The sequence below is a fragment of the Natronorubrum sp. A-ect3 genome (assembly GCF_041821125.1).
Taxonomy (GTDB): Archaea; Halobacteriota; Halobacteria; order Halobacteriales; family Natrialbaceae; genus Natronorubrum; species Natronorubrum bangense.
Genome location: NZ_JBGUBB010000001.1, coordinates 227,465 through 339,300 on the forward strand (window position 1 = coordinate 227,465; position 111,836 = coordinate 339,300).

109 protein-coding genes, 1 tRNA gene and 1 pseudogene (2 of these 111 running past the window's edge) are annotated in these 111,836 nt (G+C 62.7%); 64 read left to right on the plus strand and 47 right to left on the minus strand.

Translation table 11 applies throughout. The features are described from left to right. Positions 1-169 carry the final stretch of an aminomethyl-transferring glycine dehydrogenase subunit GcvPB gene (gcvPB, locus tag ACERJA_RS01095; protein WP_373606499.1) on the plus strand. The gene continues 1,325 nt to the left of window position 1, outside the view, so 169 of the gene's 1,494 nt are visible here — the last part of the coding sequence; its start codon lies off the left edge, out of view; it ends in the stop codon at positions 167-169. 89 nt (positions 170-258) lie between these two features. On the opposite strand, the gene ACERJA_RS01100 is transcribed toward gcvPB, so the two are convergent. Further along, on the minus strand, positions 259-1,974 hold the full coding sequence (locus ACERJA_RS01100; RefSeq protein ID WP_373606500.1) for an inositol monophosphatase family protein: 1,716 nt from the start codon (positions 1,972-1,974) through the stop codon (positions 259-261). Positions 1,975-2,247: 273 nt separating this feature from the next. On the opposite strand from ACERJA_RS01100, the gene ACERJA_RS01105 reads away from it, so the two are divergent. Then, positions 2,248-2,688: a cyclic nucleotide-binding/CBS domain-containing protein gene (locus tag ACERJA_RS01105; RefSeq protein WP_006067819.1), complete on the plus strand. Its 441-nt coding sequence runs from the start codon at positions 2,248-2,250 to the stop codon at positions 2,686-2,688. A gap of 76 nt (positions 2,689-2,764) precedes the next feature. Here ACERJA_RS01105 and ACERJA_RS01110 read toward each other — a convergent pair whose 3' ends face one another. Further along, entirely contained in the window at positions 2,765-2,938 is a 174-nt protein-coding gene (locus ACERJA_RS01110; protein WP_169331124.1) for a hypothetical protein, read from the minus strand. A gap of 128 nt (positions 2,939-3,066) precedes the next feature. Here ACERJA_RS01110 and ACERJA_RS01115 point away from each other — a divergent pair, with 128 nt between their 5' ends. From ACERJA_RS01115 to ACERJA_RS01140, 6 genes are all read left to right on the plus strand, one after another. Further along, the gene (locus ACERJA_RS01115) at positions 3,067-3,600 is read left to right on the plus strand and encodes a cob(I)yrinic acid a,c-diamide adenosyltransferase (RefSeq protein WP_373606501.1); all 534 of its coding nucleotides are present in this window, start codon (positions 3,067-3,069) and stop codon (positions 3,598-3,600) included. Between the two features lie 156 nt (positions 3,601-3,756). Beyond that, the gene (locus ACERJA_RS01120) at positions 3,757-3,996 is read left to right on the plus strand and encodes a hypothetical protein (RefSeq protein WP_373606502.1); all 240 of its coding nucleotides are present in this window, start codon (positions 3,757-3,759) and stop codon (positions 3,994-3,996) included. 71 nt (positions 3,997-4,067) lie between these two features. Beyond that, a tRNA-Val gene (locus tag ACERJA_RS01125) sits at positions 4,068-4,142 on the plus strand. A 409-nt stretch (positions 4,143-4,551) separates the two neighbouring features. Then, positions 4,552-5,448: a universal stress protein gene (locus tag ACERJA_RS01130; RefSeq protein WP_373606503.1), complete on the plus strand. Its 897-nt coding sequence runs from the start codon at positions 4,552-4,554 to the stop codon at positions 5,446-5,448. Positions 5,449-5,555: 107 nt separating this feature from the next. Next, a complete protein-coding gene (locus ACERJA_RS01135; RefSeq protein WP_373606504.1) occupies positions 5,556-5,696 on the plus strand; it encodes a hypothetical protein in 141 nt (46 codons plus the stop codon). Between the two features lie 75 nt (positions 5,697-5,771). After that, positions 5,772-6,233, plus strand: coding sequence for a MaoC family dehydratase (locus ACERJA_RS01140; RefSeq protein WP_373606505.1), 462 nt, complete (start codon positions 5,772-5,774; stop codon positions 6,231-6,233). Between the two features lie 54 nt (positions 6,234-6,287). Here ACERJA_RS01140 and ACERJA_RS01145 read toward each other — a convergent pair whose 3' ends face one another. The 3 genes from ACERJA_RS01145 to ACERJA_RS01155 all read right to left on the minus strand — a co-directional run bounded on the left by ACERJA_RS01145 (position 6,288) and on the right by ACERJA_RS01155 (position 8,919). After that, complete coding sequence (locus ACERJA_RS01145) at positions 6,288-6,695, minus strand: hypothetical protein (RefSeq protein WP_373606506.1); 408 nt, start codon at positions 6,693-6,695, stop codon at positions 6,288-6,290. Positions 6,696-6,771: 76 nt separating this feature from the next. After that, positions 6,772-7,440, minus strand: coding sequence for a peptide-methionine (S)-S-oxide reductase MsrA (msrA, locus tag ACERJA_RS01150; protein ID WP_373606507.1), 669 nt, complete (start codon positions 7,438-7,440; stop codon positions 6,772-6,774). Between the two features lie 492 nt (positions 7,441-7,932). After that, the gene (locus tag ACERJA_RS01155) at positions 7,933-8,919 is read right to left on the minus strand and encodes a MaoC family dehydratase N-terminal domain-containing protein (RefSeq protein WP_373607433.1); all 987 of its coding nucleotides are present in this window, start codon (positions 8,917-8,919) and stop codon (positions 7,933-7,935) included. Positions 8,920-9,209: 290 nt separating this feature from the next. Here ACERJA_RS01155 and ACERJA_RS01160 point away from each other — a divergent pair, with 290 nt between their 5' ends. Then, positions 9,210-10,433, plus strand: a complete 1,224-nt coding sequence (locus ACERJA_RS01160) for an acetyl-CoA C-acyltransferase (protein WP_373606508.1) — start codon at positions 9,210-9,212, stop codon at positions 10,431-10,433. A 27-nt stretch (positions 10,434-10,460) separates the two neighbouring features. On the opposite strand, the gene ACERJA_RS01165 is transcribed toward ACERJA_RS01160, so the two are convergent. After that, on the minus strand, positions 10,461-11,711 hold the full coding sequence (locus ACERJA_RS01165) for an acyl-CoA dehydrogenase family protein (RefSeq protein WP_373606509.1): 1,251 nt from the start codon (positions 11,709-11,711) through the stop codon (positions 10,461-10,463). 823 nt (positions 11,712-12,534) lie between these two features. Between ACERJA_RS01165 and ACERJA_RS01170 the strand changes: the two genes are divergently transcribed. Together ACERJA_RS01170 and ACERJA_RS01175 are read left to right on the plus strand one after the other, a co-directional pair. Next, positions 12,535-13,551 carry a Gfo/Idh/MocA family protein gene (locus ACERJA_RS01170; RefSeq protein ID WP_373606510.1) on the plus strand — a complete coding sequence of 339 codons (1,017 nt, stop codon included), beginning with the start codon at positions 12,535-12,537 and terminating at the stop codon, positions 13,549-13,551. Between the two features lie 365 nt (positions 13,552-13,916). After that, positions 13,917-14,132, plus strand: coding sequence for a hypothetical protein (locus ACERJA_RS01175; RefSeq protein ID WP_373606511.1), 216 nt, complete (start codon positions 13,917-13,919; stop codon positions 14,130-14,132). A gap of 92 nt (positions 14,133-14,224) precedes the next feature. Here the strand turns inward: ACERJA_RS01175 and gvpM are convergent, their stop codons facing one another. From gvpM to ACERJA_RS01215, 8 genes are all read right to left on the minus strand, one after another. Next, positions 14,225-14,527, minus strand: a complete 303-nt coding sequence (gvpM, locus tag ACERJA_RS01180; RefSeq protein WP_373606512.1) for a gas vesicle protein GvpM — start codon at positions 14,525-14,527, stop codon at positions 14,225-14,227. Next, on the minus strand, positions 14,524-15,429 hold the full coding sequence (gene gvpL, locus ACERJA_RS01185) for a gas vesicle protein GvpL (protein ID WP_373606513.1): 906 nt from the start codon (positions 15,427-15,429) through the stop codon (positions 14,524-14,526). Before gvpL ends, gvpM begins: the two co-directional genes overlap by 4 nt. Beyond that, on the minus strand, positions 15,426-15,770 hold the full coding sequence (locus ACERJA_RS01190) for a gas vesicle protein K (protein ID WP_373606514.1): 345 nt from the start codon (positions 15,768-15,770) through the stop codon (positions 15,426-15,428). The genes gvpL and ACERJA_RS01190 overlap by 4 nt, the downstream gene beginning before the upstream one ends. Continuing rightward, entirely contained in the window at positions 15,767-16,291 is a 525-nt protein-coding gene (gene gvpJ / locus ACERJA_RS01195) for a gas vesicle protein GvpJ (protein ID WP_373606515.1), read from the minus strand. The genes ACERJA_RS01190 and gvpJ overlap by 4 nt, the downstream gene beginning before the upstream one ends. A gap of 86 nt (positions 16,292-16,377) precedes the next feature. Further along, positions 16,378-17,319, minus strand: a complete 942-nt coding sequence (locus ACERJA_RS01200) for a hypothetical protein (protein WP_373606516.1) — start codon at positions 17,317-17,319, stop codon at positions 16,378-16,380. Continuing rightward, positions 17,312-18,016, minus strand: coding sequence for an Hsp20/alpha crystallin family protein (locus ACERJA_RS01205; RefSeq protein ID WP_373606517.1), 705 nt, complete (start codon positions 18,014-18,016; stop codon positions 17,312-17,314). The genes ACERJA_RS01200 and ACERJA_RS01205 overlap by 8 nt, the downstream gene beginning before the upstream one ends. Continuing rightward, positions 18,016-18,270 carry a gas vesicle protein GvpF gene (gene gvpF / locus ACERJA_RS01210; protein ID WP_373606518.1) on the minus strand — a complete coding sequence of 85 codons (255 nt, stop codon included), beginning with the start codon at positions 18,268-18,270 and terminating at the stop codon, positions 18,016-18,018. Before gvpF ends, ACERJA_RS01205 begins: the two co-directional genes overlap by 1 nt. A 2-nt stretch (positions 18,271-18,272) precedes the next feature. Then, positions 18,273-18,896 (minus strand): GvpL/GvpF family gas vesicle protein, encoded by a 624-nt coding sequence (locus tag ACERJA_RS01215; RefSeq protein WP_373606519.1) that lies wholly within the window; start codon positions 18,894-18,896, stop codon positions 18,273-18,275. Between the two features lie 335 nt (positions 18,897-19,231). Here ACERJA_RS01215 and gvpA point away from each other — a divergent pair, with 335 nt between their 5' ends. The 4 genes from gvpA to ACERJA_RS01235 all read left to right on the plus strand — a co-directional run bounded on the left by gvpA (position 19,232) and on the right by ACERJA_RS01235 (position 22,481). Beyond that, positions 19,232-19,519 carry a gas vesicle protein GvpA gene (gvpA, locus tag ACERJA_RS01220; protein ID WP_049889998.1) on the plus strand — a complete coding sequence of 96 codons (288 nt, stop codon included), beginning with the start codon at positions 19,232-19,234 and terminating at the stop codon, positions 19,517-19,519. A 6-nt stretch (positions 19,520-19,525) separates the two neighbouring features. Continuing rightward, entirely contained in the window at positions 19,526-20,563 is a 1,038-nt protein-coding gene (gvpN, locus tag ACERJA_RS01225) for a gas vesicle protein GvpN (protein WP_373606520.1), read from the plus strand. A gap of 72 nt (positions 20,564-20,635) precedes the next feature. Beyond that, positions 20,636-21,199, plus strand: a complete 564-nt coding sequence (gene gvpO / locus ACERJA_RS01230) for a gas vesicle protein GvpO, halophile-type (protein ID WP_373606521.1) — start codon at positions 20,636-20,638, stop codon at positions 21,197-21,199. A gap of 55 nt (positions 21,200-21,254) precedes the next feature. Further along, positions 21,255-22,481 (plus strand): iron-containing alcohol dehydrogenase family protein, encoded by a 1,227-nt coding sequence (locus ACERJA_RS01235; RefSeq protein WP_373606522.1) that lies wholly within the window; start codon positions 21,255-21,257, stop codon positions 22,479-22,481. A 33-nt stretch (positions 22,482-22,514) separates the two neighbouring features. On the opposite strand, the gene queC is transcribed toward ACERJA_RS01235, so the two are convergent. The 4 genes from queC to ACERJA_RS01255 all read right to left on the minus strand — a co-directional run bounded on the left by queC (position 22,515) and on the right by ACERJA_RS01255 (position 24,995). After that, positions 22,515-23,243 (minus strand): 7-cyano-7-deazaguanine synthase QueC, encoded by a 729-nt coding sequence (queC, locus tag ACERJA_RS01240; protein ID WP_373606523.1) that lies wholly within the window; start codon positions 23,241-23,243, stop codon positions 22,515-22,517. An 18-nt stretch (positions 23,244-23,261) separates the two neighbouring features. Beyond that, positions 23,262-24,041, minus strand: coding sequence for a 7-carboxy-7-deazaguanine synthase QueE (locus ACERJA_RS01245; protein WP_373606524.1), 780 nt, complete (start codon positions 24,039-24,041; stop codon positions 23,262-23,264). Between the two features lies 1 nt (position 24,042). After that, a complete protein-coding gene (locus ACERJA_RS01250; RefSeq protein WP_373606525.1) occupies positions 24,043-24,531 on the minus strand; it encodes a 6-pyruvoyl tetrahydropterin synthase family protein in 489 nt (162 codons plus the stop codon). Positions 24,532-24,641: 110 nt separating this feature from the next. After that, entirely contained in the window at positions 24,642-24,995 is a 354-nt protein-coding gene (locus ACERJA_RS01255) for a helix-turn-helix domain-containing protein (protein WP_373606526.1), read from the minus strand. 265 nt (positions 24,996-25,260) lie between these two features. On the opposite strand from ACERJA_RS01255, the gene ACERJA_RS01260 reads away from it, so the two are divergent. Next, the gene (locus ACERJA_RS01260) at positions 25,261-25,947 is read left to right on the plus strand and encodes a competence/damage-inducible protein A (RefSeq protein ID WP_373606527.1); all 687 of its coding nucleotides are present in this window, start codon (positions 25,261-25,263) and stop codon (positions 25,945-25,947) included. Positions 25,948-25,968: 21 nt separating this feature from the next. Here ACERJA_RS01260 and ACERJA_RS01265 read toward each other — a convergent pair whose 3' ends face one another. Further along, on the minus strand, positions 25,969-26,094 hold the full coding sequence (locus ACERJA_RS01265) for a hypothetical protein (RefSeq protein ID WP_006067851.1): 126 nt from the start codon (positions 26,092-26,094) through the stop codon (positions 25,969-25,971). Between the two features lie 122 nt (positions 26,095-26,216). Here ACERJA_RS01265 and ACERJA_RS01270 point away from each other — a divergent pair, with 122 nt between their 5' ends. From ACERJA_RS01270 to ACERJA_RS01285, 4 genes are all read left to right on the plus strand, one after another. After that, positions 26,217-27,326: an ATP-NAD kinase family protein gene (locus ACERJA_RS01270; protein WP_373606528.1), complete on the plus strand. Its 1,110-nt coding sequence runs from the start codon at positions 26,217-26,219 to the stop codon at positions 27,324-27,326. A 103-nt stretch (positions 27,327-27,429) separates the two neighbouring features. After that, positions 27,430-28,461, plus strand: coding sequence for a phosphate uptake regulator PhoU (locus tag ACERJA_RS01275; protein WP_006067853.1), 1,032 nt, complete (start codon positions 27,430-27,432; stop codon positions 28,459-28,461). 100 nt (positions 28,462-28,561) lie between these two features. Further along, positions 28,562-29,851, plus strand: coding sequence for an MFS transporter (locus ACERJA_RS01280; RefSeq protein ID WP_373606529.1), 1,290 nt, complete (start codon positions 28,562-28,564; stop codon positions 29,849-29,851). A gap of 162 nt (positions 29,852-30,013) precedes the next feature. After that, positions 30,014-30,517, plus strand: a complete 504-nt coding sequence (locus tag ACERJA_RS01285; protein ID WP_373606530.1) for a DUF5797 family protein — start codon at positions 30,014-30,016, stop codon at positions 30,515-30,517. An 18-nt stretch (positions 30,518-30,535) separates the two neighbouring features. Here the strand turns inward: ACERJA_RS01285 and ACERJA_RS01290 are convergent, their stop codons facing one another. Both ACERJA_RS01290 and ACERJA_RS01295 read right to left on the minus strand, forming a co-directional pair. Next, positions 30,536-31,582 (minus strand): DUF5787 family protein, encoded by a 1,047-nt coding sequence (locus tag ACERJA_RS01290; RefSeq protein ID WP_373606531.1) that lies wholly within the window; start codon positions 31,580-31,582, stop codon positions 30,536-30,538. 124 nt (positions 31,583-31,706) lie between these two features. Further along, complete coding sequence (locus tag ACERJA_RS01295) at positions 31,707-32,144, minus strand: bis(5'-nucleosyl)-tetraphosphatase (protein ID WP_373606532.1); 438 nt, start codon at positions 32,142-32,144, stop codon at positions 31,707-31,709. A 188-nt stretch (positions 32,145-32,332) separates the two neighbouring features. On the opposite strand from ACERJA_RS01295, the gene ACERJA_RS01300 reads away from it, so the two are divergent. The 5 genes and pseudogenes from ACERJA_RS01300 (at position 32,333) to ACERJA_RS01320 (ending at position 36,361) form a co-directional block, all read left to right on the plus strand. Beyond that, positions 32,333-32,668, plus strand: a complete 336-nt coding sequence (locus ACERJA_RS01300) for a 30S ribosomal protein S10 (RefSeq protein ID WP_373606533.1) — start codon at positions 32,333-32,335, stop codon at positions 32,666-32,668. Between the two features lie 67 nt (positions 32,669-32,735). After that, entirely contained in the window at positions 32,736-33,206 is a 471-nt protein-coding gene (locus ACERJA_RS01305) for a hypothetical protein (protein WP_006067859.1), read from the plus strand. A gap of 70 nt (positions 33,207-33,276) precedes the next feature. Further along, complete coding sequence (locus tag ACERJA_RS01310; RefSeq protein ID WP_373606534.1) at positions 33,277-34,557, plus strand: amidohydrolase; 1,281 nt, start codon at positions 33,277-33,279, stop codon at positions 34,555-34,557. Between the two features lie 169 nt (positions 34,558-34,726). Then, positions 34,727-34,918 (plus strand): annotated as a pseudogene (locus tag ACERJA_RS01315) (heat-shock protein HtpX); the annotation flags it as partial. Positions 34,919-35,050: 132 nt separating this feature from the next. After that, positions 35,051-36,361: a M48 family metallopeptidase gene (locus ACERJA_RS01320; RefSeq protein ID WP_373607434.1), complete on the plus strand. Its 1,311-nt coding sequence runs from the start codon at positions 35,051-35,053 to the stop codon at positions 36,359-36,361. 307 nt (positions 36,362-36,668) lie between these two features. Here ACERJA_RS01320 and ACERJA_RS01325 read toward each other — a convergent pair whose 3' ends face one another. From ACERJA_RS01325 to ACERJA_RS01335, 3 genes are all read right to left on the minus strand, one after another. Continuing rightward, positions 36,669-37,604 (minus strand): DUF4397 domain-containing protein, encoded by a 936-nt coding sequence (locus ACERJA_RS01325; RefSeq protein WP_373606535.1) that lies wholly within the window; start codon positions 37,602-37,604, stop codon positions 36,669-36,671. A gap of 178 nt (positions 37,605-37,782) precedes the next feature. Further along, a complete protein-coding gene (locus tag ACERJA_RS01330; protein ID WP_373606536.1) occupies positions 37,783-38,865 on the minus strand; it encodes a hypothetical protein in 1,083 nt (360 codons plus the stop codon). Positions 38,866-39,007: 142 nt separating this feature from the next. Further along, complete coding sequence (locus ACERJA_RS01335) at positions 39,008-40,411, minus strand: geranylgeranyl reductase family protein (protein ID WP_373606537.1); 1,404 nt, start codon at positions 40,409-40,411, stop codon at positions 39,008-39,010. Positions 40,412-40,601: 190 nt separating this feature from the next. Here ACERJA_RS01335 and ACERJA_RS01340 point away from each other — a divergent pair, with 190 nt between their 5' ends. The 8 genes from ACERJA_RS01340 to ACERJA_RS01375 all read left to right on the plus strand — a co-directional run bounded on the left by ACERJA_RS01340 (position 40,602) and on the right by ACERJA_RS01375 (position 46,889). Beyond that, a complete protein-coding gene (locus ACERJA_RS01340; protein WP_006067863.1) occupies positions 40,602-40,937 on the plus strand; it encodes a 2Fe-2S iron-sulfur cluster-binding protein in 336 nt (111 codons plus the stop codon). A 301-nt stretch (positions 40,938-41,238) separates the two neighbouring features. Then, positions 41,239-42,129: a ribonucleoside-diphosphate reductase gene (locus ACERJA_RS01345; protein ID WP_373606538.1), complete on the plus strand. Its 891-nt coding sequence runs from the start codon at positions 41,239-41,241 to the stop codon at positions 42,127-42,129. A gap of 1 nt (position 42,130) precedes the next feature. Continuing rightward, positions 42,131-43,102, plus strand: a complete 972-nt coding sequence (locus ACERJA_RS01350) for a zinc-binding alcohol dehydrogenase family protein (protein WP_373606539.1) — start codon at positions 42,131-42,133, stop codon at positions 43,100-43,102. A 64-nt stretch (positions 43,103-43,166) separates the two neighbouring features. After that, complete coding sequence (locus ACERJA_RS01355; RefSeq protein WP_373606540.1) at positions 43,167-43,412, plus strand: acyl carrier protein; 246 nt, start codon at positions 43,167-43,169, stop codon at positions 43,410-43,412. After that, the gene (locus ACERJA_RS01360; RefSeq protein ID WP_373606541.1) at positions 43,413-44,627 is read left to right on the plus strand and encodes a beta-ketoacyl synthase; all 1,215 of its coding nucleotides are present in this window, start codon (positions 43,413-43,415) and stop codon (positions 44,625-44,627) included. Positions 44,628-44,629: 2 nt separating this feature from the next. Continuing rightward, positions 44,630-45,205 carry a holo-ACP synthase gene (locus ACERJA_RS01365; RefSeq protein ID WP_373606542.1) on the plus strand — a complete coding sequence of 192 codons (576 nt, stop codon included), beginning with the start codon at positions 44,630-44,632 and terminating at the stop codon, positions 45,203-45,205. Beyond that, the gene (locus ACERJA_RS01370; protein ID WP_373606543.1) at positions 45,202-46,146 is read left to right on the plus strand and encodes an ACP S-malonyltransferase; all 945 of its coding nucleotides are present in this window, start codon (positions 45,202-45,204) and stop codon (positions 46,144-46,146) included. Before ACERJA_RS01365 ends, ACERJA_RS01370 begins: the two co-directional genes overlap by 4 nt. Next, positions 46,146-46,889 carry an SDR family NAD(P)-dependent oxidoreductase gene (locus tag ACERJA_RS01375; RefSeq protein WP_373606544.1) on the plus strand — a complete coding sequence of 248 codons (744 nt, stop codon included), beginning with the start codon at positions 46,146-46,148 and terminating at the stop codon, positions 46,887-46,889. The genes ACERJA_RS01370 and ACERJA_RS01375 overlap by 1 nt, the downstream gene beginning before the upstream one ends. A 240-nt stretch (positions 46,890-47,129) precedes the next feature. Here ACERJA_RS01375 and ftsZ read toward each other — a convergent pair whose 3' ends face one another. Together ftsZ and ACERJA_RS01385 are read right to left on the minus strand one after the other, a co-directional pair. Then, positions 47,130-48,299 (minus strand): cell division protein FtsZ, encoded by a 1,170-nt coding sequence (ftsZ, locus tag ACERJA_RS01380; protein WP_373606545.1) that lies wholly within the window; start codon positions 48,297-48,299, stop codon positions 47,130-47,132. A 156-nt stretch (positions 48,300-48,455) separates the two neighbouring features. Further along, positions 48,456-49,901 (minus strand): D-aminoacyl-tRNA deacylase, encoded by a 1,446-nt coding sequence (locus ACERJA_RS01385; RefSeq protein WP_373606546.1) that lies wholly within the window; start codon positions 49,899-49,901, stop codon positions 48,456-48,458. 167 nt (positions 49,902-50,068) lie between these two features. Here ACERJA_RS01385 and ACERJA_RS01390 point away from each other — a divergent pair, with 167 nt between their 5' ends. After that, positions 50,069-52,168 (plus strand): bacterio-opsin activator domain-containing protein, encoded by a 2,100-nt coding sequence (locus ACERJA_RS01390; RefSeq protein WP_373606547.1) that lies wholly within the window; start codon positions 50,069-50,071, stop codon positions 52,166-52,168. 169 nt (positions 52,169-52,337) lie between these two features. Next, positions 52,338-53,621: a TrmB family transcriptional regulator sugar-binding domain-containing protein gene (locus tag ACERJA_RS01395; RefSeq protein WP_373606548.1), complete on the plus strand. Its 1,284-nt coding sequence runs from the start codon at positions 52,338-52,340 to the stop codon at positions 53,619-53,621. Positions 53,622-53,656: 35 nt separating this feature from the next. Here ACERJA_RS01395 and ACERJA_RS01400 read toward each other — a convergent pair whose 3' ends face one another. After that, a complete protein-coding gene (locus ACERJA_RS01400) occupies positions 53,657-54,589 on the minus strand; it encodes a calcium/sodium antiporter (RefSeq protein ID WP_373606549.1) in 933 nt (310 codons plus the stop codon). A 66-nt stretch (positions 54,590-54,655) separates the two neighbouring features. Continuing rightward, positions 54,656-55,072, minus strand: coding sequence for a universal stress protein (locus ACERJA_RS01405; protein WP_373606550.1), 417 nt, complete (start codon positions 55,070-55,072; stop codon positions 54,656-54,658). Positions 55,073-55,204: 132 nt separating this feature from the next. Between ACERJA_RS01405 and ACERJA_RS01410 the strand changes: the two genes are divergently transcribed. From ACERJA_RS01410 to ACERJA_RS01430, 5 genes are all read left to right on the plus strand, one after another. Beyond that, complete coding sequence (locus ACERJA_RS01410) at positions 55,205-56,014, plus strand: shikimate dehydrogenase (RefSeq protein ID WP_373607435.1); 810 nt, start codon at positions 55,205-55,207, stop codon at positions 56,012-56,014. 85 nt (positions 56,015-56,099) lie between these two features. After that, positions 56,100-56,855 (plus strand): helix-hairpin-helix domain-containing protein, encoded by a 756-nt coding sequence (locus ACERJA_RS01415; RefSeq protein WP_373606551.1) that lies wholly within the window; start codon positions 56,100-56,102, stop codon positions 56,853-56,855. A 114-nt stretch (positions 56,856-56,969) separates the two neighbouring features. After that, on the plus strand, positions 56,970-58,613 hold the full coding sequence (locus ACERJA_RS01420) for an anthranilate synthase component I family protein (protein WP_373606552.1): 1,644 nt from the start codon (positions 56,970-56,972) through the stop codon (positions 58,611-58,613). Between the two features lie 127 nt (positions 58,614-58,740). Further along, positions 58,741-59,382, plus strand: a complete 642-nt coding sequence (locus ACERJA_RS01425) for an aminodeoxychorismate/anthranilate synthase component II (RefSeq protein ID WP_373607436.1) — start codon at positions 58,741-58,743, stop codon at positions 59,380-59,382. Beyond that, positions 59,379-60,269 carry an aminotransferase class IV gene (locus ACERJA_RS01430; RefSeq protein ID WP_373606553.1) on the plus strand — a complete coding sequence of 297 codons (891 nt, stop codon included), beginning with the start codon at positions 59,379-59,381 and terminating at the stop codon, positions 60,267-60,269. Before ACERJA_RS01425 ends, ACERJA_RS01430 begins: the two co-directional genes overlap by 4 nt. A 36-nt stretch (positions 60,270-60,305) precedes the next feature. Here the strand turns inward: ACERJA_RS01430 and ACERJA_RS01435 are convergent, their stop codons facing one another. Together ACERJA_RS01435 and ACERJA_RS01440 are read right to left on the minus strand one after the other, a co-directional pair. Continuing rightward, a complete protein-coding gene (locus tag ACERJA_RS01435; protein WP_373606554.1) occupies positions 60,306-60,596 on the minus strand; it encodes a hypothetical protein in 291 nt (96 codons plus the stop codon). 164 nt (positions 60,597-60,760) lie between these two features. Beyond that, positions 60,761-61,879 carry a trans-acting enoyl reductase family protein gene (locus tag ACERJA_RS01440; protein WP_373606555.1) on the minus strand — a complete coding sequence of 373 codons (1,119 nt, stop codon included), beginning with the start codon at positions 61,877-61,879 and terminating at the stop codon, positions 60,761-60,763. Positions 61,880-61,970: 91 nt separating this feature from the next. Between ACERJA_RS01440 and ACERJA_RS01445 the strand changes: the two genes are divergently transcribed. Beyond that, positions 61,971-62,399, plus strand: a complete 429-nt coding sequence (locus ACERJA_RS01445; protein WP_373606556.1) for a Rieske (2Fe-2S) protein — start codon at positions 61,971-61,973, stop codon at positions 62,397-62,399. 37 nt (positions 62,400-62,436) lie between these two features. Here the strand turns inward: ACERJA_RS01445 and ACERJA_RS01450 are convergent, their stop codons facing one another. Both ACERJA_RS01450 and ACERJA_RS01455 read right to left on the minus strand, forming a co-directional pair. Beyond that, positions 62,437-62,799 (minus strand): hypothetical protein, encoded by a 363-nt coding sequence (locus ACERJA_RS01450; protein ID WP_006067885.1) that lies wholly within the window; start codon positions 62,797-62,799, stop codon positions 62,437-62,439. A 198-nt stretch (positions 62,800-62,997) separates the two neighbouring features. Next, positions 62,998-63,294, minus strand: a complete 297-nt coding sequence (locus ACERJA_RS01455; protein ID WP_006067886.1) for a transcriptional regulator — start codon at positions 63,292-63,294, stop codon at positions 62,998-63,000. Between the two features lie 144 nt (positions 63,295-63,438). On the opposite strand from ACERJA_RS01455, the gene ACERJA_RS01460 reads away from it, so the two are divergent. Further along, positions 63,439-64,407, plus strand: a complete 969-nt coding sequence (locus ACERJA_RS01460) for a sugar phosphate nucleotidyltransferase (RefSeq protein ID WP_373606557.1) — start codon at positions 63,439-63,441, stop codon at positions 64,405-64,407. Here ACERJA_RS01460 and ACERJA_RS01465 read toward each other — a convergent pair. From ACERJA_RS01465 to ACERJA_RS01500, 8 genes are all read right to left on the minus strand, one after another. After that, entirely contained in the window at positions 64,391-64,816 is a 426-nt protein-coding gene (locus tag ACERJA_RS01465) for a DUF892 family protein (protein ID WP_373607437.1), read from the minus strand. The two genes, ACERJA_RS01460 and ACERJA_RS01465, sit on opposite strands and share 17 nt — an antisense overlap. A gap of 42 nt (positions 64,817-64,858) precedes the next feature. Further along, positions 64,859-66,211 carry an RNA-guided endonuclease TnpB family protein gene (locus ACERJA_RS01470; protein WP_373606558.1) on the minus strand — a complete coding sequence of 451 codons (1,353 nt, stop codon included), beginning with the start codon at positions 66,209-66,211 and terminating at the stop codon, positions 64,859-64,861. A 221-nt stretch (positions 66,212-66,432) separates the two neighbouring features. Then, positions 66,433-67,158 (minus strand): diphthine--ammonia ligase, encoded by a 726-nt coding sequence (locus ACERJA_RS01475; protein WP_373606559.1) that lies wholly within the window; start codon positions 67,156-67,158, stop codon positions 66,433-66,435. A 52-nt stretch (positions 67,159-67,210) separates the two neighbouring features. After that, complete coding sequence (locus ACERJA_RS01480; RefSeq protein WP_373606560.1) at positions 67,211-68,461, minus strand: DUF373 family protein; 1,251 nt, start codon at positions 68,459-68,461, stop codon at positions 67,211-67,213. 72 nt (positions 68,462-68,533) lie between these two features. Next, positions 68,534-69,529: a signal peptide peptidase SppA gene (sppA, locus tag ACERJA_RS01485; protein ID WP_373606561.1), complete on the minus strand. Its 996-nt coding sequence runs from the start codon at positions 69,527-69,529 to the stop codon at positions 68,534-68,536. A gap of 144 nt (positions 69,530-69,673) precedes the next feature. Next, positions 69,674-70,555 carry a coiled-coil protein gene (locus tag ACERJA_RS01490; RefSeq protein WP_006067892.1) on the minus strand — a complete coding sequence of 294 codons (882 nt, stop codon included), beginning with the start codon at positions 70,553-70,555 and terminating at the stop codon, positions 69,674-69,676. Between the two features lie 656 nt (positions 70,556-71,211). Continuing rightward, positions 71,212-72,102, minus strand: a complete 891-nt coding sequence (locus tag ACERJA_RS01495; RefSeq protein WP_373606562.1) for an SDR family oxidoreductase — start codon at positions 72,100-72,102, stop codon at positions 71,212-71,214. A 72-nt stretch (positions 72,103-72,174) separates the two neighbouring features. Beyond that, the gene (locus tag ACERJA_RS01500) at positions 72,175-72,600 is read right to left on the minus strand and encodes a DUF5791 family protein (protein WP_373606563.1); all 426 of its coding nucleotides are present in this window, start codon (positions 72,598-72,600) and stop codon (positions 72,175-72,177) included. A gap of 128 nt (positions 72,601-72,728) precedes the next feature. On the opposite strand from ACERJA_RS01500, the gene ACERJA_RS01505 reads away from it, so the two are divergent. Next, positions 72,729-73,811 carry a tubulin/FtsZ family protein gene (locus ACERJA_RS01505; protein ID WP_373606564.1) on the plus strand — a complete coding sequence of 361 codons (1,083 nt, stop codon included), beginning with the start codon at positions 72,729-72,731 and terminating at the stop codon, positions 73,809-73,811. A gap of 397 nt (positions 73,812-74,208) precedes the next feature. Beyond that, the gene (locus ACERJA_RS01510) at positions 74,209-75,396 is read left to right on the plus strand and encodes a bifunctional oligoribonuclease/PAP phosphatase NrnA (protein ID WP_373606565.1); all 1,188 of its coding nucleotides are present in this window, start codon (positions 74,209-74,211) and stop codon (positions 75,394-75,396) included. Between the two features lie 19 nt (positions 75,397-75,415). On the opposite strand, the gene glmM is transcribed toward ACERJA_RS01510, so the two are convergent. Continuing rightward, positions 75,416-76,738 (minus strand): phosphoglucosamine mutase, encoded by a 1,323-nt coding sequence (gene glmM, locus ACERJA_RS01515; RefSeq protein ID WP_373606566.1) that lies wholly within the window; start codon positions 76,736-76,738, stop codon positions 75,416-75,418. 269 nt (positions 76,739-77,007) lie between these two features. On the opposite strand from glmM, the gene ACERJA_RS01520 reads away from it, so the two are divergent. The 4 genes from ACERJA_RS01520 to ACERJA_RS01535 all read left to right on the plus strand — a co-directional run bounded on the left by ACERJA_RS01520 (position 77,008) and on the right by ACERJA_RS01535 (position 82,351). Beyond that, positions 77,008-77,316 carry a transcription factor S gene (locus ACERJA_RS01520; RefSeq protein ID WP_373606567.1) on the plus strand — a complete coding sequence of 103 codons (309 nt, stop codon included), beginning with the start codon at positions 77,008-77,010 and terminating at the stop codon, positions 77,314-77,316. A 121-nt stretch (positions 77,317-77,437) separates the two neighbouring features. Then, positions 77,438-77,746, plus strand: coding sequence for a hypothetical protein (locus ACERJA_RS01525; RefSeq protein WP_006067899.1), 309 nt, complete (start codon positions 77,438-77,440; stop codon positions 77,744-77,746). Positions 77,747-77,826: 80 nt separating this feature from the next. Next, positions 77,827-81,411, plus strand: a complete 3,585-nt coding sequence (smc, locus tag ACERJA_RS01530) for a chromosome segregation protein SMC (protein ID WP_373606568.1) — start codon at positions 77,827-77,829, stop codon at positions 81,409-81,411. After that, positions 81,383-82,351: a segregation/condensation protein A gene (locus ACERJA_RS01535; RefSeq protein ID WP_373606569.1), complete on the plus strand. Its 969-nt coding sequence runs from the start codon at positions 81,383-81,385 to the stop codon at positions 82,349-82,351. Before smc ends, ACERJA_RS01535 begins: the two co-directional genes overlap by 29 nt. Before the next feature lie 56 nt (positions 82,352-82,407). On the opposite strand, the gene ACERJA_RS01540 is transcribed toward ACERJA_RS01535, so the two are convergent. Then, complete coding sequence (locus ACERJA_RS01540; protein WP_373606570.1) at positions 82,408-83,022, minus strand: hypothetical protein; 615 nt, start codon at positions 83,020-83,022, stop codon at positions 82,408-82,410. Positions 83,023-83,338: 316 nt separating this feature from the next. Here ACERJA_RS01540 and ACERJA_RS01545 point away from each other — a divergent pair, with 316 nt between their 5' ends. From ACERJA_RS01545 to ACERJA_RS01555, 3 genes are all read left to right on the plus strand, one after another. Beyond that, positions 83,339-84,802: an MATE family efflux transporter gene (locus ACERJA_RS01545; RefSeq protein WP_373606571.1), complete on the plus strand. Its 1,464-nt coding sequence runs from the start codon at positions 83,339-83,341 to the stop codon at positions 84,800-84,802. A 336-nt stretch (positions 84,803-85,138) separates the two neighbouring features. Continuing rightward, positions 85,139-86,302: a glutamate-cysteine ligase family protein gene (locus tag ACERJA_RS01550; RefSeq protein ID WP_373606572.1), complete on the plus strand. Its 1,164-nt coding sequence runs from the start codon at positions 85,139-85,141 to the stop codon at positions 86,300-86,302. 74 nt (positions 86,303-86,376) lie between these two features. Then, positions 86,377-87,081 carry a type 1 glutamine amidotransferase gene (locus ACERJA_RS01555; protein WP_373606573.1) on the plus strand — a complete coding sequence of 235 codons (705 nt, stop codon included), beginning with the start codon at positions 86,377-86,379 and terminating at the stop codon, positions 87,079-87,081. An 84-nt stretch (positions 87,082-87,165) separates the two neighbouring features. On the opposite strand, the gene ACERJA_RS01560 is transcribed toward ACERJA_RS01555, so the two are convergent. Further along, positions 87,166-87,867 carry a phosphoribosyltransferase gene (locus ACERJA_RS01560; protein WP_373606574.1) on the minus strand — a complete coding sequence of 234 codons (702 nt, stop codon included), beginning with the start codon at positions 87,865-87,867 and terminating at the stop codon, positions 87,166-87,168. A gap of 233 nt (positions 87,868-88,100) precedes the next feature. On the opposite strand from ACERJA_RS01560, the gene thiC reads away from it, so the two are divergent. Together thiC and ACERJA_RS01570 are read left to right on the plus strand one after the other, a co-directional pair. After that, a complete protein-coding gene (gene thiC / locus ACERJA_RS01565) occupies positions 88,101-89,546 on the plus strand; it encodes a phosphomethylpyrimidine synthase ThiC (protein ID WP_373606575.1) in 1,446 nt (481 codons plus the stop codon). Between the two features lie 440 nt (positions 89,547-89,986). Next, positions 89,987-90,886, plus strand: coding sequence for a PhzF family phenazine biosynthesis protein (locus ACERJA_RS01570; protein WP_373606576.1), 900 nt, complete (start codon positions 89,987-89,989; stop codon positions 90,884-90,886). A 29-nt stretch (positions 90,887-90,915) separates the two neighbouring features. Here the strand turns inward: ACERJA_RS01570 and ACERJA_RS01575 are convergent, their stop codons facing one another. Continuing rightward, positions 90,916-91,632, minus strand: a complete 717-nt coding sequence (locus ACERJA_RS01575) for a helix-turn-helix domain-containing protein (RefSeq protein ID WP_006067910.1) — start codon at positions 91,630-91,632, stop codon at positions 90,916-90,918. 246 nt (positions 91,633-91,878) lie between these two features. On the opposite strand from ACERJA_RS01575, the gene ACERJA_RS01580 reads away from it, so the two are divergent. From ACERJA_RS01580 to ACERJA_RS01595, 4 genes are all read left to right on the plus strand, one after another. Beyond that, complete coding sequence (locus ACERJA_RS01580) at positions 91,879-92,736, plus strand: SDR family NAD(P)-dependent oxidoreductase (protein ID WP_373606577.1); 858 nt, start codon at positions 91,879-91,881, stop codon at positions 92,734-92,736. A 2-nt stretch (positions 92,737-92,738) separates the two neighbouring features. After that, complete coding sequence (locus ACERJA_RS01585) at positions 92,739-94,766, plus strand: AMP-binding protein (protein WP_373606578.1); 2,028 nt, start codon at positions 92,739-92,741, stop codon at positions 94,764-94,766. A 107-nt stretch (positions 94,767-94,873) separates the two neighbouring features. Beyond that, entirely contained in the window at positions 94,874-95,845 is a 972-nt protein-coding gene (locus ACERJA_RS01590) for a deoxyhypusine synthase (protein WP_373606579.1), read from the plus strand. Positions 95,846-96,029: 184 nt separating this feature from the next. After that, a complete protein-coding gene (locus ACERJA_RS01595; RefSeq protein ID WP_373606580.1) occupies positions 96,030-96,518 on the plus strand; it encodes a cupin domain-containing protein in 489 nt (162 codons plus the stop codon). A gap of 58 nt (positions 96,519-96,576) precedes the next feature. Here the strand turns inward: ACERJA_RS01595 and ACERJA_RS01600 are convergent, their stop codons facing one another. Both ACERJA_RS01600 and ACERJA_RS01605 read right to left on the minus strand, forming a co-directional pair. Continuing rightward, positions 96,577-98,805: an LUD domain-containing protein gene (locus tag ACERJA_RS01600; protein WP_373606581.1), complete on the minus strand. Its 2,229-nt coding sequence runs from the start codon at positions 98,803-98,805 to the stop codon at positions 96,577-96,579. Beyond that, positions 98,802-99,326, minus strand: a complete 525-nt coding sequence (locus ACERJA_RS01605; protein WP_373606582.1) for an LUD domain-containing protein — start codon at positions 99,324-99,326, stop codon at positions 98,802-98,804. The genes ACERJA_RS01600 and ACERJA_RS01605 overlap by 4 nt, the downstream gene beginning before the upstream one ends. A gap of 655 nt (positions 99,327-99,981) precedes the next feature. Here ACERJA_RS01605 and ACERJA_RS01610 point away from each other — a divergent pair. Further along, on the plus strand, positions 99,982-101,769 hold the full coding sequence (locus ACERJA_RS01610) for an L-lactate permease (RefSeq protein WP_373606583.1): 1,788 nt from the start codon (positions 99,982-99,984) through the stop codon (positions 101,767-101,769). Positions 101,770-101,836: 67 nt separating this feature from the next. Then, positions 101,837-102,124: a HalOD1 output domain-containing protein gene (locus ACERJA_RS01615; protein WP_373606584.1), complete on the plus strand. Its 288-nt coding sequence runs from the start codon at positions 101,837-101,839 to the stop codon at positions 102,122-102,124. A 109-nt stretch (positions 102,125-102,233) separates the two neighbouring features. On the opposite strand, the gene ACERJA_RS01620 is transcribed toward ACERJA_RS01615, so the two are convergent. Further along, a complete protein-coding gene (locus ACERJA_RS01620) occupies positions 102,234-102,851 on the minus strand; it encodes an ArsR family transcriptional regulator (RefSeq protein WP_373606585.1) in 618 nt (205 codons plus the stop codon). A 271-nt stretch (positions 102,852-103,122) separates the two neighbouring features. Between ACERJA_RS01620 and ACERJA_RS01625 the strand changes: the two genes are divergently transcribed. The 5 genes from ACERJA_RS01625 to gatB all read left to right on the plus strand — a co-directional run. Further along, positions 103,123-104,901, plus strand: coding sequence for an L-lactate permease (locus tag ACERJA_RS01625; RefSeq protein WP_373606586.1), 1,779 nt, complete (start codon positions 103,123-103,125; stop codon positions 104,899-104,901). 240 nt (positions 104,902-105,141) lie between these two features. Continuing rightward, positions 105,142-106,899, plus strand: coding sequence for an L-lactate permease (locus ACERJA_RS01630; protein WP_373606587.1), 1,758 nt, complete (start codon positions 105,142-105,144; stop codon positions 106,897-106,899). A gap of 86 nt (positions 106,900-106,985) precedes the next feature. Further along, positions 106,986-110,066: an FAD-binding and (Fe-S)-binding domain-containing protein gene (locus ACERJA_RS01635; RefSeq protein WP_373606588.1), complete on the plus strand. Its 3,081-nt coding sequence runs from the start codon at positions 106,986-106,988 to the stop codon at positions 110,064-110,066. A gap of 78 nt (positions 110,067-110,144) precedes the next feature. Beyond that, positions 110,145-110,822, plus strand: coding sequence for a hypothetical protein (locus ACERJA_RS01640; protein WP_373606589.1), 678 nt, complete (start codon positions 110,145-110,147; stop codon positions 110,820-110,822). A 67-nt stretch (positions 110,823-110,889) separates the two neighbouring features. Then, positions 110,890-111,836, plus strand: the 5' portion of a protein-coding gene (gene gatB / locus ACERJA_RS01645) for an Asp-tRNA(Asn)/Glu-tRNA(Gln) amidotransferase subunit GatB (RefSeq protein ID WP_006067923.1). 550 nt of this gene lie beyond the right edge of the window; the window shows 947 of its 1,497 coding nt (coding positions 1-947); the start codon lies at positions 110,890-110,892; its stop codon lies beyond the right edge, outside the window.

The window sequence follows — 111,836 nt, forward strand, 5'->3', positions numbered from 1 at the left end:
CGAAAGTAAGGCCACGCTGGATCGCCTCGCCGCCGCGTTCAACGCCGTCGCCGACGAAGATGACGAGGCGCTCGAGGCTGCCCCTGGCCGAACGACCGCGCGCCGGATCGACCAGACCAGCGCCGCTCGCAACCCGCGGCTGTCCTGGCACGCGCTCGAGGACGAGTAATCGCGTCGCTGGACTCGATCCGTCTTTGGAGTCTTTGGTTTCAGCCTGTTGGATCGTTCGACGGTGATTCGGAGCCGTTTTTCAGGTCGTCACTTCGCTGGCGTCGTGAGCCCGTCTTCTAAATGCTCGAGCAAGGCGGGATGGAGCGAGCCGTTCGAACCGAGCAGCGCCCGTCGCTCGTCAGTCTCGAGGGTGAACTCGAAGGGGGCGCCCGATTCGTCGGTGATCGTTGCGCCGGCGGCACGGGCGATGATGAGACCGGCCGCGATATCCCAGGGGTGTGTGTCGTGTTCCCAGATCGCATCAGCGCTGCCGCTGGCGAGATAACAGAGATTGAGCGCGGCCGAGCCGAGCCGTCGGACGCCGCGTGACTCCTGGTAAAAATGTGAGAGGAAGATACCGTCGGGGTCGTAGCCCGAAATGAGCATGCTTTCGTCGAGTCGCTCCCGGTCGGTGGTCCGGATCGGATCGCCGTCACGCCAGGCACCCTCGCCCGCGATTGCGGTGAACAACTCGTCGGTCTCGGGGACGTAGACGACCCCCATCACCGGCCTGTCGTCTTCGATCAGTGCGACCGAAATCGAGTAGTTGGGGTTGCCGTGTGCGAAGTTCCCGGTGCCGTCGAGTGGATCGATGACCCACAGATAGTCCGCATCCTCGCCGGTCTGGCGGGTGCTCTCTTCGGAGAAGATCGCATGGTCTGGAAACTCGTTGCCAACGGCGGTCGTGATGATCCGGTCGGCCTGGTGGTCGGCCTCGGTGACGATGTCTGATTTGTTGCTTTTCACATCGACCGATTCGACCTGCCCGTGGAGTTCTCGTAGCGGCTCGCCGGCAGCTCTGGCGGCTTCCGTGGCGACCGTGAGCGCATGTTTGACGGTGTCCGTCTCGCTGTCCGCTGCAGTCGGTTTCGGGGATGACGTTGTCTCGAGTTTCTTCTCGGGTGGCACCGCTGCCTCCCGGAGATTCCAGCCCAGTTTCTTCGTGATCGCTGTAAAGAAGTGGTCGTCGTAGCTCGTTCGAACGACGTGGGCGCGTTTTGCAGCTCCTGTGATCGTCATCTCGTCGTCCTCGCTCAAGATCGTGTGGGCGCGGCCGCCGTCAACCAGCAGACTGGCCTGTCCTCTCGTGATAATTCGCAGTTCCGTCTCGGGAGAGACGACGATCGGTCTGACGCCGAGATTGTGCGTATGCAGCGGGACGATCTGGAGGGTGTGATTGTTCACCGGGTAGTGGACCGGGCCGTTCGCCGATAGCGAGATCCCCGTCGAGCCAGTCGGCGTCGAGACGGCAAGCCCCGTTCCCTCGAACTCACCGATATACTCGTTGTCCACATAGACGTCGAGTCGCGCCACCTTCCGGTCGATGGGGTTCTCCGGGGGCACCTGCTGGATCATGACATCGTTGATTCCCGTCGCGTCCACGCCGGGCGCAGTGACGTGGACCTGCTGGCGGCTGTCGACTGCGGCTCGCCCGCACAACACCTCCTCGAGGGCGTCCTCGAGGTCTTCGGGCTCGACACGAGCCAGAAACGCGAGCGTGCCCGTGTTGACCCCCAGCTGTGGAATATTCCGCGGCGCGAACGTTTTGACACCTTCCAGAAAGGTCCCGTCACCGCCGAGGGTTACGCCAAGGGTGGCACGGTTTTCGTTGTACACCTTCCCGACATCGTCGCCGACATCGACGCTCGAGAGGCCGATATCGTGCTTGGCGGTCCAGTCAGTGAGTGTCTCGAGCGGCCCCTCACTGTCGGGACTGACGATCGCGATGATTTCGTCCGTCGTTGCCAGTCTGCGCCCTTGCATACGTAGTTTCCTAGCAGTCGTACCTGTTTATGCGTTCGCCGTGATTCGACGCGTGAAGACGCTGGTGTCAAACCGTGAGCAGGGCAGTTCTCATCGCCACTGACCGTTACTGCACACCTGCTCGAGACCGGCTATACGATGGGCATATCCATTCAGCCGTTGCTCTATCCCCACGAGACTCCGGACTAGAGCGGCTCGGGTCGAGCGTTAAACGCGGTACCGCAGCCGTGGAACCAGGGGAACACTTGTGTCGCTCAGCGATGACATGTGCGTATGGCCGTCATCGATATCGCCCGTGGGACTGTCGTTACTGTCGAACCGGACGCGACGCTTTCAGACGTGGTCCAGACGATGCGAACCGAGCAGGTCGGGAGCGTAATCGTTGTCTCGGCGGACGAACCGCTCGGCCTCGTCTCCGATCGAGACCTCGCGTTCGAGGTCCTCGCTGAGAACGGGGCCACAAGAGAGACGCCAGTCGCCGAAATCGTCTCCGAGGATTTCCTGACGGTGCCCGCCGACGCGGGCGTCTACGATCTCGTCGACCTCATGTCCACCAAAGGCGTTCGTCGACTCCCCGTGGTCGACGACGGCGACCTCGTCGGCATCGTGTCGCTTTCCGATGTCGTCGTCTTGCTCGGTATGGAGCTCCAACACGTCGCAAACACGATCCGTGCAGTCTCGCCAGCCTACGAACGGTCCACGATGGATCGGTAGTGTGCGTGTCGACTCGAGAGCTCGACTCTGTAACTCTCGCTCGAGTCGACGGGAAAATGGGTGCAGTCGCAGTCCGTTACGCGCTCGAGTCGACGGCCGTCCCGTTGTCGCTGATCTGAACGAAGCCGTAGTCACACTCTGGACAGTGCCATTTGACCTTCTCGCCGAGGTGCAACGTCGTGCTCGCGGCGCGGTAGAACGTCGCCTCAGTCTCACAGTCCGGACAGTAGTGCTCGAGTTCCATAGCCATGGTCGGGTGTTGCGTACGGTGTGTGTTGAAGATACTGATTCCGGCATCCGTTGTCGGACCACCGATGAGGCAGCGATCACACAACCCGCCTGACAGAAGTTAAGTACTCTCCGTCCGTCGAACTGGGTATGTCGATCTACACAGGTCGTGGCGACGAGGGGAAGACCGACCTCCGAGATATGACCCGGGTCTCGAAATCGAGTGCCCGCATCGAAGCGTACGGTACCGTCGACGAACTCAACGCCCTCATCGGCACGATTCGACCGACCGACCACGACGACATCAACGAGCGACTGCGGACGATCCAGAACCAGCTCCACGTCGTTCTGGCGGATTTCGCCAACCCCGACCCCGACGAAGACGACCCCGTCGTCCGCGCCGAACACGTCGACACCATCGAGGGGTGGATCGACGAGTACGACGAGGAACTCGAGCCACTGACCTCGTTTATTCTGCCGACTGGCAGTGAACACGGCGCGAAACTCCACCACGCCCGGACGGTCTGCCGACGCGCCGAACGGCGGGCAGTCTCGTTGGCCAACGAGGAACCGATCAACGAACAAGCCGTCCAGTACTTGAACCGTCTCTCTGACGGCCTGTTCACCCTCGCTCGTGTCGTGAACAAACGCGACGGCGAGCGCGAAGAACAGCCACAGTACTGAGACGAACCGCTGTTATCCACGTCTTTTGTCTGCGGTCCTCGAGGCCGACCGATAACGGTTCAGCCACCGGTCTGCGTGTCGAAGCCGTCCCGAGCCGCTTTCTGTCGTCTGCGAAAGGGCTATATTCGCTGGTCGCCTCCAGACTGTCTGAGAGTCATGAACAAACACTTCCACGACAGCCTCTACTACGCCAAGCGAGCCGGCAAACACGCAACACTCGGCGTCCGTGAAACCCTCCGGCCCCACCTGACCGCGCTTCGAGTTCGGCTGGGACGGGAGCCAGCCCCAGAGCCGGATCGTCTCGAGGGCGTTCGAACGGGTCTCGGGCGGCTCGAACAGACCACCGAACGACGCGTGCGCAGCGTTGGCAGCGCGCTCGAGCGCCGCGTTCGGTAATGGGTCGGACGGGGCTGTCGACGACCGATGAAAGGAAGTCTTAAGTCGAACGCCCGGGAATCATTTCGTGCGGGTTGGTGATCTAGTCCGGTTATGATACCTCCTTCACACGGAGGAAGTCGGCAGTTCAAATCTGCCCCAACCCACTAATTTTGCTGCGAGCAAATCCGCGAGCAGCAAATTCGTTCCGTTTGGGCAGTTTGAACCAGACGAGTCGCGCACAGCGAACGGACGTGAGCGAGCACGTCTCGGCGTGGTTCAAATCTGTCCCAACCCAGCGGAGACTTCCCGTAACGAACTATGGGATAACAGAGAGGAGTGATATTTAGCTGCTCGAGGTACAGTTCCGTTTGCCGTCCCGAATCTGCTGGGAGTGTCCTAAATCGAAATAGTACTCGGACAAGCTCAAACACAGTACAACAAACGAGATCAAGCGCCGTTCATACAGAGACAGCGCGTTAGCCGTGGGTATCTGACTACGGCACCAGTTTGTGGGTTTGACTGTCTTCAAATGTTATCCAAGCATATTCATCTCCATGGCACATAATACCAATCATGGCGACGGCATCGGAAGAACGGCCGGTACTGGTTGCAGTCGAGAACCCCGAGCACGCCGAGCAGTTGGCTCGGACGGCCGGTGATCTCGCTCGAGCGACCGATGGTGTCGTACAAATCGTCTCGGTGGTGGTCAAGTCCCACGAATCGCCGTTTTCGGTGTACACTGACGACGCGATTATCGAGCAGTACTCGGGCGACGCACAGGAGACGCTGGATCGAGCAACCAGCGTCGCGCCCAAGGACGTGACGGTCACCGGCGAGTTGGTGGTCGGCAACTCGGTGTCCGATGGCCTCCTGACAGCGATCGAACGGACTGACGCGCGGGCGCTCGTGGTCGGCTGGCAGGAGCGCCGTGGGCGGACCGACGCGGTGCTCGGGACGACCGTGGATCGCTTACTCGAGCGAGCGTCCTGTGATCTCTACGTCGAACGGATCGGCAGCGAGGCAAACGGCGTCGACTCGATCCTGCTGCCGGTCGCTGGCGGCCCGCACGTTCGTCCGGCAGCCACCATCGCAAAGGCGATCGCCGCTCGCAACGACGCCACGGTGACCGTCGCCTCCGTTGCTGGCGCCGACGTCAGTACTGACGTCGCACAGGAGTCGACCGTCGATGCACAGTTAGCGCTCGAGGAGACCCCGGGGCCGAGTGTCAACGTGCAGATACGGCTCCACGACAGCGACGACATTGTCGGGACGCTCGTCGACGAAGTGGCCAACCATGACGTCCTGGTGTTCGGTGCGACACGCCAGGGGGCATTGCATCGCCGTCTCGTTGGGTCGATCCCACGGACTGTTATCAAACGAACCGATCGGACGGTGATCCTTGCTCGAGCCGGTGATGCTGTCGGCGGGCCAGTGCTTCGACAACTGCAGCGGCTCAGAAACCTCCCGTAACTGTGTCTGTCAAAGCACAAGCGAGTCCAGCACTGGTGGGCGGTACACCGAGACAGGTTTCACGATCAAGATGAACGATTAAGGATTATCCCGACGTAGGGCTAGATATGGCATACCAACTGCGCTGTGATAGCTGTGACCTCGAGCGCGAGTGCCCCGACTGGCCAACGGCAAACAGAGACGCCAGTGCCCACGAGGCGGAGTATCCCGACCACTGGGTGAGTATCTACGATCTACAGGAAGCCTGAATCCGGATACCACCACGCTGCCGTCGGGTTTCGCCGTCCATAGACTCTTGTTCGCGTGCGACACAGTTGTAACAGATGCAGTACTACGAAGACATCGAAATCGGCGCTGTTGACGAGTTCGGTGAGTATCACGTCACGAAAGACGAACTCGTCGAGTTCGCCGAGCAGTACGACCCACAGCCGTTTCACGTCGACGAGGAGGCTGCCACTGACTCCGCGTTCGGTGAACTCATCGCGTCCGGGTGGCATACCGCATCGATCTGCATGCGGTTGCTCGTCGACGGTGCGCTCAACGAACAGGCCGGCATGGGTGCCCGTGGCGTCGACGAACTCCGCTGGAAACAGCCCGTCACGCCGGGCGATACGCTGTCGGTTCGGACAGAAGTCGTCGACAAACGCGTCTCCGAGAGCGATCCCAAGCGGGGGTACGTCGACACCCGTCTCGAGGGCCTCAATCAGGACGGAGACGTCGTCATTTCGTGGCTCGCACACGCGATGATCGAGCGACGGAATCCTGCCGAGTACAGTAATAACTGAAAGTCAGTGGCTACTATAGCTCACGGCGGTGTGGGCAGCCGATTGACTCGAGAGCTATGCAGTTGTCTCCACATCGAGCGCGGCGGCGAGAATCGCGGTCTGAACCGTCCGCAGGTCGGTTTCCTGAATAGTTGCGGCGGCCCGGAAGCGCTCGCGAACCTCGGTCACGGTCTGCGGGGTGGCAGCGAGATGGACGAGGGTGAACGCATCAGGCGCGACGGCTGCAGCGGACTCGAAGTCGGCTCGGTCGTAGAGGTCGGTAAACGACGCGCGGATGTCCGCGACGAGTGCAGCTGTCACCTCGCCACCGGGGTCACCGGCAGGCACTGAATCCATACTGTCATCGAAGTACGTTTCGGGGTCGACGACGCCCGCTTCGTCGTAGAGTGTGTCAGCGAGTGCGTCGGCGACTGGCCCCGAAACGTACACGCCGAACAATTTGTATTGGTCGCCGCCAGTCATACCCGACAGTTTGAGGCCGACATATAAAAAAGGACGAGCGGCGCCTGTGGTCTTTGCGACGTCGTGTTCGCCAGTATCAGAAACGCCGCCGAAGTTCCTCGAGCAGCCTCGGTGGAAGATCCAAACTCGCCAAAACCTCGTTTCGCTGGGTTGGTGTTCCGTGGCCAGCGACGAACCCATTGAGTCGGGCTACGACTGTCGAATCAACGAACGCGTCGCCGTACTGTGCCGCGAGTTCGTCGCCGACGACCGGTGTCGAGCGAAGTTCGTACTTCTGGTGATAGTCTTCCGCGAGGAACAGTTGATCGAACGGTTCAATCGCGGTTTCGACCGACTGGCCGGTTCGCTCCTCGAGTGTGGCTCGCTGGTGCGTGGCCACCTCGTGCTGGTGGTCGTCGTGGGCGAGAACGACGCCGCGATACTGTCGTTTGGGTGCTCTCGACGCCCAGTCGTGGTTCGCCCAACACACCTCGAGCAACTCGTCGTAGGTGACGGTCTCGGGATCGTACACGACGTGTACGACTTCGGTGTGATCACCGAGAGCGTGATAACGTGGCGTCGGGGTCGTCCCGCCAGCGTAGCCGACGCGTGTTCGAACGACGCCCTCCATCGCACCGAACCGGGCGTCCGGTCCCCAGAAACAGCCCATTCCGAACGTCGCCGCCTCCATCTCACTCGGTGAGACAGCAGTGCCGTCCTGCTCGAGGGGTGACGACTCCGTCACGGCTGGGTCTGGCTCGTCCATACCGAATCGACGGGATCGGAGAGTTTTAGGCTAGTGGCTCGAGGCAGGCGCTGATGGGAGCGGGAAGACACAGTGATCGGCAGAGAGTATCGGACGAACCGAACGACAGGTGGTCGATCGGCTGGACAGCCGCTTTCTACGTCCGTGTACCCGGCTCAAAACTCGTAGTGAGCGATCTCTCTCGATCGACAGGTCGGACACTCCTCGCGGTCGGAGTCGAACTTCTCGCCGCAGTTCCGACATTCGTACAGCTCCCCACTGGTACTGGCGAACAGTCGGAGTCGAGTCATGACACTCATCCCATCAACACGTTAGGCGGACAACAGTATTAGTAAAGGTGCAAGCATTGTGCGCGACTGAACAGCTTCAGCGAGTGTTCGTGGACCCAGAACGACCATCGAACACGCCACGCTCGAGGAGCACAGCTCAGTGGTGCGATGTGTCGGCGGCGCTGGTGCCTATGGAAGCCGTCTCGAGGCCCGTGACGGCCGATCAGCCGTCGACCGAGGCCGTTGCCGTCCCCGTCAGTAACGTCCGACCGTGTTGGTTCGTCGCCTCGAGAGCGACCTCGCCGACTCCGTCGTCGGGGTGGCTGTCGACGAGTTCGCCGCTCGCAATAATCGTCTCGCCGGGAACGACCGGGGACTGAAATCGGACGCCAAACGCAGACACTGACTCGAGGCCGACCCAGTCGGTGACGACCCGTGAGGCGATCCCAGCCGTGAACATTCCTTGCCCGAAGACGCTTTCATTGCCGGCCGCGCGGGCATAGGGCTCGTCGTAGTGGATCGGGTTGAAATCGCCGCTCGCGCCCGCGTACTTCACGAACTGCTGGCGTGTGACGGCTTCGACGACGATCGTTGGCCCAGTATCGCCGACGGCGAGTTCGTCGAGAGACGTGACCGCAGGACCGTCCTCGGCAGCCGATTCGAACCCGGTCGTCGGTGACGCCGTTTCGCTGTCAGCATCGTTCGAGTCAGCCGCTGTTTCGCCGCGTTCTGCGGTGTCCTGCACCGCATTCTCGGTTTCGATCACGGTCGCCCGCTCCGTGAGGACGAGCTCGTCGGCGTCCCGGTAGGCTGTCTCGAAGACAGCGAACGTCATCGTTCCGGCGCGGCCGCCGTCGCGCTGGTAGACCGCAGTGAGCGTCGTCGTCCCCGTCAAGACGTCGCCGACCTGAAGCGGGCGTTCGTACTCGTAGGCCTGCTCGCCGTGGAGGACGTATTCGGGTTTGAACCCGAGGTCGAAGCCGTGGCCCTCGACACCGTCGGCCCGATACCGCGGAAATGCGCTGACACGGGCGTACGTCAGTGGGGCCGGGAGACGGTCGTAGCCACGCTCACGGGCAACGGCTCCGTCCCGAAACACCGGATTTGGATCCGTGATCGCCCGTGCGAACTCCTCGACTTTTCCCCGTTCGATCCGAAAGTTTTCGACAGTGACCCGCGAGCCGTCGACCATCGTCTCGAGGTCGGCCATCGGTTTAGTCGGCATGGGCACCACCTCGATCGGCCGAGCGCGTCTGTGGGGCGTTCGGACGAGTCGTCGTCCACGGCTGCGATGCGCTCTCGACCCGTGTTCGATCCATTTTCATAGAGATTAGACAACACGTCTGATAAGCGTACCCACCGCGCTCGCAACACGATCACCAGCAGGCACCGTCGTCAGCACTCGAAGCGCCGACTCACTGGCAGCGAAGCCGGCAGAACGCCCCGGCCTGTCCGGGCAGAACGTCTATGCCGAGTGGCACAATAGTGCTATGAGAACACATGAACACTGCAGTCATCGTCGATGCCGTGCGGACTCCGTTTGGCAAACGAGGGGGTTCGTTCCGGGACATGCATCCACAGGATCTGGCAGCGAAGCCGCTCGAGGCACTCGCCGAGCGCAACGGGTTCGAGCCCGACACGATCGAGGACGTCATCTACGGCTGTGTCACGCCGGTCGACGAGCAGGGGCTCAACATCGGTCGCCTCGCGCCGATGATCGCTGGCTGGGGCGACGTCGTCCCGGGCGTCCAGCTCAATCGGATGTGTGGCTCCGGCCAGCAGGCAGTCAACTTCGCGGCGGCGAACGTCATGGCAGGCCAACACGACGTGTTGATCGCCGGCGGCGTCGAGCATATGACTCGCGTGCCGCTTGGGTCAGACGGCGCTGACGGCGTCTCCGGCGGTGGTGCCGTCACGGATACCTACTTCGAGCACTTCGACGAACTGACCCATCAGGGTGAAGGAGCCGAACGGATCGCCGAGGAGTACGGCTTCACGCGCGAGGAACTGGACGAACTCGCTGTCGACTCCCAGCGCCGCTGGGGCGAGGCCTGGGAGGCTGGTCGGTACGACGACCAGGTCGTCCCGGTCGAAACCGAACTCGAGGGAGAGAGCGAGTCCAAACGCGACGCGGAGAATCGAACGGGCAATGAAGCGGTCCGTGAGACCGTCACGGTCGAGCAGGACGAACATCCACGACCCGAAACGGACCTCGAAACCCTCTCGAAACTGCCCCTGTCCTTTCGCGAGGAAGGTGACGGTGTCCACCATCCAGGCAACTCCTCGGGGATCGTCGACGGCGCCTCGGCGCTGTTGGTCACGAGCGAGGACGCAGCCAAAGCACACGGCTGGGAGCCGATGGCCCGCATCACCCAGACAGAAGTCGTCGGCGTCGACCCCGTAACGATGCTTACTGGCCCGATTCCGGCGACCGAAGGGGTGCTCGAGAAAGCCGGCATGACGATCGGCGACATCGACTGCTTCGAGGTCAACGAGGCGTTCGCCTCGGTCGTCGCCGCCTGGCTCGAGGAAACCGGCGCGTCGTGGGACGACGTCAACGTCAACGGTGGCGCGATTGCCCACGGCCACCCGCTCGGGGCGACCGGCGCAGCGTTGCTGACAAAGCTGGTGCACGAACTCGAGCGAACCGGCCAGGACACCGCGCTCTCGACGATGTGTATCGGCTTCGGACAGGGTATCGCGACGATTATCGAACGCGTCTAGACCGCGACTCGAGCGGCCGTCTCGCCGCTATTCGTCGAGGGCGTCGATACGCAACTCCTCGTCGAACTGGAGGGCGTGTTCGATCTCTTCCTCGGCGATGTCGTCGAACGCCCAGCGGGCGATCGAGCGGCGGTGGACCTCGTCGGCACCGTCGACGATCCGGAACGAGCGGACGTCCTCGTAGAAATGGGCGATCGGGAGGTCTTTTCCGATGCCGTTGCCGCCACAACACTGGAGTGCGAGGTCGATCGCTTCGTTGGTGACGTTCGCGGTGAACACCTTCGACATCGCGACCTCGATGCGGGCGTCGCTGCGATCGAGTTCGCGCGCGGCGTGGCGGACCATCGTTCGGGCGGCGTGGAGCTGCGTTTCGGCGTCGGCGATGCGGTGGCGCAGTGCCTGTTTCTCGTCTAAGGTCGTGCCAAACGCCTCGCGCTCGCTGAGATACGCCTTCGCGATATTGAGCGAGCGCTCGGCCATCCCGGAGTAGCGCATACAGTGGGTGAGTCGCCCACCGCCAAGACGCATCTGGGCAACCTGAAAGCCCTGCCCTTCCTCGCCGACGGTGTTCTCGACAGGGACGCGAACGTTGTTGAACTTCATCTCGGCGTGACCACCCTCGAGTTCGGTGATGTCGTGACCCCCGAGATGGGGGATATTTCGGACGACTTCGACGCCGTCGGCGTCGGCGGGGACGAGGATAATCGACGTTCCTTCGTAGGGGTGAGCGTCCAGATCCGTCCGGGCCATCACGAGATAGAAGTCCGCGTCGAGGCCGTCGGTCGTCCACCATTTGTGGGCGTTGACGACCCACTCGTCGCCGTCTTTGATCGCGGTGCTCTGGAGCATCTTCGGGTCCGAACCGCCACCCTGTTTGGGCTCGGTCATCGCAAAGGCCGATGAAATCTCACCTTGAACGAGTGGGCGCAGCCACCGCGCTTTCTGTTCGTCCGTCCCGACCATCTCTAAGGTGTGCATGTTCCCCTCCTGTGGGGCGTTCGCACGAATCGCGTGGGCGCCGATCAGCGAGCGCCCGACCTGTTCGAACGAGGGAAGCATATCACTGAAATCCAGGCCCTGCCCGCCGTACTTCTCGGGCACCTGTGGGGCGAACAGGTCCCGCTCTTTCGCCTGCTCCCAGAGGCTTTCGAGTTCGGCCCGGGTAATCGGTTCGCCGGTCGCGAGTGCCTCACGTTCTCGAGGGAGGACGACATCGTCCATGAACTCCGCGACACGCCCTGCAACCGCCTTTGCTTTCTCAGAGTCGTGGTATTCCATACCGAGGTATGAACATACACCATTGTAAATGCACAACAAACCGGTTAGAAACAACGTTCAGACAACTGCCACGAGTGACGCGTCAGAACTGAGCCATCGATTGCGGCCTGGACAGCGAGCGAAAGCGATGCGTACTGGGCAGTCGTCTCCGTATTCTACCCGTGCCTCGAGTCGCTCTCTATCGTTCGGGTGGCACGGTCCGTTCGCGAGGACAGCGATGAGAAACGGGCGGTTCGTCAAAGCGCTGGACGAAGCGATAGTAGCCACTGCACACCGTATCGCACGACTACTGTGCGATGGGTGTGTCCATCGGTTCAGTCGTTATGATCTCGTTGAGAAGTGACGGCTGCACTGGTTCCTGACTCGTCGGTGACAGGGTCAGCAACTCGAGACGAGTCAGGACCGTAAACCGAGGCGGGGGCGGGAGCCCGCCCTGGCGTGAGAGACATGAGCTAACTCGAAGCGGGGGCGAGTCCACTTCCGAGCGATCCGGGCACGAACGCACGCAATCGGCTGGTCAGCGCGTCGTGGTCCGTTGGAGCGTGTACCCGGCGGGGTTGTTCTTCCCCGCATCTGGATCGATGGGCGTGTCACCCATTGTTATGCAGGCACTTGTCTCATACTGCTCTGGGCGGTTCGTTGACAGGCACCGAATAACTCACCTACAGCATCAGGTTGAGAACCGGTTGGATGCCCCTTCGAACCGATAAGCGGCAGCTACGCGGCCCGTTTTGAGACGAGTCGTCTGCCAAACGATGCTCGAGTCTGGTGGCTTGCTTGCGACACCCGTAAAAAAATACGGCTGTAGCCTGTGTCTCGGGCCATGCACGCGGATGGTCTCGAGCATCCAGTTCAGATCGGTATCGTTGGACTCGGATATATCGGCACGACCGTTGGCGAACAGTTTCACCACCATCCAGACGCAACTGTTCGGGCCCTCTGTGATCTCGATTCGGACCGACTCAAGGCATGTGGGAGCGAGTTCGAGGTCCCGGCTGAGAGGCGATACGTCGAGTATCCGACGATGCTGGCGGATGAATCCCTCGATGCCGTGCTCATCGGAACGCCCCACACCCTCCATTACGAACAGGTGCACAGCGCATTCGAACACGACTGTCACATCTACTGTGATAAGCCCCTCGCGACCGATCTCGAGCACGCACGCGAGCTCACAGCACGCGCCGAACAGAGCCAGCAGACGCTGATGGTCGGCTACCAGCGCCATCTCCAGACGGCGTTTCGAACCGCCAGAGAGCGCTTTACCGATCGGTCGCCACGCTGGCTGACGGCGTCGATCACACAGGATTGGATCGACGACTCGAGGGGGACCTGGCGTCTCGATCCGTCGCTCTCCGGGGGCGGCTTTCTCTACGACACGGGTAGTCACGTACTCGATGGCGTGCTCTGGACGACCGGGCTCGAGCCAGAATCCGTCACAGCAAGTATGGATTTTCACGACGACGCAGCGCAGGTCGACCGACGAGCACATCTCGACGTCAGATTTACGAACGGGGCCACCGGGACGTTCTCGTTTCACGGTGACGCGCCCTCGGTTCGCGAGCACATCCACTGCTGGGACGACGACGGTGCGGTCTACCTCGAGGGCCGCCAGTGGGGGCCGCGTGAGGTCCGCGAGATCGATGCCGACGCCAACGAGTACGACCCCTACATCGATTTCCGTACCGAACAGACGCGAGCCGACGCCTTTCTCGAGAGCGTCCGAACGGGCACCGATCCGCCGGCGACGGCCCGAGACGCGCTTCGAGTGACGGCGCTGACGGAAGCGGCCTACGAGGCAGCACGAACCGGTGACCGCGTACCGGTGTCTCCCATGGAGTGACACCGACCACGACCAATGTTCCGCCGGTGTGAAACGAAGCCAGAGTACTCACACAAGCGGTGTTCAGTTCCGGGTTCGAACTGGTATTCTCGAGCTGAGAAGCACTTGGATAACCAGGTGGAATGAGATCTCCGGGACGGTTTACCAGCGACTACTCTGTGTCTTTCTCTGCGAAAAGATCCGGCTTCAGTCGTGCGGTTATGAACGCTTTACTCGAGTTCCAGACGACGACAGCGAACGGGGACTGTCAGCGTTGTAACTAGATCTTCGACCCCTGACCGAATCACGAGTACAAAATGTATAGTCTGCTATTGCTTTCGGTTACAAGCCGGATAACTACAACCGGTCACGGCTACCGACCGAGTATGATCACCTGCAGTAACTGCGAGACGCCCCAATTCCTGCAGATTACCCAGAGCCGCGTCTACTTCGAGGATGGGGAGATGATAAACGAGATCTCCGAAACCTACGAGTGCACGCTCTGTGGAAGCACCGGCCAGTACGTCTACGACGAGGACCGGGACAAAGAGACCGTCACCGGTGACGTCGACCTCACGACAGAACGACCGAAGTTCGCCTGAGTCGTCGCGACACTGCGTCGATCGGCGACTCGAGGAGACACTGGTTCCCAGTCGATCGTGGTCTGCGGCATGGCGTCGGTTGGACGGGACAGTCAACTGGTTCTGTCTTGCTGTCCACTCCCGACCGTGGGTCGATCGTCGTCGGTCATATCAGTGTCTCGATCGCGCCGGTGCTGACGACGGGTGATCGCTGACCGACGGCGTTCGACGTCCCACTCCTCGAAGAGGCCGTACTCGTTCATTGTCTCCATTCCTGCGATGGCTGCCGTGAGCTTGATTCCGACGAGTGGAATCTCCGCAACCGAGACGATCACGTCCGCCCGCAGGATGACACCGTCTCTCAACAGGACGTCGAGAACGTCGACGAGTGCCTCCTCGTCTTTGCGCGGTCTCATGCGTGAGTGTGGGTTTCTGTCGGCTCGTCGTTGTCGCCCAACTCCGGCGCGAACGTGTACGGTGGCCACGGTCCGGTGAACCTGACTTCGAGCCCATCGTTTGCTGCGACGTCATCTAAGATCGAGCCGATCGCTCCTTCATCGTCTTCGTGAGCAAGCAGCGTGAGTCGACAGCACGTCTCACCGTCGCTTCCGTCGCCGTCAGCGCTCTCACTCACGTCGTCTGCCAGCGATGCCGTCGGCGAGCGCTCGAGCGCGTGGACCTCCCGCGCATGTTCGTCGAGTCGTCGCTTGAGATCGGTCGTCACCGACTCGCGACGGGCCGCCCGTAGTTCCGTGAGTCGCTGGTCGAACTGCTTCTCGAGCAGGTACGCCGTCCCCGCTTCGGCGTCGTCGATCTTCGACGCGAGTTCCCGGAGCCGGTCGTCGTGGTCACACAATGCATCGTCACTGATCGGATCGGTTTCAACGACCTCGACACGGTACTCCCAGTGGCCTGCCAGCTCTGACAGTGCCTGCTCGAGGGTGGCTGCCTCCTCGCGGAGCCACTCGCGGACGCCGTCGTCGTCCCCGCGAAGGATCGTATCGAACTGGAACGGAATCGGCGTCCCGAAGGCCTCACCAGCCTCGTCGACGACCGTCTGGTGGCGGACGAGCCAGCGTCGAACCTGAGTGAGATCCGCCGAGTCGTAGATGCCGTCACAAGCGTGGACGACCGCGCCGATGCCGTCTTCGGTGACGACCGAGACAGGTTCGCCGTCGACGCCAGTCGTCTCAAGTGAGTCGCCTTCACCGGCGCGGACGATACAGTAGAGATATCGCCCTTCGTCGATCTCGGGGAGCAGTTCGTCATCAACAGCTGTCTCAACGTCCGCCGTTCGGTCCGGCTGGTCGGCGGTCACTGATCGTCACCTCCGAACACGGAGTAGCCAGGTGCGGGAGTGAGCTCTGGCTCGTCGTGGAGCTGTTCGATCGCGTCGTTGACCAGTCCGTTCAGATCGTCGTGGAGGTCCTCGACGCTGTCTTCGATCTCCTCGTCGCGTTTGAGCTGTTCGATCTCGGCTTCGATCGTCGCAAGCTGGCTCCCGAGGCGCTCGATCTCTTCGTCCGAGAGCGCTCCCGATTCCATGCGCCGGACCGCTTCGCGCTCTAAGGCATCGATCAGGATTTCGATGACGGTGACGACGAGGCTCACCAGTCCTTGCCGTGCGTCCGAACCGTCGCCGACATCGATCTGGGTCATTCGTTCTCACCCTCCGTGTGTGTCGTCGGTTCGTCGTCCTCACCCTCGTCACTGAGCAGATCGAACCCGCCGCTTGTTGGCTGATCCGGATCCGGCCGTGCACCGATATGTTCGCTTCCGCGATCGGGCTGTTCGTCGCGCTCGCCGCTGTCATCATCGTCACTCGAGTCGCTCTCGTCAGAATCTGCCGTCCGCGTCTCGTCTGCGTACCGTTCGTCGGGGGTGACGTTAACGCTACGTGTCGGATCGATCGGCGGTTTCGGCCGTTCCATCTCGGCAAGTTCAGGATCGCCAGCCGCTGCGGCGACCCGACGCATGTCAGTTCCTTCGGGGAACTCGAGGCCGTACTTCGCCGCCGTCTCAAAGGAGGCGATCGCAGCCCGGATCTGGACGCCCAGCAGCTGCGTGTCGCCGATCGAGACGGCGATATCGGCGTTGATGACGATTCCCTTGTCCAGCAGCATCTCGACGACCTCCGCGAGGTCGGTTTTCTGTCGACTCGGCTGGAAGTCATCAACCACGCTGTTCACCTCCGGACCGTGCCGCTGGAGTCGTGTGCTCGAGGTCGGTACTCGTCACCGCTCGTCGCCGGGTGGGTGTGGGTGGTTCAGTCATTGGGTGACCTCTGTTTTTCCCGTTCGATCTCGAATCGGCGGCCGTAGATGCGCTTTCGGCTGGGTGCCGTCGAGAGTCGAACATCCTGTGGCACCGTCGCGTGGCGGGCCCCGCCACCGAGGTCGCGGCGGTCGGTCGGGATCGTCGACGCCGCGGTCGGGTTCCGCGAGTTCGCGCTGGTATCCTGTCGGCGCATCTTCTCTCGGTTAAACTCGTAGAGCTGTTCGAACTGCTCGTGGGTCTCGAGGAGGGCTGTGCGGAAGGCGTCGATCCCTTTCATTGCCTGCTGCTGGATAGCCACCTGGTAGGCTTCGGGATCGTTCTCGACGTCGATATCGCCGAGGGCGTCCATGGGGTCTGCATCCTCGAGGAGGTCGTCCTCACCACCGACGAGCCCATCCTCGTCGCCGCCGACCATCCCATCCTCTCCGATCAGATCGCTGCTCTCGTCGGTCACCGCATTGGCGGCTGTCTCGACCATGCTCGCGTCTTCGCCCTCGTCGCCCAGGTCGTCGACCGCGGCCTCGAGTTCGCGCGTCTCACTCCACAGCTCGCGCAGATCCGTGGCGTCCCAGGCCGAAAGCAGATCGATCGCCCGGAACAGCTGCGTGAAATCGACGAGTTCGCTGGCACCAGTCTCCTCGTCCGTCAGTACCTCGGGAACCGTGCCGACCTCGAGTGCCTCGAGCAGTTCAGGTCCGTCGACGGCGGCAGGAAGGTCACTGAAATCGATGGCGTCGATCAGTTCTTCGGTCTCCCGTACGACTGTTGTGAGCGTTTCGACGTCGCCCAGCACTGACTCGAGCGTCTCGTCGTCGAGGTCGTCGATCTGCTCAACGCCACCGAGACACTCCTCGACGTTCTCGAGGCACGCGCTGGCCTCCTCGAGCAGCGCGTCGAACCCCTCGCCACTGTCGGCTGTCTCGTCACTCATCGGTGTCCGCCACCTCCGTTGTCGATCCGTCTCCGCCAGCATCCGGCTCGATCCGGACGGTAAGCACGCCGTTCGTGACCGTCGCCTCGGCCGTCCGCTCACGCCAGGGAACCTCGATGCGCTCGAGTTCGCGGCCCGAGACGGCGACGACGAGCTTCGTGTCGTCGAAGCCGACGGTGACGTCGTCCGGCTCGGTGCCGGCCACGTCGGCGATTACGAGCAGTTCGTCGTCGTGACGACGGGTCGTCAGGTGGGCGTTGGAAGCGGACGACCGACGTCGCCGGGTCCGTGACCGATCATGGTCCTGGTCAGACGGTCGGCCTCTGCCGTCGGGCCCGTCTCGGGAGAACCGTGACTCGTCACCGAGGTCGTCACCCGATCGAATCGAGAGATCGTAATCGAGCACCGTCCGATCGGATCGGCGGCGTCCCGACATCGAGCCGCCCTCGAGACGGTCGAGCGCAGACAGCAGGCTCGAGAGCCAGTGGTCGTCTCCATCGTCGGCTCCGCTCTCGGACGCCGAGAGATCGATTCGTGACTCGGCTTCATCTCGGTCGTCCGACTGCCGATTAGCCGAGTCAGCTGTGTCCGGCTCGTCGTCGCCCGCTGTAGACACCTCGTCCGACGGCGAGTCGTCGATCGGGACGTCGGTCGATTCGTCGGATCGGTCGTCCGGTTTGCGGTCATCTGCTGTCATTATTTTTTCACCTCTACGCGGCCGCTCGCGAGGCGTTCGTGAACGTCACGAGCGATCTCGAGTTCGGCCTCGAGTTCGTCTTTCCGGCGCTGGTACTCCGTCTCGGACCGTTCGCCCAGTTCGTACAGCAACTGATTTTCCTTGAGTTCGTCCTCGAGCGCGTCGATGTCGTACATCTCGCTGAGTGCCATCGTGTGGAGTGTGTCCACGATGCCGACGAACGGCCGAAACAGGAGATCGTCGAGGATGAACATGGTTAGCGCTGGGCTCCGATTTTGACGTCGACGAAGCTGTACGGTGCAAACGGCCCCGTGTACCGAACGATGAGGTCGTCGTGCCCGTCCTCGAGTCGGGCGACTGCCTCGTCGAAGCGCTCGCGGTCGTCGCGCTCGACGAGATAGGAGCGGTTGAGCACGAGCCGATCACTGAACAGGTCGTTTGGCACCGACTGGGCGGCGATGGGGTCGAGTTCGTCTTCGACGGCCTCCTCGATCGCGTCCGGATCGACATCGGCGTCTTCTTCGCGGACGAGCTTGAGGCCGAGTTCGATCCGCCCCTCGATATCGTTGATCGCGCGCCGAAACGCCGGTCTGGCGCCACGAAGGACGTTCTTCAACGCTCGGTCACTCTCGAACGCCATCCCGAACTGCATCGGGACGATCGTCCGACCGCCGTCACGGTCCATGACTTCTCGAAGAACGTCGTCGTGGCGTTGGGCATCCTCGTCGGTCTCTTCGGGATCTGTGGTGTCGATGTTGGAGACGACGGCGCTGAGACGTCGGTGTGAGACCGTGTAGACGTGGTCTGCATCACCGACAGCATCGGTTTCGAACTCGACAGGGTCGTCGGTCATGACGCCGTAGACGTATCGGTTTGTCATCGAGCGCTTACCTGGCCAGTGTGTTGCGTTCGGTCAGGAGGCGACGCTGCTCGTGCCCGCAGACGCGGGCTCGGTTCGTCTTCGGTCTCGAGAGGAATTGATCGGGCGAACATCATGGGAACTGATTGTCGACTACCCGCGGTGACACAGCCGGCTCGTGGCTCGAGGGCTCTCACCCGCGGGTAGTCGAGGAACTCGCCCGAAAGTACACCACCGCGACGGGTTACCGTGGTGCTTGCAGTCGCAGCCTTCGGTGCACCGGCCGATTATGACAGACCGGCTTGCAGTCGCAGCGCAAGCCGTGTTACGAATCCCGGATGTACTTCGCGGTGAGTATGGCACAACCACAACGAAGACCCGACTCCTCGAGTCTCGCGGAGGTACTGGACCGCATCCTCGACAAAGGCGTCGTCATCGACGTCTGGGCTCGCGTCTCGGTTGTCGGGATCGAGCTACTGACCATCGAGGCCCGCGTCGTCGTCGCCTCCGTCGACACCTTCCTGCACTACGCGGAGGAGATTGCAAAAATTGAGCAAGCGACGGCAGAGGGCGACCTCGAAGAACTCGAGGAACTCGAGGTCGAACAACGTCCAGAATCGTCACCAAAGTCCGCCACCGAATAACTCGTCATGGCCGACGATTCTTCGCGCAAGCGAAAGGTCCGTGGCCGGAAGGTCAGGAGCGACCGCTCACAGAAAGAAGGACGGCGTGCCAAGAAGGAACTCGCTCGAAAAGCATCGAACGCGGGCAACAAGAACGGCGACAGCCCCCTCACCGATCCAGCAGATGTCACTCCCGAGCCGTTCGTCGAGACGGATGCCGTCACCGCGTTGCGCGGACGGATCCACGGCTGGCTCAGAGCGGAGCAGCCGGTTCATCTGATCGGGCCGACGGGCTGTGGGAAGACCGCGCTTGCGCTGTCGGCGGCTGCCAAGCGTGGCCGCCCAGTCGTCTGGCTCAACGGCGATGAGGCCGTCGACACGGCCGCGCTCGTCGGCGACCACGCCGGCGGTGAGCGATACAAAGAAGACGACCGGTTCGTCAGTGGCGTGAGCAAACAGACGGAGATCGTTCGTGAACGCTGGGTCGACAACCCACTCTCGGTTGCTGTTCGAGAGGGTGCGACGCTCGTCTACAACGAGTTCTCGCGCAGCGATCCGGCGGCACACAACGTCTTGCTTTCAGTCTTCGAAGAGGGCGTCTTGGAGCGGCCAGGCAAACGCGGTGAGGATCGATCCATCGACGTCCATCCCGAGTTCCGAGCAATCTTGACCTCGAACGACGCCGAGTACGCGGGTGTCCACGAGCAACAGGATGCGCTGCTCGACCGGTTCGTCGGCGTCCACGTCAACTACTACGACGCCGAAACTGAGCGTGAGATCGTTCGATCCCACGTCGATCTTCCGGACGATGCGATCGAGACGGTCGTCGACACGACACGTACGCTCCGGGATGCCCTCGAGGTCGTCGTCGGGACACGGGCAGCGATCACAGCCGCGAAGGGACTCTCCGTGTTCGAAAACCCCGAAAGCGATGCCAGCGAGAACGGTTCGTTCAACGACGAACTGCTGACGGCGGTCTTCGTGGACGTACTTGCGCCGAAGATCGCTGGTCAAGGCCCCGACGATATCGCACAGCTTCGAACACAGATCGCCGACTCGGTCTGATGTGACCGTACAGGCCACCACCCACCCCCACGAGACACCACACGACAGCCAGATACGAACCGACGACAACCAATGGCCGACGCCGATACACACCAATCAACGGAGCAGTGCACGGCGCTTACCGAAGACGGAGAGCGCTGTTCGCGGCCAGCCCAGGACGACGGATTTTGCTACCAACATGATGAGAGTGATCCAACCGTGAGCGATAGCCAGACAGTCGACGACGAACAGACACAGAGCGAACAGCAGGCACAAGAGACCGACGAGACCGATGAGAGCCAGCCACAGAGTCAGGAGCTGACGGTCGATATGACTGCCGAGGAGAAGACTGATCCCGAAACAGTCGATGCCGACGTCGAAACCGACCACGACGAGATTGCTGGCGTCCTTGCCGTTCGTCGAACGGTTCAGTCGACGGCAGGCGAACTCATCGGACGGGAGTTCGACGCCGTCAGCGAGATCGTCCCCACCGACGACGGCTGGCGTGCAGTCGTCGAGGTCGTCGAACGACGAGCCGTCCCCGACACCCAGGACATCATTGGCCGGTACGAGATCGAACTCGACGACGGCGCGACTGTCCATGGCTACCGCCGACTGGACCGCTACCGACGTGGCGACACGGGGACGTTCGAGTAGCACACCGACTCTCCGAACTCTCGCTTTTAACACGGGTCGGGAGCTATGCGTAGCTATGACTCACTCCCCCTCGAGAACCCGCGACGCGGCGTTCCGATTCGAGTACGAGCCAGCGACGATCAGGTTCGGTTCCGGCTGTGTTGACGCCCTCGAGGCCGAACTCGAGCACCAGAGCCGAAAGCGTGCGCTGATCGTCTGTGGCTCGACGGTCGGCTCCACGCCCGATGTGATCGACCCGGTCACGGCGGGGCTCGGGGATCGACTCGCGGGGGTGTTCGCCGAGACGACGCCAAAAAAACGCCTTGGGACGGCCGTCGACGGACTCGAGCGACTCGAGGATGAAGACGCCGACGTGCTCGTCAGCCTCGGCGGCGGAAGCAGCCTCGACATCGCGAAAGTCATCAGCGTCCTCGCCGCGAGCGATCGCGAACCGGCGGCGATCGGCGACGAGTTCGCTGAGACAGGCACGATCACCGTCCCAGATGAGGGACTGGTACCGATCGTCGCAGTTCCGACGACGCTCGCCGGTGCCGACCTCTCACAGGTCGCAGGCGTCACCGCCGTACCCGAGTCGGGGTTGGTCGAAACAGCAGTGGGCGGCGGCATCTCGGGACCGGGGCTGATGCCCGCCGCAGCCGTCTACGATCCCGATCTAGTGGCGACGACGCCGGAGTCGATCCTCACAGGCTCGGCGATGAACGGCTTCGACAAGGGCCTCGAGGCGATCTACGCGGCCAACGCGACGCCGGTGACCGACGCCACGGCGATGCGCGGTCTCGGCAAACTCGAGGCCGGCTTTCGCGCGTTCGGCCGCGGTGAGCGCGACACCGAGACGTTCGAGACGCTCCTCGAGGGGATCGTGCTGGTCCAGTACGGGCTCTCCCGGCCCGACGAGACGATGCTCTCGATCGTTCACGCCTTCGGCCACGGGCTCACGCGTGCGTACGACGTCCAGCAGGGGACAGCACACGCCGTCGTCGTTCCACACGTGCTCGCATACCTGTTCGATCAGGAGGGAGTCGACGCCAGACAGGACGTGCTGGCCGATGCGCTGGGTGTTGCCGACGCGGACGATCCAGCACGGGCGGTCGTCGACAGGGTGGCCGACGTGCGCGACGCACTCGAGCTACCGACGCGGCTGCGCGACGTCGACGGCCCCGAACCGGACGAGTTCACTGCCGTCGCGGAGGCGATCCTCGCCGACTCGTTCATGGCGAACGCGCCGCCGGGGCTGGAGGCCACTGTCGAGGAGATTGAAACCATTCTCGAGCAGGCGTGGTAGGACCGGCGATCACGATTGGTCCGAAACCGCAACTCACCCGTCGACGTACGATGGCCGCTCGGCGTAGGTGATCGGATCCCGAACGCCGATGTTCTGGAACGCCTGCAGCCGGAACGCACATGCATCGCAGGTTCCACAGGCGGGTTCGTTCTCGCGGTAACAGCTCCAGGTGTGTTCGTAAGGCACCTCGAGGTCGACCCCTCGCTCGGCGATGTCGGTTTTCGACCACTCGACGAACGGAGCCTCGATCGAGATCTCGGTCTCGGGTTTCGTGCCGACGTCGACGACCTGCTCGAAGGCCTCGAAGAACGCGGGCCGGCAGTCCGGATAGCCCGAGAAATCCTCGCTGTGGGCGCCGATAAAGACCGCCTCACAGTCGTTTGCTTCGGCATACGAGACGGCCATTGCGAGCAGGTTCGCGTTCCGGAAGGGGACGTAGGAGGTGGGGATCTCGTCGCTCTCTAAGTCGGCGTCTGCGACGTCGAGGTCGTCGTCGGTCAGACTCGAGGCCCCGATCGATGCGAGATGACCGGTTTCGATCTGCAGGAAGTCCGCCGCGTCGAGTTCGTCGGCGAGTTGGCGAGCACACTCGAGTTCGCGATCCTCGGTTCGCTGGCCGTAGGACGTATGCAGGGCGTAGATATCATAACCCCGGTCGCGAGCCTCGGCGGCGGCAGTGGCGCTGTCCATGCCGCCCGAGAGGAGGACGACGGCGCGTTTGGATGTCGGTTCGTCGGCCGTGGACGGAGTGTCATCAGTCATTGGAATCAGTCTCAAATATCAGGTTTCGGGCGCGTCGTTCCAGAGATCGACATGCAGACGGGGCGTGTATCGGAAGCCGTGGTCCATCGCCAGCTGTGCAACCCGGGCTCGAGTGTCCTCGAGTCGGTCTCGTGTCGCCCCTTCTGGCATCAACAGGACGTCGTTGTCCCGGATCGGCACGGCAGCGACCTCGCGAAGGTCCTCGAGCAGGGCGAGGATCTCGGGCATATCGCTCTCGTCGGTGACGACGAACTTGAGCTGGAACGCACTGTCCTCGATCAGACGGGCCAGTGCCTCGAGGTCGATCCGGTCGCGCTCGTGGCGGGCCGCCCACTCTCCCTCGCCTTTGGGGTCGCGTTCGGGGGTCGGCGTGCTGCTCTCGAGTTTCGGGCTGATCGAAGCGAGGTCGATCGGCGCGTCGCGGTAGATCGTTCCGTTGGTTTCGACGGTGGTGTGATAGCCGCGTTCGTCGAGCGCCTCGAGGAGGTCGACACTCGCTTCATGAAGCAGGGGCTCGCCGCCGGTGAGGACGACGTGGTCCGCGTTGTCGTAGGATTCGACCTCGGCGAGGATCTCGTCGATATCCTGCCAGGCGTGGGTGGGTTCCCAGGAGGTGTGATAGGAATCACAGAACCAACAGCGGAGGTTACAGCCGCTTGTCCGGACGAACACCGAGGGGACACCGGCGAGTGTCCCCTCTCCTTGCAGCGAGTAGAACAGTTCGTTGATCGGGAGGCTGTCCGCTGGCGCGTCCTCGGCAGCGACCCCCTCCCGATCGACCGAGTCGGAAACCGGCATCTTAGAACCGACCGCCACCACAGAGTTCGCTCGTCTCGTTGACCTGTACGGCGACGTGGGAAACAGTGTCAGGCAGCGCTGCCTCGAGTTTCCGTTCTAGCAACACGCTCATCACTTCGGCCGTCGGTGGCTCCTCGAGGACGATGACTGCGTCGTCGTCACCCGCGGCTTCGAACGCATCGATCAGGGGGTCGCCATCCTCAAGCAAGAACATATGATCCCACTCATCGATTACCGCAGTAATATCTCCTTTATCAGCAACCCAGCCTTCCTCGGTCAGTTCGCCAGTAACTCGGACAGAGACCTCGTAGTTGTGACCGTGTGGCCGCGAGCACTTGCCGTCGTGATGGAGGAGCCGATGGCCAGTGCTGATTCTGATTGGGCGATCGCGGCCAACGTAGAGGACGCGTTCGGTTCCGGTGACCACATCACCACTGCCATCGGCGGCGATCGTCGTCTGACGATCATCGCAGCCTACTCGTTCAGTCATACCACAGTATTCTCCTGAGATTACTTAAACGTGACCGACTGGCGCGAGTCGCAAGCGCCGCGGCCGACACAGACAAACGAACGGCTGTCGCAGCCGACGAGAAGCCCACTTCAGTCCTCGAGTTGGTCCTGAATCCTGTTTTTCGCCTCGGTTCGGCGTTTGCGCGAAAACTGCGGGTGGTCATCCGAGAAGTCGACCTCGATTTCGTCGAGTGTCCGCCGGTAGATGTTCGTTCGTCGTCCCTCTTCGGAGAGCTGTCGCCCTTCACAGGTCAACAGTCCAGCATCGACGAGGTCCTGAATTCGGCGATAACAGGTGGCAATCGGGATCTCGATATCGTCGCTCAACGCTTGCGCCGATTTCGGCGTGCCCGCCGCACAAAGAATTTCTGCACTGTACTTACTCCCAAGTGCCGAGAGAATCGTCGACTTCGACTCGGTCTGTTCCGTCCGACTCTGAGACATCGTTCGTCCTATACTGAATTATCAGAATTGAATCTTGTGGTAAATCGAATTACATGGGAGTAACAATGAATAAATATCTCCGTCGTATACGGGGTGAATCGCACTCGTGTCAACTGTTTACTACGTTACTAAAGTGTCGTAATATCAGTTGTTATGGGTGAATATGGCCGTGGATTCGATGACGAATCCCAGTCTCGAGAACTGGCTGACAGTCTCATGCATCCGGTCTCGATACTCGTTTCAATCCGCGCGACGAACGGCAGCTATGAACGTCGCAATCGTCACCGTCGGGGACGAACTACTCGCTGGACGGACGACAAATACCAACGCGACATGGCTTTCCGAACAGTTGACTGAACGGGGTGTCTCCGTCGAGCGCGTAACCACGGTGCCGGACCGAATCGGCGACATCGCTCGCGTCGTCAACGAGTATCGTGCCGAGTACGATGCCGTGATCGTCACCGGCGGACTCGGTCCGACACACGACGACGTCACGATGGAGGGTGCCGCCGCCGCACTGGGGTGCTCACTCGAGACACACGATGGGGCGCTTGCCTGGCTCGAGGAAGATGGCTACTCGCGGGCCGACCTGACGGCTGGCACAGCCGACTTGCCGGTCGGTGCACGCCCACTCCACAACGAAACCGGCGTCGCACCCGGTGCAGTCATCGAGAGCGTGTACGTTCTCCCCGGCGTTCCCGCAGAGATGCGGACGATGTTCGACTCGGTCGCCGACGAGTTTTCAGGCACACAGACCTACCGAGAAGTCGTCGTTGCCGATGAGCCAGAAAGTGCGCTTCTCGACCGTATCACGGCGGTTCGAGAGCGGTTCGAGGTCTCTGTCGGGAGCTATCCAGGCGACTCTGTTCGACTCTCACTCGAGGGGACGGACGAAGAAACTGTTTTGACGGCTGCGGCGTGGCTTCGAGACCACGTCGACCGAACCGAGTAGCGGCCGCAGCCGAGCGGCCGACTATCGGTAGAGGTAGGCGAGCCAGACGACCGTCACGAGAAGGCCAAGGATCAGGGCACCCCAGCCAGTCAGTGCCATCGGTAGTTCCGGTTCTGCTTCGAGAACGGCGAAAGCGAGTGCGTTCATATGCTGCGATCAGTTCTCATCCCTCTTAATCTTTCAGAAAACTCGCGCGTCGGTTGTGTCGCGTGTGCCACTCTCGTCGAAAACACCACACGGCTTTTGGATCGGCTCTCCGTACGTCGGCTATGGAGTCTCTCGGTGTCGTCGTGAATCCGATCGCGGGGATGGGCGGTCGAGTCGGACTGAAGGGAACCGATGGCAAACTCGAGGAGGCACGCAGCTTGGGGGCCGAACCGCGCGCGCCAGGTCGGGCCCGCGAAGCACTCACGGCATTGCACCGACGAGCGCCCGAGCTGACGGTGTATACGGCAGCGGGTGTGCTGGGTGAGGACGCCGTTCGAGATGCTGGCTACGAGCCAGTCGTCGTCTACGACCCGGCAACGAGTGACGACACAGCAGTCACGGCCCATCCGGACGATCCCGCAGACGCCGAAACGACCGCCGCCGATACGCGCGCGGCCGTTCGCGCGTTTCTCGAGCACGACGTCGATCTGATCTGTTTCGTCGGCGGCGACGGCACTGCCGTCGACGTCGCGGAAGTCATCGAAAGCGACGGCACACCGATGCTCGGCGTCCCGGCCGGCGTCAAAATCTACTCGTCGGTTTTTGCCGTGACACCGGCCGATGCCGGCCGGATCATCGCTTCGTTCGACCGCGTCACGTCCCGTGAAGTCAACGACATCGACGAGGATGCGTATCGAGAAGGTGAGGTCCGAACAACGCTCAAAGCCGTCGTCCCGGTCCCCGTCGCGCCCGACATCCAGTCGGGCAAACAGGTCTCGAGTGGCAGCGTCGACGCACTGGCAGCAGGCGTCGCCCGTGAGATCGATCCGGACCGAACCTACGTCTTCGGTCCTGGGGGGACCGTTGGCGCGATCGAGGCCGAACTGGGGATCGACGCCTCACCGCTCGGTGTCGACGTCTGGCGTGACGGGGAGCTACTCGCCGCGGACGCATCCGAACGCGAGATTCTCGAGGTGCTCGAAGCGCCAGTGACGATCGTCGTCTCACCGATCGGCGGCCAGGGCTTCATCTTCGGGCGGGGGAACCACCAGATCTCACCCGACGTGATCAAGCAAGCCGACGAGATCGAGGTCGTCGCCTCGGGGGAGAAACTCGACGGGATCGACGCCTTGCGCGTCGACACCGACGACGCGGCGGTCGACGAGGAGCTACGGGGCTGGCGACAGGTCCGAACAGGGCGGTTTACGACCCGCCTCGTCAAGGTTGTATAAGGTGTAGGGTATCTTTATCGCTGGAATCAAGGATATAACGACTTCTCGCTCATGTAATGACTATATAGTCAGGATTAAGGCCGACTCCCGCCTAGGGTGGCACATGGAAACGCGGAAAGTGCAACGATTGGGTCCATCGACGCTTGCGATGACCCTCCCCGCAGAATGGGCGTCCGAACACGGTGTCGAGAAGGGAGACGAAGTCTCCCTGCGGACCAGCGGCAAGGGCACGCTGACTGTCATGCCCGAGTCGGCCAACACCGAAGAGACGGAAGCGATCATCCACGCCGACAATCTCGATGCCGACGCCGTCGAGCGAGCGATCGTCGCCCAGTACGTGCTGGGCCGGCGTGTCATCCGCATCGATACCGAAGACGGCGCCCTCGAGTCCGACCACATCAACGCGGTCTATCAGGCTGAAACGCAGCTGATGGGGCTGGGCGTCATCGAAGAGACTCCCGAGAGCATCTCGATTCGCTGTTCGGTCGATCCGGAGGACTTCACCCTCGACAATCTCTTAGAGCGCCTCGAGCGAACGGGACAGACGATGCGTGGAGAGGGGATCAAGGCGCTGGCACACGGCAACCCTGATCTGGCCCAGCGCGCCCTGAACCGCGAACGGCAGGCGAACAAGATCTTCGTGCTTCTGCTGCGCCTGATTTTTACGGCCTACCAGAACCCGAACCTCGCCCGCGCGGTCGGCCTGAACAGCGGCTTCCCGCTGATCGGCTACCGATCAATCGCGAAAAACCTCGAGCTGACGGCGGACAACGCCGAAGACATCGCCGAAATCGTCATCGAGACCGAGGGTCACAGTCTGAACGTCGACAGCTCAGTGATGCGTGACATCCGCGAGCTGAACGAGCAGGTCGACGAGATCACCTCGCTTGCAGTTGAGGCAGCCGTCGAGCGCGACTACGACAAGTCGAATCGGGTTCGAGCGCTCTTCCACGAGGTTTCCGACCGCGAGAAAGAGATCCTCGACGAGCTACCGGAGATGTCCAACGAGGATCTCCTCCGAGTCCGTGAAGTGCTCGTCAGTCTCCAGCAGACGGCCCAGTATGCGATGCGAAACGCCGAAATCGCGGCGAACCTCGCGTTGAACGAGGAGTCAGAACACACGACGATCAACTGATCGACTCCTCGTCGTTTTGCGCCTGCAGTGTCGCTGTTCGATCAGCCGATCACCCACCGAGTCGAAACAGTAATCCGATCCGGCGACACACATCTGTCCGATGCGGTCTCTCCTTCGGCGGGTTCTTGCACAGTTCGCCGTCGATCGGCGAGTGCTCGCACTGGCGTTTGCTCGGATGGCTGACGGCATCGGGAACTCGTTTCTGATCATCGTCATCCCGCTGTACGTGGCCAGCGCCACCGTCGACGGGCGGACGTTCGGCCTCGAGGAGGCGATGATTATCGGCATCATCCTCTCGCTGTTTGGCTTTCTCAACAGTAGTTTTCAGCCGTTTACTGGCCGTCTTTCCGACCGCGTTGGCAAGCGAAAACCGTTCATTCTGATCGGGCTTGGTGGCCTCGCGATGACGAACGTCGCATACATTTTCGCGGAGACGTATCTTTCTCTCGTCGTCATTCGTGGGCTGCAGGGGGTCAGCGTGGCGTTTATCATCCCAGCATCGATCGCGCTGGTTAACGAACTCGCAACGGCACAGGACCGCGGCGGAAACATGGGTGTCTACAACACGTTTCGGCTGGTCGGCTTCGGTGCCGGCCCGATCGTCGCTGGCGCGGTCGTCAATCTCGGCCCGTACACGCTGCCCGCTGGCCCGACGATCAGCGGCTTCGACGCCGCGTTTTCGATTGCTGCGATCACCGCGGTGGCCAGCTATCTGCTGGTCACCGTCCTGATCTCAGATCCCGATGCGACGAGAGCGAACGCCAGTGCCGACCTCTCGATCTCGATCCGAGACCAGTCGGGGTCACACCTGCTCGATCCGATCTTCACGCTCGGCGTCGCCTCGCTGTTTATGGCGACGTCGATCGCACTGTTCGCGACGATCCAGCCACAGGTCAACGCCCGTCTCGATCAGGGCTCGACCTGGTTTGGGCTCCAGTTTGCGGCCTTTATTCTGGCACAGGTTCTCTTACAGACGCCGATCGGCCGAGCCTGTGATCGGTACGGCCGCCGCCCGTTCATCCTCGGTGGAATGCTCTTGTTGCTCCCGACAACGCTCGTCCAGGGGTTCGTCACGACCTCGGAGCTGATGTTCGTCGCTCGCTTGCTTCAGGGCATTGCAGGTGCGATGGTGTTTGCGCCGGGGCTTGCCCTCGCTGGCGATCTCGCGGGTGAGGGCGAGTCCGGTTCGAAGCTCGCCGTGCTCACGATGGCGTTTGGCTTCGGGATCGCCATCGGCCCACTTTCGTCGGGCGCGCTGGTCGGCTACGGCTTTGCGATGCCGTTCGTTTTCGCCACGGCACTCGCCGCCATCGGCACACTCCTCGTCTATACGCAGATCGAGGAGACACTCGAGACGACACAGCCGCTCCCAGTTCTCAGCAACGACTGACCCACAGCTGTTCTCGAGTGGCTGCCAGGCCAGACCAGCGTGGCACACCGGAACTGACTGCCAGCAGTCCGTCTCAGGGCCGCAGTTGTGAGGATCCGGCAGCGTTGGCCGAGAAACGATGGGACGCAACGCAAAAGTAGCGGATCCGCATACGATTCGACGATGACGCTCTCGGAGGAGGCCACGGAACGCTTGGCAGACGTCGTGGAGCTACAACCGACGAAAAACGCGGAGTTACAGGACCGGTGGGGGATGGACAGCGGCAGCGAAGTCCATCAGTATCTCGAGAACGAACTCGGTGATCACTACTTCCGCGATGACAACAGCCTGATTCGGGCGACGAGCGAGGCGGCAGACCTCGTCGACGTCGAACCCGGTATCGAGAGCGATCCAGACGACGAGGGACCGCCATCCAGGATCCGCGTCCCGGAGCTGCAGTCACAGATCGTCGCGGTGCTGGCCGGGCCCGACGAGAAGTCCGAGAGCGTCGTGTCGGTCCTGCACAACCTCCGCGAGGAGTTCGACGTCGACCCCGAGGCCGAGGACGTCCGCTCGGGACTGCAGAGTCTCCGCCGCAAGGACGTCGTCGAGGTCGAGTACCGAACCGTTCCGACGTTCCGGCTGGCCGTCGAACGCGAGGATCTCGAGGTCGGCGTCTCCGAGTGAAAAACGGCGCGAGCGCAGTTACAGCCCCGGTCGCCGTCGTCGACGTCGATCCTCGAGCAGTTGTCGACAGCGCTTCCCAGGGCCGCCTTCGATCGGCCAGCCTCGCGTTCGCCAGCCCGGCGGCTCCGGCTCGAACTCGGGACAGTTTCCAGAACACTCAGCAGCCGTCTGACACCGTCCTTTCGCCGAACAGTGTGGGCGGAGTTGTGTGCCGTCTCGAGCGCGCAACTGGAAGCCCCGACAGTCAGGACGCATGGTATCGACGAACGAGCGCCAGCCACGTTCGTAGGCCCGCTCGGCGATCGCGAGTCGTGTTTCGGCTTTCGTCTCGGGATCGACGTACTCGAAACGAGCCGCCGAGCCGTCCCGCTCGCCACCATCGGGTCGCTCGAGGATGCGCGTGCCGGGTTCGGCGACGGGAAGCGTCCGAGGATACCACTCGACTGTCGCGGTCAGGGCCGCGGGCTCGAGCGCGAGGATGCCGGCTTCGATCGGCAGCCCCTCGAACAGCGCGGGTTCGACGGCGTTGCCCGTCGCCCGCGTCGCGACCCAGACCTCGTCGGCCAGCGAGACGGCGACGTCGTACTCGAGTTGCGAGCCGAGCACGCGGGCCGCGCTGGCGTCTAAGTCGGGTTTGTTCTCGATCGCAATGATTCGGTCGACCCAGTCGGGATAGGGCCATTTCCGACGGATCTGGATGCGATTACCCGACTTTCGGGTCTCGAGGATATCCCGATCGTCGGCTCGATGAATCGCCTCGCGGACGTAGCGCCACGGGTAGCCGGGATCGGGGAGACAGTCGCGATAGTACGTCCACTCCGTGGGCGCGTTGCGAACGAGATGCAAAAGGTCGCTGTCGAGGCGCTCTGGGCCGAACGCTGCCCGCTCGCGAAGCGCCGCTGGGTCACACTCGAGAACGATGGTGTCCCAGCGGCGGCGTTTCGTTCCGAGCTGGCGGGCGACGATCACGTGATTGCCACTGGTTGTCTCGGTCGGCGGCCAGGCGCGTTCGGCCCAGCGACAGCTTCGGAGTTCGAACTCGAACTCGGACGTATGCCGGTCCACACTGGCTATTCGAGCCACGTGCGCAAAAGCGCTGTCTGATCGGCGTGGACAGGTGGCTCACGGCGATGGATCTCGAGCGGGTTGCCACTGTGATGTCGGTGGGCTCCTCGAGATTGCCGTGACCTTACTCTTCGTCCGCCTCCTCTCGGTCGTCGAGGAACTCGTGGGCCTGTTCTAAGATTTCGCGTGGCCCGTCCTGTGTGACGGTGTTGACTGCCTGCTCGTAGTCGCGCCACTGGAGGTCCCGATGTTCGTTTGATAGCTCCGCACTGGCCTCGAACGATTTCGCAATAAAGAGGTGAACGGTCTTGTGGATCGTCGTGCCGTTTGCCTCGAAGACGTAGTTGTAGTCCTCACGAAAGCCGTCGAGAAGCCGGAACTGCTCGATACCTGCCTCTTCCTTTACTTCGCGGATCGCCGTCTGCTGTAGCTCTTCATCTCCTTCGACACCGCCCTTGGGAAACTCCCAATCGCCTGGGCGGCTCTTGAGTAGAAGATACTCGCGCCGGCCCCGCGTATCGCGGAAGAGGATCGCGCCTGCGCTCGTAGCTTCGACTGCCATTATCTGGAATAATAGGTGCGACGTTAAGAGAATATCGGACTGTTCGTCCAACGGATATCCCGATCAGTGGAACGATGTCTACGAGTTTTCGGCCGACGTGTCTGAATTTGTCCACCGCTCTGTGAATGAACTGGGCGTATCTCAGCAAGTTTTTACGCACCGGCCGTTGACAAATGGACAGCACAACTATGACCTTCGTTACCCGCCTCACGCTCCAGAGCGGCGATCGAGCCGCTCTGGATGGGATCGTCGAAGACATTAAATCTACCGCCGAGCGCAAGGGGGCTGCCCTGAAAGGGCCCCACTCCCATCCGCCCGAGAAGTTCTCCGTGCCCCAGCAGTGTCGACTCCACGCCGACGACGATCGGCAGTTCTCTTCGTGGCAGTATACGGTGTTCACCCGCGAACTCGAGATTCACGGCCACGACAATCTCGCGCGCAATATTGCCGAGCAGAACTTCCCGGATTCGGTCCACATCGAGGCGGAAGTCGAACACGTTCGTGGCGTCGGCCGCGGCAACTAACGCCTGAGACGCGACCCCTCTCACGTTGGCTTGTTGCTTTTATTCGCTCGAGCCAAACAATTTGGCAATGTATACGGGCAAGACCGAGAAGCCCTGCTGTCTCTGTGAAACCGGTGATATCGACCACCGAATCGATCTGCCGCCGCGAGTGATTCAACAGCTCAAACACGGCGAAGCCATCGCCTGGCAGGACGTCGTCGGTGAGGTGTCGCTGTACTTTTGTGACCGAGACTGGGAGACAGTCTGTGATCTCGTCCTCGAGACCGGAATGACGCCGTTACCTCGGTGTAACGCCGCCCGTGCCTCCTTTGATCTCCGAGAGGACTTCGAGGCGTTCACCAACCGAACGAAAGATGTGCCTGACCACCAGCCAATCGAGGAGCGATTCTGGACCGACAGCCAACAGATTCTCGCAGGCGACACCGAGTACCCGCCATCCGACCGAGAACTCGTCCAGGCCCGGGTCGTCACGTGGGCGCTCGAAGACCTCGAGGCCCCCATCGCGCGAGGGGAACCCGGGACCGCACAGCAAGAGTAAGCGGAGACGCGCGGCTGCCGGACACTGATTTTCAGTGGCAACTATAGGTTCTGTCGTCTAACGAGTGGGTATGGCACTCACCGAATCGGACCGCATCTCGCTGCGCCGGGACCTCCACCGTCGGCCCGAACCCGCCTGGTGTGAGTTTTATACCACTGCACGACTCGCCGAGGAACTCGAGTCACAACTCGACCTCGACGCGCTCCACGTCGGCCCCGACGCCATCGCGGGCGACCACCGGATGGCCGTCCCCGACGAGGCCGAACTGGCCCGCTGGTACGACCGCGCCCGCGAGGCCGGTGTCGACGAGGCGGTTCTCGAGTCGCTCGAAGGCGGCTACACGGGCCTCGTCGCTGTCCTCGAGCGCGGCGAGGGACCAACCGTCGGGCTCCGTGTCGACATCGACGGGCTGCCGGTCGAAGAATCCGACGACGCAGCCCACGAACCCGCTGCGGAGGGGTTCCAATCCGAATACGAAGGGGCGATGCACGCCTGTGGCCACGACGCCCATGCGACGATCGGCGTCGGTGTTCTCGAGCGAATCGCCGAGAGTGAGTTTTCTGGCACGCTGAAAGTCTTTTTCCAGCCCGCCGAAGAGGTCGTCGGCGGTGGGAAGTCGATGGCCAAAAGCGACCACATTCAGGACGTCGACCACCTGCTGGCGCTGCACGTCGGCCTCGACCATCCGACCGGCGAGATCGTCGCCGGCATCGACGGCTTTCTCGCGGTCCGCCATCTCGAGGCAGAGTTCACCGGCGAGTCGTCCCACGCTGGCGGCCATCCCGAGCAGGGGCGAAACGCCGTCCAGGCGATGGCGACGGCCGTCCAGAACCTGTACGGCATTCCGCGCCACAACGACGGCAAAACACGAGTCAACGCGGGCGTCGTCGAGGGCGGCACTGCTGCTAACGTCATTCCGGAAGAGGCGCGTATCCTCGCCGAAGTTCGCGGCGAGACGACTGAGCTGATGGAGTACATGCACAGCAAGGCACGCCACGTGGTCCGCAGCGCCGCCGAGATGCACGAGTGTACGGTCGAGTTTTCCATCGGCGCAGAGGCCCCGAGCGCGACGAGCGATCAGGAACTCGTCGACATCGTCGCCGACGTCGCGGCGCAAACCGACGGCGTCGAACGGGTGCTCGAGCGCGACGAACTCGGCGGCAGCGAGGACGCGACGTTCCTGATGCAAGCGGTCCAGGAAAACGGCGGCACCGCCTGTTACGTCGGAGTTGGCACGGACCACCCCGGCGGCCACCATACGCCGACGTTCGACGTCGACGAGGCGAGTGTAGCCCATGGTATCGACGTGATCGCCGGCGCGATTGAGCGGATCGGTCTCGACCAACGCTGAGGCGGCGGGTTCCACTCCAGAGCGAACCTCGGTCGTTTATTTGATCTTCGAGACGAATCATTCGATCCATACGCGTCCCACACAGTCTCCCTCCATCCCGTCCAGTCCGCGCCCGCTCGAGGTGGTCCCGCTGTGATGTCGGTTCGCACCCGCGCCAGCCTCCTCGTCCGAAGTCATCGCCGACCGCGGCGCTGTCGCAATCACCGGCGATCCAGCGGCGCTTGCAAGTGCACTCGAGACGCTGGATCGAGACGTGACCCGACGACCCGAACGCGACCTGCGTGGCTACGGGTCGACGGCGGCGTTCTCGATTGTCCCGCCGCCGTGGGACGAACACCGATTTTTCGATCGGACGCGACGGATCGAGGAGTTGCGGGCTCGCGTCTTCTCAGTCGACCTCGAGTATTCTCCAAGAACGGATCGCACCGCTCGAAGGTCGGATCGAAGACGAGATCCCAACGCATTTGTCGACAATTCAGAAAGTTGCTGTCGAATGGCGATCGAACGCTCCGTTCGGTCGCCGGTGGTTCCCATGCAACGGCTTCGAACGACGATCGGCCTCTGGAGTCGGCTAGCCCTCGCAACTGTCGTTGCTACGCTCGCGTTCGGCGTGTTGCTGGTCCTCGAGTTCGCAATGGCGACGCTGATGGCGTGGGTGATGATGGTTCTGCTCCCGCTGCTCGCCGTCTCACTGGCTGGATTCGCCATCGCCGGAGCACTGTTCATCGGCGGCTGGATCGTCTTGGCGCTCGCCTACCGACGGCTGCGCCCGTCGCCGCTGATCGCGGGTCGAATCGCCCACGACGGCATGGCCGACACCGTAGAGCGAGTCGTCTATCGGCTCACCCACCCCGACGACTTTCTGCGAGCGTTCGTCAGAGTGGGAGGGAGGCTGCTCGGGATCCTCTTTCTCGTCGTTCTCACACTCGGAGCTGGGGCTGCCGCGATCGAGGCGAGCCCCCGCCTCACGGTCGAACGGGTGGCCGTCGTCGCCGGAATCGCGACCGTGATCGCGACCACGATCGCCGTCGTCTACACCGAAATCCGCGACGGGGCGACCGTGGAGCGAACGCTCGCTGACCGCGCCCGGGTACTTGAGGACGAACATAGCGCCGAATCGGTGTCGAACGACGAGAACACCGCCGAGGACATCCAGCGACGCGTCGATCGGTTCGCAGCGCAGGCGAGCGTCCCGTCCCCGACCGTTCGCCTCGGGCAAGCACGCACTCCGATCGCCGCCTCGGTCGGCTACCGGCCCGCGACGTCGTCGATCGTGGTCTCTCGTGGGCTCGTCGAACGACTCTCCGAACGCGAACTCGAGGCCGTGTTGGCCCACGAACTCGCCCACGTCGTAAACCGCGATGCAGCCGTGCTGACGGCGCTTTCGCTGCCCGTTGCCAAGGCCGAACCGCTTCTCGAGGACGTCCCGGAGCCGGCGTCCCACTACGTCGGGCAGATCGGAGTGTTCGTCTTGGTCGCCGCGGTCCCGATCGCCGTCGTCACTCGACTCGCCGTCGCACTCGTCTCCAGATATCGCGAACACGTCGCCGATCAGGCCGCCGTCGCGATCACCGGCGATCCGGCCGCCCTGGCGAGCGCCCTCGAGACGCTCGACGACGACCTCGAGCGTCATCCCGCGACCGACCTTCGCAGCCACCGGTCGACGGCAGCGTTCTCGATCGTCCCGCCGCCGTGGGAGTCCCACCGTTTTTTCGACCGCACGCGCTACGTCATCGTCCGGCGCCTGTTTGGTACCCACCCGTCGACCGAGAACCGGATCGAACGCCTCCGAGCGTCCGTCTGAGAACCACGACCGATGTCTCATTCACTCCACACCCACACTCGAGTCGGCCTTTGGAGCCGGGTGGCGCGGCTGCGTCGCGGAGACGCAGGCTGCCGTCAAATGACTCCGCGAGCGGATCGAGCGAGCCCAGGGCGGCCACGTTGACACGGTCGCCGTCGTGTTGCAAGAACTTTCCCGCTGGTGGCTCAGGATCGTTACCTGCTACCGGGAGCCGGCGTAGCGGCGAAGACGTCGCTCGATGGCTGGGACAAGAAAAAACGAACCGATCGGCTTGTTCGGCACCGAACGACTCGGTGGTCGGTGTCGGTCAGTAGCTGTCGTCGTGGTCGCCGTCGTCGTCGTGGGCGTCGTCATCGTCGTGGCCATCGTCATCGTCGTTGTCGTAGCCGTCATCATCGTCGTGACCGTCGTCATCGTCGTAGCCATCGTCGTCATCGTCGTAGCCGTCGTCATCGTCGTGATGTTCAGCATCGACCACGACCTCGAGGTCGAACGCTTCGTCTGCCGGCGCAGCCTCGGGCTCTAAGTAACCGACAGCAAAGGCCGAGTAGACGGTGCCGGCCATCGGTTCAACGTCGAAGGTTGCGACGACGTCGCCGTCGTTGTCCTCGGTCGCGGGTCGGACCTCGAGAGTGTACATGTCAGGCGGGACCTCAACGGCTGCAGCGTCGCCGAAGGCAGCGTCCTCGAACAGTACTGTCTCGCCGTCGCCGGCCGTGACGTCGACGGCGGGCGCATCTGGCGAGGCGTGGACGAGTCTGATGCGGGCGTCCTCACCCGGGTCGCTCAGGTCATCCTCGAGTACTGCGGGTGCAAACGGCTGGTTTTCTTCCGCGAGTTCACCGAGTGCGGCGATCGTGTAGTCGCCGTCACCGACCTCGACGTCGTCATCGAAGACGACAGTATCGGGGTCGCCGGCGGCCGTGATCATGACCCCGTACGTCTCGGGGGCGAGCTCGAGATAGTCGCTGACCGCACGGTAGGGAACGTCCTCGAGGACGGCGTCGCCGTCGACATAGACGTCGACGTTTGGCGCATCAGGCGAGAGGTGGGCGACACGGACTCCTGCGTCATGGTCGTCCATCGCTCCGTTCTCGGCGTCGTCATCGTGGTCGTCAGCCATCCCATCGTCGTCCATTCCATCGTCGCCGTTGTCATCACCGCCCAGACAGCCCGCGAGGCCGATTACCCCAGTGGCTCCGATCAATGACAGTGCGCGTCGGCGTGTGTGTTGTTGTACCATCGAGACAGTGTACCCTACCAACAGGAATAACCAGAGTCCCTAACAGAGTAGGTTTTTGGCCAGTTAGTATTTATATCATGTCGCTGTTAACGTCTGTGCGCCGAGCTGTTGTATCGATGGTGACACGACAGTTCGCTCGAAAATTCCGGTTAAGAGCAGGTGTTGTGTGGAGACATTCTCACCATTTCTCAGGCCACGTGCCAAGGGCCTCATACTGAATGCGAACCTCTCGGACGTTGTCGGTGTGGGCATCGAACTCCCAGTCGGTGACTGGCTGTCCGTCTTCCTCGACGATCCGGTGGACGGTCCCATCATACGAACAGCTGTACAGTTCGCTGTTGTCACGGCGTACGGCAACTTGGTGGACCAACCCATCCCACCAGTAGTCGTCCGTCGGTACGGGATCGTCTGGAGTGGTGTGGTGGTAGACCCACTGTCGTTTTGGCGTTCCGTCTTCGTCGCGAATGTAGTGGACCTCGCCGGCGTTCGTCGCGATATAGATGTCGCCGTCGGGCGTTCTTGAGGCGCCGAAGATGATGTTTTCGCTGTCGTAGGTCCACTCGACGCTCGGGGTCGCTTTCGGCCCGGTATCGATCAGTTTGTACAGCACGTGATCTTCACAGCCGATGTACAGTTCGTCGTCGGGCCCCCACAGTAGTTCCCGGATGATCTCGCCTGTCTTCGGCGTCCAACACCAGTGTCGATGTGGCTCTCCCTCTCGCTCACTGATGAGATGGACCTCGTTGTTTTTCAGTCCGACCGCGACCTCCCCGGTTCGCCTCGGTGCACTCACAATCATGCCGTCGTCGCCCGACCAGGTGTACTCCCAGGCTCGCCGTGGCTCGTTATCGACCTCGACGATCTTGTGAAAGCCGTGTTCGTTCCACGAGCCGAGGTAGTAGTCGTTGTGCTTGTCGACAGAAATCCCCCGAATCGAACTGCTGAGGCCGTCATAGCGCCAGCGCAGTTGCGGCCGGCTCGCTCCGTGGCTCCACTTCTCGAGGCCGTCACCCCGGTTGCAGATCAACACGTCGTGATTTCGGTCGAGTTGGATATCCGTCGTCTGGTCGGATCGCGACTCGTTCCAAACTGTTTGATAGGGGTCACTCGACTCGCCCAACGCAAACACCTCCGCGTCGTACGAGCAGGTGTAGATCTGTTCGTCGACGGGCGCTTCGGGGAGCGGTGCAGTAGCGAAACACCCCAGAACGGAACCGACGGCACACGCCTTGCTGATCCGAAGGAACTGCCGTCGGTGCATATTCGCGAGTTTTGCTCCCCGAAATATAAGCTTGCTGAATAATCAGATGAAAAAGAGTATCCGGTTACAGTGACCAACGCTGGCGGTGACTCCCACACCGATATCCGACAGTATGAGAACCCGAGGAACGGCGAAAACGAGGTCAGTACTTGGGATCGGCGCCAGTCGTCTCGTACACCTGTTCCATCAGCTCGTCACGACGCTCCTGCCAGTGCTCGAGTGCAGCGGGGTGGTGGGGGTAGGCCTCGTAGAGTTCGAGTAGGTCGTCGGCCCGGCGTTTGGTCTGGAAGAAGTTCCAGATCGTGCCCCAATGGCCACGGCTGTTGTACAGGCTTTCTGCGGCGAGTTTCGGGCCGATGCTCGTACTCCCCGAGTACAGCGCCTCCGCGAGTTTCTCGCCGGGCATCGCGGCGAGCAGCCCCATCAGGTCGTCGACGTCGATGGCCGTCGAGAGGATGTTGTAGACGTCTAAGGCGGCGTAGCGAGCGCCGAAATGGTCCATGACGCGCTCGTTGTACTCCCAGAGGGTTTTTTCGCCGACGTCACCGGTCTCGAGACCCTTAATCGCGGCTTCGGCGGCGTACTTGCCGGCGTAGGCAGCGCCGGCGATGCCACCGCCGGTCGTCGGATTGACGTGGCCGGCAGCGTCGCCGACGGCCATGTAGCCGGGGTGTACCGCGGAGTCGTACGGCCGTCGGGTCGGGAGGGCCGCGCCGAGTTTGTCCTCGACGTCCGCGCCAGCGAACTCCGGCCGGTTCTCGAGGTCACGTTTGAGGTCGTCGACGAGTTTCATCGGCTCTTCGGTCATCTGGAAGCCCAGTCCGGCGTTGATTTCGGTGTCGGTGCGAGGGAAATACCAGAGATAGCCCGCCGCGCGTTCGGTTGGCTTGAAAACGAGGGCGTCGTCCCACTCGACGGGTTCGTCGACGTGGACGATTTCGCGGTAGGCCGAACAGAAGTGGGAGTAGTTGACGTTCGTATCGAACGTCGACTCAGAGAAGTCAATGTGATCTTGGAGGACCGAGAGCGAGCCGGCGGCGTCGATGACGACCGCTGCCTCGTAGGTTCGGGGCTCACCCTTCCGGATCGCTTCGACACCCGTCACGCGGCCGTCGTCAGCCTGCGTGACGTTGTTGACGACCGTATCGTAGTGAAAGTCGACACCGACGGCTTCGGCTCCCTCGATGATGCGACGGCCGTACTCCCAGCGATCGATAACGGCCAGTTCGCCGGGAATCGGAATCTCGAGGACGGTATCCTCCTGTGGGATCTCGAACCGGCCGTGGTCGACGCCCGTGTTCGTAAACGCGGGCTCGAGTTTCGATTTGGGGATCGCCTCGGGGAAGGAATCAGCGCCTTTCAGTGCGTCGCCACAGGCGATGTGGCCTGCTTCGTCCTCGGTTTTGCGCTCGAGGATGACGACGTCGTAGTCTGCTCGTGCGATAGTCGCGGCGGCATAACAGCCCGCCGTTCCGGCACCGACGACGACCACGTCCGGCGACTGGGTCTGCGTCGTGGCGGCGGCCGACTGCTCCTGCGTACTCATATCAACAGTGTGCACACCGCGGTAAGAAAACGTTTTATGGTCGGTTCGTCGGATTGTCGGTCGCTATTTCACGATCCGGGGTGGGTCGACGCGTCGTCGACCGGACGGCGACGCCGTCGGTCGGCTCCGAAACGCTCGTCTCGCTACGGTGAAATAAAGAGTTTTAGTGAGGTCGGCCGTACCGAGCGGTATGACCGAGTACACGATCGAGTTCGTCGGGACGGGGGAGACCATTACCTGTTCGGACAAAGAGACGATTCTGAGTCGCTGTCTCGAGGCGGGGATCGCCCAGGAGTACTCCTGCCGTGTTGGGATGTGTCTGGCCTGTTCAGCCGAGATCCTTGAGGGAGAGGTCACCCAGCCCGCAGCGCGCGGTCTGACAGACGAAGAGGCCGAACGCTATGCGCTGACCTGTATGGCACGGCCCCAGTCGGATCTGAAACTCGATCGTGGCACGTACCCACCGAGTATCGAGGGTGACCTCGAGGCCGGCGAGTCGAGCGACGCGGCGCCCGCAGACGACTAACTGCCATCCGTCCCGGAACCAGCCCGGCGACACTCGCTTTTTTCGATGAGATACGCGGCAACGTGGCAAAGCCGTGACGGGTACGGCTTCAGCGTGAGGGTGGCCCGCCCGGTCATCCGTGAGACCGCCGTGTTTCGGTCCGGCCAGACCAGCAACCGACTTCGGAACGGACTGCAGTCGGTCGTTACTGGGCCAAGAACGCGGCCGTCGCTGACTGACGTTTCGACGGTCGGTTTCGGAGCCGGACATTGCACTACTAGAAACGTCTATACGTTGTACGCCAGTAACCCACCGACCACGTATGCAACTCGGCGAAGCCGAAGCGGACGAACGCCCCGACTCGAGGGCGGCGCGGTACTTCCAACACGCGACGAGCGGTCACTGGGATCCATATGCGATCGACATCGAACAGGACCGCGAGACGCTGGTCGACCTCGGCCGACGCCCGTTCACCCAGTTTCGCGCGACGGTCGCAATGTTCGGGGCCGGCGAGGAGGCCGTCGTCGACGATCTGCTCCCGCTTGCGACGGTGCTCGAGGCCGACGACGACCAGCGGTTCGTCGCCAGCCACCTCTACGAAGAGGCCAGACACGCGGCCTTCTTCGATCGCTACTGGACGGACGTAATCAATCCCGTCGAGGAGATCCGCGGCCTCGAGCCGACCGACCCCACCGCCGATCGCTGGTTTCCAGACGCCTACGTGGAGATTTTCGATCGGACGGAGACCGCGATGGGGAGACTCCTCGAGGCCGACACGCCCGAAAACCGCGCGGTGGCGTACGCACACTATCACCTGACGATCGAAGGCGTGTTCGCCCAGGTCGGGTTCCGTGCCATTCGGGAGACGTTCGGCCCCGAAACCGACGGGCCGACGGTACACGGACTCACCGAGGGGTTCGAGCACATCCGGCGTGACGAGGGTCGACACGTCGGCTTCGGCCTCGCGAAACTCGAGGCGCTGCTTGCCTCAGGCGCGGTCGATCGAGAGCGGATCGAAGACGTCGTCTCGACGCTGGCCCCACTGATCGACGACATCGCTGGGAGGATGGGATGGAAACGACTGCCGGGGCCGTCGGGAGAGGAACTCGTGACTGACGCGGCCGAGCAACGAGCGAAGCGACTGGAGCAACTGGCGACGGAGACAGCACGGGAGCCCGAAAGCGATTCCGCGGAGCGAAACGGGGGACGATAGGATGGACGCTATCGAGATCACCGAGTACGGAGACAGCGACGTGCTCACGGTCACGGAACGGGAGCCACCCGCGGCCGGCGACGACGAGGTCCGAATCGACGTCGGCGCTGCCGGTGTGAACTTCGCCGACATCGAACAGCGCCGTGGAACCTATCCCGATGGTCCGTCCCCGCCGTTCGTCCCCGGCCTCGAGGTCGCTGGAACGGTCGCGGCGTCCCCGGACGAGGCAGCCATCGACGTCGGCGACCGTGTTGCGGCGGTCACCTCGAGTGGCGGATACGCCGAAGTGGCCACCGCGCCGGTCGAGCGAACGGTTCCGGTTCCGGACTCGCTGTCGCTCCGCGAGGCGGTTGCGATCCCGGTCCAGGGACTGACCGCGCACAACGCCCTCCACGAGTGGGGCGGGCTGGAGACCGATGAGCGCGTGCTGATCCACGCCGCCGCGGGCGGAGTCGGCTCGCTCGCCGTCCAGTTGGCCACCGTCGCGGACGCGGAGGTCTTCGCTACTGCGAGCACCGACGCGAAACGCGAACTCGCCGTCGAACTCGGCGCCGATCACGCGATCGACTACACCGAAACCGACGTCGCGGCGGTGATCGCCGAACGGACCGACGGCGACGGTGTCGACCTCGTCCTCGACGGCGTCGGCGGCGACGCCTTCGCCACGAGCCTCGAGACGCTTGCCCCCGCCGGACGGATCGTTTCCTTTGGCATGGCCAGTGGCTCGGTACCGACCGTGGCGACGCCGCGGCTGTTCTTCGAGAACCAGTCAGTCATCGGCTATCACCTCGAGCACGCCCTCGAACACGTCCCCGACCGCGTCCACACGGCGCTACCAGAACTGACCGAGCACCTCGCTGCTGGTCGGATCGAGATTGTCGTCGACGAGACGGTCCCCCTGTCGGCGGCAGCGCGGGCTCACGACGCGCTGGCAGACCGCGAGACCGTCGGGAAGGTCGTGCTCGAGCCGTGACCTCGGCAGGATCGCGACTCGTAAACGGATCGTTTTTTCACGGTTGACGAGAAAGCAAGCGGACATGTCCAACGCGACCGATATAGCGAACCGACTCGAGGAGATCATCGCCGACAGACTTCGCGTCGACCGGGACGCGTTCGACGAGACGACCGAGTTCGAGGACGAACCGCTCGACGCAGAGTCGCTCGACATGGTCGAACTCGCTGAAGCGATCGAGGCGGAGGTCGGCGTCCACATCCCCGATGACGACCTCGCGGAGATCGAGACGGTCGGCGACCTCCGAACGTACGTCACGGCACGCGTCTGAATGGGACGAGACGTCGTCGTAACCGGCGTGGGGTTGGTGACGCCGCTGGGCGAAACCGCCGACGAAACCTGGAGGGAACTCCGCTCTGGAGTCACTACTGCAGGTCCGATCACGCGATTCGATCCCGACGGGGCGGGGATCCGATCGCGGATCGCGTGTAAAATCGGGGACGACCCAGTGGCGACGGGAGACGAGTGGATCGACGAGCGAACGATGGGCCGCTACGCCGAACTCGCCGTCGCCGCGGCCGCGGAGGCAATCGAAGACGCCGGCTTCGATCCCGACGACCCCAACTGGCGGCCCGAGCGAGCCGCGACCAGTATCGCGTCGGCCTTCGCCGGCCTGCCGGAGCTCGAGTCGGCAGCCGGCAGCCGTCCGTCGCCGCGGTTTCTCATCACCGCGCTCGCGAATCTGGCGGCCGGTCACGTCAGCATGTCGTTCGATCTGCAAGGCCCGAACCGCTCGCCCGCGACGGCCTGTGCGGCTGGCACGCACGCGATCGCTGACGCGGTCACGGACATCCGAACCGGCCGTGCCGACGTCGCGGTCGCCGGCGGAACCGACGCACCGATCTCCCCGCTCGGCGTCGGGAGCTTCGACGCGATGCGGGCGCTTAGCACCCGCAACGACGAGCCCGAGCGGGCGAGCCGCCCGTTCGACGCCGACCGGGACGGGTTCGTCCTCGCCGAGGGCAGTGGGATTCTCCTCCTCGAGGCCAGAGATCACGCCGCCGAACGCGGGGCGAGGCCGTACGCCGCGGTCACGGGAACCGGGCTGACCGGCGACGCACACCATCCGACACGGCCGGCCGAGGGCGGTCGGGGTCTCCGGCGATGTCTCGAGCGCGCGCTCACCGACGCCGGGTGCGAGCCGGCCGCCGTTGATCACGTCAACGCCCACGGGACGAGCACACCGACGGGTGACGCTCGCGAGGCCGACGCGCTCCGGACGCTCTTCGATACGGTGCCACCGGTCACGAGCACCAAGGGGTCACTCGGCCACACTCTCGGCGGTGCCGGAGCGATAGAGAGTGCGATCCTCGCGCGTTCGATCGCCGAGGGAACGATTCCGCCGACGGCGAACTACGAGACGCCGGATCCGGCGTGTGACGTCCCGATCGTGGCCGAGTCCCGCGAGACGACCCTCGAGGTCGCTGTGACCACATCGGCGGGTTTTGGCGGGACCAACGGCGCGCTCGTCTTCGAACGCGTGTGACAATGAACGGAACCGACAGCGACGACGAACCGGACGACGAATCCGCCGCGGCTCTCGACGACACCGGTGCGTTGGCGGCCGTCGCCGCACTCGAGTCCCACGGTGTCGAAGCCGGTGGTTCCGCTCCCGTCGTCCGACACGGCATCGACATCGTCTCGATCGGCCGCATCGCCGATCTCCTCGCGGAGTTCGGGGCGTCGTTTCGCAGTCGGGCGTTTACCGATGCGGAGCGAGCCTACTGCGAGGGCAAGGGCGAGCCAGCACAACACTACGCCGCCCGGTGGGCGGCCAAGGAGGCCTTCTGTAAGGTCCTCGCCGAGGAATCGCCGGCGATCTCGCTCGATTCGGTCGAAGTCGTTCGCGACGCGACCGGTCCGCGACTCGCCCTCGAGTCGCCCGCCGCCGAGACGCTCGCGGCGTCTCTCGAACAGCAGGGGATCGATCTCGACGCCGTGGCGATCGACGTCTCGCTCAGCCACGACCGGAGCGTCGGCTACGCCGTCGGTTCGGTGACCGTCGTCGGGATCGAGAACGGATTCCGATGCGATCGACCTACTGATGGAACTACTGATATATGACAGAGACGGACGAAACGACGACGCTTACGGACACGGCGTTTGTCTTCCCCGGCCAGGGGAGCCAACGCCCCGGAATGGCACAGCCCTTCTACGACGCGTGGCCGGAGACACGAGCCGCGTTCGACGCCCTCGATTCGGCCCTCGAGATCGATCTCTCCGATCGGTGTTTTCGCGACGGACTCGAGGAACTCACGCGACCGCAAAACGCACAGCCAGCGCTGCTGGCGGCCGGATACGCGACGTCTGTCGGCATCGCTTCTCGGTTCGGCGTCGAGCCGGCGTACGTCGCCGGCCACAGCCTGGGCCAGTTCACGTCGCTTGCGGTCGCGGGCGCGGCGTCGCCGACCGACCTCGTCGACGTCGTTCGCCGGCGCGGCACGTTCATGGAACGGGCCGAACGCGACGCAGGTCCCGGGACGATGATGGCGGTCCTGCTCGTCGACCGAGCGACCGTCGCCGACGTCTGTCGCGACCGCGACGATGTCGGCGTCGCGCTGTACAACAGCCCACGACAGACCGTGATCAGCGGGACGATCGAAGGGGTCGAAGCCGTCCGGGATGCCCTCGACGACACCGCCGCGCGATTTCGCGAACTCGAGGTCGGCGCGGCGTTTCACTCGCCGGTGATGGCATCGGCAGTCGAGCCCGTCGAAGACGTGATGGCGTCGCTGTCGATGCGCGAGGCGTCGATTCCGATCGTTTCGGACGTCTCGGGAGCGGTCTACACCGATCCGGCCGTCGCCCGTCGGGATCTCACGACACAGATCACCGCACCCGTCGACTGGGTCGGCGTCGTCGAGACACTGAAACGCCGCGGCGTCGACCGGTACGTCGGGTTCCCGCCGACCGGCGTTCTCTCGAGTCTGGTTGAACGAATCCATCCGGACGCGGAGTGTGACGCACTCGAGACGCCCGCCGACGCGCGTGAGGTGTTCGCCTGATGGCCGAGTTCCGGGACGAGATTGCCGTCGTCACCGGTGGCACCCGCGGGATCGGCCGCGCCGTCGCGGAGCGCTTTGCCGACGGCGGTGCGACGGTGATCGCCACCTACCACGCCGACGACGAGGCGGCCGACCGGACGCGTGATGCGCTGGCGACGTATCCGACCGAGACCGAAGTCGAGCGGTGCGACGTGACCGACTTCGACGCAGTCGCGGCGATGTTCGAGACGGTCGCCGAGCGATATGGGCCGCCGACGATCCTCGTGAACAACGCCGGAGTGATGGACAACGGCCTGCTGGTTCGGATGACACCCGAGCAGTGGCGACGCGTCCTCGAGACGAACCTCTTCGGACCGTTCTACTGTACGCGAGAGGCAGCGCGATCGATGCTTCGACACGACGGGGGCCGGGTGGTCAACGTCGCGAGCGTCGCGGCACGACGTGGTTGGGCGGGGCAGGCCAACTACGCCGCGAGCAAGGCTGGGCTCATCGGACTGACTCGCGCCGCCGCGCGTGAACTCGGTGGGAAAGACATCCGCGTCAACGCCGTCGCGCCGGGGTACACCGACACTGGTTTGCTGGAAGACGTCGCCGACTACGAGACGCTCGTTGAGGACCGAACCGCGAGCGGACGGGTTGGAACCCCAGAAGAGATCGCCGACGCGGTCGCGTTCATGGCCAGCGACGCCGCGTCGTACGTCAACGGCGAGGTGCTCAGAGTCGACGACGGACTGCTCGGCTGAGACGAGTCGGAGTCGAGCGACGCGGCACAACCATCGGATGCGAACGACTGGCGGAACGAGATCAACACTCGAGAACGATCCCACAGCGACGAGCGTCGAATCACTTCAGTCGACGAGCAACGCGCGGGTTTTCCACTGTCGACACCCCAGCATTCCGCACGATGAAACGAGTCGTGACGAGTGGTGAACTGATGGACTCCCTCTCGAGTTGGTTTTCTCGTGTCGTCTGGAGAGCACCGATCAGTCGACGAAGTCGATGTCGTCGCCGCCTGCACCGGCTGGCTGGACGGCCTCGCCGTCGTGCTGGCCGTAGATCTGTGGGGATTCGACGCCCGTGACGACGATCATCGTCCGCATACTGCCTTCGAGGCTCTCATCGATGGAGGTCCCCCAGATGATCCGCGCGTCGGGGTCGATCCGATCGTAGATCTCTTCGACGACGCCTTCGGCTTCCTCAATGGCCATGTCGTTGCCACCGGTGACGTTGACGAGCGCGGAACTCGCGCCGGAGATGTCGACGTCGAGCAGCGGCGAGCGAAGCGCAGTTTTGACCGAGTCCTGGGCTTTGGCTTCGGAGTCGGACTCGCCGAGGCCGATCATGGCGACACCGCCGCGTTCCATCACCGTTCGAACGTCGGCGAAGTCCAGGTTGACGAGGCCGGGTTTCGTGATGAGTTCCGTGATCCCTTTAACCGAGCGCATCAGCACCTCATCAGAGACTTTGAACGCCTGCCGGACGGGCAGTTTGCCCACCGAGTCGAGCAGGCGGTCGTTGGGGACGACGATGACGGTGTCGGAGACGTCACGCAACCGCTCTAAGCCGGCTTCGGCGTTCGTCCGTCGGACCTCTCCCTCTGCAGTGAAGGGGGTCGTGACGATCGAGATCGTCAGCGCGCCGGCCTCGCGGGCCGCTTTCGCGACGACTGGTGCGGAGCCGGTTCCCGTCCCGCCACCGAGTCCTGCCGTAACGAAGACCATATCGGAGCCGTCGATCGCGTCGTAGATGTCCTGTTGACTCTCGAGGGCAGCTTCCTCGCCGACCTGTGGGAGCGAGCCAGCACCACGGCCGCCGGTTTTCTCCTCGCCCATCAGGATCTTCGTGTCGGCTTCGATCTCCACGAGGTGTTGCACGTCGGTGTTGGCGGCGACGAGCTTCGCACCGTGGATACCCTCTTCTTCCATGCGGTTGACGGTGTTACCACCGGCACCGCCACAGCCGACGACCGTAATGTCCGTCTGGAGGTCCTTGAGGACGTCCTCGAGCTGGTCGTCGGTCATCGTTCCTGTCCGCTGGGTGCTCGATTCGCTTCCGTTCGGCGACTGCCCATCCTGTACAGTGTCGTCTTCGTGGGCCGTCGCCGACTCCCCGTCTTCGGCCTCGTCGATGGCGTCGTCGATGATGGAGTCCATTCTTGGCCCAATCTAAAAGATGGAGCATAATTACCTTTCCCCTACACGTCAGACGACTGTCTGACGCAGTCCGTCGAGCAACGACACCGAGCAGATCGGTTCCGGATCCCGCTTCACGGCGGAGTAGACCGTGATTACCGTGTTGTTTGGGAGCCACTAAATCGGAAATCGGTCCGTCTGCTGGCTGCGAACTGTCTCAGGGCTGATCGTTTCGCCATCGACGGTGACGGCGTCACCGTTCGCGAGCGCGCCGAATTTCGGCCCCTCAGGAACGCCGATCTCGTGAGCGAGCGCCGGATCGAAACTCGTCCGTTCAGCGATAACGGCGTCGTCCTCGAGCGTGACCGTTTCGTATTTCTCCTCGAGGACACCCGCCAGTGCCTCGATGATGGCTCCCCTGGCAGTCAGTTCGCTCTCAGCCGCGATGGTCTGCGTAGCTGTCGTGTCTCCCGTGTTCGACGACTCCCCGTTGGAACTGGGAACCGCGACCTGCGAGCCAACCCGACTCCCGCCGTTTTCGGTCGTAAACGCGACGGTGGTCCCCTCGACGACCGTTCGTACCGCCTCCGGGTCGAGTCCCTCCGCAGCGTCGAGCAGTGCTGTCGGGAGTTCGACGACGGCAACCGACTCGGCAGCACAGTCGCCAAAGCGGACGCCGTCGTCGACGGCCCCAAGAGACGATTCGACGGCATCGACGAGTTCGAGTGGTCGATCACCCACCTCGCGGAGCCAGGTCTCGCTGACGATCCGAACACCAAGCTCCTCGAGCGTTTCCTCGAGCACCGGCCACTCGCCATCGAGAACGGCCATATCGGTGTTGCTCGCGTCGAACGCTGCCTCGAGGACGTCACGGTGGGCAGAAGGGTGACCCATCGCCTCGAGCGCCCAGTCGGCTGCGATGTGGCCCACAGCCCACGGCGTTTCGCGGACGATGCGAGTAAAGCGAGGAGCGTAGTGGTTGCCGCCAAAGCCGACGACCTGTCGACACGGACTTGCGTCGCGACTCTCATGGCTCGAGCGAGCTTCGCTCTCGAGGCGGTCACAGTGTGGGGAGACAGCTCGAAGCTCGAGAATCGCGCGGGCGACGGCCGCGGCACCGTTGGGGTCGTCCCACTGCTCGTCGCCACTGCCGAGTTCCGCAAACAGCGACGGACAGCCGACGTTGGTGGGGCCGTGGTGGGTACACTCCATCCCGACATCGTACCGCTCAGGGGCGTACTCGTCAAACGCGTCGAGGAGGTGTGCGAGTGCGTTCGGACACGCCTCGGCGACGGCATTGGCCTCGCCGCCGAACTCGGCTGGACCGAAGTTACCCGTAAAATGCCCTGTCAGCAGCGGCCCCGTATCGCCCGAATGGCGCGAGGCGAAGACGAGCACATCGGGATCGCAGTCGAACGCCTCGACCGGGTGCTCGAGTTCGAGGTGAAAGTCGTCGAACGAGCGTAACTCGACACCAGCGGTTCGGTAGTACGTGCCACCACCATCGGCTGCGGGCCGTGTGTCGTCGTCGACGACCTCCCAGTCAGCGAGTTCGCGGAGCTGGTCACAGATATGGACCGACGCGCGGTCGGCTCGACTCTCGACGATCGCGAGCGCAGTCATACTCGAGTGGGCGGTCTGGGGGCCAGTAACGCCGTCGGTTCTCGTTGCCGACTCGTCGAACCAGCTGTTTATATAGATTTGTTGAGAGGAAATTACCACCGGTTTTTCAGTCGTGCGAATGGTAGCCGGGAGTACGAACAACCAGCGATGAACGTAGTTGACCACCCATGACCGATCCAGCACCGGATACGAGCAACGGCTCGGACGAGACGAGTACAGCGTCGGCTGCACTCGACTTTCCATCGGCGTTCAGCCTCGACGTTCAGCAGCTGACCGCGCTCATCAGTGCGTACGCCGTCTCCGTGCTCGATCCGGACGGACATGTCGTGCGGTGGAACGAAGACGCCGTCCGGCTCACAGGGTATGATGAAGACGAGGCCACAGAGCTTCACTACCGGCTCTTCTTTCCACCGGAGAAACGGGAGGCAGCCCGTCCAGAACGCCTCCTCGAGCAAGCGCGCACCGACGGACAGGCCACAGACGAGGGCTGGCGGCTTCGAAACGACGGAAGTCGGTTCTGGGTTCGTGAGGTGCTGGCACCCATCCGGGAGCGCGAGGGGAGTCTAACCGTTGGAGACGACGGCGACTCTCAGACCGCCCCCCTTCGAGGGTACGTACGGGTCGTCCACGACCGGACCGACGAGTACAGGCGCGAACTGGAACTCCGCGAGGAGAAGGCGCTTACAGAGAGCATCTTCGAGGCCCAGCCGGACTTGCTCTATGCGTTCGATGCGGACAGCAATCTCGTTCAGTGGAACGAACGGTTCGAGCAGGTCACCGGCTACGACTCCGACGAACTCGAGGGAATGAACGCCCTCGAGTTTATCGTCCCGGAAGACCGCGACCAGATCGGAGCGGCAATCGAGCGGGTGCTGGTCGATGGTGACCGTGTCGCCGCCGAAGGGCGAGTGCTGACCAACGACGGTGCCGAGGTTCCCTTCGAGTTCAACAGCGCTCAGGTCGCCGGCACGGACGGGATCGTCTTCGGATTCACCGGTGTTGGCCGTGACATCAGTGATCGCAAAGCTCGTGAACGAGAACTCGAGCGCCTCGAGCGTCTCAACACGACGATCCGGACGATCGACGAGACGATGGTCACGGCAGACACACAAGCAGCGGTCGAAACGGCAGTTGTCGAGGCGTTCGAAGCTGCTGCACCCTACCAGTTTGCCGTCATCGGACAGGACGAGCCCGCGACGGGCGACCAGCAGCCAGGCGAGCCGCGCTCGTGGGCAGGCGTCGACGCGACTGGTGCTGCTGACGTTCTCTCGCGGGTTCTCGATCCACCAGCCGACGGGCCGGAAGCGTCACCGATCGAAACCGAGAGCGTCCAGTGTTATCACTCGCTTCGTGAGAGTGCAGTCGATGCCTGGCGAGCCGATGCCCGAGAACGCGACTACGGCTCACTCGCAGCCGTTCCGATCACGGCAAGTGGCCGGACGTTCGGCGTGCTCGTTATCGCTGCCGCAGACGCGACGGCGTTTAGCGACCGGGAACGGGAGGTGCTTCAGGAGTTCGGCGCCACGGTCGGCCACGCGTTCAACGCAATGGCTGTTCGTCGCCTCCTCTATCTCGACACCGTCGTCGAACTCGAGTTCAAATCATCCGATCGGCAAGATGTCTGTATCGACCTTTCCGCCGAACTCGAGAGCGACGTCAGTCTCGATCACGTGCTGCCACTGACTGAGGGGGTGTTCGTCTACTACATCACCGTCACCGGCGTCGACCCGGCGAAGATTCGAGCGTTCGTTGACGATCACCCAAAGTTCGGAGAGCATCGTCACATCGATACTAGCGGCGACGAGAGCCACTGGGAGTTTGTCGTTTACGGACCGACGATCACCGGCTTGCTGGCGGATTACAGCGCGCGAATACGGTCACAGACCGTCGACGACGGTGTTTCGAACGTAGTCGTTCAGGTCAGTCCGGACATTCCCGTTCGCGGACTCGTCGAGGCGGTCACAGAGGCCTACCCCGACACGCAGCTGGTTTCGAAACGCACCGTCGAGCGGCCGATAGAAACGCGTGGTGGCTTTCGAGGGCGCGTCCAGGAGAAGCTGACGGATAAACAACAGGCCGCTCTCGAGGCGGCCTACTACGGCGGGTACTTCGAGTGGCCGACGCGAAACAGCAACGCCGGCGAAATCGCCGATCGGCTCGATATTGCTCGCCAAACGTTCCACCAACATCTCCGGGTCGCACAGGCGAAACTGCTCACGGCCTATTTCGAGGCTGGCGACACCAGTGGCGACGAGCGAGACAACTAGGACGGGCATCTACTCTGGATGGGCAGCGAAACCGCAAGCCGTCCAGCGACCGTGCCGGAGCTGCTGGACAGAAGTCCGTCTACTTGTCGAGAGTCGATGACTGTTTCAGCCGGCCATACCAGAGCATGCTGGTACACCCCTTTCCCCCACCCAACGTCTTCATCGATCAATGAGTGCCTGCCTGACTGCCGAGCGAACAACCACCGCGTTCGACATCCTCGCCGATCCTCGCCGGCGATACTTCCTTTCGCTCCTCTACGAACGGACGGCTGCTGACAGGACACAGCCGACACCACACTCGATCGAGACGCTCGCGACCGACGTCGCCGCTCGTGAACACGGCTGCCCGATCGTCACCAACGAGCAGTGCCGGGAGACACATATCGAACTCGTTCACCACCACGTGCCGCGGCTCAGTGATATCGGACTGGTAACCGATGAGACCGACGGCGACACGCGGACGGTCGCGCTTGCCGATCATCCGATCCTCGACCTCGAGTGGATGACCCATTTCCTCGAGGACCCAAACGGCGGATCGACCATCGACGAAGCGATGCTCGACCGAACGCTCGAAGCACTCCAGCCTGCGCGGTGCCGGCTTAGCTGTGCCATCCTCGCGAGACAGCGCACCGACCTCGCTGTCGACGATCTGGCTGCACTGATCGCAACCCACGAGGACGACACCCGACTCGTCGACCTCGAGAAGTCGGACTGGCGGCCCATTTCGACGGCGTTGCGACACGACTACCTCCCCTCGCTTGCAGCGGCCGACCTCGTCGACTACGACCGCTCGAGCGAGACCGTTGCACTCGAGCCCGACGCACCGCAGTGGCGGGCCGACTGGCTGGCTGCGAGCCCGCTTCGAGAGGTTGTCATGGCACTCGAGACGCGACCAGCGCAGGCAGGAACTGACTCGAGCGGGGACATGGCTGGCGACAACAACTCGGCGAGGACGAGTTCGGGCTGGACGATCGAGGGAACAGAACGCGTCATCGCCAGAAGCCACGAGATCGTCGACAGCGCCGATGAGGAGCTGTTCGTGGCGATTCCCGACGAAACGATGGTCCAGCAGCGCTGTCTCGAGCGCTGGCAAGCCGCTGCGAACCGCGGGGTCGATGTCTACGTCGGATCGCGCTCACCGCGCGTTCGAGACACCGTTCGGTCTGCAGTCCCTGAAGCGACGGTCTGTGAGCCACAGTTCGACTGGTTGAACTTCCCCGTCGAGGGACACCACCACGGCCGCGTCGTCTTTGCTGATCGCGAACGGGTACTGCTCGTGACGGTCGACGACGAGGAGACCGATCCCCAGGCGACCGCAATCACAGGAAACAGCCCGGAACACGCGCTGGTCAAGCTCGTCCGCGAACACGTTGGCCCGCGGCTGGACCGATTGCAGTCGCACTGTGCGAGCGGTGACGAGGAAACCGAAGCGGCGACGTCGCTGCGGCTGTGAACTGATCGGCTGTCTCGCCTGTGTCTGGCGCTCACTCAGACCACGATCAGGGCAAGAAAAGCGACGTACCCACTGACGAGGACGGCACCGTCGAGCCGTGTGAGCCGCCCGCCGTACCCCATCATCGCGACCAGCACGATCGTAAAGACAACGAGTGCGGGGAATTCGAGCCGCAACGTACTCGAGGCGATCTCGATCGGCGTGATCAGGGCGACGATACCGAGCACGGCGAGGATATTGTAGATGTTCGAACCGACGACGTTGCCGATGGCGAACTCGGTCTCGCCGCGGACGGAGCCGACGACCGACGCCGCAAGTTCCGGCAACGAGGTGCCAAGTGCGAGCACCGTCAACCCGATTACCAGATCCGAAACGCCGAGTGCCGACAACAGCCCGGTACCGCCCGAAACGAGCCATCTCGAGCCGAGCACGAGCGCCATCAACCCACCGAGGACGAGCACGACAGCCCGCAGCGTGATCCCGTCGCCAGCACCAGTCTGATCACCGCCCATTGCCGGGTTGACGTTGGTCGCGGAAACCAGGTAGGCGGTAAAGCCACCGAGTGCCAGCAGCAAGATCGCCCCCTCGAGTGTGCCGATCGTCCCGTCTGCACCGAGGACAACGAGCAGAACCGTCGCGAACAGCATAAACGGCACGTGCCGCCGCATAGCGATTCGGCTGATCCGTAACGGTTTGATGAGCGCAGACACCCCGAGAACCAGCCCGATGTTCGCGATATTCGATCCGAGAACGGCACCGAGTCCGATATCGGTCGAGACGTCCAGCGCACCGATGGTCGCGACGAACAGCTCGGGTGCGGTCGTCGCAAAGGCGATCACCGTCACCCCGACGGTTGCGGCCCGGAGTCCGATCCCCAGTGCGAGCCGGCCGGCACCGGCGACGAGTAGTTCGGCACCGGCGTAGAGCGCGACGATGCCGGCTGCAAGCAAGCCGAGAGAGAGGAGCATAGCGGCTGTTGGACTGTCAGGCGTAAGTCAGTGGGGGGTTTGTCCGGCCGAACGGAGACATCTCGTTCAGCGAACGATCGTTACCGGAACGGGTGCTCGACGGACGACGCGTTCGGCAACACTGCCCAGTAACACTCGTTTCGCGCCGGAACGCCCGCGACTCCCGATTACGATGTGGTCGATGTCGTGGTCGTCTGCGTACGCGACGATCTCTCGAGCGGGATCTCCAACGACGGTCTCCGTGGTGTACGTCCCGTCGTGGTCGGCGACGAGTTCGGCGACGTCCTCGAACAGGTCCGCCGCATCCTCCTGTCGTGACTCGAGTACTGATTCGTAGGCGTAGATACCGCCGTCGCCGTACTTCGAGACGCTCGGATCGATCGCGTGGATCGCCGTGATCGACGCGTCTGGATGCTCGCGGACGGCGTGCTCGAGCGCCGCCCGCGCTGTGTCCGAATCGTCGATCGGGACCAGAAGTTCCATACTCTGATTTCGGCCGCGTCCCGGATAAGTGGGCGGGGCACGGCCCGGTCGGTGGCAATGGAATCGGCCGAGTGCAAGCGATATCCTGTCGGGCAGTATATATCCCCGCCGCCTCGAGTGTGCCGTATGGCTATGGACGTCTTCGGGTTGCTCGGCAACCCGGTCGGACACTCGCTGTCACCGCCGATGCACGAAGCGGCCTACGACCAGCTCGGGCTCGACGCTCGATACGTGACCTTCGAACCCGAGCCAGCCAATCTCGAGGCCGCGATCGACGGGGCCGACGCGCTCGGGATCACGGGCCTGAACGTGACGATCCCGTTCAAACAGGACGTCCTCGACTGTGTCGAGGCCGACGAGTTAGCGGCTCGGATCGGCGCGGTCAACACGATCGACTTCACGGGCTCGGGGGCGCCAACGGGCCACAACACCGATGCAGTCGGCGCGATGCGTGCTCTGCGCGACCACGACGTCACGCTCGAGGGCGCAGACGCCGTCGTCGTTGGGGCTGGCGGGGCCGGCCGGGCGATCGCGTTCGGCCTCGCGGATGCGGGCGCGACGGTCGAGATTGCCAACCGAACCGAGGCGACGGCCCACGACCTTGCCGAGGACGTGCCGGGGGCGACGGGTCACGGACTCGAGGCCGACACGCTCGCCGACCTGCTCGAAGACGGCGATATCCTCGTCAACGCGACGAGCGTCGGCATGGAGTCCGACGAGACGCCGGTGCCCGCCGACGCGCTTCACGGGGAGTTGGCGGTCATGGATGCGGTCTATCAACCCCTCGAGACACGGCTGCTTCGGGATGCGGCCGAGGTCGGGGCGACGACAGTTGATGGCGCCTGGATGTTGCTCTATCAGGGCGTCGAGGCGTTCGAACTGTGGACCGGCGAGGTGCCACCGGTCGAGACGATGAACGAGGCTCTTCGCTCACAGCTGTAGTAGCCACAGCCGAACGCTCCATTTTTCGTCACGTCCACGTGGGTATCAGGCGAATTTAAGTGATGGTGCCAACTATATCGGCACAATGGCACTCCTCCAGAAGCTGAAATCGCTCCTTGGACTCGGCAGATCCGAGCCGGAGCGAGGACAGACTCGAGAGGTCGGGGTGACGGTCGAACGGGAAGGGTCACAGGAGGGTGACGACGACGCCGGATCGACCACGACAGGAACTGAACCACCGGCACCGGCGAGTGCGACAGCCGGGACGGGAACCAACACGACGGCAAACGCCGGTACCGAATCCGAATCTGAATCTGAATCTGAGCCGGAGCCCGAAACAGCGGCCGACACCGAAGCGACCACTGACGAGTCGGCGGCTGCCGGATCGACCGCCTCGAGTTCGACGGACTCGATGATGGCACCGACAGACGAGCCCGAAACAGCAGCCGAGCCGGCAGAGGCAGCGGGCCCCACGACGGAAAACGCGGCGCCGACGGCCGAGAAAACGCCCGACATCACGGACGACGAACTGCCGGTCGAAGAAGCTGAGCCGGAGGCTGAGGCTGACGACGTGGAGACGGCTGAATCGGATACCGACGGTGACGACGCGGAGACGGCGGCAGCGCCGACACCGGACGACGCGGAGACGGCCGAACCGATAAACCAGGAACCCGTTGACTCGATCAAGGGGATCGGGCCGGCCTACGCCGACCGTCTCGCTTCGGCAGGCGTCGAGACCGTCGGTGAGCTCGCTGCCGCAGACGCAGCGGAACTCTCCGAGGGGACCGACATCTCCGAAACGCGAATCCAGGGCTGGATCGACCGCGCCGAAGTCAGATAACGAAACTGGCGTCGCTATCGCGCCGAACCAGCCGTCAAAGTCACGCCCGTCCGCTCTTTTAAGCACGATCTGGAAATCGCAAAAGGATTAGGCTCCCACCCCCTCTCGAGGAACATGCGCGATCCGCGCGTCGTCACGTCGCTCGCGTCGTTTCGAGCCGCTGCTCGCGAAGCCCTCGAGCAACGCGACACAACGGCAGACGCTGAACCGACGACGCGCACCACCGGACTCCGACTCCCAGTCGAAGTCCAGGTCACCGTCGAAGATCCGTTTCTCGCCTACCGTCGAGCGCGGCCGTCCGACAGCCGTGGAACCGTCTTTCTCGAGACGACCGGTGGCCAGCCCGGCTGGGGCTACTTCGGCATCGACCCCGTCGACCGACTCACGATCTCACCCGATGCGGTCATGCGAGCGCGAACGGATGACGGCGCGCCGACACTCGCAGCGCTCGAGGGCCTCCTCGAGCGAGACGACCTGATTCGTGGCGACTGTGACGTCCCCTACCCCTGTGGGGCGATCGGGTGGCTCTCCTACGACATTGCCCGCGAACTCGAGGCGCTCCCCGAGTCGGCCGTCGACGACCGCGGCCTCCCCCGACTCGAGGCCGGCGTCTACGACCGGCTTGCTGCCTGGGAGGCGCCTACCGACGGCGACGTGACCCTGCGAGTGACGGCCTGTCCGCGACTCGAACTCGAGGCGGGTGACGACGGAGTTTCCGACGACACGCTCGAGGCTGTTTACGACCGGGGCCGCAAGCGAGCACTCGGGCTCGCACGGGCATCTCTCGAGGGCGATCCAGCCGTCGGCGAGCCACCGGCAGCAACGACTGAAGCAACGTTCGAAAGCGACTGCGGGCGTGTGGCCTTTGCCGAGCGCGTCAGGCAGGCGAAATCGTACATCCGCGACGGCGAGACGTTTCAGGCGAACCTCTCCCAGCGACTGGTCGCCCCAGCAGCGGTTCATCCCGTCGCGGCCTACGACGCTCTCCGGCGGGTCAACCCCGCGCCGTACTCGTGTCTGCTCGAGTTCCCCAGTACCGATCTGGTGAGTGCCAGCCCCGAGTTGCTCCTCGAACGCGAGGCACGTGGCGTCTCGGCACTATCGGACACTGCCAGCCGTGACCGAGACGGCGACTTCGTCCGGACGGAACCGATCGCGGGGACGCGGCCCCGTGGCGCGACACCAGAAGCAGACGCGACACTCGAGGACGACCTCCGAACCGACGAGAAAGAACGCGCCGAACACGCGATGTTGGTCGACCTCGAGCGAAACGACCTCGGGAAAGTCTGTGAATACGGCTCCGTCGAGGTCGAGGAGTACCGTCGGATCGACCGCTATGCGGAGGTGATGCATCTCGTCTCGAACGTCACGGGCCGGCTTCGAGATGGCGAGACGCTGGCCGACGCGATCGCCGCGGTGTTCCCAGGTGGAACGATCACAGGCGCGCCGAAACCCCGGACGATGGCGATTATCGACGAACTCGAGGCGACCCAGCGAGGTCCCTACACCGGGAGTGTCGGGATCTTTGGCTACGACGGCCGGGCGACGCTCAACATCGTCATTCGAACACTGGTTCGCCACGCCGACGAGTATCACCTCCGCGTGGGAGCGGGAATCGTCCACGACTCCGATCCCGAACGCGAGTACGACGAAACGCTTGATAAGGCCCGTGCGCTGATCACGGCCGTCGACGACGCGCTCGGCGAGCGAGCCGCAATAGCCCTCGAGGCCGAGAGCGGAGATGATCAATGTGAGTGACAAAGATAGCACCCGTGAGCGAGTGGATACGAGCGAGCGGCCCAACGACCGACCGGAGGGAGGGAGGCAGGGTTTTCATCAACGTTTTGCCAGGGAACGAGCGTCAGCGAGTGACCGCAGCAAAAGGTTGCTGGTCATCGACAACTACGACTCCTTTGCGTACAACCTCGTCCAGTACGTCGGCGAGCTCGCTGATGAGGTGATCGTCCGGCGCAACGACGACATCGATCTTGCGGACGTCGATGACATCGATCCAACCGGGATCATCGTCTCACCGGGGCCGGGAACCCCACAGGAGGCCGGCATCTCGATCCCGCTGTTCGCCGAGACCGAGTACCCGATTCTCGGCGTCTGTCTCGGCCATCAGGCGCTGTGTGCAGCCAACGGCGCGCCGGTTGTCCACGCCCCCCACGTCGTCCACGGCAAACCCTCGACGGTCAGCCACGACGGCGAGGGTCTCTTCGATGGCCTCCCCTCGACGTTTCAAGTCGGCCGGTATCACTCGCTTGCCGTCGAACGCGAGGCGCTCCCCGACTCGCTTGCCGAGACCGCACGGACGACCGACGAACGCGGCGTGTTGATGGCGGTTCGCCACCGCGAGCGCCCGCATATCGGTGTGCAGTTCCACCCCGAGAGCATTCTCACGCGCCGCCACGAGGACATCGACGACGGTGATGGAATCTCGCTTGCGGTCGGCAAGCGGATGATCGCAAACTTCTGTCAACTCGCCGCGGAAGCCGACGACCAATCCGAGACAGCCCACGAATGAGCGACGATCCGATCTATCACGTCGATGGGGAACTGACCCCCGCATCTGCGGCCACAGTCAGCGTCGACGACCGCGGCTTTCGGTACGGCGACGCTGCCTTCGAGACGATGCGCGTCTATGGCGGCACGATCTTCGCGTGGGACGCCCACATGGAGCGTCTCGAGCGAACCTGCACAGCGCTGTCGTTGGCTCACGGTCTTGCGGCTGCGGACCTCCACGATCGGATCGACGAGACGCTGGCGGCGAACGATCTCGAGGACGCCTACGTCCGACTCTCGATCACACGCGGCGTCCAGCCGGGCAAACTCACGCCCCATCCCGATGTCGAGCCGACGGTCGTGATCTATGTGAAGCCGCTGCCACGCGGCGGCGTCAGTGGCGACTCCGTCTGGGACGAGCCGGCAACCGTCCAGACGGTCGGCACACGTCGAATCCCCTCCGATGCGATTCCGGCCGCGGCGAAGACGCACAACTATCTCAACGGGATTCTCGCTCGAGCGGAGCTTCGGGACGACGACGGCCAGTCCACCGCGGACGAGGCGCTCATGTTCGACTGCGAGGACCACGTTGCCGAAGGTGCGACGAGCAATCTCTGGTTCGTCCGCGATGGGGAGCTCTGTACGCCGACGACCGACGGCCCCGTGTTGCCGGGAATTACGCGGGCGATCGTCCTCGAGCTCGCCGCCGAGGCCGGAATTTCGTTCCAGGAAGGTCGATACGATCTCGCGGCCGTGCTCGAGGCCGACGAAGCGTTTCTGACGAACCGAACGTGGGAACTGCGCCCGATCGCGACGCTCGACGGCCACGAGATCGGCAGTGGTCCGGTGACGGATCGACTCTCGAGGCTGTACGACGAGCGCGTCGAGCGAGCCTGTTATCGAGCGTAGATTTGGGGGCTCAGGCGTCTGCGATAGGTGTTGGCATTACCGTTTCCAGCGCTCGAGGCCGAGAATCGCACTACCGAGTCCGAACAGTCCAGCGGCGATCGTGACGATCGGCGTATCACACCGATTGACGCCCCCGTCTGGTGAGTACCCGAGCCAGCCCAGGTAGAACTCGTAGTACACGAAGCCACCGGGAGGCTCGTCACCGGTGTACCCGACATCGGTGCACGACGAGAGCGGCAGTTCAGGAAACGAAACCGCGATCAACGCCGCGACGAGGCCAGCGCTCAGGACCATCCCGGCCCCGACGAGTGTCCAGCGCCTCGACATGGGCAGTTATTCTAATTCGAACAACATATTCGTTGGCGCGAGCTGTGTCAGCCGTCCGAGACAACAAAAAAGCCACCGTCGATGTCACCGGCTGGTGGTTCATGTCCGCACGGCATGCGCACTGAGTCGATTACGAACACTCGAGTCGCAGTGAAACCGCCTTATCAGTCGTCCGATCCGACCGCCGATCGATTGAATCCGTCGGTCTCAGCCGTCGTCTCGAGCAGTTCGCGCGTCGTCCCCTCAAGGTCGAGGACAAACTCGCTGCCGAACGCTGTCGACGGCGTCTGGAAGCCGGCCGGAAGACGCGGTTCGGACCGGTTTTGGCCGTTGATGACGCGCTCGGCGGCGCTGACAGCGGCGTCAACCGTCAGTGTGTAGGGGTTTGGCGTACGCATTCGAGCGCGGACGTGGTGGCCGGTCGAGTCGTCGACGGCTTCCCCCCAAACGACTGCGGTGTCGCGAGCCCGTTCGTGTGCACTGGGGCCGTCGACGCGCGCGTCGATCACCCGCTTCAGCAGGGTTTCAACCGGGCGTCGCTCGAGTAGCCAGCCAAGCGAGTCGACGGCGGCCATCGCCCGGGTCGCCCACGGCGGCACCGCTGCGTAGACTTCGATCGAATCGATCTCCGTGCTGTGGGCAGCGGTGACGACGTCTCCCCACGGAACCGTGACGGCGTGTTCGGGGCCGGTTCCGAAATCGATCGCTCGCGTCCGAAACGTCGCTGGAACCTTGATGAGCCGTCCGTTCCGTCGGACGACCCCATCGGAACCGAGCTGTTCGACGAATGTCCGGGCGGTCCCACGCGAAAGCGGGCCGTTGCCGTTGACGCCGAGTGTGAGTTCGGTCGCTGACGGCAGCTGTTCGTGGAGAAACGCGGCCAGACAGTCCGATGGAACGACTTCGAAGCCGACGCCCGGCAGCAGTGTAACATCTGCCGCTCGAGCCGCGTCATCTCGCTGGCGCAGCCGTTCGAACACCCGAAACTCGCCCGTGATATCGAGGTAGTCCGTGCCAGTCTCGAGACAGGCGTCGACGAGCGGGTTGACCGTCTTCACGAACGGCCCAGCACAGTTCAATACGGCATCGAACCGCTTGATTTGGGCAGAAACGTCGTCACTGAGATCGAACGTCCGTCCTTCGACACCGAGTTCGTCGGTCTGCCGTCGTACTGCACCGCGGTCACGGCCGGCGACGACCGGCGACCCTCCTCGAGAGACGGCTTCGCGAGCGATCAGCCGGCCGGTGTAGCCATACGAGCCGTAGATGAGAAGGGAGTCCATAGCCGTCGTTTGCCGCTCAGCGTGTTAAAGCTGCGTCAGACATCTTCGAGACCGCAACGTTCACCACGACAGATTACCAACCGAGATGGCGATGGATGCGTCTCAGCGGATCACTGCACTCGATGCGGTGTCAACGGACTCGACGACGCTCTTTCGTGTGACGAACGGTTCGGGTGATGAACAGGAAGCCGTTCTCGTCGCGACGGAATCGACCGACGACGAGCGAACGATTTCGTGCTGGCTGAACTACTGCCAGCATCTCACTCATATCAAAATCGACAAAGGCACGGGGGCACCGATGCGAGACGGCGAACTCGTCTGTGCAAATCACGGCGCATACTTCGACGCCGACTCCGGGGTGTGTACGTACGGACCCTGCGAGGGTGCCTATCTCACCGACCTCGAGGTGACCGTCGCGGATGGCGACGTCTACCTGACCGATGACGAGTTCACGTACGTCGGTGCCGGACCGATCGATGACGACGACGATCTGACGTCGACTTCGAACGTCGAGTTCTAGCCACGAGTGCCGACGGCGAGACTGAGACGTAACGAGCCTACCGGAGTGCAGCCGGTGAGACCATGTCGCGCTCCTGGTTATACTCGAGAAGCCCGGCGTCAGTCAGCCGTGGCAGATGGTCGTGGTACAGCGAAAGATAGACTTCGTGGACACGCTCGGCTGAAATATTTGGCATCTGACGCCCGGTTTCACGGACGGCAACCTCCTCGGCGGCGTCCGGGAGTGTCAGCGATTCTCCATACGTGCGCATCACCTGAAGCAGTAGCCGTCGGCGCTGGTCGGCGAGCAGTCCGAACGCGTTGTCGATCGTTTCGGCCGATGCCTCGCACGTATCGAGGTTCTCGAGCACCGACAGGACGAACTCGACGCAGTCGGACTCGGGGTGGGGCGTGGCAGTCATTCGTATTCTCCATGAGCCTCCCGAAACGAACGGAAACCTGTCGAATGGAGACGAAAGACGATGACAGGCATCAGTGAGACATCTCACCGAACGTTCGCTCGAGAGTTCGTACCGATTTCTCGGCACCACAGTAAATATTAGTATCGAATCTGTTTCAGGTTGTCAGGGAACGTTGACAGTTTCAGCGACTGATAGCTCTTACTCAATCGTCAGCGTCGGCTCTGAGACGGACTCGCTCTTACAGTTTGGACACCGCGAAGGGAGATTTAGCAAGTCGTCGAAATCATCGAACCCACAGTCCCGACATGTCGGCGGTGCGACAAGCACCTGTTCGTCCGTCTCCGTCCCGGCAACCGAACGGGAGACGTGTTCGGCGTGTCGGAGCACCGACTCGGGAGTCAGATCGAGTTGCACTGCGAGCTCGCTGGGTGTTGCGGGTTCGATACGGAGCGCGTCGGCGAGTCGCTGTCGCGTCGTTTCGTCGGCCTCGCGCATACCTCGACAGACGGGCGTCGGGGTTTTATACTGTTTGACGACGGCCAGCCCGCTCGAGTTGGGTCCAGCAGCCGTTGTGCATCTGCCAGCACCAAGATTGCTGAAAGGACAACTGACTTACCACAGGCTAGTGAACGCCGAATCATGAAAGCCGTCGTCCTTGCCGGCGGGTACGCGACTCGAATGTGGCCGATCACGAAACATCGGCCCAAGATGTTCCTCCCGATCGGTGACTCGACCGTCGTCGACCGCATCTTCGAAGCCCTCGAGGCTGACGATCGGATCGACGAGGTCTACGTCAGCACGAACGAGCGGTTCGCTGCCGACTTCGAGGCCCACCTCGAGGAGAGCACGTTCGAAAAACCACAGCTATCGATCGAGGAGACCACCGAGGAAGACGACAAGTTCGGCGTCGTTGGCGCGCTCGCACAGCTGATCGATCGCGAGAACGTCGATGACGACCTGCTGATCATTGCTGGTGATAACCTGATCAGCTTCGATGTCGCGGCGTTTCTGGACTACTTCGAGGAACGGGCTGCCCCGACGCTTGCCGCCTACGACGTTGGCTCCCGTGAGAAGGCCAAATCCTACGGGCTCGTCGAACTCGAGGACGACCGTGTCGTCGACTTCCAGGAGAAACCCGACGAGCCCAACAGCACGCTCGTCTCGATCGCCTGTTATGCGTTTCCCGCCGCGTCGCTGTCGCTGCTATCGACCTATCTCGAGGACGGCAACAACCCAGACGAGCCCGGCTGGTTCGTTCAGTGGCTCCAGAACCGCGAGCCGACGTACGCCTACACCTTCGAGGGCGCGTGGTTCGACATCGGCACTCCCGAGAGCTACCTCGATGCTGTCGCCTGGCATCTCGACGGCGAGTCACTCGTCGCCGATTCGGCGACGCTCGAGAACGCATCGATCGGCGACAACGTCCACGTGATGGACAATGTTACCCTCGAGAACACGACGCTCGACCACGCGGTGATCTTTCCGGAGGCAACGGTGCGCAACGCCGACATTCGCCGGTCGATCATCGACGAAGGGACCCACCTCGACGACCTCGACCTCGCGGGCGCGCTGATCGGCGCCCACACGACGATCAAAAACGGCTCCTGACGGTATCAGGCCGGAAGCTCCTGAATTCGTTCGAGACCGCTCTCTGTTTTAGTCTGCTCGAGCGGAGCGACGACCTCATCGGCAGATCCATGCGATCGGCAAGCGTCAACAACGTCTCGAGTTTCGTGAGCTCGAGGCGTTCGATCGCACGCCCGAACTCCGCCTCGACGAGGTCGCCGAGCACCGGATCCTGGAGGTCCGCAACACGATCGTCGCGTTCTGTTCGGAGTCCCGACAGTGACGCGCTCTCGATTGCTCCGGGTTCGACGCCGAGCCCTTCGAACAGCGGCTCGAGCCGGTCGAGCTGTTCAGCTGTCGCCTCGCTGTGGGCCATGTAGTACGACTCGAGGGGCTCGTCAGTCGCTGCCTCAGCCAGCTCCGTCTGGAGGTCGGCAAGCTCCTGCTCGATGTGGTGAAGTACCGCGGGCGCGGTGGCCCGCGGCGTCCGTGTTTAGTCCTGCACCGCTGACGCAACGGACTTTGATTCCCCTCGCACTTGCCCCTCGACTGAGGCTTGTGTCGCCGTTCCGCGGCGATGAACACCCGAACCAAATACTGGTCCGTGAGGGTCGGCCCCTCCACCAGGGCCCGATACCGTCCGTCTCACCTTCTTCACTTTCGGAAGGGTGTTGAGAGACGGCACATTCTCATCTCTATCCCACAACCACTCCTGCACTACGCACACTGCTGCTTTCCGATCTGCATGATCCTGGAACGAACAATCCGTACACTTGAACCGCTTCTTCCTGCGGTTCGCACGAACTTTGTGTAGGCAGTCAGTGCATGGGCAGCGCTGACTCGTGTATTCTGGATCAACGGTTTGGCTTGGGATGCCGTTCCAGGCAGCTTTATACGAGATGAACGTGCGAAGTTTGTCGAACGGGAGGCTGTGGAGACGTCGATTCATTGTGGTACCGTAGTCGATGTCCTCTCGCATGTCTTTGAGGTCTTCAAAGACAACAACCGGAGTATCGAACTGCGAGAGCCACTCGACCACGTCCCGTGAAACCTTGTGAAGCTGATCGTGAACGAAGTCCCGTTCCTCAGTCTGCACTACCGCATCCATCGCACTCTGGCCTGCCTCTTGCATGCGCTTACGCTTCGTGAAGAACTCGTGACGGACCCGTTTGATATCGGGATATTCGATTACCGTGGAGGCGATGACGCCGTCATTACGGGTCAGGGCGGCGAGTGCAATGCAGTCTTCGTTAATATCGATACCGACGATTGTGTCAGCGGTCTCTGGTGAGGCAACTGTGTGCGTTTCGTGCGTGGTGGTGACGTGAAGACGCCATTCGTCGTGTTTGTACACGAGTTCGGCAGTTCCAACACGCCAGTCATCACTGGTAAGTGCGGTCTTCACTCGTTCAAGCTGATCTGGGCTGCCTTGGAGAGTGCCGCGAACGTAGTTGTACGGTTTGTAACTGATGCGGAACTCAACCTCTCCATTTTTGTTGAGTGTAAGCGCGTACCCTTCGTTGTGATTCATCCGCACTGGGTACGGTTCATCGATGTACGTTCGCGGGCGACCCCAGTCAAGACGATCGTCGTCTTTGTGTTCGTGGTAGGTTTCGATCTCTTGGAGAGCCTTATCGATGAGTTGTTGGGTGGTGTTTTTGACGTGGTTAGCGCGCTCAGTGATTGGGGTTTCGATGTCGTCCCAGTCCCACCCTTGCCGGTCGAGACGGTTGACTTCGTTACGGATACGTCTGGCTTCAAGCGACGCCTCACGCAAGTTGGCAGGCTCCCCCTCAGTAATGTCGAGACCGAACGACAGCGAGTGGGTGAGCTCTGCCTCTTGCATATGTCTATCATTTGGATAACCCATTATAAAACTACAGACCAGCACTGAGAGGTGCACTGAGTGACGGCATTCAGCCCCGGGCACAGTGGCCCGGGGCACTCTGCCTGCTACCTATGTAGAGTTCCCGTAGCTCCCGGACGAACAGGTCGTGTTCGGATTCGATCATGCCATTGGCAGGGTCTCCACCGAGGCGCAAAGGGGTTCGGCCGTCGAATGAAACGTTACTCGAGGTGAGCGTCCGTGATCCGCACCCGTCCGCGGATGCCGTCCCACTCCGTGTCGTACTCGAGGTTGATGCGACGGTCCATATGTGGGCCGTCTACGACCAGCGTTTCGAACTCGCCACCCTCACCCAAGATGTGGACGCCGTACGCCTCGTTGAGCTGTTCCAGTTCCGCAAGCGCCTCGTGATCGAGGGTTCGGCCGAGCCACGACTCGTCCAGCCCGTGGGCGGCGACCTGAATAATCGTAATTTCGAAGCCGGCCTCGAGCATCTCGTCAGCGAGTGCTCGCGGGTCTTCCTGCCACAACGGCGCGAACAGCTCACAGCCCAGGCGGTCGCACATCCCCTGAATGCGACTCGTCTGGTACTCACTCTCGACGGCTCCCGCCGTGACCCCCGCGATACCGCCCTCGAGTCGATCGTCGAGGTCGACAAGCGCCGCCTCGAGGGGCTCGAGTTCGTCGTCACCTTGGACACTCGAGTCGGCTGCTGTGGCGGCCTCGAAGTCGTCAGGGTTGACATCGACAAGCGGAATGTCGGTGCTTTCTGCGGCCAGTGCAGCGAGATCCGTCGCAGGGACGTGATACATGTAGGAGTCCCCCTCCGGATGGACGGTAACGAGATGCGAGACCTCGAGGCCCGCTTCGAGCGCCTGGTACAGCGCCCACGCCGAGTCTTTGCCGCCCGAAAAGAGGCTTACCCACGTCCCGTCTGCATCGCTCATAGTCGTCACTGAGCGCACAGGGGTAAATGGATACCGAGTCGGCTGGTGTGGCTTACTCGTCGGCGCCGTCCGAGCCGTCGGCGTCGGCGGTCGACCCCGTCGGCCCACCGTCGGTGAGTTCAGATTGCGGACTCGAGTCAGCGCTCGAGTCCGAGTCGACGTCGGCGTCGACAAGGGCTGTCTCGGGTTCGCTCTCGCTGAAATACGACGCGAGCCGCGCACCGACGAGGCTGATCACGATCGCCGTTACGACGAACAGGGCCAGCCGTTCGCCCGCAGTCACGGCGAAGCTCTCGTTCGAGAGGGCACCGAACTCGTAGGCCGGGACCACGAACGGCTCGATGACGCGCTGTTGCTCGAGGAAGTATGCCGAAAAACCGCGGATGACCAGCCCGACCGAGACGACAATAAAGGGCAGACTGAGGTAGGAACGACGGATCGGCTCGTCACTGATCGCTTCGTCAAGCAGCCGACCAGCACTCGCCGTGAGCGCGGCCATCACGAGCCACGGCACGCTGTCGAAGGCAAACTGCATCGCCGGGATCACCACTCCAGGAGGATCGTCCAGACTCGAGACACCGAGTGCGCCCGCAAAGAGCCCGACAAACGTCAGGCCGGCCGCAACGACGTAGGTGACGACCGAGACCTGTCCGGAGTACAGCGACTCACGCGCCTGATGGGCGAGTCCGGTAACGAGTTCGTCGATGTTGAAGCCCTTATACAGGAGGAAGACACCGATAACGGTCGTGATCGCCGCGGCACCCTCTGCAGGGCCAACGACGGTCGCGAGCATCGGGAAGACCAACAGCGTGAGCCCGATCGGAACGAGCACGGTCTGGCGGAGCTCCTCGTCGGCGAGAAACTGCTTGAGCAGGTAGTACGTCGATTCGATATCTCGAGCCTGTCGGACGACGACACGGTCGACCGAGTCGACCTGCATCCGGCTCTCGACGATCGGCACCAGCCGCTCGTCTTCTGCGCTGTCGATGACGACGACAGCTGAGTCGGGATCGTACTCGGCAACGAGTTCGTCGAGCTGATGGGCGACTGCTCGATCGGCCGAGACCATCGACTCTCGGTCCCCCGAGACGACCGCGACGACGACGTCTTCGTTCTCGTCGCGTAAGTCCTGGGCGACGCGTAGTGTCTCGAGCAGCGAATTCACTCCCGAGTCCTCCGGATCCGCCAGTCCGACGTCAGTTACCAGCGCGCGGACTGCTTCCCAGCCGACAACGGGCGACCGAAGGCCGGTCTTGCGCCCCACGTCGTCGGTCCGGTCGAGGCAGACGACCAGCGTTGTCACGATAGCCGTTCCATGCTGTGTGACGATAAAACCACTTACTCGTTCGACGCGTCGACAGCGTTGGCAGACGGGTTAGATCCGCAGTCGAAACTCCCGATCCTCCGCGATACCGGCGATACCCGCGCCGAAGGCGTAGGCCAGTTGCTGGGCGCCAGTGCCAACGCGAGCCATCAACGGCCGCTCCGGCTCGAACTCTTCGACCGCGACATCGTCTCTATCGAGCCGATCCGCCAGCTCGGTCTCGAGTTCCCGACGCGTGCCGAGGTGGTCGACCAGCTCCATCTCGTACGCTTCTTCGCCGAGGTAGATCCGAGCCTCGGTGTCACGGACGAACTCGGGTTCGAGGTCACGTCCATCGCTGACTCGCTCGACAAACGTCTCGTAGTAGTCGTCGATCAACCCCTGGAGATACTCGCGTTCGTCGTCCTCAAGTTCCTTCAGGGGCGTGCCGGCGTCTTTGTACTCGCCCGCGGCGAGTCGTTCATACGAGAGGCCGACTTTCTCGGCGAGATCGTTCGCGTTTACGCGCGACCCGATGACGCCGATCGAACCGACGATACTGCCGTCGCGAGCCCAGAGCTCGTCACAGCCGCTTGCAATCCAGTAGCCACCGCTCGCACAGACGTCAGTCGTGTAGGCGATCGTCGGGCCGTCGAACCGCTCGGCAGCGAGTCGAATGTCGTCGCTCGGCACGATTTCGCCACCCGGCGTGTTCAGCTTCAGCAGTAATGCGTCGACGTTGTCGTCCTTATCAGCCCGGTCGATCTGGTCGACGATATCGTCGGCCGGCGTTCCCCGCGGACTCGAGGGCAGGCGTCCCCCGCCACCGTCGCGAGTAATCGGCCCCTCGACGGCAACCTCGGCGACGTCGTAGCCCGGAAACAGTGAGCCGGCGACAGTTCCGGCGATCCGGATCCCGGCAACGACAACGACGAGCGCCACGAGGACGCCGGCCAGATCGGCAAGCGACTCCGGATAGACGACGAACAACGAGACCCCAATCGCAGCAAACACCGCGGTCCCAACCGCGACGATCAACAGACGTGCGATCCCACGACCGCTAGCCATCGGCAACACCTCGTATCATGGCAGCACCTGTGGCTGCCGTCGAGTTAAGCGTACGTGTTCAGACACAGTCAGCCAACTCGCAGCCGTGGCTGGCGCCTACAGCCTCAAAAACATCCGCAGAAAGACACAGGTGGACGAACCGTGTTAGAGCAGCCCCGTCTTCTGGAGCTTCATCAGGTCCTCGGTGTCGAGGGTTTCGCCTTCCTTGAACTTCTGATAGATCTCTTCGGCCTCTTCTTTGGCCGCTTCCTTCTTTTTGTCGCGCTGGGATTTGCGCTGTTCTTCTTCTTTCTTGTCCAGTTCGCGCAGGCGCTTCTGGACGCGGACGAAGTCCTCGTGGTGGCGGTCGGCGGCCTCCTGGGCCTCGACGAAGGACTCGTGCATCTCGTCGGCCTCGTCACGGACGTCGTCGGCTTCGCGGTAGGCCTCGATCATCTGGTTGTGATGTTCCTGGGCCTTGTCCGCAAGCTCCGTGACTTTCTGGTGGTGTTTTGAGGCTTCCGAACGCACTTCTTCGGCTTCCTCGACAAGCTCCTCGAGATCCTCGTTCTGGTCGAGTTTCTGCTTGCGCTCTTCGTACTCCTCGCGCTTGGACTCGATCTTCTCGATGAGCTCTTTCTCGTCTTCACTCGAGAGGACTTCGGTCTGCTGTTTGAACTCGAGTTGCTCGATCTCCTCTTTGAGCTCCTCGAGGTCCTTGCCCTCGTCGAGTTCCATGTCGGACTTGAGCTTCTCGACCTTGTCGAACAGCTTGTTGGCCTCGGCGTTGAGCTCGTTACGGCTGTCCTTGTGCTCCTGGACCTGCTCGTTGAGCTCGTCACGCTTTTCGCGGTGTTCCTGGGCTTTGTCGACCTTTTCGCGCGTCTTGGCGTTCAGGTCGTCGCGCTTGGATGCGCGCTCGGAGGCCATCTGATTCAGATCGTTTCGCCGATCTCGGAGCTGCCCGGCCATCTTGATAAGCTGGCCTTTCGATTTGTTTTCTAGGTCGTCCTCTGTAAGTTCGATGTTCTGTGATTCGTCTACCATGTGTTAGTCAAACCTCTGTGCCATACCCGCACCGGGGGCGATCGGCGTCTCGAACGGAGCCGACACCCGTCGCTCGGGAGTCAGTCCAGCAGTGGGAGACGCGACTGTGTACAGCGTTCGCTCACAATCTGCGAAACCTCGGTGAATAAGATTTCCTGTCATCGATCGTCGAGCGATACGCGCCCCGGTGGCGTTCTGGTATCAGATTCTACTGTCGCCTTCAATTTAAATGTACCGGTCGCAAAACCCCTGAAAACAGTTGACACGGCCGTCCTCGGCTGTGTTGGGCCGTGACACGGGTGTTGCGACAGTATATAAACGGTCGCGGTCGATCACTCCGTTCGATGGAACTCTATCCGGGATGCCCTCCAGTGGTTCACTCGACTCAGTTCGTCCCTCGAGCAGGCATCGAGCTCACCGGTCGTGTCTGCCGGGCTGTCGTCGCTAGAGTAACACCTGAACCGGTGTCCACACAGATCGCATCGCTCACGGGTCACGTCGTTCCCCGCTCGCCAGAGTGTGGTTCTCGCTCACGTCGTTCGCTCACGGGTCGTTCCTCCCCGTTCACTTTCCGCGGTTCGGAACGAACGAAGTGAGTGAGAACCGCGCACGCTCCGAACCGCGCTCCTGTCGTGCGATCGGGTGCGTACTGCCGTTCAGTGGCTCCGATAGGCGTCGATTGCGTCACGATACCCCTCACGATACGTGGGATAGGCGAACGTATAGCCTAGTTCTCGCAGTTTCTCGTTGGAGCAGCGTTTGCTCGTCAGAATCCGTCGCCGAGCGGCGTCCGAGAGGTCCGTGTCCTCGAGTCGGTCGGCTTTCGTTCGTTTCGGTGGCTGGTCGACGTCGCAGGCCGCAGCGAGCCAGTCGGCGAACGTCCATTTGTCGACGGGTTCGTCGTCGACAACCTGGACGACCTCGCCGCGAGCGAGGTCCTCCTCGAGCAGATACCGGACCGCTCCTGCAGCATCGTCGCGATGAACCATGTTCAGGTAGCCTTCGGTGACCGGCCCCTCGAGATAGCGCTCGAGACGATAGCGGCCGGGACCGTAGAGGCCAGCGTAGCGTGCAACCGTGCCATCGAACCCATACTCGGGTGGCAACTCGCGGGCGACTTGCTCGGCTTCGGCGAGCACCTCGGTTTTCTCGGTCGTTGGCTCGAGCGGCGTCTCCTCGTCGACCCAGTCGCCGTCGTGGTCGCCAAGGACACCCGTCGAGGAGGTGTACACCAGCCGTTCGGGGCTCGCGTCACGTTCGCCGAACGCTTCGATTGCCGTTCGGAGTCCGCCGACGTACACCTCGCGGGCTGTGTCTGCACCACGCCCGCCGCTGCTGGCGGCGAAGACGATCGCATCGACGTCCGGCACGGCCTCGAGGGCCTCCCGGTCGGTTATATCCGCTTGTACGGCCTCGAAGCCGGCCTCGGTGATCGCCTCGATACCCTCGTCGGATCGACGCACTCCGATCGCATCGTGGCCGCGGTCGGTGAGCTGTCGGCCCAGCTCGAGGCCGACGTGGCCACAGCCTAAAATTGCAACGTCCATGTCCACAGTCGGGTATGAACCACTATAACCCCCCTGCTCGCAGCGATACTGGCTGCCACTGACCCTCGAGGCTCAGGGCGCGCCGTCGGCGATCACGTACTGGATGTGGACGAACTCCTCGAAAGACATCGGCGCGCGCCGTTCAATCTTCTGTTGGATCTCTTTGGCATCGAGATCGAGTTCGAGTTCGGTTTCAATGGCGTCGACGTCGAGGACAGCCGTCGACATCCCCAACAGGAGATGCTCACAGGCGATCATCACTAGCTCGTCTGCGTCGGGTTCGCCGTCTTCGAGTGCCTGAATCTGGGCCACCGCCTCGAGTGTGAGTTCGGGTGACTCTCTCTCGAGAAGCGCGCTGGCGGTTTCGGCGTCGACGTCGGTCTGGTCGGCGATTTCGTCGGGGCCGTACTGGTCGATAACCGATCTGAGATCGGCCTCGTACGCTGTGCGGAGAGCAGCGGGCGAGTCGGGAACGGTCATCCGCTGTTCGTAGAACATGCCAGAGAGAACGGGTATCGGGCAGAAAGGCATTGCTATACAGGCAGCTTCCAGCCAGCGACCGTCTTTTTAGGCTGACTAACAGTTTTACCGGAACGTTCAACAGGACACCGTTGCATACACGTGACATGAAAGTTGCCCTGATCGGTGTTGGGCAGGCCGGCGGTAAAGTCACTGAACGACTCGCTCGATTCGATGCGAACATGGGTTTTGGAGCCGTTCAAGGCGCGTTGGCCGTCAACTCCGCGAAAGCCGACCTCCAGTCGCTCGAGTACGTCGACACCCAGTTGATCGGCGCAGACCGCGTCAACGGACACGGCGTCGGCGGTGACAACGAACTCGGCACGGAAGTAATGCAGTCGGACATACAGCAGGTACTGGGCGCGCTTGACGGTCGTGTTACCTCGAGTGCTGAGGCGATCTTCGTCGTCGCCGGCCTCGGCGGTGGCACCGGTAGCGGCGGCGCGCCAGTGCTCGTCCATCACCTCCAACAGGTCCACGACGTCCCCGTCTATGCGCTTGGCATCCTGCCGGGACGCAACGAGGGGGCGTTGTATCAGGCCAACGCTGGCCGCTCGCTGAAGACGATTATCCGGGAGGCCGACTCGACGCTACTCGTCGACAACGACGCCTGGCACGCACAGGGCGAAAGCGTCGAAGGGGCGTTCGAAACGATCAACGAACGGATCGCCAAGCGCGTTGGCCTGCTGTTTGCCTCCGGCGAGGCCGTCGAGGGCGTCGGCGAAAGCGTCGTCGACTCGAGCGAGGTTATCAACACGCTGCGGGCGGGCGGGATCGCCGCCCTTGGCTACGCCACTGAACTCGCAAGCGAGGACAGCGCCGAGAACATTCGAACTACGATGAGCGTCTCGCGACAGGCGCTGCTGACGGGGACGAGTCTGCCGGAGGCGACGACAGCCGACTCGGCCCTGCTGGTTATCGCCGGCGACCCCGACCGGATCCCCCGGAAAGGCGTCGAGCGAGCCCGGCGCTGGCTCGAGGACGAGACTGGCAGCATGCAGGTTCGTGGCGGCGACTTCCCGCTCGAGAGCGACCGTCTCGGCGCGCTCGTCTTACTCGGCGGTGTGGAACGCTCCGACCGGATTCAGGAGTTCATGGAGCGCGCACGCGAGGCAAAGCGAGAACAGGAGACAGAACAGACGGACCACGCCGACCAGTTCACCGACGACCGACTCGAGAATCTGTTCTGACGAACCCGCGGTTTCCGAACTGGTTCCCTCCCCAGCGTCGACTGCAGGTCAGGCGTGCAATGCCACTATCGAAGTCACTGAACGGCAGTACGCACCCGGTCGCACGACAGGAGCGCGGTTCGGAGCGTGCGCGGTTCGGAGCGAACGACGTGAGCGAGAACCGCGGAAAGTGAACGGGGAGGAACGACCCGTGAGCGAACGACGTGAGCGAGAACCGCGGGACAGCGAACGGGGAGGAACGACCCGTGAGCGAACGACGTGAGCGAGAACCGCGGACAGTACGATCGGTGTGCAACCAGTTTCAGTTGTTACGATACCTGAATAGACCCCACACAAACTGACGAGCAGCCGTCAGTCGCGGGGGAAAACTCTTGAGGATTCGATATAATTGTGTGATATGCTAAACCAGTCCATCTCGAGACGCAGTGCGTTCCTCGAGGTGGACGTGTTGGTTCTCGAGCCGATCGTTGACACGGCACGGTCTCTCGAGCCGCTGGTGCTCTCTTTGCTCGTGGTGGCGACCGTCGGGGTCGTCCTCGGTGGCTGGTGGGTCGTTCGCTGGTTTCGGCGGCCGCCCGGTGTCCACCTGCAGCGACTGCTGGGCAACTACGACGAGATTGCGGTGTTGATGCACCCGAACCCGGATCCGGACGCGATGTCGTGTGCAATGGCCATCGATACAATCGCGGCGTCTGTCGGTACCGACGCGACGTTACAGTACTCCGGCGAAATCCGCCATCAGGAAAACCGTGCGTTTCGAACCGTCCTCGATGTCGATCTCGGGTCGATCGAATCGAGTTCACAGCTCGCTGCTGACGCCGTCGTCCTCGTCGATCACAACACGCCACGTGGCTTTGCGGGTTCACAGACCGTCGAGCCGATCGCGGTTATCGATCATCATCCCGGAAATGGGACCGGAACAGAGTTTACCGACGTCCGCACGGAGTACGGCGCTGCGTCGACGATTCTCGTCGAGTATCTCGACGAACTCGATGCGTCGATCGGTCCCAGAGACACGGGTCGGTTCGACGTCACTGAAGCGCTCGCCACCGGGTTGCTCTACGGGATTTTGTCCGATACGAACCACCTGACGAACGGCTGCTCGCGAGCAGAGTTCGACGCTTGTGGCGTGCTCTTTCCGAGCATCGACGAGGATCTCCTGGATCGGATCGCCAACCCACAGGTCAGCGACGACGTGTTGCAGGTCAAGGCGACGGCGATCACCGAAAAACGCGTCGAAGGACCGTTTGCCGTCTGTGACGTCGGCGAGCTCTCGAACGTCGATGCGATTCCCCAGGCCGCAGACGAACTCATGCAGCTCGAGGGTGTCACGGCGGTCATCGTCTACGGCGAAAACGACGGCACGATCCACCTTTCGGGGCGCTCTCGAGATGACCGGGTCCATATGGGAGAGACACTTCGACACGCAACCAGCGACGTGCCGATGGCCAACGCGGGTGGCCACGCACGGATGGGAGGTGGGCAGGTATCCGTCGATCACATGGAGGGGATCGGCCCTTCCGACGGGATCACCAGAGCTGAGTTCGAAGAGCGGCTCTTTTCAGCGCTGGCCGGGGAGCGATAACGCGGTCGACGTCCACGTCCTACTCGGCGTTGGCCGCGTCGACAACGAGCGCGCGGGTATCCTCGAACAGTGCGTCCGCCCGCTCCGGATCACGCGCTTCGGCAGTCACACGGATTACGGGTTCGGTCCCACTCGGACGGACGAGCGTCCAGCCGTCGCCGTGGTCGATCCGAATACCGTCTAATGCATCGATCTCCAACTCGCGCTCGCGGACCGTCGCTTCGATGCGGTCCATGACGGCTGCTTTATGATCGACCTCGATCGACGTGCGCCGGATCGGATACGTCTCGAGGTCATCGACTGCCGCTCCGAGCGGGCCGTCTCGAGCGACCATCGCTGCGAGTGTACAGGCTGCCAGCGGGCCGTCTGGACAGAGCGTTTCCTCGGGCCAGATCCACGCACCGCTGGGTTCGCCACCGAAGACGACCCCGGGCTCGGTCGCCCGTTCTGCAACGTAGACATCACCGACGGCTGTCCGCGTCACGCTGGCCCCAACAGCCGCGAGCGCGTCGTCGACGGCGAGACTCGTATCCACCGGAGCAGCGACTCGGTCCCCATCGCCCGCTGCTTCGCGGGCGAACAGCGCGAGGAGGAGATCCTTCGGGACGAACTCGCCACGCTCGTCGACGGCCATCATCCGGTCGCCGTCGCCGTCGTGGGCAACGCCGAGATCGGCGTCCGTCGCGCCGACCAACTGTTGGAGATCCGTCAGCGTCTCCGCGTTGGGTTCGCTGGGCCGACCCGGGAATCGCCCGTCCGGCTGGGCGTTGAGCGTCCGAACCTCACAGCCCAGTTCGAGCAGCGCATCCGCCGTCACGCTGCCGGCACCGTTGCCGACGTCGACGACCACCTCGAGACCGCCAACCTCGCCGACACTGTCGACGACCGTCTCGACGTGTCGCTCGAGTACGCCGTCGTGGTGGCTGCGGTCGCCGAGACCGGTCCAGTCCTCGAGGTCGTAGCGCTCGTTCTCGACGCGATCCGTAATTGCCGCCCGGCGCTCAGTGTCGAACGCTTGCCCGCTTGGCGACCAGAGTTTGATCCCGTTGTCTTTAGCCGGGTTGTGTGAGGCCGTAACGACGACACCTGCATCGGCCTCGAGCCAGTCGACAGCGCGGGCGACGGTCGGTGTTGGCGCGACACCGACCTCGATGACATCGCCGCCACACTCTCGTATGCCGGCAGTGAGTGCGTCGACCAGTATCGTTCCGCTCTCGCGGATATCACGGCCAACGACGACGCGTTCATACCCCTCTGAGGGCAGCGCACGACCGACGGCAAGCGCCAGTTCGGCCGTGACTTCGTCGCCGACCTCGCCGCGAATACCGCTCGTTCCAAACATGCTCGAGGGATAGCACGAGCGGGTACATAAACATCCAAACTCCGTCCGGCATTCTGAGAGGAAATCGGTTCGAACGGAGGCCGTCCTGAGTGGAGCGCCGCTCGCACAGCAGGCGGTGAACGCAAGACCGCGTTGTGTGGCTCGGTGTCCCGGAAACGAGCGGTCGTGTTCGACCAGCCCATCCGTGGTGCTTGCGGACACGAACTGAATCGTCGCGCCCGTGGTAAACGCGCCGCTTAAGTCACTTGGCCGATGTAGCCCGGATAACGATGGAATTCTGTGACGAATGCGGTTCGATGATGAAAGCCGACGACGGCATCTGGGAATGCGGGAGCTGTGGCTATACGAAACCGAAAGGCGACGCGTCCAAATACACCGTCACGGACGATCAGGAAGCAAGCGAGGTTATCGAATCCTCCGGGGAGACGTCGCTGCCGGAGACCGACGCCCACTGTCCCGAGTGTGGGAACGACCGCGCCCACTGGTATATGCAACAGATCCGGTCGGCTGACGAATCCGAGACGCGCTTTTTCATCTGTACCGAATGCGAGTACAAGTGGCGCGAAGACGACAACTGAGCGACTGACGGCGCCAGCCGTGCACTTTCGGGCGGATGAGCCGATCACGGATGCGAAAAATACCAGAACGGTTAGTTATGTCTGACGTACGTTTATGTTGCCGGACGGACCGCTAGGAGATATGTCGAAAAATCGCGTCGAGCAACTCGAAGCGACAGTTGCAGAACTCGAGTCGACGGTCGAGGGCCTGACGGACGAACTCGTCGAATCGAAAGAACGAATCCGGGTTCTCGAGGCCGAACTGGATACCGAGACGCCGACCCGCGTACCCGAGCGACGTGTCCGTACGGAAGAGACGGCAAGCGAAGACGACACCCAGGAGGCTGCACCCGACGACGTGGCCGAAGCCACGGCTGATGCAGACGTCGAAGACGAGACGACGACCGACGAAGCGGAAGACTCAGGTAGCGACGACATTATTGTCGCATAACTGCGTGGCCGCGTCGCGACCCACACTCGACTCGCGACCGTCCGGCCATGATTCCCTGCTGTGACGAAGTTGGCTAAAGTATGTATATCAAGGCACTCGTTCTGGACAATTTCAAGAGCTTCGGCCGCAAGACGAAGATTCCGTTTTACGAGGATTTCACCGTCGTCACTGGACCGAACGGCTCCGGCAAATCGAACATCATCGACGCCGTCCTCTTCGCGCTCGGACTGGCTCGAACTCGCGGTATTCGCGCCGAAAAGCTGACCGATCTGATCTACAACCCCGGCCACGAAGACGGCGACCGGTCGGCCGGCCCCCGTGAGGCGACCGTCGAAGTCGTGTTGGACAACAGCGACGAGACGTTGACTCGCTCGCAGGTCGTCAACGCCGCCGGCAGCGACGACGTCGGCGATGTCGACGAGATTCGCATCCGCCGGCGAGTCAAAGAGACCGAGGACAACTACTACTCCTACTACTATCTGAACGACCGCTCGGTCAATCTCTCCGATATTCAGGACCTGCTCGCACAGGCAGGTGTCACGCCCGAGGGCTACAACGTCGTCATGCAGGGCGACGTCACCGAGATCATCAACATGACGCCGCATGCTCGTCGAGAGATCATCGACGAGATCGCCGGTGTCGCGGAGTTCGACGCGAAAAAGGAAGACGCGTTCGAGGAACTCGAGATCGTCGAAGAGCGGGTCGACGAAGCTCAACTCCGTATCGAGGAGAAACGCGACCGACTCGCCCAACTCGAGGACGAGCGCCAGGAAGCCCTGCGATACCGACGATTGCGGCGTGAAAAAGAAGAGTACGAGGGCTACAAGAAGGCCAGCGAACTCGAGGAGAAACGCGACGAACTCGCACGCGCCGAAAATCGTGTCGACGATCTCGAGGAGGAGTTGACGGACCTCCAGCGTGAACTCGACGAACGCCAGGGCAAAGTCGTTCGCTTGCAAGAAGATCTCGAGGACTTAAACGCCGAAATCGAGCGCAAAGGCGAGGACGAACAGCTCCGAATCAAAAGCGACATCGAGGAGATCAAAGGCGACATCTCGCGACTCGAGGACAAGATCGAAACCAGCGAGGACGCGATCGAAGACGCCGAATCGAAGCGCCGTGAGGCCTTTGTCAAGATCGACCGCAAACAGGAACGGATCGAAGAGCTCACCGACGACATCCGCGAGCACAAACTCGAGAAAGCGCAGGTCAAAAGCGAGATTCAAGAGCGGGAGGCCGAACGCGACGCGCTCGAGGCCGAAATCGACGCCGTCGACACCGAGTTCGACGAACTGAAAGCCGACCTCGCCGAGCGCAAAGACGAACTGGAGACGGTCAAAACCGAGAAAAACGACCTGCAGCGCGAACAGGACCGCCTGTTAGACGAAGCCCGGCGACGTTCGAACGAGATCAGTGAGAAAGAGGCGACGATCGAGCAACGCCGCGAGGAGCTCCCCGAGATCGAGAGCAGACGGGCCGACCTCGAGCGCGAACTTGAAAAAGCCGAGACAAACCGCGAGAACATCGCCGGCGTCGTCGACGACCTCAAAGGCGAAAAACGCCGACTCCAGTCGGACGTCGACGACATCGACGATAAAATTCAGGCGAAACAACAGGAGTACGCCGAACTCGAGGCCAACGCGGGCAAAAGCGGCGACTCCTCGTTCGGCCGCGCGGTGACGACGATTCTGAACGCAGGGATCAACGGCGTCCACGGCGCGGTCGCCCAGCTGGGGACCGTCCCCGGCGAGTACGCCGTCGCCTGTGAGACGGCCGCAGGCGGGCGCCTCGCGAACGTGGTCGTCGACGACGACGTCATCGGCCAGCAGTGTATTGATCACCTCAAATCGCGCAACGCAGGCCGGGCGACGTTCCTCCCGATGACGGACATGCACAAGCGCCGGCTCCCCAACGCACCGAGCGATCCCGGCGTGGTCGACTTCGCGTACAACCTCGTCGAGTTCGACGGCCAGTACGCCGACGTCTTCTCGTACGTCCTCGGCGACACGCTGGTCGTTGAAGACCTCGAGACCGCCCGCTCGTATATGGGCGACTATCGGATGGTTACACTCGACGGCGACCTCGTCGAGAAAAGCGGCGCGATGACCGGCGGCTCCGGCGGCGGCTCACGCTACTCCTTTACCGGGGGTGGCGAGGGCCAACTCGAGCGCGTCGCCACACAGATCACCGACCTCCAGGACCAGCGTGAGTCCCTTCGCGAGGAGCTTCGTGGCGTCGACGAGCGCCTCGACGACGCCCGCGACCGCAAGACCGATGCCGCAGACGAAGTGCGCTCGATCGAAACCGAACTCGAGAGTCTCGCGGACGAACGCAAATCGATCGAAGCCGAGATCGACAGCCTCCAGAACGACCTCGAAGACCTCGAGGGCGAACGGGAGTCCGTCGACGAACGGATGACCGAACTCTCAGGCGAGATCGAGACGAAGACGACGGAAGTCGAGGAGATCGAAGCCGAGATCGACGACCTCGAGACCGAACTCGCAGACTCGAAGATTCCCGAACTGACCGCGGAAATAGAGGCCCTCGAGGACGAAATCGATGAGCGCGAAGGCCGCATCGCGGATCTCGACAGCACACTCAACGAACTGAGCTTAGAGAAGGAGTACGCCGAGGACGCGATCGAAGACCTCCACGACGATATCGAGACGGCTCAGAATCGGAAAGCCGAACAGGAAGCTCGAATCGACGACTGTGAGGACGCGATCGCCGAGAAACGCGAGGCACTCGAGGCAAAACGCGAGGCAGTCGCAGCGCTCGAGGACGAACTCACCGAGCTCAAAGCCGAACGGAGCGACCTGAAAGAAGAGCTGTCGACGGCCCGAACGAAACGCGACCAGCAACAGGATCGGGTCAACGCCGTCGAGAGCAAACTCGAGGACTCACGGAGTCGGCTGAGCGACCTCGAGTGGGAGATCGAGAGTCTCGAGGCCGACGTGGGTGACTACGATCCCGAGGACGTGCCGGATCACGAGACGGTCCTCGAGATGATCGAGCTGTTGCAGGCGGATATGGCGGCGATGGAGCCGGTGAACATGCTCGCGATCGACGAGTACGACGACGTGCGGGAGGATCTCGAGGAACTCGAGGACGCGAAAGCGACGCTGGTGGAGGAAGCCGAGGGGATCCGCGATCGAATCGAACAGTACGAGACGCTGAAGAAACAGACGTTCATGGACTCCTACGACGAGATCGCCGAGCAGTTCACGGAGATCTTCGAGAAGCTCTCGGAGGGGACCGGTACCCTCCACTTGGAGGACGAAGACAATCCGTTCGACGGCGGGTTGACGATGAAAGCCCAGCCCGGCGACAAGCCGATTCAGCGACTCGATGCGATGTCCGGTGGCGAGAAGTCGCTGACGGCGCTTGCCTTTATTTTCGCGATCCAGCGCCACAACCCGGCTCCGTTCTACGCGTTAGACGAGGTCGACGCCTTCCTCGATGCTGTCAACGCCGAGCGGATCGGCCAGATGGTCGATGAACTCTCCGACAAAGCGCAGTTCGTCGTCGTCTCGCATCGCTCTGCGATGCTCGATCGCTCCGAGCGAGCCATCGGGGTGACGATGCAACAGGACAACGTGAGTGCGGTGACCGGAATCGATCTCAGCAGCGACGGCGATGGCGAGGAGGTGCCGGCAAGTGACTGAGGACGATATTCCGCTGCAGATCGCCGGCCACGAAGACCGCGAGCGACCGGGAGCCGACGAGTCGACAGTTCTCGAGTTTTCAGAAGGCGACGAACACGACGGCGACAGCGGCGACAACGAAGCGGAGGGCGACGATGTCGAGCCCGTCGAACTGCTGGTCCAACTCGCCAAAGACGGCGAGATCGATCCCTGGGATATCGACATCGTCGCAGTGACCGACAAGTTCCTCGAGGCGCTCGACGAGGCCGACCTGCGGACCTCCGGTCGCGCGCTGTTTTACGCGAGCGTGCTTTTGCGGATGAAAAGCGACGAGCTGTTCGCGCCGGACGAACCCGAGGAAACGGAGCTGCCGCCGTGGGAGGCGCCCTTTGCAGACGACGGACCGATGGACAGCGATGATGGCGACGGCGGGCCAGCTCCCGGCTTCGACCCCATCGAGAGCCTCGAGGCGGAGATGGAACGTCGCCTTGATCGCAAACACGCCCGCGGAAAGCCGGAGACGCTCGACGAACTGGTTCGAGAGCTCCGAAGCGCCGAACGGGAGACGCGATGGAAGGAGTCCCGAAGTTACGACACGAGCGACTCGCCGCGTGGCTACGACCGCGGGATGCAGGAGCTGAACTACCACTCGGATGACGATTTCCGCGTCGACGACGAGCCCACAAGCGACGACGTGACGCATACGACCCACGAAGAAGACATCGAAACGGTCATCGACAACGTCGAAGGGGAACTCGCTGGCCAGTACGACCAGGGCCGCGAGGAGGTGTTGTTCGCCGAAATCGAAGGCGTCGGCGATTCACGGGTGATGACGTATCTGGCGTTGCTCTTTCTGTCTCACCGCGGTCGAGTCCGTCTCGAGCAAGACGAGCTGTTCGGCGATCTCTGGGTGCAAGACGCGGCAGTGGCGACGGACTCGAACGAAGCGCTCGCTGACTGATTGCACAGTAGAACCCGATCTCGCACGGTCCTCTCGACTCGAGCGACGACAAGCGATCAGTCAGCGGTTCCGAGTCCCGGAAGCGAGTCGCCGTGGTTCGTCCCGATCGTTGCGAGCACGAAGAGAATAGTGATGATCGTGCCGAGCATTACGCCGGGAAGCGCGAGCACACCGAGCATCGAGGCGACCAGCAGACTCGTACTCGCGGCGATCGCCGTCGCGTAGTAGTCGCTGACCAGATACCTGACGATCGACCGTTCGGCGTCGTCCTGGGATGAATCATTGCGATACGGCTCGAGGTGGGGTTGGAAAATCGTTATCCGGTCGGTCGGTCGAACGATGCCCCTCGATTTGTTGTACTCGATGACGCCTTTTTTGTCGAGTTTTGGAAGGTGTGACTGGTACAGCGGAATGTAGACACGCTGGCGTTGGGCGGACGTCAGCTCCGCAACCGTCGTATCGTGTTCGCGAGCAGCGACGTGCTCGGCGATATCTCGCATTTTGACGGAGTCTTCGCCCAACTCTAACAGGTAACGGATCGTGTCGCGCCGGCGGTTCGTCTGTAAGAGATGAAAGATTTCGTCCTGAGAGAGTTCCGTGGATTCCTCGAGTGGGGGCGAACCAGCAGCACTGTTCGAACTGCGGGGAGGGAGGACTGATTGGGGACACATACGCTTCACTCGGAGCAGGATGTCATGACGACGTAAACCTTTCTATATACAGAGATTCCTTTATACTTTTACCCTATTTCAGAAATATATCCAATCTTGGGAAGAAATATCTAGGATTGATACTGTTTTCGGAACCAGACCGTTGCTCGGAGAGACGACACACGCCACCTGTGTTGACGGTATGGACAGGGGACAATCCAGTCCGTCAGCAACGTGTCGACGCAGTCGAACGAACGCCACTGCGCGGCGAGCCGGTGATGAGTGCAGATATCATATCTCACGAGTCATGAAGTACGACGAGCGAGAGTGATAGCATATGTCCGCTGGATCCCCTCCAGACGAGAGTAGCCTCACGGAGGGGAGCCTTGTTCGGCCGATGTTCAAGTTGGCCTGGCCGCTCGTGGTCATCCAGCTGTTGCAGGTTGCCTACAACGTCGGTGATACGTTCTGGCTCGGGGCGCTTTCGCCCGACGCCGTCGGTGCAGTGAGTCTCGCCTTTCCGCTGCTCTTTTTAGTGATCGCGGTCGGGGCCGGTTTCACGACCGCCGGCTCGATTTTGCTCGCCCAGCACACAGGGGCTGAAAGTGGCAAAGGTGGTCTCATCGCCGGGCAGACGATCTCGTTTATTTCGCTGATCGCGATCGTCCTCGGTATCGTCGGGTACTTTGCGACAGATCCGATGCTCGAGCTCCTCCCTGCCGACAGCGACACGCAGACTGCGATCCTCCCCCTGGCTGGCGACTATCTGCGGATTTTCTTCCTCGGGGTTCCCTTCGTGTTCGGCTTTTTCGTCTTCGCTGCGCTCATGCGGGGCTACGGCAACACCCGTGCACCGATGCGAGTGATGGTTATTAGCGTCGTCGTCAATCTCGTGCTCGATCCACTGTTGATTTTCGGTGTCGGGCCGCTGCCTCGTCTCGAGATTGAAGGCGCTGCCGTCGCAACTGTCGTCTCGCGAGGCCTCGCCACGGTGATCGGATTCTACTTGCTGTACTACACGACGACCGGTCCAACCATCGAACTGACCCATCTCCGCCCACGACTCGAGTACGTCACCGAGATCACTAGACTCGGCGTCCCGACAGCGCTCGAGCAGTCGATGACAGCGCTGGCGCTAGTCGCAATGACGGCGATGGTCGTCACGTTCCCGCCGGCGGTCGTCGCAGCCTACGGGCTGGGTAACCGGCTGATCTCGCTTGCTTTCCTGCCCGCGATGGGGATGGGGCAGGCAACGGACTCGATCGTTGGCCAGAACTTAGGCGCTGGGCGGGCCGATCGGGCAGCGAAGGCGACGTGGCTCGCCTCGGGCGTCATTGGGGGAATCATGGCCGTCGCCGGCGCACTCGCCATCCTCTTTCCGGAGCCGTTCGTCGCGGTGTTTCTCACGGCCGAGGAAGCCGGCCGAGCCGAAACGCTCGCCTACGGCGTCACATACCTCCAGTTTGCTGCGTTCGCCTTCGTCTTCATGGGCATCATGCAGGTCATGCTCGGGGCGTTTCGGGGGGCTGGTAACACGAAGACGGCACTCGTCTTTTCCGTGCTGGGGCTGTGGATCGTCCGCGTTCCAGTTACCTACTATCTGATCTTCGTCGCCGGCTGGGGAACCACGGGCATCTGGACGGGCGTCGTCGTGGGCGACGTCGTCGGCGCACTCGCTGCGGTCGCGTGGTTTACGCGTGGCACCTGGAAGGAGTCGCTAGTGAACGAGGCGGACGAGGACTCGAAGACAGCGCGGCTAGAGGCGACAGAGTCGGACGATACCGAATCGGTCGCGGAGTGACGCGTTCGACACTCGGCGATCGAAATCCCACACACCGCAAACATCGGTACGGCCGCCGTATACCCGACTCCGTGAGCAGTAGTACTGCATATAAGGACATGCCATTGGATATGTACACAACACTTATTATGACTATCAAGTTCACACACAGACATGTGTGGGTAATACGCATGATTCGAGGACGAGATTCAACGACCGTGTCGATCTCTTGTACGGCTACTGGAGAGGGTCTCTCATGACCACCTCAGACGGGATCACAGTCGAGCCCACGACGGTGGGAGAGAGGAGCACATAGGCGAACACGCCGAGACTACCGCTACAATACCGTTCCAAGCTATGTCCGAACCACCCGATATCCATCGTTCGTCGAATCGGACGGGAACTACCACCCCACAGCACACCTCCGAGCCGATACGGCGCAGCATCGAAGTCGAGTACTGGGTAATCGATGAGCAGGGGCGATTGACCGACCCAGGAGATCTCGTCGAGGCATCGCCGGGGGTCGAACGGGAGTTTGTCGTCCCGCTACTCGAGATCAAAACGACACCGTGTGAGACGACGGCCGAACTCCGCAACGAACTGTTCGATCGGCTCGATCGGGTTCTCCAACGGGCCGAGAAACTCGACAAGCGGCTCGTCCCACTCGCAACGCCAGTCCATCAGGCACCGATCGAAGATCGCCCGAGTGAGCGCACGCGGATCCAGGATCGCCTCATCGGTGAGGACTTCGAGTACGTGCGACACTGTGCCGGCACGCACATTCACGTCGAACAACAGCCCGGCCGCGAGATCGACCAGTTGAACACGCTCATCGCACTCGATCCCGCGCTGGCGCTGGTCAACTCCTCGCCGTACTTCGAGGGCACACGCCTGACGACCGGCGCACGGTCCCAGCTCTATCGCTGGATGGCGTATGAATCCCTGCCACACCAGGGGCAGCTGTGGCCATATGTCGAGGACAGAGCGGAGTGGATAAGACGACTCGAGCGTCGGTACAGCGAGTTCGTGACGGCGGCTACCGTCGCCGGCTGCGACCGGGAGACGGTCGAGTCATGTTTCGAGCCGGAAAGCGCAGCTTGGACGCCGGTCAAACTCCGCGAACGGTTCTCGACCGTCGAATGGCGCTCGCCCGACACAGCCCTCCCGAGTCAGATCGTGCGGTTGGCCGATGAGATCGTCGGGGTTATCGAGCACCTCGACGACGCCGAGGTACGCATCGAGGGCGAAACTGGTCGCATAACGGACGAAGCAGTCGTTCTGCCGGAGTTCGATACAGTACAGGAGTACGTCGAAGCCGGGATCCGGGACGGCCTGTCGTCGGCCGCAGTACGGTCGTATCTCGAGCGAATGGGGTTCGACGTCGGGGCGTACGAGCCGCTATCCCACGAGATCGACGCCGGCGAGGAGCTGACAGCGACTGAAGCGCGACAGCTTCGACTCGAGTACGCCGAGCGCCTCGAGCAGGACCTGTCGCAGGCACGATCGATGACAGCTGACTGATCGACGATGAACACGTCGCAAACACCAATGAAACGAGACGATTCTTCCGCACCAACAGTGCGTATTAATAACAGATGGGGCAGCTGAGTCTCGCGCTGTTGAACGCGGCTCACGAGGCTGTGGACACCCGACGGAACTTTTATCGGGAACTCGATGCTGACCTCGAGGAGTTCCACTGCCCGTCCGGCGAGTTCCCCGACGACTTTCGCTACGACGGCTTCGTCGTGACCGGCTCGAGTGCGTCGGTCTACTGGGATCGCGAGTGGATCGGACGGCTGAAAACCTGGGTCGGCGATGCGGTTCAAGCCGGGGTACCCGCGCTCGGTGTCTGTTACGGTCACCAGCTCCTCGCAGACGTTCTGGGTGGGCGCGTCGAGGGGATGGGCGAGTACGAAATCGGCTATCGAACCGTCGAACAGGACGGCGAGAACCGCCTCCTCGACGGGATCGACGAGACGATGACGGTCTTTACGACGCACTCAGATCACGTCATCGAAGCGCCGCCGGGAGCGACGGTGTTTGCGAAAAACGAGTACGGCATTCACGGGTTTCGGAAGGATCGCGTGTTCGCCGTTCAGTTCCACCCGGAGTACGATATGCGGACTGCCAAAGCGGTCACAAAACGGAAGTCGGAACAGCTCTCGACACAGCGCATCGAAGCGGTCCTCGAGGGAATCCACGCGGAGAACTACGAGGCCGCCTGTGAGGCAAAACAGTTGTTCGACAACTTTCTCGCCTACACGGAAGCGGTTCGAGCAGAACGGGTCGGTGTGAACTGACCGCCGGCCGCGTTCGGCAGTTTGTTGTCGAACGAATCGACTTCCGCCCGCGCCTGAAGGAGATGGGCTTTCGCTCGATCCGTGTTACGCAGTCTCCGCCAGTTGCCACTTGCCGGGGCCAGCCGACTCAAGCACGTCGCGGCGCTCCATCTCGGTGAGCACTTCAGGAATCCGGTCGGGCTGGGCGATCTCCATCTCGATACGGTCGACGCCGTGGAACGCGGCGAGATAGTGGCGAATCTCCTCCTGGGTGAACGTTTCCTGGTCGGCCTGGCTCATCACGCTCGAGATCAGATCGATCATGTCCTCGATGAAGTTCCACGGGTAGACGACCCACGTCCACTCCTCGAGATGTTCGCCAACGTAGTCGGGTTCGTACTCGCTGGTGCCGAGCAGTTGGAGGGTTGCGGTCCGAACCTCGCCGGCGTCACGGTCAGTGACGTACTCGTAGGCGCGCTCGATCGAGCCGCCGGTGTCGGCGATGTCGTCGATGATGAGGACGTCCTTGCCTGCGACGCTGCCCTCTGGCATGGGGTAGCGAACGGTCGGCTCGTCGCTTTTCTCTGCGGCTCCGACGTAGTGTTCCATCTTCAAACTCGTCAGATCGTCGAGTCCGAGGAAGTCACAGAGACAGCGGCCCGCAAACCAGCCCCCGCGGGCGAGTGCGACGACGACGTCGGGTTCGAACGCGTCGTCGCGAACCTCGTCGCCGACGTCGCGACACAGGCCGTAAATATACTCCCAGTTGGTGATCGTACAGTCGAAGTCGTCCGGTAGATCGGACATGGTGCTATCTACTCGAGTGAGGGGACGCGACCCTCATAAGTGGGCTGATACGGTCTGCTGTACCGTTTTACCGCCGATCACCGGCGGCGGAGTCAGTGATCGGCGGGACGTGACGACAGCAACCCGTATGAAACCGCGCTCAGCAACTGATCTCGTCGCTCGAGGTGACGATGCGCCGGCGTGAGACGCGCAACACAAGCACTATATGATCCAGTAATACAACCTAGTTGTCAATGGTGCAAACCCAGCTCGAAGCCGCCCGTGAGGGAACGGTTACCGACGCAATGGCGCGAGTCGCCGACCGCGAGAACCGCGATCCGGAGTTCGTCCGACAGCAGGTCGCCGACGGACAAGCCGTAATTCCGGCGAATATCCATCACGAGGCGCTCGATCCGATGATCATCGGACGGGAGTTCGCGACGAAAGTCAACGCGAACATCGGTAACAGCGAGACGACCAGCGACCTCGAGGAAGAACTCGAGAAACTTCACACGGCGGTCCACTACGGCGCGGATACGGTGATGGATCTCGGCACCGGCAGCGATCTCGACGACATTCGAGAGACCCACATCGACCACTCGCCGGTGCCGATCGGAACGGTGCCGCTGTATGAAGCCGTCAAGCGAGCGGGGAGTCCCGAGGATATTACGACTGACCTGTTGCTCGAGATCATCGAAAAGCAAGCCGAGCAGGGCGTCGACTACATGACCATCCACGCGGGGATTCTGGCGGAACACCTGCCGTTGACCGACGGTCGGAAGACGGGCATCGTCTCCCGCGGCGGCTCGATCATGGCGACGTGGATGGAAGCCCACGGCGAGCAGAATCCGCTGTTTCAGGTCTACGACGAAATTTGTGACATCTTCGCCACCCACGATGTCACGTTCAGTCTCGGCGACAGCCTGCGGCCGGGCTCGTTGGCCGACGCCTGCGACGAGGCCCAGTACGCCGAACTCGACACGCTCGGCGAGTTGACCCGGCACGCCTGGGCCCACGACGTACAGGTGATGGTCGAGGGACCGGGCCACGTCCCGATGGACAAGGTCGCCGAGACCGTCGAGCGCCAGCAGGATGTCTGTGATGGTGCGCCGTTTTACGTGCTCGGCCCGCTCGTGACCGACGTTGCACCCGGCTACGACCACATCACGAGCGCCATCGGGGCTGCGATGGCCGCCCACGCGGGCGCGGCGATGTTGTGTTATGTCACCCCGAAAGAGCATCTCGGCCTCCCTGACGAGGACGACGTCCGCGACGGACTCGCCGCCTACCGGATCGCCGCCCACGCAGGCGACGTCGGCACCGGTCGCCCCGGTGTGCGAGACTGGGACGACGCCCTTTCTGAGGCCCGCTATGCGTTCGACTGGCGCGAGCAGTTCCGCCTCGCGCTCGATCCCGACCGCGCCCGCGAGTATCACGACCAGACGCTCCCCGAAGACAACTACAAAGACGCCCGTTTCTGCTCGATGTGTGGCGTCGAGTTCTGCTCAATGCGGATCGACCAGGATGCTCGCGACCGCGCAGACAGCGGGATGGACCGACTCGAGTCGACGACAGACCTCGATGCCTCACCCGCCGCGGCGGTCAACCTCCCGCCGGTCGGAACGCACGACACCGGCGGTCGGCCGTCGCTCGAGGACGACGGTCGCGAGCAGGTGACTGAGACGACGGGTGACGACTGAGCTGGGCTGCTGTACCGATTTGCTGGCGCAACTACAGGCGGCACGCGGTCACGCCGGCACGGTCGTTCGCCGAGGTCGTCCTCGAGCAGGCCGAACACCAGGCGACGGTCGGCGACTACGAGTGGGAGACGCGAGCGGAGCGCGTCGACGAGTGGAGCGACCAGATCGACCGGATCTCCGAAGGCGAGTACGACGACGACCTCGAGCGCTGGGCATCCGAACTCGAGAGCGACTCGAGCGTCGAGGTCTACGACGGCCTCAACCACGCGTTCATGCCTGGTGAGGGGCCGGTAGTCCCCTTTGAGTACGACCTTCAGAACAACGCCGACGAGCGCGTCGTCGACGATATCGTAGCGTGGATTGACGAGCTATGAGCCACCTGTCGGTTCGAGGGAGTCGACGACCGAGGATTGATACGTCACTCGGCCGACCGATGGCGTATGAAGACGACTCGAGTCTTGCAGGTCGACGCGTTCACCGACGAACCACTAACCGGAAACCCGGCGGGTGTCGTCCCGAACGCAGACGGCCTCTCGGAGTCACAGATGCAGTCGATCGCCGCCGAGATGGGCGTCAGCGAAACGGCGTTCGTGCGCTCGAGCGAGCGCGCCGACCGGCGGATTCGCTACTTCACACCGACCCAGGAGGTCGATCTCTGTGGACACGCGACCATCGGTTCGTTTGCACATCTCCACGATGAGGGGCTCGAACCGGGCAGTTCGACGCTCGAGACGAACGTCGGCGACCTCGAGATCGACCTCGAGGACGACGGCACGGTCTGGATGACACAGGATCGACCGCAGGTGCGCGAGGTCGACGTCGGCTACGACCGCGTTGCCGATGCGCTCGGTGTCGACCAGGCCGCGCTCGAAGGCGCAAGCGACGATATTCCGCTCGCAGTGGCTTCGACCGGACTCCCGTTTCTGATCGCCCCGATCACGTATCTCTCTGATGTCGGGACTGCCGATCCGGAGATGACGGCAGTCGAAGCGCTGACCGACGCGCTCGACGTGACCGGCGTCTATCTGTTCACGTTCGACGCCCTCGAGCGAGAATCAACGCTACACGGGCGGATGTTCGCACCCGGAGCCGGCGTGCCCGAAGATCCAGTTACCGGAACCGCAAGTGGTGCCGTCGGTGCGTATCTCGATCACTTCGGCGCGTTCGACGACGATTTCCCCGACGAACTCCGTCTCGAGCAGGGCCACTACGTCGACCGACCGGGACTGGTGCGCGTTCGCGTCGACGGTGATGTGCAGGTCGGCGGTCGAGGTGTGACCGTTCTCGACGGCTCGCTCGTGGTTCCCGCAGACGACGAGGAGGAGATTATCGAGGCCTGAACTGGATCGCATTCGATGCCAGAACCGCCTCAGAGCTGTTGTGTTCCGTCCATCTCCTCGAGCGCGGTCAGTGCCGCTTTCAGGACCTTCCGTTCACTCCGCCGCAAGTTCATGGAGACGGCCGTCTTCGAGATATCGAAATGGGTCGCCAGTTCATCAAGTGTCGTCTCGCGTGGGGTCTCGTAGTAGCCGTTCCGGGATGCAGCCTCGAACGTCTCGCGTTCGGTCTCGGTGAGCGATCGACAGCCCTCGAGCAACCGAAGCGCGCTGTCGGAGTTTTCTAGCAGATCAAACAGCGCCGTTGGGCCAACCTGATCGCGATCTTCGACAGTGAACTCGTTGTGGCGCTCGAGTTCGGCGAGTGCGTGATCTTCATCGCGGTCATCATCGAAGCCGACATGCCAGTGTTCCCGGCCGTCCTCGATCCGGAACGGGCCGGTGATGTAGCCACCGTTTTGCTGGATCGTCCGCATCGCGTTCGTCTCTTCGATCGTCGTTCCGATTTCGGCGACGTTGTCACGCTTCGAGAGGATGTAACACTCTCGCATGTTCGGGTGGTCGCGAAGTTCGTGGAGCCCTGCCTCGAGCGTGCCTGTCGACGAACCTTTCGCGATCAGCCGTGTCTCGAGTCGCTTGTCATCGGTATCGAGTTGCCACTGGACGGCCGAGAAGGCGATATCGACGTCGTCGGTCGTATCGATGAACGGACAGTCGTACTGCCGCATGTCGATATCGAGATCGATCATACTAGCTATCAAGACACATACAAGGTATTAATACTTGCTACTAATTATGGCGTTATCGGCTGAGAGACACTATCGGAAACGTTGATTCGGAAATTTGTGGGCGGTAGAATTTTAAACTAGCTGAAAGGAGTGTCCCGACTGGAGACGCGTCCGAGGACCGATTCTGCCCCATCCCGAGGCCGCCGTTTGATATGTTAACAGCTGTGTTTTAGCATGGCTCGAGAGAACGTACAGCCAGTACACGACATGTCTGACACAGCAGTGACACCACCAACAGTGACACGCGAGGACATTCAGTCGATTGACGACGACTCGTTTACCGATCGAAACGTCTGTCTCGTAACGGGGGCTGGCTCGGGAATCGGCCGGGCGACCGCACTCGCCGCCGCCGGCAACGGACTCACCGTCGCGGCGACCGATATCGACGCCGACGGCCTCGAGGGGACGATCGACCGCGGCGAGGAACTCGACCTCGAGGGGTCGATTACGTCGATCGTCGGCGATCTGACCAGCGATGACGATCTCGAGCGAATCGTCGAGGAGACAGCGCAGTTGGGCGATCTCAAGTATCTTGCAAACATCGCTGGGATGCAACACATCGACTCGATCGAGGCGTTCCCGATGGACACCTACGATCGTATGCACCAGATCATGCTTCGGGCGCCGCTGTATCTCTCGAAGCTCTGTATCCCACACTTTCGGGAGACTGCGGATGGACAGGGCTGCGTGGGGAACATGGGCTCGATCCACGGCCACTACGTGACCAGCGACAAGGTCGGCTACAACGTCTCGAAGTTCGGACTGCGAGGGCTCACCCAGTCGATCGCGGCCGAAGGCGAGGGCGAGATCCGCGCGTACTCGGTCAGTACCGGCTACGTCAAGACGCCGCTGGTGATGAACCAGCTCGAGGACACCGCCGAACAGCGTGGCATCTCCGTCGACGAGGTGATCGAAGACGTCATGCTTGGTCAATCCCGCGTCACGGAGATGATGGAGCCGATCGACGTCGCCAATCTCTTCCTGTTCGGCTTTTCCGATCTCGGCCGACATCTCGACGGCGGGGACCTGTTGTTTGATGGGGGCATGACGCTAACCTACGAGTGACAATGACTGAAAACACAACCGATCCAAGTCTCGAGGACGTCGACGAAATCGTTCACGAACCCAGCGAGGCGTTCGTCGAATCGACCAACGTCGCCGCGTTCATGGAGACGTATGGGATCGACGACTACGACGAACTCATCGAACGCACGACGACCGATCTCGAGGGTATCGAGGACTCAGGCGTGGAGTGGTTCTGGGACGAACTCGTCGACTATCTCGGTATCGAGTTCTACGAGGAGTACGACACGGTGCGAGACGACAGCGAGGGGCCGCAGTTCACCGACTGGTATCCCGGCGGCGAACTCAACGTCGCCCACAACGTCGTTGATCGCCACGCCGCCCTCGAGAACGAGCGCCGAAACAAGGTCGCCACCATCTGGGAGGGCGAAAACGGCGAGATCCGAGAGATAACCTACCACGAACTCCACCGCCAGTCGAATCAGGTCGCAAACGCCCTCGAGGAACGCGGCATCGAGACGGGCGATACGGTCGGCCTCTACATGCCGATGGTGCCCGAGGTCGTCTCGATTCTCTACGGCTGTTTCAAAGTCGGCGCGATCGCCGTGCCCATCTTCTCCGGCTTCGGCGTCGACGCGGCCGCGACCCGGATCTCGGATTCGGAGTGTTCGGTGCTCTTTACGGGCGACGGCTTTTATCGCCGCGGCAGCCCGGTCTATCTCAAGGGCGCTGCTGACGAGGCGATCGAGGAAGCCGGCTACGTCGAGGAGACAATCGTTTTCGACAGGCTCGGCGCGAGCGACGCTGGCTCGGCGCACGACGTGCCGTGGGACGACGACCGCGACGAATGGTGGGCCGACGCCGTCGAGTCCCAAGACGACGGCTACGAGAGCAAATCGCTCGACTCGAGTCAGGAGTCGATGCTGCTGTACTCGTCAGGCACCACGGGCAAACCAAAAGGCATCGTCCACACCCATGCAGGCGTGCAGATGCAGTGTGCTAAAGAGCTGCATTTCGGCTTCGATCTCAAGCCGTCGGATCGGTTCTTCTGGGTCTCCGACATCGGCTGGATGATGGGGCCGTGGACGCTCATCGGCACCCACAGCTTCGGCGGCACGGTCTTCATGTACGAGGGTGCACCCGACCATCCCGAGCCGGATCGATTCTGGGAGATCATCGACCGTCACAAGCTCACCCAGTTCGGCATCTCGCCGACCGCGATTCGGGCGCTGCGAAAACACGGCGACGAGTGGCTCGACGGTCATGACCTCTCCTCGCTTCGTCTGCTCGGCTCGACGGGCGAGCCGTGGGACCCCGAATCGTGGCAGTGGTTCTACGAAAACGTCGGAAACGGCGAAGCCCCGATCATCAACATCTCCGGCGGCACCGAGATCTGTGGCTGTTTCCTGATGCCGATGCCGACCGAACCGCTGAAACCCTGTACGCTGGGCGGCCCCGGTCTCGGGATGGATATCGACATCGTCGACGCATCGGGTGAGTCAGTCAAAGAAGACCACGAACGTGGCTACCTCGTCGCGCGCGACTCCTGTCCCTCGATGACCAAGTCGCTGTGGTCGGGCGACGAGCGCTACCTCGATGAGTACTGGTCGCGGTTCGAGGATATGTGGAACCACGGCGACTGGGCCCAGAAAGACGACGACGGCTTCTGGTTCCTCCACGGGCGGGCCGACGACGCGCTGAACGTGGCAGGCCGGAAAGTCGGTCCGGCGGAAGTCGAAGGCGCACTCATCGACCACGAGTCAGTCAATCAGGCCGCCGCGATCGGCGCTCCCGACGACACGACCGGCACTGCTGTCGTTACCTACGTCGTCCTCGAGGACGGCGTCGAGGAAACGGACGACCTCCGTAGCGAACTGCGCGCACAGGTCGGCGAGGAACTCGGAAAGCCGTTCCGGCCACGCGAGGTGCTGTTCGTCGATGAGTTCCCCAAAACCCAGTCGGGCAAGATCATCCGTCGCGCTATTGAGGCCACGTATACGGGCGAGGACCTCGGCGACATGAGCAGTATCGAGAACCCCGACGCCCTCGAGAACCTCGAGGACGCGAGGTAGGCGACTCGAAGTGCGATTGTGGTAACCGGTCCCTCGATAACCGGTAGCTGACCACGCGCTACGATCGATCCCGAGCAATTCAAACCCCTGCTCAGGTATCTAGGGATATGACCGACGACGAATCCCACGACCACGTCGTCCCGGGCAGCGACGAGGCGCTGTCGACGGACGATGTTCGTGGCTACGATTTCCGCGGTGAGTTCGATTTTGGTGAGTTACTCGACTCGTATGCAACGACCGGCTTTCAGGCCACACAGCTCGCGGAGGCGATCGACATCGCCGAGCGAATGCAAGACGAAGACGCGACGATCTACCTGACGTGTACCTCGAACATCATCTCCTCGGGGCTGCGCGAGGTCGTCGCCGCCCTCATCCGAAAGGGGTACGTCGACGTGCTGATCACCACCTCCGGCTCGCTGACCGAGGACGTCATCAAGACGGAAAAGCCGTTCAAGATGGGCGAATGGAATGCAGACGAGGCCGCGCTTCGCGAACGCGGTATCAACCGCCTCGGGAACATCTTCGTCCCCTCCGACCGGTACGTCTGGCTCGAGGAGTACCTGTACGACTTCTTCGATGACTTCTTCGCCGAAGAGAAGGTTCGGACGCCGACGGCGTTCGCCCGCGAACTCGGTGAGACCCTCGACGATGAGGATTCGGTCCTGAAACAGGCCGCAGACAACGACGTGCCGGTGTACTGTCCGGCGCTGACCGACGCCGAAGTCGGGAACTTCCTCTACTACTACCGACAGGGGTACGACTCGGAGGTCGGTATCGAAATCCTGGATGACTACGATTCGTTGATCGAAGACGGCCTGCTGTCCGATACGACCGGCCTTATCGCCGTCGGTGGCGGCGTCCCGAAACACCACGCGATCATGACGAACCTCTTCCGTGGCGGCGCGGACTACGTCGTCTACATCTCGACGGGGATGGAAGGCGACGGCTCGCTGTCGGGTGCCCCGCCGAACGAGGCCGTCTCGTGGGGGAAGATCAAGGAGGCCGAAAAGAACTACACCCAGATCGAAGCCGAAGCGACGCTCGTCTTCCCGCTGCTCGTGGCGGCTGCGTTTAACTGACGCCGCTTGAGCCACTCGAAGACGCGATAGTCGGCGTCCTGTCTCCGAATCGGTCTCTCCCATCGGCGTGAAAAATCGTTATACCCTGAGCGGGCGTTTGCGCACGTGATTCAGGCCGCCCCGCATCGAGTTGGCACTTTTCATGCCGCCGCGTGACGACCCGAAATCACCACGGTGAGAGCACATGGCAACAACAGCACGGAAACAACCGGAAGCGACTCGAGCCATCGACCTCGACCAGTTCGAAGGGGCCGATGTGAATCAAGAAGGCGACGAACGCGCCGAGCTACGCGCATACTTCCCGCTGACGCCCGGGATGCCAAACGGGACTGACGCCGGCGCGGAAGAATCGATGCTCGTCTGTATCGAACTCGAACCTGGCAACCATCTCCCCAGCCACCGGGATAGCCACGAGGAACTCCTCGTGGCGACGGCCGGAGAACTCGAGGCGACGATCGGCGACGAGACGATCGCTCTCAAGGCGGGCCAGTGTGCGGTCGTCCCCGAGATGGAACCGCACGGACTCGCAAACGTCGGCGAAGAAACGGCCCACGTCATCGGGTTCTTCCCGAACACAGCACTGAATGCAACGTTCGAGGAGCCACTCGAGCCGTTCGGGACAGCGGAGATCACGGTCGAACCTGCCCCGTCCGAGGAGCCACAAGACGAGTAGCGAGTGGGGCCGCTCACCCGCCGACCAATTCCGTTTTTATCCGATCCATCGACGGCCGTCAGCGAAGCCGCGAGCGCGGATCGAGCACCTCGACCGGATGGGCCGCATCGCGCTCGAGCAAGTCCTCGAGTTGGTCCTCACACGAGGTGCCGCTGGCGACGACCAGTCGGTTCTGTGCGTCGGGTGCGCTGAACTGGTCGGCGAGTCGGTCGCCGACGTCCATGCTCAGCTCGTAGTACTCCTGTTTGTATCCGAAGCTCCCGGCCATCCCACAGCACTCGACGTCGCTCTCGAGAACGTCGTAGTTGAGGGCTTCGAAGACGGCCCGCGTGTAGCGATCGACGCCCATCGTCCGCTGCTGGCAGTGGGAGTGGTAGGCAATCTCCGGCCCGCCGTCGCCGGTTCGCAGTCGGGCCCCGTTGGCTCCGTTCTCGAGACAGCCGTAGACGTACTCGATGACCTCGTAGCTGCCCGCCCGGAGTCGTTCGAACGAGGCCTCGGGGAGGAGCTTCTCGTACTCGCGGTGGAACATCGCCAGATCGCTCGGCTCGATGACGACGATATCGCGGCCGGCATCGAGGTGTTCGGCCAACGCGGCGTAGACGCGACTTGCCTTCGCGTCGGCGGTCGCGATCATCCCCTGTGAGAGCGGTGCGCGACCGCTTTCGCTGACCGCCGGAATCCGGACGTGGACGTCCATGGCCTCGAGGACACGGACGGCGGCCTTCCCGCGGTCGACATCGATGTAGTTCGTGTAGGTGTCGGGGTAGAGGACGGCTTCGCGTTCGGCGTCGGCGGCGGACACGCGCGGGCCGCGCGCCTCGAACCAGTCGACGAGCGTCTCGCGTTCGAACGCGGGTAGCGCGCGACGACGGTCGATGCCGGCGGTTCGCTCGAGGAAGGATCTGACGGGCTCGAGGCCGGCGGTCCAGTTCGACAGCGGCGCGGTCGCTGAGCCCAGTTTCGCCAGCGTCTCGTAGTTGCCAAAGAGCCGTTTCTGGAGGTCGATGGTTCCCGTCTCTTCTTCGTCGGGAACCAGTTCGTCGTAGACGAACTCGAAGCGACCATCGTCGCCCTCGCGGTTGATGCGGTCCCTGACGACGGTGTTGATCCACGGGATGTCGATCTCGACCGGACAGGCCTCGACACACCGCGAACAGCCCGTACAGAGGTCGTTGAACTCGGCGGCGCTCTCCTGGCTGTGGACGCCGGCTTCCCAGCCGGTCGCGATCCCACCCGTATAGGTCTCGCCGCCGAACGCGTGGCCGCCGACGGACTGGAAGTTTCCACAGGTGTTCGCACACGCCGAACACCGGATGCAGTACAGCGTCTCCTTGAGCTGGTCGTCCTCGCGCATCGCCATGCGCCCGTTGTCGATCAACACGAGGTGAAAGTCGCGGTCGTCGTCGCGGTCGGCGAAGGCGACGTCGGGGTCGTCGGGATCGACGACCGGTGAGTCGACCGGCGGCGTCAGCAACGAGATGTAGGAGGTGATGTCCTGACCCGTTCCCGAGCGGCCGATCAGTTCGATAAACGGCGAGAGGTCTTCGACCGACGGCACGATCTTCTCGACGCCCGCGACCGCGACATGCGTATCGGGGACGACAGCCGACTTTCGGGCGTTACCCTCGCTCGTCACGAGCATGAGCGAGCCCGAGTCCGCCGTGATGAAGTTCGCACCGGTCATGCCGATGTCGGCGTCGGCGATCAACTCGCCGAGCCGGTCGCGAGCGAACATCGTCAACTCCTCGGCGGTCTCGAGTGGCTCCTCGGGGTCGAACTGCTCGTTGAACAGCCGAGCGATCTCGTCTTTGGATTTGTGGATCGCCGGCGCGACGATATGGGAGGGCGCTTCGTCTGCGACCTGCAGGACCCACTCACCGAGGTCGGTTTCGACGACGTCGACGCCGTCGGCGTCGAGGGCCTCGTTGACCTCGAGTTCCTCGCTGGTCATCGACTTCGATTTGACGAGTCGCTCGGCCTCTTTCTCGCTGGCGACCTCGCGGATGTATCGGTTAGCGTCGGCGGCGTCGTCGGCGAGATACACCGTGCCGCCGTTTGCTTCGACAGTCTCGGTCAGCTCGTCGATCAGCGCCGGTAGTCGCTCGATGGCGTCTTCTTTGATCGCACGGGCCTCGCTTTTCAACCCCTCGTAATCCTCGAGGTCGGCGACCGACTCGTAGCGACCGTCGTTGAACCCGAGCGTGTTCGCCTCGACGGCGTCGCCTTCCGTCTCGAGGAGATGACGGATGTGGTCGGCCTTCTGTTCGCGTGCGTTCCCGCTCATTCGTCATCACCGCCGTTCTCGAGGACGAGGACGTGGACGTCTTTCGGGCCGTGAGCACCCTTGACGAGTGCGCCCATATCGGCGGTCGCGCTCGGGCCAGTCGCGACGATGGCGCTCCCGCCATCGCGGAGTTGGGGACCGAGCCGTTCGATCGCCGTCGACATATCCGCGACGAGATCCGCCTCGCGGAGCACGGGGACGTGGAGGTCCGGAAAGAGACTCACCTGCTCGCTGCCGTCGGGCGTCGACGGCAACACGACGCTGCCGTAGTCCGCGATCCCCAGCGAAGCCGCAGTGACACTCGTCGTCGCTTCCTCGAGCGTCGACGGGGTTGGTTCGTCGTCGACCCACGACGGTAGCGACACGCTCTCGAACGGCAGTGGTGTTCCCACGACGGGGTCGGAAACGATCGTCTCGAGTGCCAACTCGAAGTCAGTGGGGGTCGTACCAGTTACGGGGACATCGAGGTCGGCAAGGGATGTTTCGAACCGATCCCGGATCGAACCTGTCTCGGCGCTCATGGGACGATTCTTCGACTGTGCCTATTTGGTTGTTCTGTTCGTTCACACTGGCCGGCTGACACGCCGTGGACGGAAGCGGAAGATGCCGCCGCTTTCAGCCGATATCGGATACGAAAGAGTCACTCCCGGAACCTATTCGTAGTCTAACAGATTCCTCGCCAATGTATGTGTCTTGGAAGCGCGGGCCAACCGTCGTAGCCAACACAGTTGCCTGTACTGGCCTCTTCACACGTGTATACTTTCCTATGCACACGTGTATACAGGCCATCGTCGGTTCTCTCGCTACCCTCCAAATCGTGGGTGGCGGTGAGTATCCGATCGGAGAGCTGTACAGAGCAGTTCGATAATCAGCAGACGATGCCGAGATACACGACTGTATAGGGTGAATAAGCTGCCAACCGGACGCCCCTCGTCGCATCTGTTTCCGCTCGATCGTGGCGCAGTCAGGCGTTTTCACTATTATTTACTAATTACGTTGGTGGAAATAGCGGAATACAGGTCTCAAACGCCGGTTCTGTCGGGCGCACAACTCAAACGGTCGAAGATTATATATACTGGTTTAACAGTCATCCCTCCATGCCAGATATGATTCCACATGGCATTGGCACTGATCGCTCGGCACTGACTCCGCGGCGGGACCGCCGAGGTGAGTTACATGGTTAGCACGCTCGACGTACTGCTCGCAGCGATACCGCTCGTACTCGCGGGCGTCTTGCTCGTCGGATTCTTGTGGCCCGCAACGCGGGCGATGCCAATCGCCTGGGTCGTCGCGGTCCTGGTCGGCTTTTTCATCTGGGGGATGCCGGTTGACTGGATCGCCGCGGCGTCGATCGTCGGTGTCATGACGGCCATCCAGATTCTCTGGATCGTCTTCGGCGCGCTGTTGCTCCTGTACACGCTGATGCAGGCCGGCGCGTTCGATCGCATCAACGAAGGGTTCGCGAAGATCAGCAACGACCGGCGCGTGCAGGTGATCCTGCTCGGCTTCTTCCTGGCGACGTTCATCGAGGGGGCAGCCGGGTTCGGGACGCCCGCCGCCGTCGTCGCCCCGCTGTTGCTCGCACTTGGATTCCCAGCGCTTGCGGCGGTGATCGCGGCGCTGATCGGTCACATCATCGCCGTCACCTACGGCGCAGTCGGGACGCCGATCATCATCGGGATCGAGAACCCGCTCGCAACGACGGAATCGACCAATACGGCGATCACTGACGCCGGATTTACCGTCCAGGCGTACTCGGTCGAAGTCGCGGTCTGGGCAGCGACCTACCACGCCCTCGTCGGATTCGTCATGCCGCTGTTCGCCGTCGGGATGGTCGTCTACTTCTTCGGCGATCAGAACGAGCGCAGCCTCCAGCCGGCGTGGGACGTCGCGCCGCTGGCGCTGTTCTCGGGGATCGCGTTCGTGGTCCCCTACTGGCTGTCGGCACAGATCAGTGCCGAGTTCCCCGCCCTGATGGGCGCGATGGTCGGCGGTGCAATCGTCGTCGGCGCGCTCAAAGCGGGCTACTTCGTCCCCGACGAGGAGTGGGACTTCCCGGACCGAGAGGAGTGGCCGGCCCACTGGGTTGGCACGATCGAACCCGGACAGGCAAGCGCTCCGGGCGTCGAGCAGGGGGCCGATGACGGTGCGACGACCGCCGATGGCGGGCTCGTCGCCAGTCAGATGTCGCTGCTTCGCGCCTGGACGCCGTACATTCTGCTGGTCGTCTTGCTCGTCATCACGCGAGTCGTCGATCCACTTCCAGCGTTCTTGCAGGGAGAGGCCGTCGAGGTCGCCGGAACCACGATCACGGCCCACCAACTGCTGTTCACCACGACGTGGGAGGGGATTCTCGGAACCGGTCTCGACGGCGGCATCGACTGGGTGTACGTCCCCGGCTTCTGGCTGGTTCTCTGTGCACTGATCGCGATCCCGCTGTACGGAATGTCCGGCACACAGGTGAAAGCCGCCTGGGCTGAAGCGGGTGAGAAGCTCGTCGCACCGTTCATCGCGCTGGTGTTCGTCATCGCAATGGTGCAGGTGATGCTCCAGTCCGGTGCACACGCCGAGGGCGTCGAAAGCATGATCTTCGTCCTCGCACAGGCGACTGCAAACGCCGTCGGACCCGCCTATCCGTTCGTCGCCGCGCTCATCGGCGCGCTCGGCGCCGCGATGGCCGGCTCGAACACGGTGTCGAATATCACCTTCGGCGGGTTCCAGTTCGAGGCCGCCTCGCAGCTCGAGCTGCCGACCCAGCTCATCGTCGGCGCACAGGCCGTCGGCGGCGCGATCGGGAACCTCGTCGCGATCCACAACGTGGTTGCCGCGCTCGCGACCGTCGGCCTCGTCGGCCAGGAGGGACGTGTGATGCGGTTGAACCTGATCCCGCTCGTCTACTACGCAGTCGGGGTCGGAATCGTCGCAATGGTGTTCAGCTACGTCCTCTTCCCGGGTCTCTTCTAGGGACTCTTCTCGAAGCCCGGTCGCCGTCCCTGTGACGGTCGGCGGCCAAATCCATTCGATTACACCAATGTCAACCGAAAACGACTCAATCGAAAGACAGTACGGCGACGGGAGATCTGCCGTTGTCGCAATCATCGACGGAATCAGTACGCTCGAGGAGAGCGACCAAACGGCGAACCTGGACGAATTCAGTGGGCTATTGTATGAGTACGTCGACCCCGAAGCGATCAACGCGATCATGGGGGACGGAACCGGGTCCGGCGATATCGCTGTCTCGTTCACGGTCGACGCGTACCAGGTTTCGGTCGCGGACTCGGGGCGCGTTCTCGTCCGTACTCAGGAGACGGACCGGTAGCGCGGCTCCCGGTTGTGCGGCGGATCGACAGTCGGTATCGATCGGAAACATATCGGACAAAAACCGCAATAGCAGTGATTGAGCGACCACGCGGTTTGGACGACTGTTTTCACCCGAGCGTTGGCGTGAACCGATCGTCTCCGAGGAAGTTCCAGATGTGGCCTCGCTCTTCGGGCGGGTCGACGGCAGGCAACTCCTTGAGCGCGGGTTGAATCGCGTTCCACCACCCTTCCGCCGTCTCGAACTCGGCAGGGTGATCGGGATAGACGTGCTCGAGGAACTCCGACTTGGTCGCGCTCGGGTGATCGACGATGTACTCGTAGGCCGCCCGTAACGCGTCGCGGCGCGCCTCGAGCGACTGCCCGGTTCCTGGGAGGTCGGCAGTGCGAATCGCCGTCTCGATGGCGGCGGGCGACTCGTCACCCTCGGCTCGTTCTCCCGCCGGCGACGCCACCTCGGGCTGTCCTCGTTCCGGTGGCGTCTCGATCGGAATCCACCACACCCGTCCGCGAGCACCCACCTTGCGCGTCTCGAGGGTCCCACGATCGACGAGTTCGTTCAGTTTGTTGTGAGCGGTTCGGCGGGAACACTCGAGGGCGTCCATGACGTCGTCAGCAGTCAGTGGCCGGCCGTAATCTGACCGATCCTCGAAGACAGTGAGGGCGGCCTCCGGGGGGATTCGATCGGTGTACTGCCCGTGTTCGTTTCGTTCTCGATCAGCACCCATATGCGCTACCAGTGCAGTCAACTGTATATGCTTTTGCCCCGTCGAACCGAGCCGAAACTGGAGATGAGACTGAATTTGGTCGGATACTTGCATGAAGAGTACACGTTTGTGGGCTCAGTTTATAGTATCGTACGATATCTGTGAGGGGTTCCGATCCGATAACTATAACTGGAACATGTACACAGATATCATACGACATGATGCCAGGGGAACGCCAGCGGCGGGGCGCTGTAGGAGTCGTCTGTGAGACCGGTGTGACGAATTGACGAGTATGGTATCGGAACTAGACGTACTGTTCGCCGCCCTCCCCCTGCTCGTCGTCGGCATCTTGCTCGTTGGATTGCTGTGGCCGGCGACACGGGCGATGCCGATCGCGTGGCTCGCTGCCATCGGCGTCGCCGCCGTTGTCTGGAACATGCCACCAGCGTGGCTCGCCGCGGCGACGGTCGAAGGAATCCTCACCGCGATACAGATCCTGTGGATCGTCTTCGGTGCCCTCGTGCTCCTGTATACGATGATGCTGGCGGGCGCGTTCGACGCCCTCAACCGGAGTTTCGCGACGGTCAGCGAGGACCGCCGCATCCAGGTAATTCTGGTAGCCTTTTTTCTCGCGACGTTTCTCGAGGGCGTCGCCGGCTTCGGGACGCCGGCAGCCGTCGTCGCGCCGCTGTTGCTGGGACTCGGCTTCCCGGCGCTTGCGGCAGTGATCGCGGCGCTGATCGGCCACATCATCGCCGTCACCTACGGCGCGGTCGGGACGCCGATCATCGTCGGCATCCGGGAGCCGATGGACAGCGTCTTCCGGATCAGAACGGCGCTCGAAAGCGAGGGGGTGACTGCGGCGGAGTTTTCGGTCAACGTCGCAGCGTGGGCGGCGACCTACCATCTGCTCGTCGGCGTCTTGATGCCGTTCATCGCGGTCGCGATGGTCGTCTACTTCTTCGGCGAGCGCCGGTCGATCAGGCCCGCGCTCGAGGTCGCGCCGTTGTGTCTGTTCGCAGGCGTCGCGTTCGGCGTTCCGTACTGGTTTGCAGCCTGGTATGTCACGCCGGAGTTTCCAAGTCTGATCGGATCGATGGTCGGCGCAACGGTCGTCGTCGGCGCGTTGCGGGCGGGCTACTTCGTGCCCGACGAGGACTGGGAGTTTCCCGACCAGTCCGAGTGGCCCGACCACTGGCTGGGCGACATCCAGCCCGGCGACCGCGGATCGGTGTTGTCCAGTGAGCCACGGATGTCGCTCGTTCGTGCGTGGACGCCGTACCTCCTGTTGCTCGTGTTGCTCGTCGTCACTCGGCTGGTGGAACCGCTGCCGGCACTGTTACAGGGAGAGACGGTGACGATCCTCGGCCGAGAGCTGTCGTTGACGCTCTGGTCGATCAGTACCGGCGTGGGCCAGTTTACGATCGGCCTCGTCTCCCTCGAGTGGGCCGAGATATTCGGGACGAGAATCGGCAACGAGATCGACTTCGGCTACGTCCCCGGCATGTGGCTGCTAGCCAGCGCGCTCGCGGCGATGGTGCTGTTCGATATGGAACGATCGGATGCGACGACCGCCTGCCTCGAGGCCGCCAGAAAGCTCGTGACGCCGCTGATCGCGCTGGTGTTCGTCCTCGCGATGGCACAGGTCATGCTCCAGTCGGCCGCCCACCCGGATGCACCGCCCCAGAGCATGATCGTCGTCCTCGCGATGGCGACCGCGACCGTCTTCGGGCCAGCCTACCCGTTCGTCGCTGCGCTCATCGGCGCGCTCGGGGCCACACTCGTGGGATCGAACACCGTCAGCAACATCACGTTCGGCCCGCTGCAGTTCATCGCTGCGGAGAACCTCGGCATCTCGCGGGAACTCACCGTCGGCTCACAAGCTGTCGGCGGCGCGATCGGGAATCTCGTTGCGATCCACAACGTCGTCGCTGCGCTCGCAACCGTCGGCCTCGTCGGCCAAGAGGGGCGCGTGATCCGGGTGAACCTCGTTCCACTCGTATACTACACCGTCTTTGTGGGCGTCTGGACCGTCCTCTTCGTCTACGTCCTCTTTCCGGACGTCTTCTGACCTGTGGCTTCGGCGTTTCCGCGTTTGTCTCTGAACGAACACTAAATCGACCATATCTGGATGTATGGCCAGCAACCATTGTATACATTCATTATATATACAACAATCATGGGGGTGCTCGACAATTCCGATAAATATACATGGTGATCCCCTCGAGACTCGACCGATGCGGCCATCTCACATTCGATGGGACGACAAGAGAACAATTCCGTGGATTAACTCTTCTGGAACGGGTCCGCTATGACCGGTCTGATCGAAGTCGGAGCGGCACTGGCACCGCTCGTTATCGTCGCTGTGTTGTTGGTCGGCCTGTTGTGGCCCGCCGCTCGAGCAATGCCAGTCGCGTGGCTCGTCGCTGCGATCGTCGGGTTCGTGATCTGGGATATGCCGTTCGAGTGGATCGTCGCGGCGAGTGTCCGTGGCGGCATGGCGGCGATCGAGATCCTCTGGATCGTCTTCGGCGCGCTCGTGTTGTTGTATACGCTGATGCGATCGGGAGCGGTCGATCGAATCAACGACGGGTTCGCCTCAATCAGTGAGGATCGCCGCGTGCAGGTCGTCCTGCTCGCCTTCTTCCTCGCGACGTTCATCGAGGGAGTCGCTGGCTTCGGGACGCCGGCGGCAGTCGTCGCGCCGCTGTTGCTCGCGCTGGGGTTCCCGGCGCTGGCTGCGGTCGTCGCGGCGCTGGTCGGACACGCAGTCGCGACGGTGTTCGGCGCGGTCGGCACGCCGGTCATCGTCGGCTTCGAGGCACCACTCGGGAGCGTCGAGGACGTAATCGCCACCGGCGGGATGTCGGTCGGCGAGTTCGCCGCGTCGGCCGGCGGCTGGGCGGCGCTGTTCAACGGCATTCTCGGCGTCCTGATGCCGATGTTCGCCGTCGGAATGGTCGTCTACTTCTTCGGTGACACCGAGAAGCGATCGCTCGCCCCGCTGTGGGACGTCGCGCCGCTGTGTCTGTTCGCCGGCGTCGCCTTCGCCGTCCCCTATTGGGCGTCGGCGTGGTTCATCGGCCCGGAACTCCCCTCACTCATCGGCGCGATGGTTGGCGGCGCGATCGTCGTCGTCGCGCTCCGTGCGGGCTACTTCGAGCCGGACGCCACCTGGGAGTTCCCTCCACAAGATGAGTGGCCTGACCACTGGGTCGGGACCATCGAGCCGGGAAGCGACGAGACGGACACGGCGACGGCCGATACGCAGTCGATGTCACTGCTGCGTGCGTGGTCGCCGTACCTGATTCTCGTCGTGTTGCTGATCGGGACCCGCGTGATCGAACCCGCCGCGGACTTCCTGCAGGGAGAGGTGGCCGAACTCTTCGGAACGACCGTCCAGACCAATCTCGTCTTCCTCGAGTGGAATTCGATTTTCGGAACCGAAATCAGCGGGGCGATCGACTGGGCCTACGTTCCCGGCACCTGGCTCATCATCAGCGCGCTGATCGCCATCCCGCTGTTCGGGATGCGGACCGACGAGGTCGTCGGCGCGTGGCGTGAAGCCGGCAGTAAGATCGTTTCGCCGCTGGTCGCGCTCGTGTTCGTCATCGCGATGGTCGAAATCATGCTCGAGACCGACGCCCACTTCGAGGACGGAGCCGCCGCCGGCGTCCCCGACGGGAGCATGATCGTCGTCCTCGCGGATGCAACCGCAGCAGTGATCGGGCCCGCCTATCCGATGTTCGCACCGGCTGTTGGCGCGCTCGGTGCGTTCATCGCCGGCTCGATCACGGTCAGTAACATTACGTTCAGTGCGTTCCAGTTCGAAGTCGCTCAGAGCCTCGGACTGCCAACCCAGCTGATGCTCGGCGCACAGTCTATCGGCGCGGCGATCGGAAACGTGATCGCGATTCACAACGTCATCGCCGCCCTCGCGACGGTCGGACTGGTCGGCAAGACCGGCCGAATCGTTCGACTCAACCTCATCCCCGTTGCGTACTATCTGTTCGTGGGCGGTCTCCTGACAACGATTGCCGCCTACGTCGTCTTCCCGACGGTGTTCTAACCGTCGCTGGCAGTATAAGCATCGACTCCCAATACCCATCTCACGAAGCGTTCGACTGACGCGAACGGACGCCTGAGACAACACCAATGACGATAACACCACCAAATCGACTCGACCCAGCGGACGATCCCGAAGCGAACTACAACTACCAGAGCGACGACATCGAACGGCCCGACCTGCTCGCAGCCCTCGAGGCCCGCGTCGATGGCGACGTTCGCTTCGATAGCTACTCGAGACAGCTGTATGCGACCGACGCGAGCATTTACGAGGTGACGCCGATCGGCGTCGTCTTCCCGATGTCGACCGACGACGTCGCGAGTGTCGTCTCCTACTGTGCCGACAACGAAATTCCGGTTCTCCCCCGCGGTGGCGGGACAAGCCTCGCCGGCCAGACGGTCAACGAGGCCGTCGTCCTCGATTTCACGACGTACATGGACGACGTCGTCGACATCGATCCCGACGCCCGGCGCGCAACTGCACAGACGGGGATCTATCTCGGCTCGTTCAATGAGGCGCTTGCGCCCCACGAACTGAAGTTCGCCCCTGACCCGGCGTGGGGCGACAAGAGCGCACTCGGCGGCGCGATCGGCAACAACACGACGGGTGCTCACTCCCTGCAGTACGGCAAGACCGACGCCTACGTCGAGGAAGTCGAAGTCGTGCTTGCGGACGGCACCGTCACCACCTTCGGCGAGGTCGACCTCGAGGACGTCCCGGAACTCGCAGACGGTGACGACCTCGAGTCGGCGATCTACGCCGAAGTCGCCCGAATTCTCGAGGAGCAGGGCGATCTCATCGACGACGTCTACCCCGACCTGAAACGGAACGTCTCGGGCTACAATCTCGATTGGCTCGTCGAAGACGCCTACGGCGGCGAACGCGGCATCGGCGAACCCGATTCCGAGGGTGGGACGATCAATCTCGCGAAACTGCTCTGTGGCAGCGAGGGAACGCTTGCGATCGTCACCGAGGCGACCGTCTCGCTCGAGACGATCCCTGAAGAAAAGAGCATGGCGTTGCTCGCCTACGACAGCGTCCTCGAAGCGATGGACGACGTCGAACCCATCGTCGAACACGATCCGGCCGCCGTCGAAGTGCTCGACGACGTGATGATCGACCTCGCACGGGACACACCCGAGTTCGCGCCCGTCACCGAGATGCTTCCGGACGGGACAGCGGCAGTTCTGATCGTCGAGTTCTACGCTGACGACGTCGACGACGGCAAACGGAAGGTCGCAAACCTGCTCGCGGATCGCTGTCCGAGCGTCGAGTCGGAGGGCGAGGCCGACGACGAGGATGAGCGAACGATCACCGGTGCGGACACGCTGGCGTTCGACGCCATCGAAGCCTACGACGCCGACAGTCGGGCGAAGATCTGGAAGCTGCGCAAATCCGGTCTCCCGATCTTGCTCTCGCGGACGACCGACGAGAAACATGTTGCCTTCATCGAAGACACCGGCATCCCGCCAGCAAACCTCCGGGCGTTCGTCGCCGACTTCCAGGAGGTTCTCGAGGACCACGACACCTACGCCAGCTTCTACGCCCACGCCGGTCCGGGCGTCCTCCACATCCGCCCGCTGGTGAACACGAAGACCGACGCGGGTCTCGAGGATATGGAGTCGATCACCGACGCCGTGACCGACCTCGTCGTCAAGTACGACGGCTCCGTCTCGGGTGAACACGGCGACGGCCGCGCTCGAACCCAGTGGAACCGCAAACTGTACGGGGAGGACGTCTGGGAAACGTTCCAGGAGCTCAAAACGGCGTTCGACCCCGACTGGCTGCTCAATCCGGGACAGGTCGTCTACCGCGACGACGACCCGACCGATATGACCAAAAACCACCGGTTCGGCCCCGACTACGAGTTCAACGCCGGCTTCGAGCCAGCACTCGAGTGGGACAACGACCAGGGCTTCCAGGGGATGACCGAACTCTGTCACGGCTGTGGCGGCTGTCGCGGTGAGCAGTCCACGACCGGCGGCGTGATGTGTCCGACCTTCCGGGCCGAAGACGAGGAGATCCTCTCGACGCGTGGTCGGGCGAACATGCTCCGACAGGCGATGAGCGGCGAACTCGAGCCAGACGAGCAGTTCGACGACGAGTTCGTCGAGGAGGTCCTCGACCTCTGTATCGGCTGTAAGGGCTGTAAACACGACTGCCCGAGCGGGGTCGACATGGCCAAGCTGAAAGCCGAACTCACCTACGAACATCACAAGCGAAACGGCGTCTCGCTTCGCGATCAGTTCTTTACGAACTTCGAGACGCTCGCAAAGCTCGGTTCTGCGACGGCCCCCGTCTCGAACTGGGTGGCGAATCTGCCCGGCAGCGGCGTCCTCACCGAGAAGCTGCTTGGGATCTCCCGCGAGCGCGACCTGCCGACGTTCCAGCGCAACACGTTCGCGAAACGCGTCGCGGACCACCGACCCGCCGTGGCCGCCCACGAGGCCGACCGCCGCGTCGTCCTCGTCCCCGACATTTACACCAACCACGAGTATCCTGAGGCTGGTGAAGCCGCCCTCGCAGTGCTCGAGGCCGCGGGCGTCCACGTCGAGGTTGCCGACCCACGCGATGTCGGTCGGCCGGCGTACTCGAAAGGACTGCTCGGTCAGGCCGCTGAGGACGCGACCGACACCGTCCACGAACTCCTGCCGTACGTCGAGGACGGGTACGACGTCGTCCTGATCGAGCCCTCCGACGCCGTCATGGTCCAATCTGACTATCTCGACCTGTTCGACCATCCGGAGGTCGAAGCGGTCGCCGCGAACACCTACGGCGTCTGTGAGTACATCGATCAGTTCGATCTCGACGCCGACATCGAGTTCGCTGCACCCGACGAACATCTCGCCTACCACGGCCACTGCCACCAGAAGGCCCACGCGAAAGATCACCACGCCGTCGGCGTCCTTCGACGGGCCGGCTACGCGGTCGATCCGCTCGATTCGACGTGCTGTGGGATGGCCGGCTCCTTTGGCTACGAGGTCGAACACTACTCGATGAGCAAGGCCATCGGCGAGGTCCTCTATGAACAGGTCGACGACAGCACGGCCGAGCGCGTCGTCGCTCCCGGCGCATCCTGTCGGACCCAACTCGAGGACCGTCCCGGTGCGACCGAGAAGCCGCCGACGCCGATCGAGGTCGTCGCCGCGGCGCTCGCCGAGCGACGGTAGTCGGAACCAGCGCCGGGGCGAGTTTCATCGCCGGTTCTTCCCGAGTTTTTATTTAGCTGACTGGTCTGGTCTGTATGTATGTCTTCACGCCGTCTTTCAGCCCAGGAACTCCTCGGCGGGTTCATCGTACTGCTTGGCCTCCTCCTGTTACTCGACACCACTGGCGTGTACGATACGACACAGCTCCTCCAGTTCGTCCCGTCACTGTTCGTGATTGCCGGTCTCTACGCGCTCGTCTCGAGCCGCCTCCGGAACGTCACCGGCCCGCTGGTCGTCATCGTCGTCGCTGGCGGCTGGCAACTCGCCACGCTGGGAGTCGTCGAATGGAGTGACTTCGAAGCGCTCTGGCCCCTGCTTATCGTCTTGCTCGGCCTGTCCGTGATCCTCGGTCAGTACCGGGCGCGAGCGTACGAGGTCAGCGATGCGTTCGTGACGGCGGTCGGGCTGTTCGGTGGTGCTGACCGGCGCGTGACGACCGATGGGTTCGTCGGCGGCGAGCTGACGGCCGTATTCGGCGGCGTCGATCTCGACCTTCGTGATGCAACCGTCTCCGATCGACCGGCTCGAGTCAACGCAACGGCCGTGTTCGGCGGCGTCGACGTCCGCGTTCCGACTGACTGGAACGTCCAGGTTGATGTCCTCCCGATCTTTGGCGGTGCAGAGGACGAACGGCCACGCCGGGCCGAAGAACACGATTCGGTTGATCTCGTCGTCACCGGGTTCGCTGCGTTCGGTGGCATCACCGTCGTCGATTGAGACTGACGGACAGCCCCTCGAGTCCGTCCCGTTACGTTTTACCCGGCCCGGCCCGAATCGTGGCGCAATGACTGCCCAGACCGTCCAGCAGGGCGACCTCGTGACCGTCATCGGCCTCGAGGTCCACGTTCAGCTGGAGACCGACACGAAGATCTTCTGTGGGTGTTCGACCGACCAGACCGACGAACCGAACGAGAACGTCTGTCCGGTCTGTCTCGGCCTGCCGGGGGCGTTGCCGGTGCTCAACGAGGCCGCCGTCGAAGCCGCCGTCAAGATCGGCAAGGCGATCGACGCCGACATCCCCGAGGAGACCCGCTTCCACCGGAAAAACTACTACTACCCCGACCTGCCCAAGAACTTCCAGATCACCCAGTACGACGAGCCGATCTGTCAGGACGGCGACCTCGAGATCAGCGTCGAGGGCCAGCGCCGAACCGTCACGATCGAGCGCGCCCACTTAGAGGAGGACCCGGGCAGCCTCCAGCACGTCGGCGGCGGTGGCGGCATCGATTCGGCCGACTACACGCTCGTCGACTACAACCGCGCGGGCACGCCACTGATGGAGATCGTTACTGCCCCCGACTTCCGCAGTCCGGGCGAAGTCCGGGCCTTCTTGGCCGAACTCGAGGAAGTGCTCGAGTATCTGGGCGTCTTCGACGCCGAACGCGACGGCAGCCTGCGGATCGACGCCAACCTCTCGATCATCCCCGAAGACGAGATCGAAAGCGACGACGTCACCGAGATCAGCGACGAGGCACTCGCGGCGGCAAATCGCACCGAAGTGAAGAACATCTCGAGTCACAAGGGCGCAGAGAAGGCCTTGGCCTACGAGGAAACCCGACAGAAGAACGCGATCCAGCGTGGACGCGCGGTCGAACAGGAGACCCGCCACTGGGATGAGTCTCGAGGGATCACGGTCTCGATGCGCTCGAAAGAAGAGGAGAAAGACTACCGCTACTTCGAGGAGGCCGACCTGCCGCCGCTGCGCGTCTCGGGCTGGAAAGACGAGATTTC

Excerpts from the sequence above, each read along its gene's own strand:
- ACERJA_RS01100 (WP_373606500.1), bottom strand. The coding sequence starts at position 1,974 with ATGCAAGGGCGCAGACTGGCAACGACGGACGAAATCATCGCGATCGTC.
- ACERJA_RS01105 (WP_006067819.1), top strand. The coding sequence starts at position 2,248 with ATGGCCGTCATCGATATCGCCCGTGGGACTGTCGTTACTGTCGAACCG.
- ACERJA_RS01110 (WP_169331124.1), bottom strand. The coding sequence starts at position 2,938 with ATGGCTATGGAACTCGAGCACTACTGTCCGGACTGTGAGACTGAGGCG.
- ACERJA_RS01115 (WP_373606501.1), top strand. The coding sequence starts at position 3,067 with ATGTCGATCTACACAGGTCGTGGCGACGAGGGGAAGACCGACCTCCGA.
- ACERJA_RS01120 (WP_373606502.1), top strand. The coding sequence starts at position 3,757 with ATGAACAAACACTTCCACGACAGCCTCTACTACGCCAAGCGAGCCGGC.
- ACERJA_RS01130 (WP_373606503.1), top strand. The coding sequence starts at position 4,552 with ATGGCGACGGCATCGGAAGAACGGCCGGTACTGGTTGCAGTCGAGAAC.
- ACERJA_RS01135 (WP_373606504.1), top strand. The coding sequence starts at position 5,556 with ATGGCATACCAACTGCGCTGTGATAGCTGTGACCTCGAGCGCGAGTGC.
- ACERJA_RS01140 (WP_373606505.1), top strand. The coding sequence starts at position 5,772 with ATGCAGTACTACGAAGACATCGAAATCGGCGCTGTTGACGAGTTCGGT.
- ACERJA_RS01145 (WP_373606506.1), bottom strand. The coding sequence starts at position 6,695 with ATGACTGGCGGCGACCAATACAAATTGTTCGGCGTGTACGTTTCGGGG.
- msrA (WP_373606507.1), bottom strand. The coding sequence starts at position 7,440 with ATGGACGAGCCAGACCCAGCCGTGACGGAGTCGTCACCCCTCGAGCAG.
- ACERJA_RS01155 (WP_373607433.1), bottom strand. The coding sequence starts at position 8,919 with ATGGCCGACCTCGAGACGATGGTCGACGGCTCGCGGGTCACTGTCGAA.
- ACERJA_RS01160 (WP_373606508.1), top strand. The coding sequence starts at position 9,210 with ATGAACACTGCAGTCATCGTCGATGCCGTGCGGACTCCGTTTGGCAAA.
- ACERJA_RS01165 (WP_373606509.1), bottom strand. The coding sequence starts at position 11,711 with ATGGAATACCACGACTCTGAGAAAGCAAAGGCGGTTGCAGGGCGTGTC.
- ACERJA_RS01170 (WP_373606510.1), top strand. The coding sequence starts at position 12,535 with ATGCACGCGGATGGTCTCGAGCATCCAGTTCAGATCGGTATCGTTGGA.
- ACERJA_RS01175 (WP_373606511.1), top strand. The coding sequence starts at position 13,917 with ATGATCACCTGCAGTAACTGCGAGACGCCCCAATTCCTGCAGATTACC.
- gvpM (WP_373606512.1), bottom strand. The coding sequence starts at position 14,527 with ATGAGACCGCGCAAAGACGAGGAGGCACTCGTCGACGTTCTCGACGTC.
- ACERJA_RS01190 (WP_373606514.1), bottom strand. The coding sequence starts at position 15,770 with ATGACCCAGATCGATGTCGGCGACGGTTCGGACGCACGGCAAGGACTG.
- ACERJA_RS01200 (WP_373606516.1), bottom strand. The coding sequence starts at position 17,319 with ATGAGTGACGAGACAGCCGACAGTGGCGAGGGGTTCGACGCGCTGCTC.
- ACERJA_RS01205 (WP_373606517.1), bottom strand. The coding sequence starts at position 18,016 with ATGACAGCAGATGACCGCAAACCGGACGACCGATCCGACGAATCGACC.
- gvpF (WP_373606518.1), bottom strand. The coding sequence starts at position 18,270 with ATGTTCATCCTCGACGATCTCCTGTTTCGGCCGTTCGTCGGCATCGTG.
- ACERJA_RS01215 (WP_373606519.1), bottom strand. The coding sequence starts at position 18,896 with ATGACAAACCGATACGTCTACGGCGTCATGACCGACGACCCTGTCGAG.
- gvpA (WP_049889998.1), top strand. The coding sequence starts at position 19,232 with ATGGCACAACCACAACGAAGACCCGACTCCTCGAGTCTCGCGGAGGTA.
- gvpN (WP_373606520.1), top strand. The coding sequence starts at position 19,526 with ATGGCCGACGATTCTTCGCGCAAGCGAAAGGTCCGTGGCCGGAAGGTC.
- gvpO (WP_373606521.1), top strand. The coding sequence starts at position 20,636 with ATGGCCGACGCCGATACACACCAATCAACGGAGCAGTGCACGGCGCTT.
- ACERJA_RS01235 (WP_373606522.1), top strand. The coding sequence starts at position 21,255 with ATGACTCACTCCCCCTCGAGAACCCGCGACGCGGCGTTCCGATTCGAG.
- queC (WP_373606523.1), bottom strand. The coding sequence starts at position 23,243 with ATGACTGATGACACTCCGTCCACGGCCGACGAACCGACATCCAAACGC.
- ACERJA_RS01245 (WP_373606524.1), bottom strand. The coding sequence starts at position 24,041 with ATGCCGGTTTCCGACTCGGTCGATCGGGAGGGGGTCGCTGCCGAGGAC.
- ACERJA_RS01250 (WP_373606525.1), bottom strand. The coding sequence starts at position 24,531 with ATGACTGAACGAGTAGGCTGCGATGATCGTCAGACGACGATCGCCGCC.
- ACERJA_RS01255 (WP_373606526.1), bottom strand. The coding sequence starts at position 24,995 with ATGTCTCAGAGTCGGACGGAACAGACCGAGTCGAAGTCGACGATTCTC.
- ACERJA_RS01260 (WP_373606527.1), top strand. The coding sequence starts at position 25,261 with ATGAACGTCGCAATCGTCACCGTCGGGGACGAACTACTCGCTGGACGG.
- ACERJA_RS01265 (WP_006067851.1), bottom strand. The coding sequence starts at position 26,094 with ATGAACGCACTCGCTTTCGCCGTTCTCGAAGCAGAACCGGAACTACCG.
- ACERJA_RS01270 (WP_373606528.1), top strand. The coding sequence starts at position 26,217 with ATGGAGTCTCTCGGTGTCGTCGTGAATCCGATCGCGGGGATGGGCGGT.
- ACERJA_RS01275 (WP_006067853.1), top strand. The coding sequence starts at position 27,430 with ATGGAAACGCGGAAAGTGCAACGATTGGGTCCATCGACGCTTGCGATG.
- ACERJA_RS01280 (WP_373606529.1), top strand. The coding sequence starts at position 28,562 with ATGCGGTCTCTCCTTCGGCGGGTTCTTGCACAGTTCGCCGTCGATCGG.
- ACERJA_RS01285 (WP_373606530.1), top strand. The coding sequence starts at position 30,014 with ATGACGCTCTCGGAGGAGGCCACGGAACGCTTGGCAGACGTCGTGGAG.
- ACERJA_RS01295 (WP_373606532.1), bottom strand. The coding sequence starts at position 32,144 with ATGGCAGTCGAAGCTACGAGCGCAGGCGCGATCCTCTTCCGCGATACG.
- ACERJA_RS01300 (WP_373606533.1), top strand. The coding sequence starts at position 32,333 with ATGACCTTCGTTACCCGCCTCACGCTCCAGAGCGGCGATCGAGCCGCT.
- ACERJA_RS01305 (WP_006067859.1), top strand. The coding sequence starts at position 32,736 with ATGTATACGGGCAAGACCGAGAAGCCCTGCTGTCTCTGTGAAACCGGT.
- ACERJA_RS01310 (WP_373606534.1), top strand. The coding sequence starts at position 33,277 with ATGGCACTCACCGAATCGGACCGCATCTCGCTGCGCCGGGACCTCCAC.
- ACERJA_RS01320 (WP_373607434.1), top strand. The coding sequence starts at position 35,051 with ATGGCGATCGAACGCTCCGTTCGGTCGCCGGTGGTTCCCATGCAACGG.
- ACERJA_RS01325 (WP_373606535.1), bottom strand. The coding sequence starts at position 37,604 with ATGGTACAACAACACACACGCCGACGCGCACTGTCATTGATCGGAGCC.
- ACERJA_RS01330 (WP_373606536.1), bottom strand. The coding sequence starts at position 38,865 with ATGCACCGACGGCAGTTCCTTCGGATCAGCAAGGCGTGTGCCGTCGGT.
- ACERJA_RS01335 (WP_373606537.1), bottom strand. The coding sequence starts at position 40,411 with ATGAGTACGCAGGAGCAGTCGGCCGCCGCCACGACGCAGACCCAGTCG.
- ACERJA_RS01340 (WP_006067863.1), top strand. The coding sequence starts at position 40,602 with ATGACCGAGTACACGATCGAGTTCGTCGGGACGGGGGAGACCATTACC.
- ACERJA_RS01345 (WP_373606538.1), top strand. The coding sequence starts at position 41,239 with ATGCAACTCGGCGAAGCCGAAGCGGACGAACGCCCCGACTCGAGGGCG.
- ACERJA_RS01350 (WP_373606539.1), top strand. The coding sequence starts at position 42,131 with ATGGACGCTATCGAGATCACCGAGTACGGAGACAGCGACGTGCTCACG.
- ACERJA_RS01355 (WP_373606540.1), top strand. The coding sequence starts at position 43,167 with ATGTCCAACGCGACCGATATAGCGAACCGACTCGAGGAGATCATCGCC.
- ACERJA_RS01360 (WP_373606541.1), top strand. The coding sequence starts at position 43,413 with ATGGGACGAGACGTCGTCGTAACCGGCGTGGGGTTGGTGACGCCGCTG.
- ACERJA_RS01365 (WP_373606542.1), top strand. The coding sequence starts at position 44,630 with ATGAACGGAACCGACAGCGACGACGAACCGGACGACGAATCCGCCGCG.
- ACERJA_RS01370 (WP_373606543.1), top strand. The coding sequence starts at position 45,202 with ATGACAGAGACGGACGAAACGACGACGCTTACGGACACGGCGTTTGTC.
- ACERJA_RS01375 (WP_373606544.1), top strand. The coding sequence starts at position 46,146 with ATGGCCGAGTTCCGGGACGAGATTGCCGTCGTCACCGGTGGCACCCGC.
- ftsZ (WP_373606545.1), bottom strand. The coding sequence starts at position 48,299 with ATGGACTCCATCATCGACGACGCCATCGACGAGGCCGAAGACGGGGAG.
- ACERJA_RS01385 (WP_373606546.1), bottom strand. The coding sequence starts at position 49,901 with ATGACTGCGCTCGCGATCGTCGAGAGTCGAGCCGACCGCGCGTCGGTC.
- ACERJA_RS01390 (WP_373606547.1), top strand. The coding sequence starts at position 50,069 with ATGACCGATCCAGCACCGGATACGAGCAACGGCTCGGACGAGACGAGT.
- ACERJA_RS01395 (WP_373606548.1), top strand. The coding sequence starts at position 52,338 with ATGAGTGCCTGCCTGACTGCCGAGCGAACAACCACCGCGTTCGACATC.
- ACERJA_RS01400 (WP_373606549.1), bottom strand. The coding sequence starts at position 54,589 with ATGCTCCTCTCTCTCGGCTTGCTTGCAGCCGGCATCGTCGCGCTCTAC.
- ACERJA_RS01405 (WP_373606550.1), bottom strand. The coding sequence starts at position 55,072 with ATGGAACTTCTGGTCCCGATCGACGATTCGGACACAGCGCGGGCGGCG.
- ACERJA_RS01410 (WP_373607435.1), top strand. The coding sequence starts at position 55,205 with ATGGACGTCTTCGGGTTGCTCGGCAACCCGGTCGGACACTCGCTGTCA.
- ACERJA_RS01415 (WP_373606551.1), top strand. The coding sequence starts at position 56,100 with ATGGCACTCCTCCAGAAGCTGAAATCGCTCCTTGGACTCGGCAGATCC.
- ACERJA_RS01420 (WP_373606552.1), top strand. The coding sequence starts at position 56,970 with ATGCGCGATCCGCGCGTCGTCACGTCGCTCGCGTCGTTTCGAGCCGCT.
- ACERJA_RS01430 (WP_373606553.1), top strand. The coding sequence starts at position 59,379 with ATGAGCGACGATCCGATCTATCACGTCGATGGGGAACTGACCCCCGCA.
- ACERJA_RS01435 (WP_373606554.1), bottom strand. The coding sequence starts at position 60,596 with ATGTCGAGGCGCTGGACACTCGTCGGGGCCGGGATGGTCCTGAGCGCT.
- ACERJA_RS01440 (WP_373606555.1), bottom strand. The coding sequence starts at position 61,879 with ATGGACTCCCTTCTCATCTACGGCTCGTATGGCTACACCGGCCGGCTG.
- ACERJA_RS01445 (WP_373606556.1), top strand. The coding sequence starts at position 61,971 with ATGGATGCGTCTCAGCGGATCACTGCACTCGATGCGGTGTCAACGGAC.
- ACERJA_RS01450 (WP_006067885.1), bottom strand. The coding sequence starts at position 62,799 with ATGACTGCCACGCCCCACCCCGAGTCCGACTGCGTCGAGTTCGTCCTG.
- ACERJA_RS01455 (WP_006067886.1), bottom strand. The coding sequence starts at position 63,294 with ATGCGCGAGGCCGACGAAACGACGCGACAGCGACTCGCCGACGCGCTC.
- ACERJA_RS01460 (WP_373606557.1), top strand. The coding sequence starts at position 63,439 with ATGAAAGCCGTCGTCCTTGCCGGCGGGTACGCGACTCGAATGTGGCCG.
- ACERJA_RS01470 (WP_373606558.1), bottom strand. The coding sequence starts at position 66,211 with ATGCAAGAGGCAGAGCTCACCCACTCGCTGTCGTTCGGTCTCGACATT.
- ACERJA_RS01475 (WP_373606559.1), bottom strand. The coding sequence starts at position 67,158 with ATGAGCGATGCAGACGGGACGTGGGTAAGCCTCTTTTCGGGCGGCAAA.
- sppA (WP_373606561.1), bottom strand. The coding sequence starts at position 69,529 with ATGGCTAGCGGTCGTGGGATCGCACGTCTGTTGATCGTCGCGGTTGGG.
- ACERJA_RS01490 (WP_006067892.1), bottom strand. The coding sequence starts at position 70,555 with ATGGTAGACGAATCACAGAACATCGAACTTACAGAGGACGACCTAGAA.
- ACERJA_RS01495 (WP_373606562.1), bottom strand. The coding sequence starts at position 72,102 with ATGGACGTTGCAATTTTAGGCTGTGGCCACGTCGGCCTCGAGCTGGGC.
- ACERJA_RS01500 (WP_373606563.1), bottom strand. The coding sequence starts at position 72,600 with ATGTTCTACGAACAGCGGATGACCGTTCCCGACTCGCCCGCTGCTCTC.
- ACERJA_RS01505 (WP_373606564.1), top strand. The coding sequence starts at position 72,729 with ATGAAAGTTGCCCTGATCGGTGTTGGGCAGGCCGGCGGTAAAGTCACT.
- ACERJA_RS01510 (WP_373606565.1), top strand. The coding sequence starts at position 74,209 with ATGCTAAACCAGTCCATCTCGAGACGCAGTGCGTTCCTCGAGGTGGAC.
- glmM (WP_373606566.1), bottom strand. The coding sequence starts at position 76,738 with ATGTTTGGAACGAGCGGTATTCGCGGCGAGGTCGGCGACGAAGTCACG.
- ACERJA_RS01520 (WP_373606567.1), top strand. The coding sequence starts at position 77,008 with ATGGAATTCTGTGACGAATGCGGTTCGATGATGAAAGCCGACGACGGC.
- ACERJA_RS01525 (WP_006067899.1), top strand. The coding sequence starts at position 77,438 with ATGTCGAAAAATCGCGTCGAGCAACTCGAAGCGACAGTTGCAGAACTC.
- smc (WP_373606568.1), top strand. The coding sequence starts at position 77,827 with ATGTATATCAAGGCACTCGTTCTGGACAATTTCAAGAGCTTCGGCCGC.
- ACERJA_RS01535 (WP_373606569.1), top strand. The coding sequence starts at position 81,383 with ATGGCGAGGAGGTGCCGGCAAGTGACTGAGGACGATATTCCGCTGCAG.
- ACERJA_RS01540 (WP_373606570.1), bottom strand. The coding sequence starts at position 83,022 with ATGTGTCCCCAATCAGTCCTCCCTCCCCGCAGTTCGAACAGTGCTGCT.
- ACERJA_RS01545 (WP_373606571.1), top strand. The coding sequence starts at position 83,339 with ATGTCCGCTGGATCCCCTCCAGACGAGAGTAGCCTCACGGAGGGGAGC.
- ACERJA_RS01550 (WP_373606572.1), top strand. The coding sequence starts at position 85,139 with ATGTCCGAACCACCCGATATCCATCGTTCGTCGAATCGGACGGGAACT.
- ACERJA_RS01555 (WP_373606573.1), top strand. The coding sequence starts at position 86,377 with ATGGGGCAGCTGAGTCTCGCGCTGTTGAACGCGGCTCACGAGGCTGTG.
- ACERJA_RS01560 (WP_373606574.1), bottom strand. The coding sequence starts at position 87,867 with ATGTCCGATCTACCGGACGACTTCGACTGTACGATCACCAACTGGGAG.
- thiC (WP_373606575.1), top strand. The coding sequence starts at position 88,101 with ATGGTGCAAACCCAGCTCGAAGCCGCCCGTGAGGGAACGGTTACCGAC.
- ACERJA_RS01570 (WP_373606576.1), top strand. The coding sequence starts at position 89,987 with ATGAAGACGACTCGAGTCTTGCAGGTCGACGCGTTCACCGACGAACCA.
- ACERJA_RS01575 (WP_006067910.1), bottom strand. The coding sequence starts at position 91,632 with ATGATCGATCTCGATATCGACATGCGGCAGTACGACTGTCCGTTCATC.
- ACERJA_RS01580 (WP_373606577.1), top strand. The coding sequence starts at position 91,879 with ATGTCTGACACAGCAGTGACACCACCAACAGTGACACGCGAGGACATT.
- ACERJA_RS01585 (WP_373606578.1), top strand. The coding sequence starts at position 92,739 with ATGACTGAAAACACAACCGATCCAAGTCTCGAGGACGTCGACGAAATC.
- ACERJA_RS01590 (WP_373606579.1), top strand. The coding sequence starts at position 94,874 with ATGACCGACGACGAATCCCACGACCACGTCGTCCCGGGCAGCGACGAG.
- ACERJA_RS01595 (WP_373606580.1), top strand. The coding sequence starts at position 96,030 with ATGGCAACAACAGCACGGAAACAACCGGAAGCGACTCGAGCCATCGAC.
- ACERJA_RS01600 (WP_373606581.1), bottom strand. The coding sequence starts at position 98,805 with ATGAGCGGGAACGCACGCGAACAGAAGGCCGACCACATCCGTCATCTC.
- ACERJA_RS01605 (WP_373606582.1), bottom strand. The coding sequence starts at position 99,326 with ATGAGCGCCGAGACAGGTTCGATCCGGGATCGGTTCGAAACATCCCTT.
- ACERJA_RS01610 (WP_373606583.1), top strand. The coding sequence starts at position 99,982 with ATGGTTAGCACGCTCGACGTACTGCTCGCAGCGATACCGCTCGTACTC.
- ACERJA_RS01615 (WP_373606584.1), top strand. The coding sequence starts at position 101,837 with ATGTCAACCGAAAACGACTCAATCGAAAGACAGTACGGCGACGGGAGA.
- ACERJA_RS01620 (WP_373606585.1), bottom strand. The coding sequence starts at position 102,851 with ATGGGTGCTGATCGAGAACGAAACGAACACGGGCAGTACACCGATCGA.
- ACERJA_RS01625 (WP_373606586.1), top strand. The coding sequence starts at position 103,123 with ATGGTATCGGAACTAGACGTACTGTTCGCCGCCCTCCCCCTGCTCGTC.
- ACERJA_RS01630 (WP_373606587.1), top strand. The coding sequence starts at position 105,142 with ATGACCGGTCTGATCGAAGTCGGAGCGGCACTGGCACCGCTCGTTATC.
- ACERJA_RS01635 (WP_373606588.1), top strand. The coding sequence starts at position 106,986 with ATGACGATAACACCACCAAATCGACTCGACCCAGCGGACGATCCCGAA.
- ACERJA_RS01640 (WP_373606589.1), top strand. The coding sequence starts at position 110,145 with ATGTCTTCACGCCGTCTTTCAGCCCAGGAACTCCTCGGCGGGTTCATC.